General features: G+C 52.5%; 61 protein-coding genes and 1 riboswitch. Of the genes, 25 read left to right on the top strand and 36 right to left on the bottom strand.

The window, feature by feature from the left end; all coding sequences use genetic code 11:
• Positions 1–453 precede the first annotated feature (453 nt).
• Together CFLAV_RS19460 and CFLAV_RS19455 are read right to left on the bottom strand one after the other, a co-directional pair.
• Positions 454–1,491: a LacI family DNA-binding transcriptional regulator gene (locus tag CFLAV_RS19460; protein WP_040549462.1), complete on the bottom strand. Its 1,038-nt coding sequence runs from the start codon at positions 1,489–1,491 to the stop codon at positions 454–456.
• A gap of 78 nt (positions 1,492–1,569) precedes the next feature.
• On the bottom strand, positions 1,570–3,801 hold the full coding sequence (locus tag CFLAV_RS19455; protein WP_237712422.1) for a hypothetical protein: 2,232 nt from the start codon (positions 3,799–3,801) through the stop codon (positions 1,570–1,572).
• A gap of 560 nt (positions 3,802–4,361) precedes the next feature.
• Here CFLAV_RS19455 and CFLAV_RS19450 point away from each other — a divergent pair.
• On the top strand, positions 4,362–9,791 hold the full coding sequence (locus tag CFLAV_RS19450) for a chitobiase/beta-hexosaminidase C-terminal domain-containing protein (RefSeq protein WP_007416519.1): 5,430 nt from the start codon (positions 4,362–4,364) through the stop codon (positions 9,789–9,791).
• 221 nt (positions 9,792–10,012) lie between these two features.
• On the opposite strand, the gene CFLAV_RS35040 is transcribed toward CFLAV_RS19450, so the two are convergent.
• From CFLAV_RS35040 to CFLAV_RS19430, 3 genes are all read right to left on the bottom strand, one after another.
• Positions 10,013–10,921, bottom strand: coding sequence for a type II secretion system protein (locus tag CFLAV_RS35040; protein WP_160164619.1), 909 nt, complete (start codon positions 10,919–10,921; stop codon positions 10,013–10,015).
• An 11-nt stretch (positions 10,922–10,932) separates the two neighbouring features.
• Positions 10,933–11,304, bottom strand: coding sequence for a hypothetical protein (locus CFLAV_RS19440; protein ID WP_007416517.1), 372 nt, complete (start codon positions 11,302–11,304; stop codon positions 10,933–10,935).
• 246 nt (positions 11,305–11,550) lie between these two features.
• Positions 11,551–13,398 (bottom strand): sodium:solute symporter family protein, encoded by a 1,848-nt coding sequence (locus CFLAV_RS19430; RefSeq protein WP_007416515.1) that lies wholly within the window; start codon positions 13,396–13,398, stop codon positions 11,551–11,553.
• Positions 13,399–13,745: 347 nt separating this feature from the next.
• On the opposite strand from CFLAV_RS19430, the gene CFLAV_RS19425 reads away from it, so the two are divergent.
• The 6 genes from CFLAV_RS19425 to CFLAV_RS19400 are packed head-to-tail and all read left to right on the top strand — an operon-like array spanning position 13,746 to position 19,616.
• Complete coding sequence (locus tag CFLAV_RS19425) at positions 13,746–14,741, top strand: STM4015 family protein (RefSeq protein WP_007416513.1); 996 nt, start codon at positions 13,746–13,748, stop codon at positions 14,739–14,741.
• Between the two features lie 5 nt (positions 14,742–14,746).
• Positions 14,747–15,922, top strand: coding sequence for an STM4014 family protein (locus CFLAV_RS19420; RefSeq protein WP_007416512.1), 1,176 nt, complete (start codon positions 14,747–14,749; stop codon positions 15,920–15,922).
• Entirely contained in the window at positions 15,919–16,614 is a 696-nt protein-coding gene (locus CFLAV_RS19415; protein WP_007416511.1) for an HAD family hydrolase, read from the top strand. The genes CFLAV_RS19420 and CFLAV_RS19415 overlap by 4 nt, the downstream gene beginning before the upstream one ends.
• The gene (locus tag CFLAV_RS19410; RefSeq protein ID WP_007416510.1) at positions 16,602–17,429 is read left to right on the top strand and encodes an STM4013/SEN3800 family hydrolase; all 828 of its coding nucleotides are present in this window, start codon (positions 16,602–16,604) and stop codon (positions 17,427–17,429) included. The genes CFLAV_RS19415 and CFLAV_RS19410 overlap by 13 nt, the downstream gene beginning before the upstream one ends.
• Entirely contained in the window at positions 17,419–18,753 is a 1,335-nt protein-coding gene (locus CFLAV_RS19405; RefSeq protein WP_007416509.1) for an STM4012 family radical SAM protein, read from the top strand. The genes CFLAV_RS19410 and CFLAV_RS19405 overlap by 11 nt, the downstream gene beginning before the upstream one ends.
• The gene (locus CFLAV_RS19400; protein WP_007416508.1) at positions 18,750–19,616 is read left to right on the top strand and encodes an STM4011 family radical SAM protein; all 867 of its coding nucleotides are present in this window, start codon (positions 18,750–18,752) and stop codon (positions 19,614–19,616) included. The genes CFLAV_RS19405 and CFLAV_RS19400 overlap by 4 nt, the downstream gene beginning before the upstream one ends.
• A 55-nt stretch (positions 19,617–19,671) precedes the next feature.
• Here the strand turns inward: CFLAV_RS19400 and shc are convergent, their stop codons facing one another.
• Both shc and CFLAV_RS19390 read right to left on the bottom strand, forming a co-directional pair.
• A complete protein-coding gene (gene shc / locus CFLAV_RS19395; protein ID WP_007416507.1) occupies positions 19,672–21,627 on the bottom strand; it encodes a squalene--hopene cyclase in 1,956 nt (651 codons plus the stop codon).
• Positions 21,628–21,663: 36 nt separating this feature from the next.
• Entirely contained in the window at positions 21,664–22,239 is a 576-nt protein-coding gene (locus CFLAV_RS19390; RefSeq protein ID WP_007416506.1) for a TetR/AcrR family transcriptional regulator, read from the bottom strand.
• Between the two features lie 183 nt (positions 22,240–22,422).
• On the opposite strand from CFLAV_RS19390, the gene CFLAV_RS19385 reads away from it, so the two are divergent.
• The 4 genes from CFLAV_RS19385 to CFLAV_RS19370 all read left to right on the top strand — a co-directional run bounded on the left by CFLAV_RS19385 (position 22,423) and on the right by CFLAV_RS19370 (position 27,069).
• Complete coding sequence (locus CFLAV_RS19385; RefSeq protein WP_007416505.1) at positions 22,423–23,133, top strand: type 1 glutamine amidotransferase domain-containing protein; 711 nt, start codon at positions 22,423–22,425, stop codon at positions 23,131–23,133.
• A 69-nt stretch (positions 23,134–23,202) separates the two neighbouring features.
• Positions 23,203–24,918, top strand: coding sequence for an SMP-30/gluconolactonase/LRE family protein (locus CFLAV_RS19380; RefSeq protein WP_040549477.1), 1,716 nt, complete (start codon positions 23,203–23,205; stop codon positions 24,916–24,918).
• Positions 24,919–25,048: 130 nt separating this feature from the next.
• The gene (locus CFLAV_RS19375; protein WP_050785865.1) at positions 25,049–25,813 is read left to right on the top strand and encodes an ATP-grasp domain-containing protein; all 765 of its coding nucleotides are present in this window, start codon (positions 25,049–25,051) and stop codon (positions 25,811–25,813) included.
• Positions 25,814–25,932: 119 nt separating this feature from the next.
• Positions 25,933–27,069 (top strand): DUF4855 domain-containing protein, encoded by a 1,137-nt coding sequence (locus CFLAV_RS19370; RefSeq protein ID WP_050785863.1) that lies wholly within the window; start codon positions 25,933–25,935, stop codon positions 27,067–27,069.
• On the opposite strand, the gene CFLAV_RS19365 is transcribed toward CFLAV_RS19370, so the two are convergent.
• The 3 genes from CFLAV_RS19365 to CFLAV_RS19350 form a co-directional block, all read right to left on the bottom strand.
• Positions 27,052–28,887 carry an amino acid permease gene (locus CFLAV_RS19365; protein WP_007416501.1) on the bottom strand — a complete coding sequence of 612 codons (1,836 nt, stop codon included), beginning with the start codon at positions 28,885–28,887 and terminating at the stop codon, positions 27,052–27,054. The genes CFLAV_RS19370 and CFLAV_RS19365 overlap by 18 nt on opposite strands.
• 76 nt (positions 28,888–28,963) lie before the next feature.
• Positions 28,964–29,117: riboswitch (cyclic di-AMP (ydaO/yuaA leader) on the bottom strand.
• A gap of 612 nt (positions 29,118–29,729) precedes the next feature.
• Entirely contained in the window at positions 29,730–30,617 is an 888-nt protein-coding gene (locus tag CFLAV_RS19355) for a CHAD domain-containing protein (protein ID WP_007416499.1), read from the bottom strand.
• A 497-nt stretch (positions 30,618–31,114) separates the two neighbouring features.
• Positions 31,115–31,537 (bottom strand): hypothetical protein, encoded by a 423-nt coding sequence (locus CFLAV_RS19350; RefSeq protein ID WP_007416498.1) that lies wholly within the window; start codon positions 31,535–31,537, stop codon positions 31,115–31,117.
• A gap of 312 nt (positions 31,538–31,849) precedes the next feature.
• Here CFLAV_RS19350 and CFLAV_RS19340 point away from each other — a divergent pair, with 312 nt between their 5' ends.
• Positions 31,850–32,845 (top strand): hypothetical protein, encoded by a 996-nt coding sequence (locus CFLAV_RS19340; RefSeq protein WP_150107502.1) that lies wholly within the window; start codon positions 31,850–31,852, stop codon positions 32,843–32,845.
• A 32-nt stretch (positions 32,846–32,877) separates the two neighbouring features.
• On the opposite strand, the gene ade is transcribed toward CFLAV_RS19340, so the two are convergent.
• The gene (gene ade / locus CFLAV_RS19335) at positions 32,878–34,584 is read right to left on the bottom strand and encodes an adenine deaminase (protein WP_007416495.1); all 1,707 of its coding nucleotides are present in this window, start codon (positions 34,582–34,584) and stop codon (positions 32,878–32,880) included.
• Between the two features lie 394 nt (positions 34,585–34,978).
• Positions 34,979–35,275 (bottom strand): hypothetical protein, encoded by a 297-nt coding sequence (locus CFLAV_RS19330; protein ID WP_007416493.1) that lies wholly within the window; start codon positions 35,273–35,275, stop codon positions 34,979–34,981.
• Between the two features lie 148 nt (positions 35,276–35,423).
• On the opposite strand from CFLAV_RS19330, the gene CFLAV_RS19325 reads away from it, so the two are divergent.
• Positions 35,424–36,380, top strand: coding sequence for a HEAT repeat domain-containing protein (locus tag CFLAV_RS19325; RefSeq protein ID WP_007416492.1), 957 nt, complete (start codon positions 35,424–35,426; stop codon positions 36,378–36,380).
• Positions 36,381–36,794: 414 nt separating this feature from the next.
• Here CFLAV_RS19325 and CFLAV_RS32715 read toward each other — a convergent pair whose 3' ends face one another.
• Complete coding sequence (locus CFLAV_RS32715) at positions 36,795–37,469, bottom strand: type II secretion system protein (protein ID WP_007416490.1); 675 nt, start codon at positions 37,467–37,469, stop codon at positions 36,795–36,797.
• A gap of 4 nt (positions 37,470–37,473) precedes the next feature.
• Positions 37,474–38,826, bottom strand: coding sequence for an RNA polymerase sigma factor (locus CFLAV_RS19310; protein ID WP_007416489.1), 1,353 nt, complete (start codon positions 38,824–38,826; stop codon positions 37,474–37,476).
• Between the two features lie 691 nt (positions 38,827–39,517).
• Between CFLAV_RS19310 and CFLAV_RS32710 the strand changes: the two genes are divergently transcribed.
• Complete coding sequence (locus CFLAV_RS32710) at positions 39,518–40,483, top strand: XdhC family protein (RefSeq protein WP_007416487.1); 966 nt, start codon at positions 39,518–39,520, stop codon at positions 40,481–40,483.
• On the opposite strand, the gene xdhB is transcribed toward CFLAV_RS32710, so the two are convergent.
• The 10 genes from xdhB to CFLAV_RS19255 all read right to left on the bottom strand — a co-directional run bounded on the left by xdhB (position 40,480) and on the right by CFLAV_RS19255 (position 53,725).
• Complete coding sequence (xdhB, locus tag CFLAV_RS19300; protein WP_007416486.1) at positions 40,480–44,322, bottom strand: xanthine dehydrogenase molybdopterin binding subunit; 3,843 nt, start codon at positions 44,320–44,322, stop codon at positions 40,480–40,482. The two genes, CFLAV_RS32710 and xdhB, sit on opposite strands and share 4 nt — an antisense overlap.
• Before the next feature lie 49 nt (positions 44,323–44,371).
• A complete protein-coding gene (gene aceB / locus CFLAV_RS19295) occupies positions 44,372–45,970 on the bottom strand; it encodes a malate synthase A (RefSeq protein WP_007416485.1) in 1,599 nt (532 codons plus the stop codon).
• Positions 45,971–46,015: 45 nt separating this feature from the next.
• Positions 46,016–47,266, bottom strand: a complete 1,251-nt coding sequence (locus CFLAV_RS19290) for a M20 family metallo-hydrolase (protein ID WP_007416484.1) — start codon at positions 47,264–47,266, stop codon at positions 46,016–46,018.
• Complete coding sequence (locus tag CFLAV_RS19285; RefSeq protein ID WP_007416483.1) at positions 47,263–47,919, bottom strand: GAF domain-containing protein; 657 nt, start codon at positions 47,917–47,919, stop codon at positions 47,263–47,265. Before CFLAV_RS19285 ends, CFLAV_RS19290 begins: the two co-directional genes overlap by 4 nt.
• 108 nt (positions 47,920–48,027) lie before the next feature.
• A complete protein-coding gene (allE, locus tag CFLAV_RS19280) occupies positions 48,028–48,771 on the bottom strand; it encodes a (S)-ureidoglycine aminohydrolase (protein ID WP_007416482.1) in 744 nt (247 codons plus the stop codon).
• A gap of 12 nt (positions 48,772–48,783) precedes the next feature.
• Positions 48,784–50,133 carry an allantoinase gene (locus tag CFLAV_RS19275; RefSeq protein WP_007416481.1) on the bottom strand — a complete coding sequence of 450 codons (1,350 nt, stop codon included), beginning with the start codon at positions 50,131–50,133 and terminating at the stop codon, positions 48,784–48,786.
• Positions 50,126–51,388: an allantoate amidohydrolase gene (locus CFLAV_RS19270; RefSeq protein ID WP_007416480.1), complete on the bottom strand. Its 1,263-nt coding sequence runs from the start codon at positions 51,386–51,388 to the stop codon at positions 50,126–50,128. Before CFLAV_RS19270 ends, CFLAV_RS19275 begins: the two co-directional genes overlap by 8 nt.
• Positions 51,389–51,541: 153 nt before the next feature.
• Positions 51,542–51,901, bottom strand: a complete 360-nt coding sequence (gene uraH, locus CFLAV_RS19265) for a hydroxyisourate hydrolase (RefSeq protein ID WP_007416478.1) — start codon at positions 51,899–51,901, stop codon at positions 51,542–51,544.
• 26 nt (positions 51,902–51,927) lie between these two features.
• Positions 51,928–52,437 carry a 2-oxo-4-hydroxy-4-carboxy-5-ureidoimidazoline decarboxylase gene (gene uraD, locus CFLAV_RS19260; protein WP_007416477.1) on the bottom strand — a complete coding sequence of 170 codons (510 nt, stop codon included), beginning with the start codon at positions 52,435–52,437 and terminating at the stop codon, positions 51,928–51,930.
• A 34-nt stretch (positions 52,438–52,471) separates the two neighbouring features.
• On the bottom strand, positions 52,472–53,725 hold the full coding sequence (locus CFLAV_RS19255) for a hydantoinase/carbamoylase family amidase (protein ID WP_040549452.1): 1,254 nt from the start codon (positions 53,723–53,725) through the stop codon (positions 52,472–52,474).
• 122 nt (positions 53,726–53,847) lie between these two features.
• Between CFLAV_RS19255 and preA the strand changes: the two genes are divergently transcribed.
• The 8 genes from preA to pucL all read left to right on the top strand — a co-directional run bounded on the left by preA (position 53,848) and on the right by pucL (position 62,586).
• Positions 53,848–54,972, top strand: coding sequence for an NAD-dependent dihydropyrimidine dehydrogenase subunit PreA (preA, locus tag CFLAV_RS19250; RefSeq protein WP_007416475.1), 1,125 nt, complete (start codon positions 53,848–53,850; stop codon positions 54,970–54,972).
• A gap of 118 nt (positions 54,973–55,090) precedes the next feature.
• Entirely contained in the window at positions 55,091–56,602 is a 1,512-nt protein-coding gene (locus tag CFLAV_RS19245) for a CoA-acylating methylmalonate-semialdehyde dehydrogenase (protein ID WP_007416474.1), read from the top strand.
• A gap of 193 nt (positions 56,603–56,795) precedes the next feature.
• Positions 56,796–57,071 carry a hypothetical protein gene (locus CFLAV_RS19240; protein ID WP_237712421.1) on the top strand — a complete coding sequence of 92 codons (276 nt, stop codon included), beginning with the start codon at positions 56,796–56,798 and terminating at the stop codon, positions 57,069–57,071.
• Between the two features lie 22 nt (positions 57,072–57,093).
• Positions 57,094–58,476, top strand: coding sequence for a dihydropyrimidinase (hydA, locus tag CFLAV_RS19235; RefSeq protein ID WP_007416472.1), 1,383 nt, complete (start codon positions 57,094–57,096; stop codon positions 58,474–58,476).
• A 12-nt stretch (positions 58,477–58,488) separates the two neighbouring features.
• A complete protein-coding gene (locus CFLAV_RS19230; RefSeq protein ID WP_007416471.1) occupies positions 58,489–58,791 on the top strand; it encodes a hypothetical protein in 303 nt (100 codons plus the stop codon).
• A gap of 3 nt (positions 58,792–58,794) precedes the next feature.
• The gene (locus CFLAV_RS19225; protein ID WP_007416470.1) at positions 58,795–60,333 is read left to right on the top strand and encodes an NCS1 family nucleobase:cation symporter-1; all 1,539 of its coding nucleotides are present in this window, start codon (positions 58,795–58,797) and stop codon (positions 60,331–60,333) included.
• Between the two features lie 68 nt (positions 60,334–60,401).
• Positions 60,402–61,742: an aspartate aminotransferase family protein gene (locus tag CFLAV_RS19220; protein ID WP_007416469.1), complete on the top strand. Its 1,341-nt coding sequence runs from the start codon at positions 60,402–60,404 to the stop codon at positions 61,740–61,742.
• Between the two features lie 4 nt (positions 61,743–61,746).
• Entirely contained in the window at positions 61,747–62,586 is an 840-nt protein-coding gene (gene pucL / locus CFLAV_RS19215; RefSeq protein WP_007416468.1) for a factor-independent urate hydroxylase, read from the top strand.
• Positions 62,587–62,616: 30 nt separating this feature from the next.
• On the opposite strand, the gene CFLAV_RS19210 is transcribed toward pucL, so the two are convergent.
• From CFLAV_RS19210 to CFLAV_RS19185, 6 genes are all read right to left on the bottom strand, one after another.
• Entirely contained in the window at positions 62,617–63,888 is a 1,272-nt protein-coding gene (locus CFLAV_RS19210) for a hybrid sensor histidine kinase/response regulator (RefSeq protein WP_007416467.1), read from the bottom strand.
• The gene (locus CFLAV_RS19205; protein ID WP_007416466.1) at positions 63,854–65,065 is read right to left on the bottom strand and encodes an OmpP1/FadL family transporter; all 1,212 of its coding nucleotides are present in this window, start codon (positions 65,063–65,065) and stop codon (positions 63,854–63,856) included. The genes CFLAV_RS19210 and CFLAV_RS19205 overlap by 35 nt, the downstream gene beginning before the upstream one ends.
• A 96-nt stretch (positions 65,066–65,161) precedes the next feature.
• Complete coding sequence (locus CFLAV_RS19200; protein ID WP_007416465.1) at positions 65,162–67,192, bottom strand: ATP-binding protein; 2,031 nt, start codon at positions 67,190–67,192, stop codon at positions 65,162–65,164.
• The gene (locus CFLAV_RS19195) at positions 67,189–69,381 is read right to left on the bottom strand and encodes a sensor histidine kinase (protein ID WP_007416464.1); all 2,193 of its coding nucleotides are present in this window, start codon (positions 69,379–69,381) and stop codon (positions 67,189–67,191) included. Before CFLAV_RS19195 ends, CFLAV_RS19200 begins: the two co-directional genes overlap by 4 nt.
• A gap of 3 nt (positions 69,382–69,384) precedes the next feature.
• Positions 69,385–70,656: a beta-ketoacyl-[acyl-carrier-protein] synthase family protein gene (locus CFLAV_RS19190; protein WP_237712420.1), complete on the bottom strand. Its 1,272-nt coding sequence runs from the start codon at positions 70,654–70,656 to the stop codon at positions 69,385–69,387.
• Complete coding sequence (locus tag CFLAV_RS19185; RefSeq protein WP_150107500.1) at positions 70,638–71,210, bottom strand: methyltransferase family protein; 573 nt, start codon at positions 71,208–71,210, stop codon at positions 70,638–70,640. The genes CFLAV_RS19190 and CFLAV_RS19185 overlap by 19 nt, the downstream gene beginning before the upstream one ends.
• Positions 71,211–71,449: 239 nt before the next feature.
• Between CFLAV_RS19185 and CFLAV_RS19180 the strand changes: the two genes are divergently transcribed.
• Both CFLAV_RS19180 and CFLAV_RS19175 read left to right on the top strand, forming a co-directional pair.
• Entirely contained in the window at positions 71,450–73,324 is a 1,875-nt protein-coding gene (locus CFLAV_RS19180) for a bifunctional homocysteine S-methyltransferase/methylenetetrahydrofolate reductase (RefSeq protein ID WP_007416461.1), read from the top strand.
• A gap of 25 nt (positions 73,325–73,349) precedes the next feature.
• Complete coding sequence (locus tag CFLAV_RS19175) at positions 73,350–74,327, top strand: metallophosphoesterase (protein WP_007416460.1); 978 nt, start codon at positions 73,350–73,352, stop codon at positions 74,325–74,327.
• Between the two features lie 37 nt (positions 74,328–74,364).
• Here CFLAV_RS19175 and CFLAV_RS19170 read toward each other — a convergent pair whose 3' ends face one another.
• Positions 74,365–76,557, bottom strand: coding sequence for an LPS-assembly protein LptD (locus tag CFLAV_RS19170; RefSeq protein WP_007416459.1), 2,193 nt, complete (start codon positions 76,555–76,557; stop codon positions 74,365–74,367).
• Positions 76,558–77,140: 583 nt separating this feature from the next.
• Here CFLAV_RS19170 and hemB point away from each other — a divergent pair.
• Positions 77,141–78,148, top strand: a complete 1,008-nt coding sequence (gene hemB, locus CFLAV_RS19160) for a porphobilinogen synthase (RefSeq protein WP_007416457.1) — start codon at positions 77,141–77,143, stop codon at positions 78,146–78,148.
• A gap of 16 nt (positions 78,149–78,164) precedes the next feature.
• On the opposite strand, the gene CFLAV_RS32705 is transcribed toward hemB, so the two are convergent.
• From CFLAV_RS32705 to CFLAV_RS19135, 5 genes are all read right to left on the bottom strand, one after another.
• Entirely contained in the window at positions 78,165–78,707 is a 543-nt protein-coding gene (locus tag CFLAV_RS32705; RefSeq protein WP_007416456.1) for an FHA domain-containing protein, read from the bottom strand.
• 72 nt (positions 78,708–78,779) lie between these two features.
• Positions 78,780–79,943: a glutamine-hydrolyzing carbamoyl-phosphate synthase small subunit gene (gene carA, locus CFLAV_RS19150; protein WP_007416455.1), complete on the bottom strand. Its 1,164-nt coding sequence runs from the start codon at positions 79,941–79,943 to the stop codon at positions 78,780–78,782.
• 102 nt (positions 79,944–80,045) lie between these two features.
• A complete protein-coding gene (locus tag CFLAV_RS19145; RefSeq protein ID WP_007416454.1) occupies positions 80,046–80,492 on the bottom strand; it encodes a thioredoxin family protein in 447 nt (148 codons plus the stop codon).
• Between the two features lie 30 nt (positions 80,493–80,522).
• Positions 80,523–80,990: a thioredoxin family protein gene (locus CFLAV_RS19140; protein ID WP_007416453.1), complete on the bottom strand. Its 468-nt coding sequence runs from the start codon at positions 80,988–80,990 to the stop codon at positions 80,523–80,525.
• Between the two features lie 65 nt (positions 80,991–81,055).
• Positions 81,056–82,474 carry a dihydroorotase gene (locus CFLAV_RS19135; protein ID WP_007416452.1) on the bottom strand — a complete coding sequence of 473 codons (1,419 nt, stop codon included), beginning with the start codon at positions 82,472–82,474 and terminating at the stop codon, positions 81,056–81,058.
• Between the last annotated feature and the right edge of the window lie 216 nt (positions 82,475–82,690).

Here is an 82,690-nt window from a genome sequence, read left to right as displayed (position 1 = left end):
TCGGCGAATCAGCCAGGACAGTCGATGTATAATCAGCTCGGGCAGTTACACCGCCCAAGGCAATGACTGCAGAAACAATCATTACGACCTTTTGCCCGGTTAGCGCTCCAAGCTTGCGCATGACTCCAAACAACATTTTTTTCATGGTTATTTTTCTGAAGCGGAGATTAAATGAACAATTAGCCTTATTTAGCACGAGCTAAGTTAACGCGTCAACACTTTTAAATAATTTCTATTGCAATTTGTTTTTATCTGCGAATCAGCCCCTCTCTTATCAGCCCCTCTCTTGTAACAACAATTCGGAATGTACAGGTTACCGTCCTGTTACATTTAGGTGAATAACTCCGCCAGTTTGAAGCTGCCGGCACCCACACTACAAACCGCGCAGAATACTAATTGGCATTTCACCAACGACACGCAGGTGTGGAAAGTGCAGCAGGCTGATTGACGGTTTTAGTCCTGCCGCAGAGAGGATTCGCGCACTGCCAGTCTCGGCTTCAGAGTGATCTGTTGCTGTTTGAGTGTTCCATCGTCAAACCGCTTCGTTAAAAAGTTCCACGCAAGGGCGCACATTTCTTCAACTGGTTGCACTATCGTCGTAATCGGACACTCCAAATATTCTGTGTCCTGAATCCCGTCGCATCCCACGATTGCGACGTCCTCCGGCACTCGCAGTTTCATATCGCAAAGTCCGCGATATATGCCCAACGCCACATCGTCTGAATGACAAAAAATCGCTTCCGGGCAACCGTTCTGTCCCACATAATCCTGAACAATCCTGCGGACGCTGGCTCGTTGGTCGGCTCCCAGGGGATAGTGGATAAACTCCGGCTTTAATCCTGCTTTCCGCATCGCTTTGGTGTAACTTACCCGCCGACTGGACTCGGGCAACCCCTTCCCAATAAAAGTGGCATGCGCAATCCGCTTATAACCGGAGCTCATCAAATGCTCCATCGCCTCCTTCGTGGCACTATCCAAATCCACCTTGATGTAATCCGTTTTTAAATAGCACGCTGCCCCCATGCTGATTACCGGGACAGCTTGTCCTCTCTGCGCCTCCACGTACGCACTCACTTGCAGGGGAGTCTCCATCGCAAAAATCGCATCCACCGGCACATGCGACAACATTTGAGCTGCTCCACCGCTCCCAACCTCATTCACAATCAACTCATGCTTCGCTTGCTTTACCACCCGATTGAGTTCGCTCATCACGTGGATGTAATGGGTGGAGAACAAGTCCTGGATCCAAAGAGCAACGATACCGGTTCGCCCTTTCTTAAGTGCCCGGGCATAAGGATTCGGCTTATAACCGAGTTCCTGCGCCGCAGCCAGAATACGCTTGCGTGACGCCTCCGAAACCTGTGGATGGCCGGCGAGAGCAAAGCTCACCAACTGACGTGAAAGACCTAGTTTACGAGCGATAAGTTCCTGGGTAACCATGGTGACCGCCAGACCTCTATCAGAAGGACCACTGACGGTCAAAACAAACACGCATGGGGAATATTATTTTGGCATGCAACCTCAAATCAAGATGGGCCTCCTGCTGGGATGCAGAAACTCATTCCTCCCCTACTGCCGGACCACTTTAAAACGAACGTTTTGCTTTCCTGCCAACGTCGCCAAGTCAACCGTGCCACTGTCATCGACCACAAACTCCTTAGCTCCCACGTTTGCTGAAATAACCTTCCAACCCTCGGGCAACCGTGCACGAAATAACGTTCTGGCCACTTTATTTCGAACAGGTAAACTCAGTTCAACATCGACCTCGCCCGCCTTGAGCTTTGATTGCACCTTCATGGAAAGCGGTCCGAATGCCGTTGGAGCATCTTCCACTGCGATCGTTTTGCCATCCTCCAACCATCGCCTTGGCGTGCTGAAGCAGAGCCGCAACGTGTCCGGTTCGCCGTCGTCATTCAGGTCAAAGTCCTGCACCAACAGGTAACGGAGCATCTGCAAAACGTGGGCGTTTCCACCGCTGTTGGGCGGCATCATAAACTGCCGGCCAAATGCATCCAGCGGTACAATTGAATTTCCTTCTCCCGCAACAAACGTTTCCCGCGTCAACCCTTGTGCCAGCATTCCATAAAATGTCACAAGCGCCCTGTCCGGTTCGTCTCGGCGCAACAGTGTCAGCCCATAGTGCATGCCATAAAGTGGGTTCATATTGTGCGGGCTTACCCACCAGCCGGGAGCCGGCAAAGAACGCGCCATTCCCATGCACAAACCTCCATGCTGCTGTATATACTGCGTGAGCCACGTCTCCCGCTGGCTACCCGGCTCGAGCGCTCCGAAATTCAGCACAAAGTTGGAAACCAGGTTCCAGTAGCTGCCCATCTTCGTCGCGCAAATTGGGTCACACGGCTGCTCGTCCCCAAAGAGTGCGATAGGCACAAACGGTGGCTGCGTGTTGGTGAAGATGCTCTGGTCCACTGCCGTCAGGATATTGCTGCGAAATTCCGACGACACTCTCGTGAGGCGCTTAGACTCCTCCTCATAACCTGCCTCTCCCAGCACCTTGCTCAAGTCTCTCAAACCTCGCCAACACTTGCCGTGCGTGTTGAGTGAGATAATCGGCATCGGAATATCATTACAGTAACTCCCGCGGGGCAACAATCCCCGGCTGTCGCGAGCGCCAACGATTCGTTGCACTTCTCGCTCCCATTTTGGCCGCAGACTATCCAAAAACTGCTTATCGCGTGTTTCCCAAAAATAAACCGCCACATTCTCCAACTTTTGCCCTGCGTAATTCAATTCCATTCCTTTCCGGCTCACGTCCATTAGTGGTTCAAACAGCCGGGCACTTTCTTTCGTGAAGCCCCACAATAGCATTGCCGTGGTGGCGTCGCTGCCCTCACTTTCGTAAACTGAGTCATACTGGTTCGCCGCGCTATAGCGCATGCTATTGCCGTTCATCAGCGAGAAATTTTGCAAAATGAGGCTCCTCCAGGCGTTATTAACCAACGGCTCTGGCACCTCGACTTTCATTCCTCGATCAAGCAACTTCTTCCACTCATTGACTGCCAAGTCGCGTTGTGCCACGTAGCCGTTCGTGGCCAGAGGCGAAGCCACTGCCTCGGCAAATGGCACTGTGGCGATCGCCAGCGTCGCCGTCAAATTGGTTTTGAAATCACAAGACAGCAATCCCCGAGTCGCCTCCCATTTCCAATTGCCATCAAACCACAGGATCGTCTCTCCTTTTTCATTCTGCAGGCGCCCCTCCCCTGCCTTGATGGCTGTTTTCGAGTCGACCTGCACACAAACCCTCATGGGAGTCTTTCGCGCTTGCTTGACGCCAAATCGTGTGAACACCAACGCATGATCGCACAGAGCTGGATCCATGGCCGCGAAACTCTCCTCAGAGTAGCTACACTCCCCATGTTTACAATTCATCTCCACGATCGGCAGAAAACCTTCCGCCAGATGCGGTCCTTCCAGGTGCTGCACGTTATTGCCAAACAGGAACTCGTCAGGGCCGACTCTGAACATGACAGGCACACCAACATCCCTCCACCCGCGTGCGCCACCACGCAGGTTGATGCCGCTTCCATTGGAAATCAGCCGCGCCTTCTGTTTGGCGAAAGGCGCACTCAACACAATGGGATAATAATGGAAATCTGCGCTGACATACCGCAGCGCCGGCAGGAGCGGCTCAAAAAATTCGTAGCTCGGCCCATTGGGCTGACGAAGTGCTGCTTCGCCCCAGAGATCAATTTTGGAATGAACAACTTCCTCCACCGTCGCCAACCTCTCCGCGCGCGTTCGTCCGACGCCAGCCAGCACAGCCACGACCAGTACTGCCATCGAAAACATTGGTTTGCAAAACATACAATATCCGAGACTGCGTGATGTTGGTTAACTGTTCTATTTTTGTCCATCCTGTAAGGAGAGGGAAATGTCCATCCGTTTAAAATACCTAAACACCAATCTTGAATCGTCCAACTGCTTTTCCAAAACACTGCCAGGCCTGCCCCCCTTCGTCGCGGCAGTGGGCCTCGGTTTCATCAGACGGGCGTTCCCCATCCTTCCGGCTCTGATGCATCATGCTTACGGCCTATTTTGAATGTAATTACTGGAGAGATGCGAGCTACATCTTAACTGGTGTTACAATCAGTTATTTGAGAAATCATTGATTTGCAATATCACGACACCAGATTGGCGGCCTCGCAGATTCCTTAATAAACACTGAACCAGATGGAAAGCCCCGCGACTTGAGGTTACTGGCCTGGTGAGAGGAGGCCGTGCAGTGGTTCACTGATTAATTTTGCTCAGCTCAATGAAGACTTTTCAGGATATGAAAAAGGGGCATTTGACTTGCTGAAAACCGGTAGTCAGCTAGGATAAACCCCGTAACCCTATATGTTATGACTGAAGTATCTCGCTTCCAGCATTCTATCTTAATTGTATTGATCGGCACTCGTCGCGCACTGTGTCTTTTTACCATTCTACTTTCTTGTCTCGCGCAGGGATTACATGCCGCCAACATGGCCCCAATTGCCCTCACCGGATTTAATCTGGACGTGGTTGTGGAAACCAATTCCGCCGGGCCACCTTTTAGCACCGCGTTCGAATTTAATCCCGGCGAAGGCACAGCCTTCTATCAAAGCGGTCTCTCCGGTAAAACCTATGGTTTGCCAGCTTCAGGGGCTGTCACCAGTGCTTTTGGCGACGGCACGGTTTTTCAATTCCAACCTTACACCGGTAACAATGCGCTGGTGATGAGCAGCGATACCGGCATCACCACCGGCACGCTGACATTGGTCACCCCAGCCACTTACTCCCGCATCGCCATCCTCGCCAATTCGGGTGGTGGTGGTGGTAACGCCAATGTGACATTGCATTTCAATGACGGCAGCACCTTCGCTACCAATTGCAACGCCTCGGATTGGTTTTCCAATGCTGGTTTTGCCCTGCAGGGCGTGGAACGCATCAATCTGAACACTGGCAATACGAGCGGCGCGCCCGCTGATCCCCGCTTCTACCAAACCACCATTGATCTGGCCGCAACTTTTGGTGCCAACAATAAGCCATTGGTAAGTGTTAGTTTTGACCAGGTGCCGAGTGCAGGCGTCACTGGCATCTATGCTATCAGCGGTGATTCCACTCCCGTGACAGCCCCCACGCTCACGAATATACCAGCTACGAATATTCAGTCGAAATCGGCAACCTTGGGCGGCCAGATTATTTCAACTGGCGGTGGCACCCCGCAGACTACCCTCTACTATGGAACGGTTAATGGCGGCACCAGTCCCGCCACCTGGACGCAAAGCATCGCATTGGGCACTCAGTCGGGAGCATTCTCCCAAACCATAACGGGACTCACCGCCGGCACGACCTATTACTTCACCTCTCGGGCCACGAATTTCGCCGGCACCAACTGGGCTACACCCTCGCTCTCATTCGTGACACCTGCATCCGCTCTTGCCACCATCACTAACTTGCCCTCCAGTAGTATCGCGGCCACGCTTGCAACGCTCAATGGACAAGTCCTCACCACTGGCAATGACTCCCCACAGGTCACTCTTTATTACGGCCTCACCAACGGTGGGAGCAACCCCGCAGCCTGGACGCAAAACGTCGCCCTCGGCGCACAGTCCGGCCCGTTTTCCTACGCTGTCTCTGGACTCGCTTCAAACACGACTTATTTCTTCACCAGCAAGGCAGTCAACAGCGCTGGCACGGCCTGGGCAACGCCATCCTTATTCTTTACCACCTCGACGACCAATCCACCCTTGGTCGCAGTTCTCACACAGCACAATGATCAGGCCCGCACTGGCGCGAACCTTCAGGAAAACACTTTAAACGTCAATAACGTGAACAGCAATCAGTTCGGCCTGATGTTTTCCCGCGCGGTGGACGACCAAATTTACGCCCAACCGCTCGTCATGACGAATGTGAACATCCCCGGCAAAGGCGTTCATAACATTGTCATCGTCGCCACTGTTAATGATACGGTTTACGCCTTCGATGCCGACGATGCTTCCGTCACTGCTCCTTACTGGACCAATAGTTTTCTGGGGCCAAACATTGTCGCTCCACGTAATACTGACATGACCGGTGCCTGCGGCGGCAACTATCGGGACTTCAGCGGGAACATGGGTATTGTGAGCACTCCAGTCATTGATCCCGCCACTGGCACCATCTATTTAGTCGCACGCACAAAGGAAAATGGTTCCACCTATGTCCAACGCCTTCACGCCTTGAATATCACCACAGGCCTGGATCGGCCCAACAGCCCGGTGGTAATCACGGCAAGCTACCCGGGAACCGGCGATGGCAGTGTCGGCGGAATGATCACGTTCGATCCGCAAAGGCAAAATCAACGTTCAGGACTCGCACTTATAAATGGCATCGTTTACATCGGCTGGGCTTCCCATTGCGATTGGGGCCCGTACCACGGTTGGTTTATTGGCTACGATGCTGCCACCCTGCAACGCTCGGTAGTATACAACACAACACCGAACGGCACCGATGGCGGTATCTGGCAGAGCGGCCAGGCTCCTTCTGCCGATGCGAACGGCAACATCTATCTCTCCATTGCAAACGGAACCGTCGGTGTCAGCGGCAATCCGCGCAGCCTGGTGAACCGTGGGGAAAGCTTCCTGAAGCTCACCCGCAACGGCACAAACTTCACCATCGCCAGTTGGTTCACGCCTTACAACTATCAGGCTCTGGAAAATGGCGACATCGACCTCGGCTCTGCCGGTCTGTTGCTCATACCCGGCACAACCCTCGCCTGCTCCGGCGGCAAGCAGGGTGTTTTCTATCTGGTGGATCGCGATAATATGGGCGGCCTGAGCGGTTCCTCGACTGCAGACACGAACATCATTCAGAGTTTCGCGGTCTCCACCGATCATATCCACGGCAGCCCCGTCTGGTGGGATGGCCCAAACGGTTCCTTCTGCTATATCTGGCCTTCTTCTGTGCGTTTGCAGCAATACAAATTCGATCGCACGCTCAGCCGCTTTAACACGCCTGCGTATGCCCAAAGCCCAACAGCGGCTCCCAATGGCCAAACTGGCGGCATGCTTTCCATCTCTGCCAATGGCACCAACGCCGGAACAGGCATCCTCTGGGCCTATCATCAACTGAGCGGTGATGCCAACCAGGCCGTCCGCCCCGGCATCCTGCACGCCTACGATGCGCAAAATGTCACCAACGAACTCTGGAATTCCGAGCAGGTCAGCGCTCGCGATTCCGTCGGCAATTATGGCAAGTTTACTCCTCCCACTGTCGTTAACGGCAAAGTCTATCTCTCGACCTTCTCCGGTCGGCTCAATGTTTACGGCCTCAGCACCTTTGTTGTCCCGCCCATAATTGCTCCCAACGGCGGGCTGTTCACCAATTCTGTCGCCGTGACCATCTCTGACGCCACACCTGGCGCGGTCATCTACTACACGCTCGATGGCACCAAGCCCACCACCAATTCGACTCTTTACACTGGCCCATTCGTTGTGACAAACACAGCGGCGGTCACTGCCCAGGCGTTCAAGCCCGGTTCCACGGATAGCGGTGCCACCGTCGCTACCTTCATAAACAGTTCATCCGTTGGAACTGGAATCGGCCTGCGCGGCGCTTATTATTCCAACCAGTTGATGACCTTCAACGGCTCTCCTAGCCTGGTACGCACCGATGCTACAGTAAATTTCCTTTGGAACAATGGTGCGCCTGATCCCAAAGTCAGCAGCGATCACTTCACCGCGCGCTGGACTGGTTCCGTCCAGCCTCAGTTCAGCGAAAATTATACTTTCTATACCACGACGGATGATGGAGTTCGCCTCTGGGTGAACGGTCAACTGCTCATCGACCATTGGGTGGATCAGGGTGCCACAGAATGGAGTGGCTTAATTACGCTCGCCGCTCAACAAAAATATAATATCCAGATGGATTATTATGAAAATGGAGGCGGAGCTCAAGCCAGCTTGTCCTGGAGCAGTCCCTCCACCGCCAAAACTATCATTCCGCAGACGCAGCTTTACCCGGTCTCCAATCAACCACCTGTGGTCAGCATTTCCAGTCCTACGAATAATTCCTCATTCCCAGGCATCGCCAGCGTCACGATTACGGCTCAGGCCACCGACGATGATAATTCAGTCTCGAGAGTCGATTTTTATTCCAGCAACTCCCTTTTAGGCAGCGTAAGTAATGCTCCCTATAGCCTCACTGTGCCAGGATTCGCTGCCGGAAGCTATTCACTGACCGCTGTCGCCTATGACGGTGCGGGATATAGCGGAACCTCCGCGCCCGTGAACATCACTGTGACAGCCGGCAGCGGCCAGCCTTACGGCATGACCACCCGCGCCCAAGTCACACCTTTCCTGAACATGCCGAGCACCATCAATGGCTCCTTGCCACCCACACTCTCACAAACCGGTGTCTTTACCAACACGGCAACCATGGCTCCATTTGGAGGATTGATCCCCTACAATGTGAATGTCCCCCTCTGGTCCGATGCCGCGCTTAAAACTCGCTGGCTTGCTGTGCCGAACACCGGCGCACCTTACACCACCAACGAACAAATCGGTTTTGCCCCAACCGGCGAATGGACATTCCCCAGTGGCACCATCTTCGTCAAACATTTCGAACTGGCCACGGATGAAACCAATCCCAACACGAAACGACGACTCGAAACACGCCTCATTGTGCGCGATAACAACGGCGGCGTTTACGGCGTGACCTATAAATGGCGCCCGGACAATAGCGATGCTGATCTGCTCACCAACAGCCTCAACGAAGACATTGTCATCACTACTGCCAGCGGATCGCGCACGCAAACCTGGTACTATCCCAGCCCAGCTGATTGCCTGACCTGTCACACGCCTGCGGCCAACTACGTTCTGGGCGTCAAGACCCGCCAACTCAACGGCAACTTCACCTATGCAACAACCGGCCAAACAGACAACCAACTCCGGACTCTGAATCGCCTGGGACTTTTCTACCCAGCCATCAATGAGTCCAACATTGCCACCTATACGCAGTTGGCCGCGCTTACAAATCAAAGCGCCCCGCTCGTCGACCGTGCCCGTTCCTACCTCGACGCCAATTGCGCTTCGTGTCACCGCCCTGGCGGCAGCGGCATCACCTTCGATGCGCGCTATGACACTTCGTTGGGCAATCAGAACATTATTAACGGCATCCTTGCCAAAGGTAATCTTGGATATGACAACGCCCGCGTGGTGGTCCCGAAAGATATCTGGCGCTCCGTGCTTTACGGTCGGATGAACAGCATTGATTCCGCCGTCAAAATGCCGCCGCTGGCCAGGAATCTCGTCGACACCAACGCACTGACGGTGTTGGCCGGCTGGATCAACAGTCTGCCGGGTACGCCCGCCTTGTCACCACCCACCATCACTCCAACTGGCGGCACATTCCTGGGGTCCGTGAGTGTCACCCTGCAGCATCCTGACCCGAATGCTGCGATTCACTACACCTTGGATGGCACTCTGCCGACCAGCAGTTCACTGCTTTACTCCGGGCCACTGACCTTGACCAACAGCCTCACGGTGAACGCGAACGCATTTGAAACTGGTTTCACTAACAGTGTCGCTGCCAGTGGTATATTCACCATTTTCCCCAACGTGTTGTTCACTGCTCCCGGTGCTTTCTCCAATGGAGCATTTCAGGTCCAACTCTCGGGTCAGACAGGAAAGGGCTACATCCTTCAGGCAACAACCAATTTCGCTGACTGGATTTCTCTGAGCACCAACACTCCAGTTTCCAGTCCGTTCTATCTGATCGATCCAGGTGCCTCAAACCATCAGTATCGCTTTTATCGCGCTGTCCAACAGCCTTAAAATCACAGGAACCGGTTCCAGTTTACACAACGCACAAGCAATGAGTGGCGGGACCATTGCTTCTGCCGTCTCAAATAAATGGTTTGATCAATCGTGAGCGATTGCTGCAAAGGTATGAATGTAAAACAGCTTTAACCTGGAGTTCCACGGAAGGCCGAGATCAAGTCTTGCCCCTTTCAGGAGCTGGAATCCTTGCTCGATCCCAGCCGTTGATTAGTCAATTAGTCATTTTGTTTTACCGTCCACATCCCTTTGGGGTTGGCCAAAGTCCCGGAACCAACCGTCTGTTCGAGCTTCAAAGCTTGGACATGCCCATCATGGAACAGATAATTGAATCGCTTGCTGTGAATGCCGTACTCATCATTTCCGTAGTTATGGCTCCCGGGAGAGGGATCAGTCTGGTACAGATCTCCGCTGCCTAGGGGGCCGATCGAAATGCAAGGCCAGATATTGCCGACTACATTCTGAAAATTCGGTTGTTCCACCAACAAGATCGTTCCGCTTGGATCTGACACTACTGTCGTCTTATACCCTTTCGCCTCCCAATCTGGAAGGCCACCGGCCCCGCCGCCATCCTGCCAATAAATACCCACGCCATGACTAATCGGTGGCAAAGGATAACTCTGCTTTTTAGTATCGACTTGATATTCCGTGCTCCAATTGCCTCCAACACTGTTCATGGCATAGGTTCTGCGCTGACCGTAGTTCGCCCATGCAGCCATGATTGCAACTCGGTCGCCGGGACATTTCTCGACCTTTGGGCACGCGTCGATGCTCGTAAGCCCGCTAATCAGATCTGCGTCCGATGCATTTCCACCGATATATCGATGGATCCAGCTGTCCCACGCCAGCTGACCGGAACTGGTTCCATATCCCGCAGGTGGAAACATATCCTCATGATCAGTGGCAAACAGGTTAAAGCCAACTCCCAACTGCTTCATCTGGGACGTACATTGAATTCGCCAGGCTTTGGCTCTGGCGGAAGCGAGCGCCGGAAGGAGCAACGACGCCAGGATGGCAATAATCGCAATAACGACTAAAAGCTCAATTAAAGTAAACCCCTGCCGTCCCCTGCCCAGTATATAAGCTCGCGTTGCTCTTGCGTGGATCGTGAATAGAATCTTTTTCATATGCCTAAACTTCATTTAGCGTTCACCAAAGCAATTTTCCCTCCCTGAATCGCATATTTCTTTCCCGCAGGCGGCGTTGGAGCTTGCAACTGAGCCTTTTCAGCAAATTCTTCAAAACTCTTCGGAGCGCTTCTGGTGCGAACTACATATTTACGCAGTTCCAGGGAGAGTTGGCCCAGGGTGGCATTGACATCGCCGTTTTCGGGAGCGTTAACCGTCACAGGCGCCGCAGGAAGCGGATTTGGCCCTCTCGCTGAAGTTCCCTCCTGAGGCGCTGAAGCCGGCTGATCTTGCGTAACTGCTTGAGGACTGGGTACCGCCTCATGCTTCTTGCAAGCGGTCAATGCAGTTGCCAGCAAGGCCAATAAAATCACACGGGTCATGCAACTTACTTACTGCAATTCCGTTGCAACCGGCAAGTGGAACTAGTGTTTATTGACGTCATCAAAATTGATGACGCAGGCCGTCAAATTTTGATTAGGACGAAGAAGGATGGAGTGAATCGAAAACTTGCCTTTGCCCGCTTACTCCCTGGCAGCGGCATAAATTGCGAACGACTGGTTGGTTGCGGCAAACTCCAGAACCTTTTGGTTCCTTTCCGTATGCCCAGATTCCATTTCCATTCGACATCAAACGGGCGGAGCCACATCTTCGACGAGCTTGGATTCCAGTTTTTGATTGGGACGCGCAGTCCACAACCTATTCACCACCCAAACCAGGATCGCGGAGCTCATCGCAAACACTAGAGCGAGCATTAACGCAACTCCGTTTCGCCCGTAAAAATAGTTACCCGTGGCAAACAATCCGGACCAGATCACGGTGCAGCCAGCCACCCACCCCAAAAGTGACATTGGAATGTTTTCTCCAGTCGCTTCCGCCTCACTCTCGCTGACGCCCGCCTTAAGGCGGATATGTTTCCACCCCGGGCCGAACGGCCTGACGCGCTTATAAAATGCAATCAACGTCTCTTCATCCGTTTGCGGGGCCAGGTAGGCCGCCGCAACCCAGCACACCGTGGTTATTGCAATCGTTGTCAACAACGCTGTGTGTGCGCTAAACACAGTGCCATAGAGCTTTAAAACCAAAAGAACAACTGAGACAAGGAACGAACTAACCATAGCCACCACTTCGCACCAGGCATTGATCCTCCACCAGAACCACCTCAGCAGATACAGCAGGCCGGTTCCAGCACCAACCTGCAAAATAATGTCAAATGCATCCTTGGCCGTATCCAAAGCAAAAGTGAGCACGGCCGCAGAAGCAAACAACCCGACTGTGGCCAATCGCCCCACCCACACGTAATGCTTTTCGCTGGCATTAGTGACAATGAACCTCCGGTAAAAATCGTGCACCAGATAGGATGCGCCCCAATTCAAATGCGTCAGGATGGTGGAAGAGTTTGCTGCAATAAGCCCCCCCACCATCAGGCCGATAAAACCCACCGGCAAAAACTTGAGCATCGCCGGGTAGGCAATGTCGTGGCCCAGCAATTTGGGATCAAGGTTGGGAAAGGCCTTCTGGATATCCGATAGCTCCGGATAGACCAGCAGTGAACACAAGGCCACCAAAATCCATGGCCACGGACGCAACACATAGTGGGCAACGTTGAAGAAAAGCACGGCCCCCAGCGAATCCTTCTCGGACTTTGATGCCAGCATTCGTTGTGCAATATAACTGCCTCCACCTGGCTCTGCGCCCGGATACCAAACCGCCCACCATTGCACCGCTATCGGCATGATGAAGACCGCCATCGCCAGATCCCAATTGTTTGTAAAGTCCGGTAGAATGTTGAGGTAACGCACTCCATCCGGTCCGGTTTTTTCTGAAACTTTTGTAATCAGCTCATGCATGCCTCCCACATGTTTGACGGCAAAATACGCAGCGGCAACCACCGCTGTCATCTTGACAAAAAATTGAATCATATCGATGACCAGCACACCCCAAAGACCGGAGTGCGCTGCAAAGACCACGTTCAACACGCCACAAATCAACAGCGTCTCCCACCGCGGCAAGCCAAACAAAATGCCGGCAATTTTGCACGCCGCGAGATTCACCGTCGCCATGATCATGCAATTGAAGAAAAACCCGAGATAAACCGAGCGAAATCCCCGCACGCAGCTTGCCGCTTTGCCGGAGTAACGAATCTCATAAAACTCCAGGTCCGTCATCACCCCCGAGCGACGCCACAATCGGGCGTAAAAAAATACCGTCGCCATTCCCGTCAGCGCGAATGCCCACCAGCACCAGTTCCCGGCCACTCCCTGCCGGCGCACGATATCTGTAACCAAATTCGGTGTATCGCTGCTGAAAGTAGTGGCCACCATCGATAACCCCGCCAACCACCAGGGCACGGAACGCCCGGATGCAAAAAACTCAGAAGTGCTCTTGCCCGCACGTTTGCCGAAAAACAAGGCAGGTAGAAAACAGATCGCCAGCGTGAGCAGAATAATAACCCAATCAATAAAATGTAGAGTCATAGCCGATTCAAATCGTTGCCGCCCTTCGTAAGGATCTCAGGATTGCCATTCGCCGCAAACATGTCCGGCATGCAAAGTATGAGCTTCTGGGGGGCCGTGTATCTAAGCTCGTACTTATCAGACGATGATACCCAAGGTCAAACCTTCATGCTCAATAACAGCAATCATAAGGATTCGAACCCAGGTTATGCTCCGTAAGCCTTGTTACCCCTCCTTACTCAACGAATCAAAAGCCGTTCACGGTTGACGAGGCACATCCGAACGCCTAAAGTCGCTCTCCTTGAGAGCACAAACCCAACTTATCGGTCCATTGAACTTCTTTAAGCCTCAGGTTTTCTAAGGAAATTATGCCTATCTCGGATCTTCTTGATAACTTCGCCGGATTCACCGTGCGTGATTTTGATCCCAAATCCGGTCTGCAGGATACCACGAACACCATTTATCGTATCCGCCAAGACCCGGAATCGACTCCACCGCCAAAGCAGTCCAAAGGAATTCTCGGCGGAATTTTTGGCAAAAATCAGCCTGCACCATCCCCCTCAACCACTCCCTGGGAAGCGCTGCTCGCCGATCCGAAATGCAGTGAGCTTAAGGGCATTGTTTACGGTTATTGGTTTAAAGATTTTGACATGGAGAAAACCTCCGAGGACGTCATTGTCAACCTCGCCATGGGAGCAACCGCACTGCCGAACGTTCAAGCGCTTTTCATCGGGGATATAACCTATGAGGAGTGTGAAATTTCCTGGCTCCACCAGGCGGATGTAACCCCTCTGTTTAGGGCTTATCCTCGATTGCAACACTTGGGCGTGCGCGGTAGCGACGGACTCAAAATTGGCCCGGCAAAACACAGCGAACTAAAATCGCTGATTATCCAATGCGGAGGACTGCCCGCAGCAACTCTTCGTGAGGTCTTCCAATCTGAATTCCCTGCACTCGAACATCTGGAACTTTGGCTGGGCGAGGAGAACTACGGAGGCGATGCGACCGTGGCTGATCTCGAACCAATCCTTTCCGGCAGATTGTTTCCCAACCTTCGTTATCTTGGGCTGCGCGATAGTGCAATGGCTGATCAGGTGGCATCCGCAGTAGCGAACGCCCCCATTGTCCAACGAATTGAAACTCTCGATTTATCCATGGGAAACTTGTCCAATGAAGGTGCCGATGCATTGCTCGCTTCCCCTACCCTGAAACGGCTCAAAAAGCTGGATCTCCACCACCATTTTATTTCTCCAGATAGAGTTGCCAAACTTCAGCAACTTGGCCCCCAAGTGGACATCAGCGACATACAGGAGGCGCATAAGTATGGTGAGGAAACTTACCGCTATATCGAAGTCGGAGAATAACTAAAGTGAAAGCGACTGCTCCAGCACAGCGCTTTATCATTCTCGGCAACCTTGAGAATCGCCGGGTTCAATTCTTTCAGCAGGCATTGGCTCGACTCGATTTTCCAGCAGCAACACTGATCTCGTGGATTGATTTTCTCACCGGACGGGTTCATCTCTCGGAAATTGTCGAACCAGACGCCATATTGCGCATCGAATCGCCAGGGGAAAACTTTAAAGTTGAAAAGCGATTGCTGGCGCTCGGTGCCGATGCAGGGGAAGTGGAGGGGAACTCGACGCTGCTCTCCAAATCTGAAGTCGAATCCTTAACTCTCGATCCAGGTCTCATCCGCCATTCACGCCAATGGTATCTGGGATTTCGGGCTGCGTTGCAAAGCATTGAAACGCAGCTTGCCACCTGCCCTCCGCACCAAGTCATGAACGCACCGGCAGACATTGCGATCATGTTCGACAAACGCCGGTGCCACACTCATCTTTTCGAAAACGATGTCCCGGTTCCGTGCGCCCTCCCCCCAGTACATAACTTCGAGCAATTGTTGCACGCTATGCGTGAAGCCGGCCTTCCACGCGTCTTTATAAAGCCAGCTCACGGCTCCAGTGCCTCAGGCGTCGTTGCTCTGGCCACCAATCGAAATCAAATAGTCGCTTATACTTCCGTGGAGATGGTTCGCAACGAAGGTAATCTGCGCCTCTACAATTCCATTAAAATAAAACGCTACGATTCTATTGCGGAAGTTGCGCCACTGGTGGACGCACTTTGCCATCAGCGTGTGCACGTTGAGCAATGGCTGCCCAAAGCGGGCCTTAATGGACAGGCTTGCGACCTCCGTGTCGTCGTGGTCGATGGCTCGGCCAGCCACGTTGTGGTGCGCTGCAGTCACAGCCCAATGACCAATCTTCACCTCGGCAATAGTCGAGGCAACCTCGAGACTCTGAGAAAACGTATAAACCCTGAGCACTGGCGTTCCGCCCTGCAATCTTGTGAACGTGCTCTGGCTGCCTTTCCCCACAGTCACTATGCGGGAGTGGATCTGTTAATCTCCAACAACTTTAAGCATCACGCCGTGCTCGAAATGAATGCTTTTGGCGACCTGCTGCCCAATATTCTCCATGACGGTCACGATACCTACGAACGGGAAATAATAACCTTCACCCGGCAAGCTCAACCCGCCTTCGCATGAACCTCTCCTTCATCTTCTTTGACCTGGACAATACCCTCCTTGACCGCGATGCCGCCTGGAGGATCTATTGGTCACAATTCATCCAACAAAACCCTGCAATTTTTAATCCGCACTCGCAGTCGGCCCTGGAGCAGATTATTATCGAAGACCAACATGGCTGGCGCGATCGCGCTGCTTTTTTCTCATGGCTTACCCAATCGTTTCCCAAACTGGACCAACCACCGATGGCACTCTGGGAACAATGCCGCCAACAACTCGGAAAACTCTCAGTTCCTTATCCCGGCGTGCGTGAATTGCTTATCTGCCTAAAGAAAACCTACCCTCTGACACTGGTGTCAAACGGTTCCAGCACGGTTCAAAGGATGAAACTGCTCCACTCGGGACTGGCGGTTTTTTTCGACCACATCTTCATTTCCGGCGAGGTTGGCGTGGATAAACCCGACCCGGGAATTTTTAAGGCCGCCCTGAAGGAGTCGAACTATGCTCCTGAAAACATCCTCTTTGTCGGTGACGATCCGGTGAGAGATGTGTTTGGAGCCGGTAGTCTCGGACTGCAGACCTGTTGGATCTCGCATGGCAATAGCTGGACAGCCAATCAGTCAAAGCCGGATTTCATCCTGCGCGAAGTAACAGAGCTTCCTGCACTACTGCAAAGGAACTCATCAAACCATATAAAACTATGCAGAACATAAATGAACTCATAGGTAAGCATGACATCCTTTTCGTAACTCTCGATACGTTGCGTTATGATGTCGCGCAGGAATGTTGGGCAAAAGGCCGCACCCCTAACCTTGCCTCTGTTCTGCCCACAACCGGCTGGGAGAAACGTCACTCTCCCGCCACTTTCACCTATGCCGCCCACCATGCCTTCTTCGCCGGATTCCTCCCCACTCCGGAAGCCCCTGGCCGGCATCCCCGGCTTTTTGCAACCCGCTTTGCAGGCAGCGAAACAACCACGGAATCCACCTGCGTATTGGATGCACCTGATATTGTGACCGGCCTGGCAGAACACGATTATCACACCGTCTGCATCGGCGGTGTGGGTTTCTTCAACAAATTAAACCCATTGGGACGCGTCCTTCCGTGCCTGTTCGAGGAGAGTCATTGGAGCGAGGAACTCGGCGTCACCAATCAGCAGTCCACTGCCAATCAAGTTGTCGTGGCTCAAAGAATTCTGGAAGCTTTACCTGCCCATCAACGGGTTTTCTTATTTCTCAATATCTCGGCAATTCACCAGCCGAATCGCTTCTATCTCGATGGTGCAGTCAAGGACTCGCTGCTTTCTCACACCGCTGCCTTGGAGTATGTAGACGCCCATCTTGGCTCCCTTTTTCGCATCATGCAAAAGCGAGCTCCCATCCTTGGTATAATTTGTTCTGACCACGGTACCGCTTATGGTGAAGACAATTACCACGGCCATAGACTTGCTCATCCTGTTGTTTGGGAAGTGCCTTACGCCGATTTCGTTTTACCGAAGGTGAACCCGCTCGGGCATCATGAGCACTGAAACTCAAAGCCTGCTTGAATCGATGTTGCGGGGACCTGCCTACGAGGCTTACACCTACGCGTACCCACATAAAACAGCCTATCGTTCCCTCGCTGAACAGATTCCATTGCGAACACTCTGGGAGACACAGCAGTGCAACGCGCTTTTCCTCTACGTACATGTGCCGTTCTGTGAAATGCGTTGTGGTTTTTGTAACCTCTTTACGACCACAAATCCCAACCAAACCTTGATTGATGGCTACCTCGCTGCCCTGCAGCGGCAAGCCTCCGTGGTCCGGGATGCACTTCATAATCCGGCATTCGCACGTCTTGCCTTTGGCGGCGGAACACCTACCTTCCTCGAACCAGCGGAACTCGAAATCCTTTTTGCTGTCGTCGAAGAGATCATGGGAGCCGATTCAAGGAGTTTGCCCTTCTCGGTTGAAACGTCTCCAGCTACCGCCACTTGTGAACGGCTCAACTTGCTCCACGACCATGGCGTCGACCGGATCAGCATTGGCATCCAAAGCTTTCTCGAACACGAAGTTGCCGCCGTCGGACGGTCGCAAAAACGTCAGGAGGTCGAAACAGCACTCCAGAACATCCGTTCTCTAAACTTTCCTACTCTAAATATCGATCTTATCTATGGCCTCCCGGGCCAGACCATGGATAGCTGGATGGAGTCCCTTTCCTCCGCACTGCAATATCGCCCGGAAGAACTCTTTCTCTACCCTCTTTATGTGCGTCCCCTCACCGGCCTCGGCCGCAAGGACCGCCATTGGGAGGATTTGCGATTGCAAATGTATCGTGAAGCAAGATCCCGGTTGCTGGCCAACGGCTACACTCAAATCTCCATGCGCATGTTCCGTGCGGAACACGCTCCCACTGCTGAAGGACCGGCTTACTGTGCCCAGGAAGATGGCATGATCGGCCTCGGTTGCGGCGCGCGCTCCTACACCCGCAATTTGCATTACGCCATGCCGTATGCCGTGGATTCCATCAACGTTCGCAACCTCATCCAGAGCTTCAACCAGACAACGGAAGATCAATTTGCACATGCTGATTACGGCTTCATCCTCGACGATTCTGAACAGAAACGCCGCTACGTTGCGCAAACACTTTTGCTCGCTTCCGGACTGCCCTTAGACTTTTATCAAAAGCGGTTTGGCACTTCTGTTTTTGAGGACTTGCCTGAACTTTGTGAACTGGAAGTCCTGGGTTTTGCCGTGCGTGAATCTCAGTTGCTCCGGCTCACCACTGAAGGGATGGAACGCTCAGATGTAATCGGCCCCTGGCTCTATTCTCCACAGGTCGTGGAATTAATGCGCAACTGCAAACTGGAATGAACCTGTCGATCCTGTATCGTGGCCCCCTTTCGAGTTGCAACTATGGTTGCGACTACTGTCCTTTTGCCAAGCGCCAGGAGACTGCCGCGCAACTGGCGATTGACGAAAAGGCACTTACTCGCTTTGTGAGTTGGGTTTCCTCCCGCTCCGGTGATCGCATTTCCATTCTCTTCACTCCTTGGGGCGAGGCTCTCATTCGCCGCTGGTATCAACGCGCCTTTGTCGAACTCAGCCACCTGCCGCACGTGAAGAAAATAGCCATTCAAACGAATCTTTCCTGCCGTTTGGATTGGATCGAGGATTGCAACAAATCTCGAATTGCCTTGTGGACCACCTTCCATCCTTCTGAAATCACACGCAAACGGTTCGTGGCTCAATGTCATAAACTGGACCAAAGAGGTGTGCGTTACAGCGTCGGTGTCGTTGGGCTGAAGGAGCACGCATCGGAGATCGATGAACTCCGTCGTGAACTGGCCCCCAACGTTTATCTCTGGATTAATGCCTATAAGCGTGTCCCCGATTATTATACGCCCGAACTTATCAAACGGTTCACCAGCATTGATCCGCTATTTCCTGTTAATAATACCCGCCATCCGAGCGCAGGACTGGAATGCCATGCGGGCGAGAGTGTGATTTCGGTGGATGGTGAAGGTGTCATTCGCCGTTGTCATTTTATACGCGATCCGATCGGTAATATCTACGAGCCAGGCTTTGAAAAAGTCCTGCTTCCCCGCACATGCCCCCAGCCATCCTGTGGCTGTCACATTGGCTATGTGCACATGAATAAGCTCAACCTTTATGACGTATTTGGCGACGGCGTTCTGGAGCGCGTCCCCGAAGATTGGCAAACGCTTCGACAATAAAAACGCGGAGGCAAAAGCCCCCGCGTGATTCCCAACAGCTTTTCAACTTCGAAAGTTACTTCACCCTGACTTCCTTCGGATCAAGCATCTTGCGATAGGTGGCCATAGCCAGCAGCGGCCATGTATTACGGTAGATGTCGTATTTCAAATAATAAACGCGCGGGAATCCAGTGCCGGTGGTCTCCAGCTCTGTCCAGGAGCCATCTTCGTTTTGATTCTCAATCAAATATTGAATTCCACGCACCAGACTTGGCCGTTTGGGATCGCCAAAAGTGCAAAGCGCCATGACTGCCCATGCGGTTTGCGAAGCCGTGCTTGGTCCTTGCCCCTTGAACACGGGATCATCGTAGGTGTTGCAACGCTCACCCCAGCCGCCATCCGGCAATTGCACGCTCTCCAACCAGTCTCGAGCTTTCAAGAGCCACGGTTGATTCATATCCATCTTTAACGCCCACAAACCACGCAACGTTTGCCAGGTGCCGTAGATGTAATTCACGCCCCAACGCCCGTACCACGAACCATCAGTTTCTTGATGCTCACGCAAATACTCCACCGCTTCCTGCACCTGCGGATGATCGAGCGCATAACCTTCGAATCCCAACAACTCCAGCACACGCGCCGTTATGTCCGCACACTCTGGATCGAGCATTGCGTTGTGATCTGCGAACGGCACTTTTTCCAAAATATTTTTGGTGCAATCCTTGTCGTAGGCCGCCCAGCCGCCATCGCGACATTGGAAGGCCAGCAGCCATTTCAATCCGCGTTGAAAAGCTTCGTCGCGACGCCGCGGATGGTCCGTCGGAATCAACCTGAGTGCGAGCAACACCATGGCTGTATCGTCCAGGTCGGGATTCCATTTGTTATTGAACTGGAATACCCAACCGCTCGGTTCGACATCGACCGGATTTTTGTGATGCCAGTCGGCTTTGAAACGAACTTCACGATTCACCAGCCAATCACCCGCCTTTTTCAAACGCGGGTGTTCGGCGGGAACCCCCGATTCGCGCAGGCACATTGCGGCAATGGCCGTGTCCCAACCAGGCGACAAACAGGGTTCAATACGGACCGTGTCCTTGGTTTCATGTTCCAATTTCTTTAACTCACGCTCGGCCCGCAACACTTCGGGATGATCATCCGGATAGCCAAGCGACTTCAAAGCAATCAGTGAGTTAAGCATTGCCGGGAAAATGGCTGCCAAGCCATCCGAACCTTCGAAGCGTTCGAGCATCCATTGCTCGCATTTCTTCAACGCCAACCGACGAAACGGATGAATTCCTGCATTCACCCACAGTTCTGCGAACTTATGCAACTGATCCAATCCCAGGAAAAAATTTCTCCAGGTGAATGACTGAGGATCCTTTGGCAACGCCAGATCGCGTTCATGAAACCCTTCCAGGAAGAGCTCGCTTAAATCAACCTTCACCGGCCGTGTCGGCTTGTAATGGTTAATGATGGCAAGCGGGACAATCATGGCGCGACTCCAGTTGCTCATGTCCCAAATGTTCACGTGAAACCATTTGCCCAGCAGCAATACTTCGCAAGGAATGGTCGGAACATACTTCCACGGCCATAACCCGAGGAGCGCCAGATAAAGTTTCGAAAAGGTATTCATGCGTGGAACACCTCCCAGGGTCAATGCCACCTGACGCGCCTTCAGCATGCGCGGATCGGTAATCGGTATGCCCGCCAGCTTCAAGGCGAGGTATGCCTTGATGGTCGCATTCACTTCGGGCGGTCCATTCTGATAAATGTTCCAACCGCCTTCCGGCAGTTGCATGGAAAGGATGTGATTTACCGCTTTCCGCTGCCATTCCGGGTCCACCTTGCCGTTCCAGTGATGATAAGCAATCGTGTCCGAAACGATTGTGGAATCAACCATCAGCTCGCCCACCCAATAGCCTTCCGGTTTCTGCTCGCAGAGCAAAAAACTTTGGGATCTGGTGATTGCCGCATTCAGTTCGTCTTTCTCCAAACCTACGGCTGGCTTTATTGTTACTTCTTCTGATTTCATCGTTTGACTGAAAACTCTTCTGATTAAGGTTTCCCGCTAACCTCTGGCCGAATCGGCCATCGTTAAAAGCTGATCTATTACTCCGCTTCTCTCGCCACCCGAGAAGGGTGAGCAACCCATTATTTCCGTGGTGCACAGGCCGCTCGCGGCCATCAGGAGCACGGCCGCCGTTTCAAAATCAATCCCGGCATCCTGTAATTCAGCAAACACCTGTCGATAATGCTTCTTCACCGGGATCATTAATTTCGGCTCGTTGGCCGATGCCGCCAGCAATGCGTTCGTTACGCAGCGATATCTTGGATCTAGAGTCACGGCTGCTTTGATTTGCGCCTTCAATTTTCCAATCGCGGTATTGGGAAAATCGTTTACCGCCCTCAAATAGCTCTCCTTCCAAAAGGTGACCAGGCGAACTATCATTCCTTCCAACAGCGATTCTTTGGTTGGAAAATTATACATCAATCCCCCCTTGCTGACGCCAGCCTTTCTTGCCACCGCGTCAAGGGTCAGATGACCTGCGCCGACCTCCATTACCAGTTCTTCGGCGGCATGCAGTATCTTCTCTCGCGAATTGGAATACTCTCTCATCCGTAAACCGACCGGACGGTATACCATGAGTTTTTCCCTGTCAACGTCGTGTTGGTTGGGTCAGTTTCACTAGTCCGCTTGACTCGCGTCTCTTGTGATCTACCTTCATTTGTGAGGACTGGTTTCCCACAATAGAGGTGCAGGTGCGTACTCCACTTTGCGCCCGGCAGTTATTGGATGTGATTATCAACGAACTAAGGAGAAAAATCTATGGCCGGAAAGAAACTGAATGGAATACGCGTTGCCGTCCTGGCAGCCGATGGAGTTGAACAGATTGAATTAACCTCTCCCGTAAAACACCTGGAAAAACACGGTGCCCAAATAGAGGTCATTTCATTGCATCCGGGAAAAATCAAAGGCATGAACCTTCTCCTTCCCGGCAAGAACATTAAGGTTAATCGCACCATTTTCAGGGCCAACCCCGACAACTACGATGCGTTGCTGATACCTGGTGGTCACATAAACCCGGACTTTTTGCGCCAGAGTGACAGTGTCCTGCAGTTTGTGCGGGAATTTGACGCTGCCAACAAACCCATCGCCGTCATCTGTCACGGACCATGGGTCCTGGTTTCTGCAGGCGTGGTTAAAAACCGCACGCTTACTTCCTGGCCCGGTATTAAGGACGATGTTATCAACGCGGGCGGCAATTGGGTTAATAATGCCGCTGTGCGTGACGGCAATTGGATTTCCAGCCGGTCTCCCTTGGACTTGATCCAGTTCAATCGTGAGATGATCTCCCTGTTTGCCGAGCACAAGGCGTCCATCAAAACTTCACGCAGGGGCCGCCTGCTGCCAACTTTGGGCTGGCTCACTGCTGGCGCTGCGGTTGCCGCCGCCATCTATGGCAGTAATGTTTTTGAATCCAGGGAAGGGGTGGAAATGGAAGAGGAAGAGGAACCGGTTGGAACTCCGGTCATTTAGTTAGGATCGTAGTTAGGATCGCTTTTAGTTGAAACTGTTCTTGTCCTCTTCATAATGCGCGCATCCTTTATGCGCGCATTTCTTTTTTTCAGCTTTCTGGCCCTGTGTCTAACTTCGCCTGCTTTTGGTGCTGATGATTATCCGCCTGGCCCCGACTCCAAACCGCAGGACGGCGTTCCCAAGGGCGAAGTCACCAAATATACTTTCGCGCATAGCAAGATTTTCCCAGGCACCGTGCGTGATTATTGGGTGTACGTTCCAAAACAGTATGATGCTGCCAACCCGGCTTGCCTGATGGTTTTTCAGGATGGCATTCAGTATCAAGCCCCGGTCGTGTTCGACAACCTGATCGCAAAAAAGGAAATGCCCGTCACCATTGGTGTATTCATTATGCATGGCCGCGTCCTTGCCGATTCAACCAATGCCTTGGACCGATTCAATCGCAGCTACGAATACGATGGCCTGGGCGACAACTACGTCCGCTTTCTGATGGATGAACTGCTTCCGGCGGTCACAAAAAAATACAACATCAGCACCAATGGCAATGACCACGCCATTGCTGGCGCCAGCTCAGGAGCGATTTGTGCCTTTACCGCTGCCTGGGAACGCCCGCAGCAGTTCAGCCGCGTTTTCAGTTCCATCGGCACCTATGTGGGACTTCGGGGCGGGAACGAATACCCAACCTTGATCCGCAAGACGGAACCAAAACCCATTCGCATCTTTCTGCAGGACGGCTCCAACGACTTGAATATCTACGGCGGCAACTGGCATCTTGCCAATCTGGAAATGCTCTCCGCCCTGGAATTCTCAGGTTATGAAGTCAATCACATTTGGGGCGATGGCAGTCACAACGGCAAGCATGCCACAGCCATCTTTCCTGACGCCATGCGGTGGCTCTGGAAGGATTATCCTGCTGCCATCACTGCCGGCAAGGATTCCAAACAACCCCTGATGGACATTCTGATTCCAGGCGAGCAATGGCAATTGATTTGCTCCGGCTACAAATTCACTGAAGGTCCCGCCGCCAACATCAAAGGCGAAGTCTTTTTCACCGATATCCCCAACAATCGCATTCACAAAATTGGTCTCGATGGCAAAGTCTCTGTCTTTGCTGAGAACACCTTCGCTGCGAACGGGCTTATGTTTGGCCCGGACGGTAAGCTCTACGCCTGTCAGAACGGCAAAAAGCGCATCGTATCCTATGACGAAAATGCAAAGGAAACTGTCATTGCTGAGGACGCGGATTCAAACGACATCGCAGTCAACTCCAAAGGGGAAATCTACTTCACAGATCCACCCCATCACAAAGTCTGGTTTATCAATTCCAAGGGTGAGAAGCGTGTCGTTGATGAAGGTATTACGAAGCCGAATGGCGTTAGGTTCACACCGGACCAAAGTCTTTTGCTCGTTGCTGACACCGATGGTGAATTTGTTTACTCATTTCACATTCAGTCTGATGGTTCTTTGGTAGACAAACAAAAATATTTTTATTTGCACACACCCAACGGCACCTCACAAAGCGGTGCTGATGGCATGACGGTTGATACCCAGGGGCGGCTCTACGTCGCCACCGAAATGGGCGTGCAAGTTTGTGATCAAGCTGGCCGCGTCAACGGCATTATCTCAAAACCACAAAGAGCCTGGCTCTCCAATGTTGTCCTTGGTGGCAGCAACTTCGACGATCTCTACGTCACCTGCGGCGACAAGGTTTACAAGCGCAAAACCAAGGCAAAAGGTGTCTTGTCCTCTCAAACACCTATCAAACCGCCAACCCCGCATCTCTGATTCCAGCTTTTCTTTTCAATTCGGGTCCTGCACTCTTTCTACCATGAATAGGGAGAGTGCGGTTTTACCCTCATGTACCGTTGTAAATCAGGGAAGCGGTGCTTGGGCATTTGAAGAACATGCCCGGCACATGACACAAGTCTTATGGGTGGAGGTGTCTGATACGCCACGCGAGTTTAATTACCTTTTGTGCTGGGAAAAAACCTCTCCCCCTTCTGAAAAGCTTTTCATTCCTTTCGAATCCATCAGAGTTGCATCTGATAAGCGACTTCAGGCTGAACTCTTTTTGAAGCACAAAATCTCCACGCCAGAAACCCATCTCCTGAACACGCCGCAAGAGGTGAATGCTCTAGTCTCGCACTCGCCAAAGGAATGGGCTCTGAAATATCCGATTTCTTGCGGTGCCAGTGGTCATCGCCTCCTCAAACCCGCTGAAACGATTCCTGCGGACTGGCCGACTCCTTACATCGTCCAGGAATTTGTGCGCATGGAGAATCCTGAAGTTTACCGACTCTACGGAGTTGCTGGTGACATATTTGGATTCAACGTACGCAGGTTTCCTTCCGGCGTGAAACCATCACCATGGGTGGCTCATGCACGCGGCGCTCGGTACGTTCATTTAGATAAGCCTCCGTCAGAAGCCAAAGATCAAGCACATGCCACCCTTTCAGCCGCCGGGCTTTTGGAATCCTTCGGTTGCGTGGATTTGATTCAGCAGAATGGCAAATGGCTGGTCCTGGAAATTGGAACGGATGGTGTCTTCAATCATGTGGATCGTGACATCAACGATCCTGAAATTCTTGGGGAAATGGACCGAAGAATTGCCGAGGCTTTTTGGGCACATCTCCAACACAAACCTTGGGGTGGTTATGGTTGGAAACTGAAGGGGTCTTAGGCTTCTCTGCGTACCGCTTTGCCCACTTAGTATCCGCAATGCCCTCTGTTTTAACTCATCTTCGAATCTCTTTTAAATTCGGTTTGAATATCTTCTCGTGCTCCAGCTTCTGTTACTGCGTGAACAAATGTTTGATTTATTGTTTATTGGTAATCGTCACCGTATTCGGATTACGCCGGGTGTCACGAGCTGCAGAAACCAATACGGCTAACTTTCCATTATACCAAACCACCAGGCCAAACATCACCGATCTCACGATCATCTATTGCGGCATGAGTAACCGGCCAGCCTGGACCTTGGATGAACTTCAGCCATACGTCAGCTATGCTGATCGCACGACCGGCAAGGAAGAATGGCTGTTCGATGGCTTCTTGTTCCTGGAATTCAAGGATGGCCAGGGAGCCGAATTCGAGGAGGGATGGAAACAAAAGCCGGCTCACAAAGAGCAATGGCAATGGCTTCTAAATCGTTTTTTCGAACCCGGCCATGCGATTCCTGCCCTGGAAACAACCATCGGCAATACCGAGAAACGCATCGGCAAACCACTCCGCCCACGCCAGGTGGTCATCACACTTCCTGAACCAAATCATACGCAAACCGATTGGGGTGAAATCGCAGGTAAACAACTCAATTTCACGAATCCAACGGATCGTATCGCCGCCTGCGATTGGTATATTCAGGCCGCTCTTGAAAAATGGAAGCAGCTCGCCCCTGCGCATCTTGAGCTTGCCGGATTCTATTGGATCGCAGAAAGTGCACCCGACTCACGAAAGATCATCCTTCCCGAAATCGGCAATCACATCCGTTCCAACAAACTGAGCTTCTTCTGGATTCCTTACTGGCGCTCAACTCATTCCGGTGATTGGAAACAACTCGGCTTCGACGTCGCATACCAGCAGCCGAACTACTTCTTTCATCCCGAATTGCCTCTTAGCCGCTTGCAGGAGGCATGTGACTTTGCCCGTCAACACAGCATGGGCATGGAGCTGGAACTCGATGGTCGACTCATCACCGATCCGCAAAGATTCGGCTCACGCCTGCAGCCTTATCTGAATGCTTTTGAAACCAATGGAATCAAGAGTTCAGCCGCCATCGCCTACTACGAAGGTGGTGGTGCATTCATCAAGATTTCCAAGTCCGAAAAACCCGAACACCGTCAATTCTACGACCGCCTTGCCCGCTGGGTTCTGGATCGACAGGACCTGGCGGACAGGGCAGTTCGCAACAGCAAGCCAGCCTCAGGCGTAAACCAATAGATGAATGGCTTCCGGAAGATCGTTTGATACCTTCCGCACCACATCTCCCCGCAACATCTGCACGAGCCCTTTGCGTTCGGGCGCGCCAAGAATGAGATGGCTCGCTCCCATCGTGGCCGCGATATCAACGATTGTATCCGCCACGGAATCGCTTACGGCATAACAGGGAATTATTGGATGCCCTTCCGCCCGCGCGTTCGCCAGCGTAAAAATTTCGCGAGCCTCGTCATCGTCCTGCCACTTCCGTGTCTGGTCGAGCTCGCTCAACACTGGCAGTGCGCGCACGAAGAGCAGGTAAAGGGGCCGGTGCGTCTCCTTCGCCTCATTGATGGCAAAATCCAATGTCTTCCCCAATCCTCGAATGGCCGCCATGATGGGGACGCCAGTCGCTGTTTGCGATGGAGCAACGACCTCAGTTTTTGCAATCGGAGTGGGAATGATCGTGTTCGCAAAAGCTCCGCTTGTCTCCGCAGCCAGTTTCTTCCTCTGAATATGTTCGCTTGCTAGGCCGCGTAATATCAAACCTACCGCCAGCACTGTAACAGCAAATACCCGCGCACTCGGCTTGTCCGCAAAGAGCGAAATCTCGATCGCCACCATAATCAGGAACGTAACGAACATCAGCGTTCGTTCCCATTTGGCCAACCCAAGCTTCTTGTCTGTCGAACTGGCCCCGAGATTTGTCGCGATGGCTCCCACCACCCCGACAGCATAAAGATCCGCCAACCCGGCCATATCTTTGACCGCCAGGACAAGTATCGCCGGAATGACCGTCGCCACTATGATGCCGAGGTTTGGCACACCAAACTTATTCAGTTTTTGAAAAGAGGCTGGCAGCTCTCCATCGCGTGACATCAAGTAAGAAATGGCGATCAAATCCACAATGGCGGTATTCACGGCCGAGAGCAAAAGCAACCCAAACACAATGCTCACCACCACGCCGGCAACATGGCCAGCGGCCAGTCCAAATGGTCCGGTCACGAATACCTGCGCCATATAACGCAGCATGTAATCCCGCACCCCGGTCGCACCCGGAGCATCGACATCGTCCTTGTTGATCTGCAGCCCATGCAAAGCATGCATTGCCAAACCGAGCAGCGCGGTGAAGACACAAACCTCAATCATCACCCAGAGAATGGCCTTGCTCGAAGTTTTGGAAACGCACGGTTTCGCATCTGTGCTGCCTGGATTCAGTTTCATCACCCCCGTCGCATTGGCAATCGCTTCCACCCCGGACAACGCCAATACCACTCCGACAAAACCATTCCAGTTTTTCCAAAAGCCTCCTGATAGCGGTTGCAGGTTGTGCACCGCGGTTCCCAAATGTGGCAGACAAAAAATCCCCAACAGCACCACCACCACCAGCGTGGGAATCGAGATGAGAAAGGCCAGACCAGCAGTGTTCTTCGGTCCGAAGAAATTCAAACCGCCGATCAAGGCAATCGCAATCGCGGCAAAAATCTCCGGATGCGCGAAGCCCAGATATTGAAAGGCTGATAACGCACTGATGGCCGCTGTTACAATGTAATCAGCAATCAGCAGAAACGCTCCGACAATCGAAATGATTTCCGAACGATGCCGCACACTCGCATAAACTCCCCCGCCATCGGGATAGTGTTTGCAGATGGACATGTAATTCACCCCGACCAGGGCCGTAAGCAAACACATGGCGGCGATCAGCCAAAACGAACTGTAGCCAGCCACTGCAAACGCGAGACCAATCACGTATGCCTTGCTGGTTCCCCAGTCACCATAAAGAATAGCGGCCGCCCTCGGCGCATCCACATTGCGGGGACGCCGTGTATTACTGGCAATCATAGACCACACCTTTCGCGGTCTGCGGAAAAAGTGCCATAGGCACTCTGTTTGGGTAAGAAAGTCTTGGAAGGCTTCCTGCCCTTAATGTTTACGCACACGAGGTTAGCTGTCGGGCTGGAACCACTAAGTGTTCCCGATGCCGCAGGCACCGTAAGCCCCAATCCGTTTTACCGGAAAATCTGGGTTCCCCGCTGGCCTGAACAGGTCAGACCATTAAGCAGACAAAGAACTAACTAAAACTGTTATCAGTGCCCGCCTGTCAAGTCAAAGCGAGCTATGGCAATCCAACGCGCAACCCATTAGGCTACAGGCAGTTTTATACCAAATCATGCAAAGTTTCAAATTCATGAATTTGCAGTTTCCTCGCACGTATGCGAAAATCCTTTAAAGGATCTTCTTCCAAAAAAACAACTGATCTCGGAAGGCTCAGAAGATTTTCTGGATGAAGAATTTGGGAAGTTTGAACGATATCAACCCAAGCCGTTCTAATTTTCAGAATTATGGCATCTTTTAACATGTGCGGTTATTGCGGTCATCGGATTTCTGATAGTTTAACCCAATGCAAGAACTGCGGCTCCACTGCCTGCACGAAAAATGGCAAGAAAATTCTCAGCGGCCTGTTTTTCTTTTTCGCAGTTCTCCTGATCGTTTTTATCTCCTGGATTTTATAAATCTGCGAAACCTCCGCGCCTTTCCCGGCTAAGCCGGCAAAACCGCGCGGTGAGCAACACTAGAAAAATGTAAATCAGTGTCAGGATGCACATTATCATCCAGCAGTTTGGCTGCGTAGTGTTCCATCAAAATGGAAATCAGGTGACATTTTCGTGACGATTGAACTGATTTTATTTTCTTTGCCTTGCCCAGTCCTTTTTTATTCGAACGACAAAAGTTTTAGGTATTTCGGCATACAGCTTTTTCCCCAGGCGAAAAACTGATTTCTGCAATGGTTTTCGGCTGGCATCAATTGATTTTGAAATCGTGGCGAATTCGTGCGGAGTAGGCAAATTAGCTTGCACAGCCGTCGCCAACATCACGAGATCATGATCATCACCAAGGCGATCACCCAGCAATGTTAAATCGGTGCAATAGGAACCCAATCTCTTCGAACCAAACTGCTTGAGCAGCGCGAAGTGATATCCAAGATCTTTCACCCGCTTTCTCCATTCGTGTAGATTCTCCGGACTGGGTTGGGTCCGGGCTTTCTGAAAGGCCCTGCGTCCCCGCCGATAAGTTGCCTTGAAGCCAATGCAAAGGTCAGATCGCTTGATCTTCCCAATCGGCCAATCCTTTGTGCGTCGCCGCGCGGATTTAAGATTTTTCAATACTTGTTTGCTCTCATGCTTCATTTTTCCGGCAACTTCCTTCTCCTGCTTGATTAAGGATTTGTGCAATTTTGTCAGTGCCGGATTCGAGGCTGCAAACCGATGAGCTGATCGAAATTTTTTGAGCGTCTTGATCAAAACCTCGACATCTCTTCGGGCCGACAAAACCTTCGCTATGTCCCGAAAAGATCGATTTTCCTTATTGTAAAACTTCTTCCCCAGGTTCGCGCGCACCAACCGGATCAACCCACGGATCTTCTTCAAATTCTTTCGAGCCTCGTGAACGGACTCTCCAACTCCCCTCGCATTCCTTTCCTTCAGATGCCTCACCGCGCATCGAGCCTGCCTCCGCGCCGCACGGCGTAGCTCATCCTCAAGCTCTCCCCCCTTTTTGATTTCGTATGCCATGCCTCAACCTTTAAGTTTCCATGCACAACCTGAACTTCAAGCCGTCCCGTAAGGCGATCAGACAGATTCCAATCCAAAGCTTTCTTCTCACATGAATTCACACAATTTGCTGAAACAAAACTCTGAGAGCCTATGCCTGTAGGTAAGTGGCTTGATTATCAACCACTTGAAAAGAGTAACATGCTCTACTGGGATAGGCTCCAAGCCCCAACGTCTTAATAGCAGATATGTGGGATAATTTTGAACTGGCGCAGTCGCGATGAATCCTTCATAATCTCACTCTTAATTGTCGTATTTAGCATGTTTTGGTCAAAAAAAAATAAAGAACAGGAACGATTTTACCTGCTCCCAGGCATGGGTGGTCGGGCTCTTCGTCGTAAACGTAAGATTTTTTTAATCTGGTCCCTGGCTGCAGGTGCTGTGATCTCCGCCATGCTCGCAGTTGGATTTTACTTCGCCAACTTGCGTTAAGTCCTCGTTGCTTTCAAAATTGGCAATCAGACTCGTTCCCGCTCCACTCTTGTATCAGACATTTTGGGGAGCATTTTATGCTTCAGCGCAAACACCGTCCCACACAACACCGCGCAAATCCCCATCGCCACCAGTATCTCCATTGGATTCGGTGAGAAGATCAGCACAAATCCTTTTCCCTTCACCAACGCTGAAAAACTTGAGACACAAAACGGCATCATAAACAGCCGGATTGTTTGCCAGGTTCCCAACTTTACTGCCCCCTTCCCCGACGCTGTCGTGCTGATATAAAGAGCAACCCCAATAATCGCACTCAACCCCAGCGAAGTCATCCACAGCCGCACATTCGCATCGAAATACCGCACCAACACCACCAGATACCAGATGAAATAGCACCACAAAATAAGCCGCGCCTTATTCAAATTCGCCAGATACCGCATCAACATCATCCCGCATTAACCACCAGGCGCCTCTTCTCGTCAATCCTGCCTGCGGGGATCGTTGACTCACATATGGAGAGCCTGGATTGAATCCCGCCACGTAATCTGGCCAACCCCTATTTGCCTCACCAGTTTTCGCTTCTATCAAGACTTTGCATCTCACCTTGTTTTGAATCTGGCTCAACTAATGCTCTCACAAATCAGCACGGTTACGGAAAGAGAAATCACCGACGAAATTGAAATGGACATTACAGTTAAATGCCTTTGTGGCCCGAGTTATACGGTGTATGAAGAGCCAATCTTTGTGGCCCGAGTTATACGGTGTATGAAGAGCCAATCAATGGCCGGTTGCAATTTCCCATTGCTTGTCCAAATTGTGGAGCCGATGGCACATCTCTGGCCAATGAATATATTCGAAAGGCACAAAGCGGGGCTTTGGCGCGTGAACAAAGACGAGCCAATACTTGGTGGCGCCGAGTCTTGAGGTCGGAAGACGAAGGTTCTATCTCACCAATTCTGTCGGGACCAACCAGGTTCCGCTTCTGTCTTGGCATCCTCATCACCAGCCTGGCTTCTGTAGCCGCCATGCTGCTCTGGCATAAACTCAAAGTCCAATTTGATCCCGCCTTCCGTTTTATGGGTTGGGGAGTCGGCTCGCTCGTGGGCATTGTTATCGGCCTTACGATTGGCTTTGCGGCTCGTTTCGCTGCCGGGGCAGGCAGTTTCGGCCTGGCCGGTGTGGCTTCGTTCGCAGCATTTATTTCCGTATTGGGTGGAGAATACTTTGTGATTCACGCTCGCATCAACCTCGCATTGGATGTGGCCACACTGTTTTCTTACGAGAATCTAATCGATTATGCGAAGGATGCCGACAAGGCCGTCACCGATGATGACATAAGGAAAGTATTGGAAGAGCAGGGCTTTTCTCCTCGCGATTTAGACCCCGGAGAGAAGGTTGTGTTTTGCAAAAAACGCTATGCCAGGATCATGGCGGTTGCCTTCAGCAACTTTACACAACACGGTCCCTTGCCCTCTGTTAAAGAATTGGCAAAACATTACGTTAAACAGGGCACAATAACTGACCAGGATATTGTTGAGTTTCGCAAAAGAGAGTTGCCGGAGCTGAGGGAATTTCTGCAGGGAAGACCTTCTCAGGAAGAATTTTCCCGCACTCTTCGTGGCGTGGTTGGCGAAAATCTGTCCCTCAACAAAATGCTTGTGCAGGCTTGGAGCCCTTACTTGGTCCTATGGCTCTTCTTTGCTGCTGTCACGGCCTATAAAATTGCTTACAATAAGTCCGAAACTGAGGATTTCTAATCGTATTTCTATTTCTCGACGGCGATTAACCTTCACTCAAACAAACTCGTCGTCCGCATATGCACCGCATCAATCAACCCTTGATCCGTCAACTTCAACTCCGGTATCGGTGACAGACTTAGAAAGGACAGCGTCATAAACGGCGCTTCCAGCTCACAGCCCATCTCTGCCGCTGCTGCATTCAATCCCGCAATCCGATCGATCACCTCATCCAACGGTTGATCCGATACCAACCCCGCAATCGGCAACGCCAGTTCAGCCTTCACCTGGCCTTGCGACACCGCCACCTGGCCACCCTTCAAATTCTCCAGTTCCTGTATCACCTTCAGAATATCCTCATCGTTCGTCCCCACCACCACCACATTGTGAGCATCATGCGCCACCGTTGACCCCAATGCCCCTTGCTTCAGCTTGAACCCGCGCACAAAACCAACTCCGACATTTCCCGTGGCCCGATGCCGCTCCACCACCACCATCTTCAAAATATCCCGTTCCACATCCGCCACGATCTTCCCATTCTCAACCTTGGGCGTTTCGAGCAACTCCTTCGTGACAATCTGCTGCGGCACAATTTCAATCACCCGGATGCGCCCCGGCTTTTCCGCTTTAACCTCCAGGTCCGATGGCTTATAACGCAAATTCATTGTGCTGCGCGGCTGTGGCACAATCTCAGGATGCTCGCCAAAATACTTCCCATTCTCCGCTACTAGAATTCCCTTTTTATACGTCTGCCGAACCACAATGTTCTTCAAATCATCAAACACAATGAAGTCCGCCCAATATCGTGGCGCAATCGCCCCGTAATTCCTCAATCGATAATGCCGCGCCGTGTTGATGGTCGCGATCTGCAACGCCGTAATCGGCGACACCCCCATCTGAATTGACTTCCTCACCGCATGATCAATATGCCCCTCAGAAACCAAATCTCCCGCCAGCTTGTCATCCGTCGCATATGAGAGATTCATGGCGTTATGCGGATTCACCAACGGCGCGAGCGTTGCTAAATTCCGTTCCGTGCTCCCTTCGCGCAACAGTAAATGCATCCCCAACCGCAACTTCTCATGCGCCTCTTCCAACTCAGTCGACTCATGATCCGACTTTACTCCGGCAAGCACATAAGCATTTAAATTCTTTCCCCTTAATCCCGGCGCATGCCCATCAATCGCCTTTCCCTTCCCTGCCTTTATCTTGTCCAACTCACTCTCCACTCCGAGATACACGCCGGGATAATTCATCAACTCCGCAACCCCCGCCACCCGCTCATCCGCAATCATCAACTTCAAATCATCCGCCGTCAACCGCGCCCCCGCCGTTTCCAAATGCGTCGCCGGCACACAGGAAGGCAACATGATGAAGAAATCAATCGGGAGATTCTTGCTCGATTCCAACACGTAGCGAATCCCATCCAACCCGAGCACATTGGCATACTCATGCGGATCAATCACCACCACCCCGGTGCCATGCGGCACCACTGCACGCGCAAACTCCGGCATCGTCAACATCGAACTCTCCACATGGAAATGGCCATCGATCAAACTCGGCGCCAGATACGCCCCCTTTAAATCAATGACCTGCTCCCCTTCATAATCTCCAATCCCCACCACCCGTCCATCCGTCACTGCCACATTGGTGCGATGAATCTCACCACTCAAGACGTTGACCAAATTGGCATTTTTAAAGAGTAACTCCGCTGGCTTCTCCCCGCGTGCGATGCTTAGTTTTTCTTGTAGATGCCTCATAAGATAGGATCGTTGACGGCTCGCATTCAATTACTTCTACCATATCCCCAACAAAATCCCACCAAATAGCAGCCTTCTCACACATAATTATCCCTGTCTCCTTTTGTCCATGCTGCCACATCCGCGTACGCGGCCCACAGACTCCAATTCAACCGCCAGGCTCGTTCTAATGGTAGATACGGTCTGCATGGTCAAAGGGTTATTGTGCTATTTTGCGGTTGCCAACGCCGCGCGCTCCCCAACAATGCCCGCGATCCAACCCAACCCTCACCTGTTTCCCGCGGAGGCGGCCGACGACTTCAATCCCACCGTCTAGGCATCATTCTAATCAGTAAGGACCAGTGCCCATCTGAAAAACCGCCGCGCTTCCCTCGACCATATCGCTATTACAACGTTAAGGCTCACCTTCCTCCACCTTTTCAAACCACTCCCAAAAACCATCATCCTCATCCCAGGTATGGCGACGACCATCCGCCTGCCTCAGCCAGAGCACAACCGGCGGCTCCGTTGATCCCCCCAGAATTGTCCATATTTCACCGGCACGATAAACTTCACCAGTGGGTTTGCCTTCATGATTGCGAACAATGATCTCCCGTCGCAATCTGATTCGATCTCCGGCGCGATCTCCACATTGATATTCCACGAGAGGATAATCGCCTACAAACTTCCACTTCGTTTTTCTTTCGGGCATATAATCGATATTCCAGTTTACGAACTCAAACTACGCCAGAGGTGTCGCGGATTTCTCCGGCTTGCTTAGGCATTACCGCCTTTAGCTTTTTATAGCAGATAAGGAAACCACTAGTCCTCTTCTTCCAAAATAGCCATACTCCGCCTGCATGAAAAAAAGGTTCTGCATTCTCACCGTCCTCATAGGATTGATCGCAGGTTCTCTCTTTTGGATGATTTCACGGGGTGCCGGACCCCTTTATCACGGACGATCCTTGAGCTACTGGTCCACCGAATTGCAATTGGGGGATCAACAGCAGCAAGCCGAGGCGCAGTTGGCTCTGCGATCGATGGGCGAAAAGGCAGTCCCTTATTTGATCGATACTCTTGACCGACCAGCCTCACCCTTGCGCAACACCATGGACAAATTGCTGTCCATTGATCGGAATATCGAGCGTGCCCAGGCTGCCCGCGCCCTCGGGGAAATAGGCGCAGCCGCCAGCAATGCCATCCCCGCCCTCGTCCGGGCGAGCCACCAAACGAAGGAGGTTTTTGGATTTCCAGCTACGGCAGCGTTAATGAAAATCAAAGGTGAATCGATTGGCCCACTGGTTGTGGCGCTTGACGATACCAACGCAAAGGATTGGGCCGGGAACTCGGCAATTCTCGGGGAGTTTGGAACCAATGCTCAGGCTGCGGTTCCCGCCCTGGTCCGGGCGCTGAATTCTACTAATTCCTCCGTGCGCACTCACGCAATCATCACGCTACACAAAATCCATAGCAACCCTCAAATGGCCGTTCCGGCCCTGATGAACAGTCTCGATCAAAACCAACCGCACAACCCCGCGCTTAATCGGATCCAGGTCAGTCTGTTGATCGGAACCCTGGGTGCCTTTGAAGGGGAGGCCAAAGCCGCCGTTCCTGTCCTTCAGCAGTACTTGGGAAATTCCAACCCAAACATCAGATATCCGCTATTCGCAAGTCTGCGCCGGATTCTTTCCACCAACGAAATGAAAGCACTCTTAACCAGAAACCTGAGCAATGCCGACCCCAATGTCCGGTCAGCGGCGGAGAGTATGCTGAAGCAACTAGATCCCAAAGCCGCGGCACAACTCGGGGCAAAGTAGCCGATGCAAAAAAGGTTACAGTCCTTTTATGTCGCAGGGAACTCGGATTACCAGATGGGGAAACCGGCGCGAAGGAAAATGCCCCAATCTCCTTCCCGCGCCCGCTGAAAAATTTGATGATCGGGTAACTGATGAATCCCAGCGCCAGTCCATCCGCAATCGAATAACAAAGCGGAATTCCCACCATGATCAAAAGCGACGGCACCGACTCACTATAATCCGACCAATCAATCTTTCTGACATTCTGACACATCGCCGCCCCCGACAACACCGCCGGTTGCACAAAGATGATATACGCCATTGTCAGAAACGTGGTCAGCCTCCCAATACCTCGGTTCGAACGGTGGTTTGGTTTTCCAATGTGATCAAAAATATCTCGCCAGTTTGAAGCTTCGACGCTCGCGGCAGCAGAATTCAATCTCCGCTCCATTTATAATCATATCCAGCAGGCGGATTGTAAAACATCGGCGCATCTGTTTTGCCGCTAACGCCATCCCAATAGATGCGAACATAATCGACGTGCCCGTCACCGAAGCTGACGACACTCTGCGCATTGTTTGCTATCGGCGGACTCCCCGGCTCATGCCACGAGAACCCGAAGAAGGCCGAGTTCTCCGCCAACAAGACTGTTTTCACTGAGTCACGGATTGAAGAAAGCTTTTTACCAGCAACACCAGGAAGCAACTCGCTCATCCGGTTAAGGCCGTTGAATCCATAGCTGGAATAATCCCACGCGGAGCTTTCGTGCATGCTCCCGCTTGTGACAACATTGTTGATCGCATCCACGCTGAATCGGTCGGCTGGGCACGTGAAAAGCCGGTCATTGGGTGAAGAAGGTGCTTCCAGCCCGACATACGTTTTCACCAGCCCTTTATAGGCGGACATCACTGCATTGGTATTGGGAAGCGTGTCGCCATTGTCTTCGACATACATCCGCAAGCCAAGATTCACCTGCTTTAGATTGTTGAGACAGGTGGTGCGCCTGGACTTGGCGTTTGCGCGGGACAGGGCGGGAAGCAACAAACTCACCAGCACAGCAATCACCGCAACGACGGCAAGCAACTCGAAGAGCGTGAACGCGCGTTTCACGTTTTCACCGCGCCCTTTCCTTCATCTTGTCAACGGCTTCCATGGCCGTCTTGAATTTATCCTGCGAGATTTCGGGAGTGGTCTCATCCAGCGCCTTGATGACCCGGACATAAAGATCGCCCAGGACCGCCGGACTCAAATGAACAAAACTATCCGGTTGCATCCTCCACTCGCCGTTAACCTTTGTGAACTGAATGGGACGACCAGCTTTTTCGCCGAGGGAGACTGTGGCCGAATCGCCTTGAATTTTCTGTTCAAGGGAATCAATCCGATTGGTGGGGAACGCAAAAGGCATGTCCGCGAAAACAGAGTGGGCCGCCTCTCCTCCGAACTTGTTGCTAAGTGCGTCATTGAATCTGGCCATGGCCACGATCATTGCCTCCAATGTTGACTTCAGTTTCAATTCCTCAGTGGTGGCCAGCACGTAGCTCTCGACATATGTTTTTGCATCACCAGCTTCCATCGCATTCGCCATGACGAGCATCGTTCCTTTGGGTGTCCTCCTATCGGCGGTCGTCCCCGTATTCTGTTTTGAAGCAGAGTCCGCGGGTTGCTGGGAAGACCCTTTAGGTTTTGTGGTGCTAATACTGACGAGGCCAGTCACTACCCCAACAGTCAGAATAACTGCCACGCCAGCCAGGATTGCTGTTTTCGCTTTTGACCATGCCATAATTTTTAGTGTTGTTGTGATGAGGTTTGCAGTGGAAGCGACGACGACTGTTCCTTTAGCGGCCGACACAGCGGTTGCCAATCCGACTGGTGCTGCTTGAACCGAGTTTGCCGAAATTGCGCCTGCAATCACGGAGGCCGAAAGCACCACGCCTCGCTTCATAAAAAATCTTCTCAATTTATCCACCGCCCGGCTCACCCGTGTTTTAGCCGTATTTTTGCTGACACCCAAGGCAACTCCCACTTCGTTCATGTTCTTGCCCTCGAAAAACCGCAACACAATGGCGTCATGGTCCTTTTCGCTCAATTGCGCCAGTGCCACGCTCAGTAAAGGAGCAATCTGCTTCCATGCGCCTTCAGATTCCGGTTCGTTCAAAATGGATTGCATGTGCGCCTCCTGTTCGCGACGTTTCCGCCGCCATTCAATTTTAAGTGCGTTGGCTGAAACATATCGCACCGTGCGACAGAGCCACCCGGAGAGAATTGTCTTCGAACTGAGTTTTCCAGCTTTCCGTGCTAAAATGATGAAGACGGCCTGGGTAATTTCTTCCGCCAGATGCTGGTCGTGGACCTGCTGTAGAGCAACAGAATAGACCAGATTAACATGCCGCGACACCAGGGTGGCAAACGCCACCTCGGAATTACTCCCGGCATACTCCCGCACCAACGCCATGTCATCGGTCATCATCTATCTATATATTTACGCCGATGTAAAAAGGTTACAGCAGGTTTATGCGGCAGGGAGATGAAATATCCAATGCGAAGGCCGGGGCGAGTGAACATGCGCCTGAACTCTTTGCCCACACAGTATCCACAGGAAAATGGTTTTGTGCCTTTTTATAGCCGCCGTCGTTTGTTGGCAATCGCAATTCAAAAATCTAAAATCGAAATTTTCCTACCCCATTCTCCCCCGCACAAACAGAAAGTACATAATTAAAACCGCAGCCAACAAATACGTCACTGCCCCAATCTCCTTCCCGCGCCCGCTGAAAAATTTGATGATCGGGTAACTGATGAATCCCAGCGCCAGTCCATCCGCAATCGAATAACACAGTGGAATTCCCACCATAATTAAAAAACGATGGCACCGACTCACTATAATCCGACCAATCAATCTTTCTGACATTCTGACACATCATCGCCCCCCGACAACACCGCCGGTTGCACAAAGATAATATACGCCCTCGTCAGAAACGTGGTCAGCCTGCCAATACCGCGGTTCGAACGGTGGTTTGGTTTTCAGAAAGTCGAAAAAATCGTTCAAGCATGGTTGGTTCGTGTTACACGTGCTTGCTGTCTTCCACCATGCAGCCTATGCTGACATGGCTTTCACTTATTGATAGAGAGCTTGGTCCTACAGACAAGCAGATACCGGCAACATGAAGAACCTCGTTTTCCAGGCTTTGGCTGAAGCTGCCCGCGCCGGTGAACCTGTCGCTCTCGCCCTCATCTCCGGCGCCAAAGGCTCCAGCCCGCAAAAGGTCGGCGCCAAGGCACTCTTCTACACCGATAGTCGCATCAAAGGCACTCTGGGCGGCGGCTGTCTCGAAGCCGAAATTCAACACCGCGCCATCCAATCTCTTCAAACCAATCAGCCATCCACCTTCGACCTCCTCCTCGATCACGATTTCGGCTGGGACGATGGCCTCATCTGTGGCGGCAAGGTTTCCGGCCTCATCATCCCCAATGCCCAATCCGCTGGCGATGCCTTCTGGCAGGCACTCGCCAACCGCCAATCCACTCTGACTTGGGGCATCAAAAAAGATTTCTCCATCACCAGAGCAGAAGCCGCAAATGACTTTCTATATCAGGAAACCATCACTCCACCCTGCGCCCTCTGGATCGCCGGAGCCGGTCACATCGCCCAGGCCGTAGCTCCTCTCGCGGCCCAACTCGATTTCAGCGTCACCGTCTTCGATGACCGCCCTGCCCTCGCGAACCACAATTATTTCCCGCAGGAAATCGCCTTGCAGGTCAACGTCTGGGAAAAATTAGCCACTCTCCGTTTGCCCTTCGTCCCTGCTTTCGGTCTTGTGGTCACGCGCGGTCATCGCCACGACGCACTGGTGTTGAAAGATTGGATCCAGAAGAAATTTCTATTCCTTGGCATGATCGGCAGCGCCCGCAAAGCCCGCACCATCTTCGAACATTTCCTCGAAGAAAAAATCGCCACGCCCGAACAACTCCAACGCGTCGCCTGCCCCGTTGGCATTCCCATCAAATCTCAAAGTGTCCAGGAAATCGCCGTCAGCATCATGGCCCAATTCATTCAAAAACGCGCCGAACTCGTCTACGAAAACCAAGGCTCCCCCGCCGCCCACAGCGAAATAGTCGAGGGCACCTAAGCCTTTGCAGAAACCTGCGCACCTGTTTTCACCTGAGAATAGACCACGCCATCGATTTTTCCCAGGCGTTGTTGTATCGATGTAAAGATAGCTTCACACGTGGCTGGCGAACTCAACGGCACTTCTCCCCCAGCCTTCCCAAACGCCGCCACCGCATCACGAATCGCCTCGCGCACCGAAATCGCCAGCATCAACGGAGGCTCACCGACTGCCTTGCTGCCATGCACCACACTTGACTGCGTCGCATTCCGTAAAAACGAAACATTAAACACCTGTGGCATATCACCGATGGCCGGAATTTTGTATGTATCCGGCGAATGCGTCAGCAAGCGGCCTTTTTCATCCCACTTCAATTCCTCACCCGTCAGCCACCCCATCCCTTGCACGAATCCACCCTCCACCTGACCGCGATTGATACCAGCGTTGATCGAGTCACCCACATCCTGCAAAATATCCGTCCGCAACACCCGCATCATTCCCGTAAAACCATCCACTTCCACCTCCGTCACCGCCGCGCCATAAGCAAAATAATGAAACGGCTTGCCCTTCCCCTTCACGCGATCCCAATGAATATCCGGCGTCCGATAATATCCCGTCGCTGACAGGCTAATCCGTTCCATATACGCAACCCGCAACAGCTCAGCCATCGGCAATTTCGTCTGTGGATGGGCTTTATCCCAAAACTCATTCTCCGCAAAAACAACATCCTCGCCTGTGGGTGCCTTGCTCAATTTATCCCCCAATAACTTCACCGCCACTGGCAACAAACGGGCGCGTATAATCTCACACGCATTCTTCACTGCCGCGCCATTTAAATCCGAGCCGCTCGATGCCGCCGTCGCCGAAGTATTTGGCACCTTGTCAGTGCTCGTGTGCATCACCCGGATATTTTCTTTCCTGATCCCCAGTTCCTTCGACGCAATGGCCTGCATGTTCGTGTGAATACCCTGTCCCATCTCCGTCCCGCCATGATTCACCTGCACCGTCCCATCCTGATAAATCAAAACCAGCGCCCCTGCTTGATTCAAATGAGTCACCGTAAATGAAATCCCAAACTTCACCGGCGTCATCGCCAACCCGCGTTTGCAATGCGGATGTTTTTGATTCCACACCGCAATCTCCGCACGCCTGCTCAGAAGCTCGCTGGTCTTCTTCAACTCATGCCAGATGGTCTGGATGCGATTATCCTCAATCTCCTGACCGTAATGCGTCGTATTGGTTTCGCCCTTCCCACAATACAGGTTGCGCTCCCGCACCGCTTCGGCTGGCAACCCCAACTCCCGCGCAACCCGATCAATGATCTCCTCAATCACCAACATCCCCTGCGGCCCGCCGAATCCGCGAAACGCGGTGTTAGATGAAAGGTTCATCTTCGCCACGCGTCCCTGGAATTCCACCTGCGGGATATAATAAGAATTATCGAGATGGAACAACGCACGGTCAGTCACAGCTTGCGAAAGATCCATCGCCCAACCACCATTCGAATAAAGCTGCGCTTTCAATGCCAGCAACATCCCTTGCGAATCAAATCCCACTTTGAACCGCGCCAAAAACGGATGCCGATGCCCCGACAAAATCATGTCCTGATCGCGATTGAACCGCACCCGTACCGACTTCCCCGTCTTGCTCGCCGCCAACGCCGCCAACGCTGCCGGTGTATTCGCCTGCGTCTCCTTCCCGCCAAACCCACCACCCATCCGCGGACTTTGCACGACGACTTTATTGATCGGTAGATGCAGCACATGCGCAATCACCGTCTGGACTTCGGAAGGATGCTGCGTTGAAGAAACTACGCGCACTGAACCATCCTCGCCCGGCTCTGCCCAGGCAGCATGTGTCTCCAAATAAAAATGCTCTTGGCCACCCAACTCGAACTCACCTTCCAAAGTAACTGGAGCCGATGCCAAACCTGTCTCCACCTCTCCGCGTCGCATGAAATTCGACTCGTTATGGAAACTTCCTTCACGGATTGCTTGTTGCAATGTCAACACCGCTTGAAGCGGCTCATACTCCACAATCACCTTTTCCGCAGCCTCCCGGCACGCAGCCTGCGTCTCTCCCACCACCAGTGCCACCGGATGTCCGTGAAACGACACCTCCCGATCCGCAAGCAAAATCTCATCCTTCTTCACCGCTCCGACATCGTTGTGCCCCGGAATATCCTCGGCCATCAGCACCGCTTTAATCCCCGGCATCTTCCGAGCCTCCGTCGCATCTCGCTTCAAAATCTTCGCACGCGCATGCGGTGAACACACGGGCCAGACTTCCAACATTCTCTTTCCTGCGGTTTGGTCGTCTGTATAAAGAGCCTCGCCAGTCACATGCTTATGCGCACTCTCATGCGGCTCAGGGCGCTTTCCGACCACCTCAGCAGGTTTCAACAACTCACCGTTCTTTATGGAAACCGCTTTTTCACCACCCGATGTTTCCTCATAAAACTTCTGAAACAAACTGGTGATCAATCCCTGTCGGTACTTAGCCTCACCTCGCACATCGGAAATCGGAGTAAATTCTGCTCTCAAAATCGGCAGCACTTCAGCCACCCATTCTCCACTCCACCTCTTACCAACAAGTGCAGCCTCGGTCCTTTTTGCCCGGGCCGGCATCGCCGCCACACCGCCATAACCCAGCCGCGCATGCCGCACCATGCCTTGAGCATCCAGATCCACCACAAAGCACGCCGCTACCGTACTGATATCCATCTCGCGCCGCTTCGATACCTTGTACCACTCTGTAATGCGCGTGAGTCCAGGTCCTGAAGTGCTTCGAGGGATCACAACTGCCTTCAACACCTCGCCCGGATTCAAAGCCGTCTTGCGATAGGAGATAAAAAATTGCTCCAACGGACACGTCCGCTCTCCCTCCAGCGATGCAATCACCACCTTGGCATCCAACGCCAGCAGCACTGGCGCGCTATCACCAATCGGCGAAGCCGTCACGAGATTCCCACCCAATGTCGCCCGATTCCGAATCTGCCTCGAACCAAACACCCAAAGCATTTTGCCTAGCGCCGGAAACTCCCTGGCCAGGACTTCCTCAACCTGCGTTAATGTAAGCGCCGCCCCCACACGCCACTCCAAATCCGTGGCCTTGCATTCCTTCAATTCCGGCACAGCCTCCACTGAGATCAGTGTCGGAAAGCGCTTATACCTCTTGGTAATTTCAAGCCCCAGTTCCGTAGCCCCCGCCACCATCCGCGCATTCGGATGCTCTTGTAATAATTTCAGCAACTCCTTAAGCGAATCAGGTCGAAAAAATTTCTCTCCGGCCGCCTCATACTGCATGGCTCCAACCTTGCCATCGTTCTGCCGCAATCGTTCCGCAAAGGGATCCTTGCCATTGATCTGTTCCCGCCCTGCATAAGCCTCCGCCGCCGCTTCAAGTATGGGACGATATCCAGTACATCGACAAAGATTCCCACACAACTGATCATCCAGTTGCCATTGTTCCTTTAAATCATTTCGGTAGTAACCTTCAAAAAGCGAAAGAATAAATCCCGGCGTACAGTAACCGCATTGCGATCCATGGCATTCCACCATCTTCTGCTGCACCGGATGCAACTCACGATTCTTCGCGACTCCTTCAACCGTCACCACTTCGCGCCCAGCCATGAGCGGCAGCGGCACGAGACAGCTATTGATCGCTCGATAACAAGTTTCACCCTTCGAGTTACGATCGATAATTGCCACCGAGCATGCTCCGCAATCCCCTTCTGCACAGCCTTCTTTTGAACCAGCGCAACCATTGCCGCGCAAATACTCCAGCAGGGTCGTATTCGGAGAGGAATTCTCTATCTGGACGGCCCGTCCGTTTAGCGTAAATTCGAGGGCGCTCGCCATATGTATTATCTCTCATCATACCTGAAACACTTGTCGGTGCAACAGGTTGTTAGTCGATGGCGTTATATGCTGGCAATGTCAAAAATTCTACAAACGACGGACTCTTCGACATCTCAGTAAACATCCCCACTGCCCTATTGAAATGCCCGCTTTGATAACGCGCCGTTCCAATCTCTTTCTCAATGCGAGCCAACTCCTGCGGCAACAACTCATCATAAAGTTGGGCCGTAACCTGCCGCCCATCTGCCAGCTTCGCGCCATATCGTATCCATTGCCAAACCTGCGAACGCGAAATCTCAGCCGTCGCCGCATCTTCCATCAGGTTATACAGCGGCACGCATCCCAAACCACCCAGCCATGCTTCCAAATATTGAATACCCACGCGCATATTCGCCCGCATTCCCTCTTCCGTAATCGTTCCCGTCGGCACCTTTAGCAAATCAGCGGCCGTCACATGCACGTCTTCGCGCTGCTTGGAAATCTGATTCGGCTGCGGCATGTGTTTATCAAAGGCCTTTAACGCCACCGACACCAAACCTGGATGCGCCACCCACGTTCCATCATGCCCATCCGTTGCCTCACGTTCCTTGTCCGCGAGCACCTTGGCCAAAGCCTCTTCATTTGCCTGGGGATTATTCTTGATCGGAATTTGCGCCGCCATTCCGCCCATCGCATGTGCTCCCCGCCGATGACAGTTCTTGATCACATTCAGACAATACGACCGCATGAAATGTGTCGTCATCGTAACTTGCGAACGGTCCGGCATTACAAATTCGGGGCGACTACTGAACTTCTTGATGAAACTGAAAATATAATCCCAACGACCGCAGTTCAGCCCCGCTGAATGCTCCCTCAATTCATAAAGAATTTCCTCCGTCTCAAATGACCCCAGAATCGTTTCAATCAACACCGTGGCCTTGATGCTGCCCCGCGGAACCTTCAACTCCTCCTGCGCAAAATTGAACACGTCATTCCATAGCCGCGCCTCCAAATGGCTTTCCAGCTTGGGCAAATAAAAATAAGGACCCGATCCTCGCGACAGCAGCGTGCGCGCATTGTGGAAAAAGTAGAGCCCAAAATCAAACAGGCTGCCTGACATCGGCTTGCCGTCTACGAAGAGATGTTTCTCGTTGAGATGCCAGCCACGCGGCCGCACCATCAACGTCGCAGTCTTCTCGTTAAGCGCATATTTCTTTCCTTCCGGGCTGGTAAAATCAATCGTGCGATTTACCGCATCGCGCAAATTAAACTGTCCCTGTAATACATTTGTCCACGTCGGCGCAGTCGCATCTTCGCAGTCCGCCATGAACACCTTCGCACCGGAGTTCAATGCATTGATAATCATCTTGCGATCCAGCGGACCTGTGATTTCCGTCCTTCTATCCTGCAAATCTGCCGGCACCGGAGCCACCTTCCAATCCCCCTCGCGAATCGATTTGGTCGAGCTCAGAAAATCCGGCATCTCTCCCTCATCAATTGCCTTCTGACGCTCAATGCGTTTCGCCAGCAATTCCTGACGCCTGCCCTCGAACTGCCGCGCCAGCTTCACGATGAAGCTCAGTGCCTCCGTGCTGAGAATGGCTGCACCTTGCGCATCTAATGGACCTTTGATTTCGACACCGGTTGGAATGGATGGATTGGAATTCATTTTAAATTATTTATCTTTTCAGAAGCACTTAAGGAAGCTGGGAGTTTAGACCTTGCTGGCCAATTTCGCCAGCGTGGAAGCAAGCACAGCCACACCATTTTTGATTTGTTCAGGAGATGAATATTCATCGGGCCTGTGACTCACTCCTCCCCGACACGGAATAAAAATCATCGTCGTGGGGCAAATCTGCGCCATGAACAGCGAATCATGATACGCGCGGCTGATCATCTTCTTAACTTTCAAACCGAGCTCGTCGCCCGATTCCAAAACCCTGCCGACCAAAGCTTGATCACAAATTGCTGGCGCATCCACATTCAGCCGTTCCAACACAAACGCAATCCCTCGGCGCTGGCAAATCTCCGCCACAGATTTTTCAATTTTTTCCAACGCCGCATCCCGTGTCGGCAATTGAGTATCACGCAAATCAATTTCCAACCACGCCCTGCACGGAACACTGTTCACAGCTCCGGGCTCGATGCGAAAAACTCCTGTTGTTCCAACCGTGTCAGGACTCCCGCTCTTCAAAGCCGCCAGCTCGACCGCCAGCGCAATCTCCGCTCCGGCCAACATGGCATCGTGCCGCTCCGGCATCAACACGGCCCCCGCATGGCCGCCAACACCCGTCAATTGCACTCGCAACGTGCTCGGTGCCGCAATTTTCTCCACCACACCGATTGGAATATTCTCCTTCTCCAACAACGGTCCCTGCTCGATGTGCAATTCAACAAACGCTGAATATGTTTTTGGCGCGAGTCGGACCTGTTTCATATCCAGCCCACCATACCCGGCTTGGTCGCGCAATTCTTCCAATGACTTTCCCTCTGGATCGCGCAACGACGCGGCCTTCTCCAGGGATAGCGCTCCCGCCAAAAGTCTGCTTCCCAAACAGCCAATTCCAAATCGAGTTGGTTCTTCCGCCGTAAAAATAATCAGTTCAATCGACCGTTGCGGCTTGAATCCACTCTGCTGCAACGCCCGGATCGCCTCAATGGCTCCAAGCACGCCGACGACTCCATCGTAACGACCTGCATTGGGAATCGCATCAATGTGAGAACCCGTGGCCACCGCTGGCAGTTTCTCATCCTTGCCCTCCCACCGAATAAAAACGTTTCCCACCGCATCCTCGCGGATGGCTAAACCAACTTCGCGACATAATCCTTTGACATACTCACGCGCCCGCAGATCCGCTTCCGAAAACAGTACGCGTGTTACCACGGGAGCAGGAGCTGCGGAAATGGCAGCCAGTTCATCGATTTGCCGTTGCAACCGTTCGCCATCAATCGGAAGGGAGTTCATCTTCTGCGCTTCGTTTTCTTGAGTCCCTTGAATATTGGCAGGCTCTTGCGGGCGGACAATTTTTTGCGAGGTGGCGCAGTTTTGATCTTCGCCAGTTTGCGGCGAGCCGCCTCCAATTCCTTCAAAACCTTGTCGTGATCCTTGCGAGTTTTTGCCAGTTCAAGTGAACGACGGCGCAACTCCAACTGGGTCATGACATGTCGGCTCAATATTTCCAAAGCCCGTTTCTGGTCAGGCGTAATCTTATGCGGCTTTTTGTCCAGCACACAAAGTGTTCCAAGTGCCTGCCCATCCGGGGTGATCAACGGAGCCCCCGCATAAAAGCGGATGCGTGGTTCCGAAACCACCAGGGGGTTCTTCGCAAAACGCTTGTCTTTGCTGGCATCCGCAACGACTAAAACATCCTCGTGCAAAATCGCGTGCGCACAAAAAGAGATGTCGCGCGAAGTTTGATTGAGATCGATCCCGACCTTTGATTTAAACCACTGCCGGTTTTCATCCACCAGCGTAATCAGCGCCACGGGAGCTTCACAAATATGCGCGGCCAACTCCGTCAGTTCGTCAAAAACCACTTCCGGGATCGTATCCAGCACCTCGTATTGCCAGAGGACTTCGAGCCGCTGCTTTTCGTTCTTGGGAATCGGGGCTTTCATGATGTCGCGATTAGCTTTCTTCTCAGTTGATTAATGCAACAGTAGCAAGATCAAACAATAGACCCTGACCCTGCCAAATCAACCAATCTTTTGCACCCGCTGGCGCTATCACATCGGGTCGCGATTCACATCCTTGTAATAAATATACGCTGCCGGAGTCTTGCCCATCGCTACAAACCATTGCGGGCAATAAGGTGCCATCCAGATGACGTCGCCGGTCTGCACTGGGTGATAATCCTGGTCCAACCGATAAACACCCTGCCCCTTGGTCATCATCAGTCCATGCTCCATGATATGCGTTTCAACAAACGGCAGGGTCGCTCCAGGCTGATACGTAAAAATATTCACTGCCATGTCGAAGGAGGCATTGTCCGGGAGCAACACCTGCAATCTGGCATCTTCATTCCCCAGGAATGGCTGCCCCTTCACCTCGCGTTCGTGGGCTACTATCGGCGTCAGTTTTGCCGTGCCGTGCAACGGTTCATAGTGTTTTTGGAACACAAGCAATTTGGCGCCGTTGGCGGAACCTTGCACATGAATATCCTTCCCTGGCGGAACGTACACATAGCTGCCCGCTTCCAATCGGCTCTTCTTTTCATCCATCACGATGCTGGCGTTGCCCTCCACTACGTAAAAGAAAAACTGGTTCACCCCGGTATTGCCACGCCCATGGCTGTCCTTGTTTAACGTGATGAGTAGCTGGCAAAATTTTGCCCCCATGGCGGGCGAAATCTGCACAATGCAGGTTACATTTTCCCAACCGGGCAGGCTGCTGTTCACATGTCCATCTGGAGTGATCAAGGCATACCGGCTTTTTACTACGGTCCGTGTGGATCCAAATAATCCAGTCATTTTAATTCTTGTTTAAACTTTGACAAATTGTCCTACCGGCTTTGAAACAATTTTACCATCTTTAAATACACTTTGGCCTCTGAGCACGGTTTGCACAACCTGCCCTTTTACTGTCCGACCTACATACGGGCTTTGCTGATGGCGGTATAACAGGTCTGTCCCTCCAATCGTGAACTCCTGCTGCAAATCAACCAGAGCCAGGTCCGCATCCGATCCAACCATCATTCCCTTCTTCGCCTGAGGAAGTTTAAAGCGCTCTGCCACATTGACCGAAACAAATCGGCTCAGCAACTCAAGGGCCACTCTGCGCTTCACATGCCCTTCAGTGATCAACAACGGCCAGGTATGCTGAACTCCGCTGATTCCTCCCCACACCTTGAAGAAATCTGAATTTAATTTCATGGTCGGTGGTGCCGGGGAATGATCTGAACCAATCGTCGTCACGTGCCCCGCCTTGACATATTCCCAGAGCGAGTCTTGCGCTGCCAATGGCCGCAAGGGCGGCGCGCATTTGGCCACAGCTCCCAGTCTGATAACATCCTCTTCTGTGAGGGTCAGATAATGGGGGCAGGTTTCACACGTAACGTCCAGACCAAGCTTCTTTGCTGATGCAATTAGTAAAACGCCCGCTCCACAGCTGACATGGACAATGTGTAATGCACAACCCGTTTCGCCCGCCAAACCCAACGCCCGCTGAATGGCTTCCAGTTCAGCTTCGATCGGTCGGGAATCAAGGTAATCACGAATGGAAGTTTTTCCTGCACTTACGTATTTGCGCGACAGTTCCTCTGTCATTGCATCGCTCTCCGCATGGACGGCCACAAGCTTTCCCAGCTTCTTTGCGCGTTTCATGCCCTCCCTAAGCGTATGATCATCCACACTCTGAAAGTCCTCGATGCCGCTGTTCGACATGAAAGCCTTGAATCCGACGACACCGCGATCTGCCAACTCTTCCAACCTGTCCAAATTTCCCGGTACCAAGCCTCCCCAAAAAGAAAAATCTACAAGTGCCTTGCTTTTGGCTGCCTCAAGTTTCAGATCAAAACTTTCCACATCGACTGTTGGTGGATGTGCGTTCAACGGCATGTCGAAGAACAAAGTCCCCCCACCGGCTGCAAACGCTTTCGTGCCGGTTTCAAATCCTTCCCATTCCGCGCGGCCTGGCTCGTTGAAATGGACGTGAGCATCGATCAAACCTGGCAGCACATGCAATCCCTTGGCTTCGATCACCTCATGGCTGGTGGCTTGCAAGGCGGACTCCAATGCCACAATCCGGCCATCTGCGATTCCGATATCAGCGTTCTTTACTCCAGTGGGTGTGACTACTGTCCCGCCCCGTACGAGCATATCCAATTCAGGCATTCTTCTTCCTTAAAAATTGTATGTTTTGATGTCCCAAAGATAAAATGAAGTCATTCATCACCGCGATCGCAACCCGCACATCGTCCACTTCCACGGATTCCGCAGGATTGTGGCTGATTCCTCCCTTGCAGCGAACGAAGAGCATTGCTACCGGCGTGATCTCTCCCATCACAGCTGCATCGTGGCCTGCACCACTTGGCAGTTCCGTCACTTCCACCAGATGCTGTCGCGCCGCCTTTCCCAATGCCGCTGTCAAATCCCTTGAACAGGGAACCGACTGCACTTCATGAACCAATTCCCAATCCATCGTTACGCCTCTCTTGTAACCAATCTGCCCCGCCAGGTCTTGCAACCGCGCCGTCGCCGAATCTCGTGTTGCATCCACTTGATGTCTGATATCAATGCTTAAAATCACTGTCCCGGGTATCACATTACTTGCTCCCGGTCTGGCATCAATTTGACCCACGGTTGCTACCAATCCTGGTGTTCCCAGTCCGGTTGATTCCACCGCGACAATGAATTCAGCCGCGGCTGCCAGGGCATCCTTCCGCAAATTCATCGGAGTGGTGCCGGCGTGGCCCGCCAGCCCTGTAAACTGAACATTCACCCTCGTCTGCCCGGCAATGGCTGAGACGATTCCCACTGGCTGATGCTTCTGTTCCAGCACCGGCCCTTGCTCGATATGCACCTCCGCATAACCCAGCAACTGTTGGGGATCACGTCGCACCTCCTTCAATTTTTCAGGATCGCCGCCGAATTTTTTGATCGCCTCCGCCATGGAAACTCCCTGCACATCCGTTCGTTTCAAATCCTGTTCGTTAAATTTTCCGGCCAATGCTTTACTGCCTAGATACGTGCTTTGATACCGCACTCCTTCTTCATCGGCAAAACCGATGACTTCAATAGCGAAAGGCAGTTTCACCTTGTTGTCATGCAAATGCTGCACACAGGCAATTGCTGTCAACACACCCAGAGGTCCATCGAACTTCCCGGCGTCACGCACCGTGTCAAGATGTGATCCCAGAATAAAAGTCTTTTCATGCCCTTCCTTGCCCGGATAACGTCCGATCAGGTTTCCAATTGCATCTTGCAATACAGTCATGCCTGCTTCTTGCATCCAAACACCCACTTGCTTGTTGGCCTGACGCATCGCCGGCGAGCAAAATGTCCGCGTAAGCTTCCCCAACTCCTCACTGATACGTCCAAGTGCATCAATGCGCTCCATCACTTTCATTGCGAGGTCGTTAGTACTCATATGTGTCGTTCTTGTTCAGAACCTCTTAAAGCATTTGTCACGCCAATACCACTTCCTTGACACCAATATGAGCATTTGACAGAAGATTTCCACGCTTGAAGCATCCCTGATGATTAACCCTCACAATCATTCTGAATCAACTCCTCTAATCCTTCAGCTTCCTCGATACGTACTATAAGCCCATGGTGACGTCAGTAACGGCACGTGATAGGACGCACCCGCATCTGAAATGCCGAATCGCACCGGCACCTTGTTTAAAAAAAGGGGCTTGTCGCCTTCGCCCCCACTCAAACTCGCGAAATATTCCCCCACATGGAAGATCAATTCATACTCCCCCACTTGCATCTCCTCCGGCCCCAAAAGCGCTGCATCCGTCCGCCCATCCTCATTCAAGCGAACCATCTTCACCAACTTCCGACTCTCGCCTGCCAGGGACCAAAGCTCAATCTGCATCCCTCTCGCCGGACATCCATGCGCCGTATCCAAAACATGTGTGCTTAATTTTGCGGCCATAATTCCGTATAAATTTCAAATCCTGCTCATCCCGCCACCAGATCATTCAAGCGCAACAACGCAATCTTCTCAATCTCCCCCAACGCCGCTTTGATCTCCTCTCCTCGCGTATTCTTTAGCCTGATTTCAAACCCCTTCAAAATTGCCTCTTTCTTGTTCAACCGCGCGCAAATCACAAATGGAAATCCAAACTTCTCCCGATAAGCCGCATTGTTCTTTTGAAACAACGCCACCTCATCCGGGCTCAACGCACTCAACCCCGCACTCGCCTGCTCCCCCTTCGACTCCTGCGTCAAAGTCCCCGCCAATGCCGCGCGCCCCACCAAATCTGGATGCGCCTGGATCAACTTCACCTGCTTTTCTTCGCCTGCCGACTCCACTGTCCTGCAAAGCGCCCGATGCAACTCCTCCTTCGTGGCAAAAGGTTTTTGTGCCCACGTCTCCTCCGCGATCCACGGCGAATGTTCAAACACCGGACCAATAACGAGCACGAATTCGTCACGCGAAAATAAGTTAATTTGAGCAAGTTTCATCATAGCAATATTGGAAATTAATGGATTAATACCGATCTTATTTCTGAGCTTTTCTTTGCAGCCATATCATCGTTTTCTCTGCCAAACCATCAAACGCCCTCACGCACAACTCCAGATGTTCCTCCTTCGTGTCCTCAATTTTATTGTGACTGATCCCATGCAGACTCTGTACGAACATCATCACCGTCGGCACTCCCGCTCGCGCCACTTCCGCAGCGTCATGCAGCGGCCCTGATGGCAACCGATATTTCTTCCCGCAGGTCTCGCCAATCGCCTCATCGCACAAGCCAATTAAATCATTGTTGAACAACACTGGCTCAATCTGCCACAACCGATCCCACGAAACTTTCACTTTTCCTTCCGTCGCAAATCGTTCGCTCGCCGCTTTTGCTTCTCGCAACATCTTTGCCAAAGCCGCTGCATCCAGATGCCGCTGATCCAAAGTAATCCGACATTCCTCCACCACACTCGTTACGATTCCCGGCTTCGTTGTGCAGGAACCAATTGTGCAAACACCGCCATTCCGTTCAGCAATTTTATAAATCTCCTGGCTCATTTTTCCGGCGGCAAGAAAAGCATCCTTGCGCCGGTTCATCGGCGTACTGCCGGAATGCGCTGCCTGGCCATGAAATGTAATCGCATGACGTTCCACACCAAACGTCCCCAATACCGCACCCAGCGGCAAATCAAGGTCCAGCAACACCGGCCCTTGCTCGATATGCAATTCCAAATACGCCGCCGCTTTCTTCAATTCCTTGCCACTCTCTTTCACCCGCTCAAAATCCACTCCGACTTGCTTCAACGCATCCGACAACCGCACACCATCCCTGTCCTTCAAGCCACGCGCCTCTTCCATGTTCAGCGTCCCTGAACAGGCTGACGATCCAAACAAACTCTTCCCGAACCGCGCCCCTTCCTCATCCGCCCAATCGACGAGCCTCACGGTCACGGGTGGCTTGCCTCCATATTGCGCATGGATTCGTCGTAAAATTTCAACGCCCGCCATCACGTTCAGGCAACCATCCAGCCATCCGCCGTTCGGCACGGAATCCATGTGCCCGCCAATCAACAACTCACGCTCTGATTCACCCTTCAACATCGCCCACAAATTTCCCGCCTCATCGCTGTGAATCTCCACTGGCAATTCTTCCAACTTTTTCCGCAGCCACGCTCGTGTCGTGGTCCACATATTTGTAAACGCCACCCGCTGTGCGCCGTTCTCATCGCCCGTCAGGCTCCGTAATTCTTTGAGCTCAGCGATGGTCCGCTTGGGTTGGAGAAAATTGCTCATGTGGGTTTGTTTGAAACAGTTTGGCATTTTACATCGGGATATCTCGATGCGATTTTGTTGTGGCAAACAGCGTTACCACAGCCTTATTATGGGTTATAGAACAAAAATGGAAAGTCAAACCTATGCCTACATTAGCCACCACCGTTGACGGTCTAAAACTTCCAAATCCTTTCATCATCGGCTCCGGACCGCCGGGAACAAATCTCAACGTCATCACCAAGGCATTCAAGGAAGGTTGGGGCGCGGTCATCGCCAAGACCGTCAGCCTGGATTCTTCCAAGGTAGTCAATGTTACCCCGCGCTATGCCAAACTTTTGGCCAACAGCGGCGAAGTGATCGGTTGGGAAAATATCGAACTCATCAGCGACCGCCCCTTTCATTTGTGGATCGAGGAATTCAAGAAGTGCAAGGACCAGTTCCCCGATGGCGTGCTGATCGCCTCCATCATGGAGGAGTACCGCAAGGACGGTTGGATCGAAATCGTGGAGCGCTGCCAGGACGCCGGCGTCGATGCCTTTGAATTGAATTTCTCCTGCCCGCACGGCTTGCCCGAACGCAAAATGGGTGCCGCTATGGGCCAGGACCCGGACGTCCTCAAGGAAGTCTGTGGCTGGGTCAAGAGCGCAGCCAAAAAACCGGTCTGGGCAAAAATGACGCCGAACGTCACCCACATCGAAGACCCCAGCCGCGCAGCGTTGCTCGGCGGTGCCACCGGTCTCAGCGCCATTAACACCATTCGCAGTGTGACTGGCGTGAACTTGGATACCCTGCGCCCTGAACCCACGGTTGAAGGCTACACCACGCCCGGCGGTTACTCCTGCAAAGCTGTCAAGCCCATCGCGCTCCGCATGGTCATGGAGATCGCTCAAATGATTCGCAAGGAATTCCCCGGTCGCTCACTCTCCGGCCTCGGAGGAATCGAAAGTGGCAACGACGCCGCCCAATTCATTCTGCTCGGCTCGGACACCGTCCAGGTTTGCACGGGCGTCATGAAGTTCGGTTATGAATGTGTCAAACCGATGTGTGAAGAGTTGCTCAACTTCATGGCCAAACACAAGTTCGAAACGCTGGCTGATTTCAAAGGCAAAAGTCTGGATTATTTCACCACGCATGCCGACCTCGTCAAACGCCAGACCGAACGCAAAGCCGCCCAAAAAGCCGCTTCGACAAAAAAAGTCGTCACCAGCGACGGCGAATGGCACGGCGACGAATTTGTAAAACAATCCGATGAATTGTCGCGGGGCTAATCAGTTATTACTCGAATCAAATCAGCGAGATCGACTCCTGCATCCTTCTGCCAACGGCGTTGGGTGCTTTGTGGTCAGCCTCCATATTTAGCACTTCGTTCCCTTTACTTTTTTATTAATGAAATCCACCACAGTTCTCACTCCGTGCCCCAATTACATCGGCGGCGATTGGCTCACTGTCTCTGACGTCGCCACCACTCCCGTCCACAACCCGTCCACGGGCGACATCATCGCCGAAACTCCCATGTGCACACCGCAGCACGTAGAGGCCGCTGTCAATGCCGCGCACGCTGCCTATCCCGGCTGGTGGGAAACGCCCCCAACCGAACGCGCCCGCATTTTTTTCAAATTCAAAATGTTGCTCGAAGAAAACTTCGAAGCGCTCGCGCAGATGGTCACTCGTGAGCACGGCAAAACGCTCGTCGAATCTCGCGGCGACGTCCGTCGCGGCATCGAGATGGTCGAATTCGCCTGCGGCATTCCCTCTCTGTTAATGGGCGACATTCTCGAGAACGTTGCCCGCGGCATCGATTGCGATGCCATGCGTCAACCTCTCGGCGTCTGCGTCGGCATCACTCCCTTTAACTTCCCCGCAATGGTCCCACTCTGGATGTATCCCGTGGCCTTGGTTTGCGGCAACACCTTCGTCTTGAAGCCGAGCGAAAAGGTTCCCCTCACCGCCATTCGCATCGCGGAACTCCTCGAACAATCGGGCTTGCCCAAAGGCGTGCTTAACATCGTTCACGGCGGACGCGATTGCGTCGATGCCTTGCTCAAGCATCCCAAAGTCAAAGCCATTTCTTTTGTCGGCTCTACGCCGGTCGCCAAACAAATCTTCGAGATCGGCACCAAACATGGCAAACGCGTGCAATCCAATGGCGGTGCGAAAAACTACATCCTCCTGATGCCCGATGCCGATGTGGAAAATTCTGTGCGTGGCGTGACGGAAGCCGCTTTCGGCTGCGCCGGTGAACGTTGCATGGCCGGTTCCACTGCCATCGTGGTGGGAGATGCCGCCAAGACTGTTCTGCCCACTCTCGCCGAAGTAACGCGCAAAATTCAAGTCGGCCCCACCGACCGCAGCCCTCAACCCCACATGGGACCCGTCATCACTAAGCAACATCGCGACCGTGTTTGCGAACTCGTTGACGCTGGCATCAAGGAAGGTGCCAAGGTTTTGGCGGACGGTCGCAATGTTAAAGTCGACTCCGCCCCGAACGGCTTCTTCGTCGGTGCTACTCTCCTCGATGAAGTGCAGAGCAGCATGACTGTCATGCGCGAGGAAATCTTTGGCCCCGTCCTCAGCGTCATGCGTATGGACGACCTCAATCAAGCCATCGAAGTCGCCAATCGTTCCGCCTTCGGCAATGGCGCCTCCATCTTCACCCGCTCCGGCAAGGCCGCCCGCGAATTTAAACACCGCGTCAAAGCCGGTATGGTCGGCATCAACATCGGCGTGCCTGCCTCCATGCCCTGGTTCCCCTTTAACGGTTGGGACGATTCCTTCTTCGGCGATCTCCACATGCAAGGCAAGGAAGGGGTCCAATTTTTCACCCAGCTCAAAGTCACCACCAGCCGCTGGTTCAGCTACGGCGAAGGCGATATTTGGCATCGGGAGGGGAATCGTTAACCGCCTTTGGCCTTGGCTTAGCTGCCAAAAAGGCTCACATTAACGCCATGAAACGGATGGAGGAGATTAAGTGCGCAGTATCTGAAACTAGATGGACAAAAGTCCGATTACCCTGAAAGAGTAACCTAATACAGCCCAGGGCAAAACCCTGGGTTTGACTCTGCACATCTGCCAATGGTTGAGAATGCAATTTATGCAGCGGGATATAGATAGGATAATAGCTAGATTGAAGGATGAATTTCCAAGCCTTCTTGTTCAGCAATTGAAGAAGACTCATCCCGCAGACGACGATGGCCTCTGGTGGGTCAAGCTGTCCGAATGCGAAGAAGAAATCCAGATCGAGTCTCCCTCTGGAAACGTCCCCTTCCTGATCGAAGCGGACTCCATTGTTAAAAAAAATGCTTCCGAAGAGGAAGTAATTGCCTTTATCAAAGAATTTAGATTCGGAAACCCGCACCACAAAGAATAACAATTTCCAACGAACGATCACTATGCCGCTCCTAATCAAAAACGGCGAAATCATAACGACCTCCGCCCGCTACACCGCCGACATCTACTGCGAAAACGAAGCCATCACGCGCATTGATCGCAACATCGATGCCCCACCCGGCACGGAGATCATCGATGCCACTGGCAAATATGTCTTCCCCGGCTTCATCGATCCGCACGTCCATATTTATCTGCCCTTCATGGGCACCTTCTCGAAGGACACCTACGAAACCGGCAGCAAGGCCGCGCTCGTCGGCGGCACAACCACACTGATCGAAATGTGCTGCCCTTCACGCAAGGAGGAAGCCCTGGCCGGATTCGAAACCTGGATGTCTCAAGCCGTCGGCAAATCCGCCTGCGATTTTACGTTCCACATGGGCGTCACCAAATTTGATGACATGGCTGAAGCGCAACTCCGCGAGATCGTAAAGCGTGGCATCAGCTCTTTCAAAATCTTCCTGGCCTACAAAGGCGCTTTCGGCATCGACGATACCGAACTCTACCGCACACTTAAGCTGGCGAAGGAACTCGGTGTCGTCGTCACCGCTCATTGCGAAAACGAAACCCTCGTCGCTGAACGCTCCAAGGAACTGCTCGCCGCCGGTAAAACCGATCCCGGCCAACATCACGAGAGTCGGCCTCCAGTCGTTGAAGCGGAAGGCGTTCACCACTTAATGACTTTCGCGGAACTCACAGGCGCCTCCACCTACATCGTTCATCTCAGTTGCCAGGAAGCACTCAATGAAGCAATCGCCGCCCGTCAACGTGGTGTCGATGTCAAAGTCGAAACCCTCATCCAATATCTCGTCCTCGACAAATCCTACGCCGAACGTCCGAATTTCGAAGGCGCGAAATATGTCATGTCTCCTCCCCTGCGCGACGTCCGTAATCAGTCTGTCCTTTGGAACGGCCTCCGCTCCGGCCTCGTGAACACCGTCGCCACCGATCACGCTCCTTTCGATTTCAAAGGCCAGAAACCGATGGGCAAGGATGACTTCACCAAAATTCCCAATGGTATCCCCTCTCTCGAAGAGCGCATTAACCTGCTCTACACTTACGGTGTAAAAACCGGCAAAATCGATATCCATACCCTCGTCGATGTCGCGAGCACGCAGGTTGCCAAAACATTCGACCTCTTCCCGCGCAAAGGCGCCATCCAACCCGGCAGCGACGCCGACCTCGTCATCTTTGATCCCAATTATCGCGGCACCATTTCCGCCAATTCACAAATGATGAACGTCGATTACAGCGCATTCGAAGGCTGGAAACTCGAAGGCCGCCCCAGCGCCGTCACCGTCCGCGGCCAAGTCGCCGTAAAAAACGGTAAATTCGTCGGCACCATCGGGCGTGGTAAGTTCCTGGAACGAAAACCAAGTCATTTCTAGTCTTCGCATAATATGGGATGGGCCACTGCTTACATCGAAAAATTGAAAAACGGCGAGACAGTGCAGTTTCGTCCGCGTGGCAACTCCATGTCTGGCAAGATCGAATCAGGACAACTCTGCACCGTTGAACCCGTAAAAATTGAAAACTTGGAAGTCGGCGACATCGTCCTCTGCAAGGCCAATGGGTTTCAATATCTGCATTTGATAAAAGCCATTCAGGGTGAGCGCTTCCAAATTGGAAACAATCGTGGCAGAATCAATGGATGGGTTGGTAGGAACGCCATCTACGGCAAATGTGTCCGAATCGTGAAATAACTTATGCCCGCTTTACCCGAGCAAGCATCGACACCCGATGAGCTGATCGCCATCGAAGGCAGCCACCTCTACAGCCCCGACCTCGCGCCCGTGCCACCCGAGCGGCGTAAATGGGGCATGTGGAATTTCGCCGCGCTCTGGATTTCCATGGCCGCCTGCATTCCCACTTACATGCTTGCCTCCTCGCTCATCGATGGCGGCATGAACTGGTGGCAGGCGATTCTCACCATCTTCCTTGCGAACCTCATCGTCCTCATTCCAATGATTCTGAATGCCCACGCCGGAACGCGCTACGGCATTCCCTTCCCCGTGTTTTGTCGCGCCTCCTTTGGCACGCACGGAGCCAACGTCCCCGCTCTCCTTCGCGCTCTCGTCGCCTGCGGTTGGTTTGGCATCCAGGCATGGATTGGTGGCAATGCCATCTTCAAAATCCTGGCCGTCTTTGTCCCCTCGCTCGCCGCCACTCCTGCCCAAAATGCCTTTGGCATCACCTTCCCGCAGTTCCTCTGCTTCATGCTTTTTTGGGGCATCAACATGTGGGTCATCTACAAGGGCATCGATTCCATTCGCCTGCTGCTCAGCTTCAAAGCTCCTCTCCTCATCGTGCTCGGCCTCCTGCTGCTCGGCTGGGCCTACAGCGCCGCGGGCGGTTTCGGCCCCATGCTTTCCCAACCTTCCGCCTTCGATCCCGGCCAACCGAAAGATGGCCAATTTTGGAAATATTTCGTCCCCGCGCTCACTGGCATGATCGGCTTCTGGGCGACTCTTTCGCTCAACATCCCCGATTTCTCCCGTTACGCCAAATCCCAGCGCGATCAAGTTCTCGGCCAAACCATCGGCCTGCCACCTACCATGGCGCTCTACGCATTCATCGGCGTCGCCGTCACCTCTGCCACCACCATCATCTTCAAGAAAACCATCTGGGACCCGGTCGATGTTCTCACTCACTTTACCAATCCCTTCGTGCTGATCATTGCCATGCTCGCACTCTGCATCGCCACTCTGGCGACCAACCTCGCCGCCAATGTCGTCAGCCCGGCCAACGACTTTGCAAATCTGGCTCCCAAATTTATTTCATTCCGAACGGGCGGTCTCATCACCGGAATCATCGGAGTGCTGATCATGCCCTGGAAACTTCTGGCCAATCCTTCCGGTTACATTTTTACCTGGCTGGTCGGCTACAGCGCTCTGCTCGGCCCCATCGGTGGCATCATGATTGCCGACTATTTTCTCATCCGCAAATGCAAGCTCAGCCTCGTGGATCTCTATAAACCAGATGGCGAGTATCGCTACACCAAAGGCTTCAGCCTGGTGGGTTTGTTCGCCTTGATTGTTAGCATCCTGCCCAACGTCCCCGGCTTTCTGGCCACAATCAACGTAATCCCCAAGGACAAGCTCCCTCCCTTTCTCATGACGATTTACAGTTATGCCTGGTTTGTCGGCTTCCTCATTGCCTTCCTGCTCTATTCCATTTTGCGAAGTCTCGCTCCGGCGATGAAGCCTTTGGCCGGCATCAAACCATCCACCCCCGCTTTGCCGTAACACATCTCAACTTGACTTACGCCACCACTCTAGCAGTCTAAACTCATACTATTGTAAATGATGATCCTATGAAGACACCGACATTGCCTCTATTCAACTATACTCCGAAGCCTTATACCGGTCCTTCCGCCGAAGAAGTGCTCCGTCTCCGCAAGGAATTTCTCAGCCCCGCTCTCTTTCTTTACTACAAGAAGCCGGTCATGTTCGTGGAAGGCAAAGGCCAATACATTTTTGACGAAAAAGGCCGCCGCTATCTCGATGGTCTCGGTGGCATCGTCACCATCAGCGTGGGCCACTGCCATCCCCATGTGTTGGAAGCCGTAAACAAACAAAACGCCACGCTCCAGCACAGCACCACTATTTATCTTCATCCAAACATCGCCGAGTTCGGCCAGAAGCTCGCCTCCAAGATGCCTGGCGACCTCAAGGTCTGCTATTTCGTCAACTCCGGTTCCGAAGCCAACGACCTCGCAATGCTCATGGCCCGCGCTTATACCGGCAACTACGACATGATTGCCTTGCGCAATTCCTACCATGGCGGCAACGCCTCCGGCATGGCGGCGACCTCCCATAGCACCTGGAAATTCAACGTCCCCCATAGCTTCGGCGTCCATCATGCCATGGCCCCCGATCCCTATCGTGGACCTTACGGCCGCAACGATCCCGATGCCGGGAAGAAATATGCCGCAGACGTGAAAAACCTCATCGACTTCGGCACCTCCGGTCAGATCGCCGGTTTCATCGCTGAATCCATTCAAGGCGTTGGTGGCGTTATCGTCTTCCCGGACGGCTACCTGAAGCATGCTTACGAGCACGCCCGCGCTGCTGGTGGCGTCTGCATCGCTGACGAAGTCCAGGCCGGCTTCGCCCGCACCGGAACACACTACTGGGGCTTTGAAACTCAAGGCGTCATTCCCGACATCGTCACCATGGCCAAAGGCATCGGCAACGGCTGTCCCCTCGCCGCCGTCGTCACCACGCCTCAAATCGCCAGCGTCCTCGCCAAGCGCATTCATTTTAATACCTTCGGCGGCAACCCCGTTGTCTGCGCTCAGGGCAAGGCCGTCATGGAAGTTATCGAAAAGGAAAATCTCCAGGCCAACGCCCTCAACATGGGCAGCTACGTCCTCGCCGGTCTCGAACGCCTCAAGGAAAAACACAACATTATCGGCGACGTCCGCGGCAAGGGATTGATGCTCGGCATCGAACTCGTCAAGGACCGCACCACCAAGGAACCGGCCAAGTCTGAATGCGCCCAGATACTCGAAACCTGCAAAGACCTCGGCCTGCTGCTCGGCAAAGGCGGTCTCACTGGCAACATTATCCGTTTCGCTCCCCCGATGTGCATCAACAAGGGCGACGCTGATTTCATGCTCGAAGTCTTCGACGCCGCATTCTCCACGCTGTAAGCCAATGAAGTTGGCCCATCAACAATATGGCAAGGACCGTGTGCGCGTAATGAAAGTTACGCGCAACGGTTCAGAACATACCGTCAAGGAAGTCGACGTCTCGGTGGCTCTGGAAGGTGATTTCGTCAGCTCCTACACCAGCGGTGACAACAGTACAGTCGTGCCCACGGACACGATGAAAAATACCGTCAACGCCCTCGCCAAACAACATCTCGGTGGCGAGACCGAACGCTTCGGCATCGCCCTTGGTGAACACTTCCTCAAGCATTACAGCCAAATTCAAAAGGTCACACTCCACCTGAGCGAGCGCATGTGGAAACGCCTGAGCATCGATGGCAAACCCCATCCGCACGCCTTCTCCGGCAATTCCGAGGCCTGCCCGTTTGCCCATGTCACCTGTAACCGCGACAAGATATTGGTCGAATCCGGCATAAAGGATTTGCTTATCCTTAAATCGACAGAGTCAGGCTTCGAGGGTTATCCCAAATGCGAGTACACCACCCTGCCTGAAACCAAGGATCGCATCATGGCCACGAGTCTTGAGGCCAGCTGGACTTTTCAAAAATCGCCAAAACTTTATGGCGAAGCCAATCGGAAGATTTTAAATGAGATGCTTGCCATCTTTGCGAACAACTACAGCCCCTCCGTCCAGACTACCCTCTACCAAATGGCCGAAGCTGCGTTGAAAGCTGTTCCCGAAATCTCCCGGGTAACTCTGAAAATGCCAAACAAGCATTACCTGCTCATCAATTTAAAACCGTTTGGATTGGAGAATAACAACGAGGTGTTCGTACCCACGGAAGAACCACACGGTCAGATAGAAGCCACGGTCACCCGGGATTAATTCCGTCAGCGCCCTACCGTCTGAAGAAGGTTATTGTGCCACCGGCAGGTAAACGGTAAACGTCGTTCCCTCGCCAACCTTTGTTTTGACGTGAAGCGCAGCCTTCGCCTCTTTGATGAGCCGTTGCACCACGTTCAAACCCAGCCCCGTTCCCTGTGAAGCGGATTTCGTCGTGAAGTAAGGATCAAAAATTTTGGGAAGGACATCTCCACAAATCCCGGGGCCAGTGTCCTTCACTGCAATAGCCAATAGTGGACCGACATTTTTGAAACCCTCGCGGTTGAGAAAACGTTCCTCGCCATTGTCCTCAAACCTGGAAAGATCCACCGCATTGGGAAGAAACCGGCCGTCAATCACCACGGAATGCTTTTGCGGCGAGCATTGGAAACCGTTTACCGCCAAATTCAACAGGATTTGAATTAGATCGGTGCCGTTGATCTTTACTGTCACATCGTCGCTCAACCGATCAATTACGAATTCATTGTCTCTTACATAGGGATGCACCCTAAGCAACTCATGAAGGTCAGCCAGGATGTGGTTGACTCCCACGGGAGGATTCTCATCCGAATTCTGCCGTAGAAAGCTCAAATACCGGCGGGAAATTTCGATACAGTTGGTGACCTGACGCGTAATGGTTTTGAGACGATCCTTCAAGAAATCCAAATCTTCTCCTTCGAGTTTCGGACTGCTCCCGATCCGCTGATTCATCAATTGAATGAATCCGGAGATGACCGTCAATGGACCATTGATATCATGAATGATGCTGGCATAAATTTCCCCCCTCGTGCGGGTGATTTCCTCCACCATCTTTTGATTCTGCAATTCCTTTTGCAGTTCGTTCAGTTGCTGACCATTGTTTCGGATCTCTTCACCGAGCGATCGACGCTCCATCGCATTGGACACGGCCTTGCGCATCGTGGAAATGTCGAATGGCTTGTTCAGATAGTCGCACGCACCCAATCGCAAAGCCAGGCGCAATGTATCCACAGTTTCATAGGCCGTGAGCATGATCACTTCAATTCCCGGATCAATGCTCTTCAAATGTTCCAGCAACTCCACCCCGGACATTCCAACCATTCGGATGTCAGTGATGGCTACATCAATTCTATTCTGCTTGGCCAACTCGATGGCGCGGACACCGTCATTGGCCATCAGGAGATTGTATTCGTCCTTGAAGACTACTCGTAAGGACTGACGCGGCCCTTCCTCGTCATCGACGATGAGCAACGTCCGCTTCTGTGCTGCCGCGCCAAAGGTTGGCTGCGGCTTAGAAATGGTAGCCGAGTGAGACGAGGAGTGCATGGCTTATGTATTCGTATTTACCATCTGCGCTTTGACCAAACGGAAATGATGGCGCACTACCAGTTACAGTTCGAGTAGGGCCATAGGCAAATTGATAAGACGCATCCCAACTGAACTTCGAGTACGTCTTTCCTACCCCGATACTGAAGACATGTCTATCTGAATCGGGGATTGCCGGGCTAAATGTAGCCGTCGGCACGGAGTTCTCGCTGAAGATATAACCACCGCTTACGCGCCAGCCTTCACCGAAATAACGGGTGGCGCCAAATTCATAGAACCAGCTTGATGCCCAATTGAAAACCAACGGCAATGTTCCAGAGAATTGCTGCTGCAGATTGACCGTCTGCAAGCGGTTCCAATCCGTCCAGTCGGCATCGAACTCAAGATTCCAGTCCGGCGTTGGCCGATAGGAAAGCCCAACCACCACATTTTGAGGAAACTTGAATTCTGCTCCTGCCGGTTGGGTGAACGACGGCACAAAAGGCTCTCCCCCGGCCGTGCTGGAGGTTCCATGGAAGCCCATCGTGGTCTGACTGCGATAGCTCGCACCGAAGGATAGTTCTTCAATCGGCTTCCACATTGCCCCGGCGGTGAAACCCGGGGTCACATCGTCACCTCTAAAGCGAAACTCGTTTCCCGGGAAAGGGAGAAATCCGCGACGCAAGTCCACGTTGCCGTAATTGATCGTCGGGCCGGCCGCAATGGAAAACGAATCACAAACCTTCCAGGACAAAACCGGGTTGATGCTGAAATAGGTAAGATCTCCGCGAGTCGCCAAAGTGCGGAACGAGGTATTGTCAGGCCATTCCAAGCCCAATCCATAGGGCGAGTACACCCCCAAGCCCAACGTCAACGGAGTATCCTTTAAATGGGCACTATAGTAAATTTGCGGAACAGCCTGAAATTTGTCCTTGGTATCAAACGATCCGGTCGGACCGCTATATTTGTCCTTAAGGTAGATGCCATAAAATCCCGCGCGGACATTTTGATCCTCCAATTGGGAAATTCCTGCCGGGTTGTAATAAATGGCCGAGGGATTATCTGCCGTTGCTACGAACGCGTTACCACGGGAACTTGCGAATGCATCCTGATCGGGAATACGAATACCCAGTCCAAACACCATGCCTGGAGAAGCAACTGCTGCTGCGGACACCAACAAAGCCGATTTCAATTTCATAGTCTAAGGGTCAACTTCTGGCTGTTTAATGTTAATCTCAGTAATCAGCCCGTATCTCAAGCAGAATTATTGCCAATCTGCAATTCAACCCCTTTTTCACTGCAAAGCATGGTGCGGAACCTCGGCAGAAACCAATGGCAGCGAGATGGTCACCGTCCCCGATTGTCCTTCCCTTGGCCGGGCAATTTCAATCTTACCCTGATGTGTCTCGATGATCTTCCGGCTCACGGTCAGGCCTAAACCCAGACCCACATTCCGGGTGGTGAAGAAAGGTTCTGATCCTTTTTGCGAAGCTTCAGGTGTAAAACCTGTCCCCGTATCCTGCACTTCGATATGCACCCAGCGACCACCCTTGGCATCATCATCTGCGCGAGTGCTCACCTTTACTTTCGGTGCTGGCGTGTTTGCCTGCAGTGCGTTCAACATGACTTCGGCCAGGGCATGTTTCAACCCTGCGCGATCGCCTGCCAACAAAAGGGGCTGGCCACCGGTTTCATACTGCAGGAACACCGGTTGTTCTCCATGATGTTTTTGGGCTTCACGAAAAGCCTCTTCAATCAGCTTGGAAACCGGAATCGGTTCCCCCGACGGTGAACGGTCCTGAGCCAGGAAAAGCATCTGCTGTCCCAGGCGGGCAATACGTTTTACTCCATCCGCCAAAGCTGCCTCAAGTGAATCCCTGAATTCCGGGTCCTTATATTGCTGGGCGAAAAGCTGCTGATGAGTTGAAAGTGGCACGACTGCGTTGCCGACCTCGTGGGCCAAACGCTCCGCCATCTTTTTAACCATGCGCAGGTTGGCTGCCTCCACCTCCACTTTTTGCAACCGCTCGTTATGAGTGACATCATCCACCAGCAAAAGCACGGCGCTCGGCACGCCCTGACTTTGCTTTTGGAAGGGTGAAATCGTGATCCTGTAGATGGTATCCCCTCCATGGGGCGGACGATATTTGAATGGTGCAATCGCCAATCCGGTATTGAGCGCTTCAAAAACCTTGCTTCCCAACACCTGTGGCAGATCGCTGAATTCCATTGCCCCCTTCCGGCCTGGTGCCGTGAAGTAATCACGTGCCATTTTGTTCGCGTGCTGCACGGTCAGATCGCGCCCAATGACCACGCAACCGGAACTCAACTGACGCAGGATGTCACCCATCATTTCATGATTGGTGGCCACCTGGTCGTGCAACCAGATGTTCTTGATGGCCATCCCTAATCCTTCGAGCATGTAAAACACCAGGGTCAGCTCCTCATTGGTCAGCGGCTCGCCCGTCACACGGCGATCGAAAAACGCCACCCCCATCAGCATTTCACGATCTAAAATAGGTAAAGCGACCTCGGAGCCCAGCAACTCAAACTCCTTGCGCATTTCCGGATCATCATGCACTGCATCGGTGTCGCGTCTTAAAATCCGCCCTTCCCGGGCAATGTGGCCACCGACACCGGAGTTAAGGGAAAGGGCAAAGTGCTGCAACAATTCCTGCTGCAAGCCGATGGTGCAGGCTGAACGCAATCGGCGCGCGTCATCCAGGTCCTTCGCCTGCGAAAGCATTTCCGGAGACGGAACCAGGAAAATGGCAGCACGATTCACCGCCACGGTTTCACGCAGCAAAAGCAGGAATTGTTTGAGAATCGATTCCGTGGACAGGCTGTGCGGCAACAATGCCGAGAAGCTGCGCAACACTTCCAGGGTTTTCTGCGAAGGACGATTACCCTCTGCTGGTTTTGCTTCAATAACCGACCGTAGCGAAGGTTTTTCCGCCGTCCGGGTTTCGACTGGGAGGAATCGATCCAACAATGAATTCAACAACTTGGCACGTACCGGCTTGGTGAGAATATGACCCACTCCCAGCAGATAGGCCTCTTCTTCCCACTCCCATTGCGTTGCATTCGCATAAACCAAAATGGGAGCAGCCGGCAACCAGCGGCGCACGGTTTCGATGGTGCGGATGGGGCGGATGGTCGTTAGTTCCGCATCGAGGATGCACCCGTCCACTCTGCCCTGGCTGACCAGCACGTCGCCCGCGCGTAATTCGGCCTGGTACACCACACGGTACCGACCTGCGTCCACAACGGCGCGAATGGCTTCGGCCAGTCCCTGAGTATCCGCTAAAACGAGCAATGTTTTCATGCTACACCCACCTGCGCCTGGGCAGGATTATACTTTCCATTATTACCCCTGCGACTGGGCAGATCCACCTGCACAGTTGTTCCCTTTTTCTCTTCGCTGACAATGTTCAAATTGCCACCGTGTAAATTCATGATCTTGCGCGCTATGGCCAGACCAAGCCCAAACCCGCGGCGTTCATCCCCGACGTTCTTCGTGCTGAAATAAGGTTGAAACACTCGCTTCAGGTTTTCCGCACTGATGCCGTCACCGGAATCAATAATCTCCAGGCGATACCATTCCCGGCTGAATTCAGTCCTCGGCAGCTTCAACAACCGGATATTGATGGCCGAGCCTCGCGGCGAGGCGTCGATGGCATTCGAAATCAGATTCCCCATCATGCGTTGGATCAACACCTCATCCATTTCAGCATGACATCCGGTTAATCCTTGAATGTTCAATTCCACACCCTTGCGCTGAGCTGCGGGTTCCATCAATTCCACCGCCGCACGGATGGTTTCATCGAGCCGGCTGGATTGAACCTGCAAGGAATGTGTATTGGAAAAGAACAGGGCTTCCTTCACATAGGAGCGAACCGTTTCCACATTGCGCAGCGCAACCGGTAAAAGGTCGTCAATGACATCCTGGTCGGGAGTGCCGCCGCTGAACAATTGCAGGAAGGTTTGTGCCGGCGTGAGCAGGTTATTCAGGTCGTGAGCCAATCCCCGGGACATGCGCCCGAGCAGTTCCTGCTCCTGTGCCATATGAATCTGATTCTTAAGACGCACCTGATTCAGAATCAAACTCAAGTTCTGAACCAACTCAGTCATCAAACGAAGATCTTGCTGGGTATAAGGCTCTCCACTCTCCTTGGGGCCGATAAGCAGCAGGCCGAAGGGATCATCTGCTGTAAACAAAGCAAAGCAAAATTCCGGGTCAAACTGCTTTAACTGTTTGCGCGCGCCCCGTTCCAGTTCGCTTTCTCCAGGCATCGCATAGGCAATCTTGCACGCCAGGTAATCAGGTTTGACAGTGGTAAAAAGCTGGAATATCGGGGTGTCCAATTGCAGATCCGGCAGGGGAACCCGCAGTCGCGCCGGATACGAATGGAACAAAGAAAATCCATGCGTGCTCTCGTCCAGCAGAATGATTTGATAGCTTTGCACTCGCATGGTCTTGACGAGCAACTGCCGCAGTTCGTCCAGCACCATTTTGGGCTCGGGATTGTTGCGCATCGTGCGAATCAGAGCCTGCACCGTGTCGTGGTACTCAAATCGGTCCCCAAGAATGCGCCGTTCCAGAGCTTCCTCCCCTCTTCCGAAGAATCTCGGAAATAGGATTGATGCCACAATCGCCGTGACCAGCAGCACTCCCAAGGCTCCAAAGAAGGAAAAATTGTTGAATCGCTCGGGAGCAGCCCGAGTGAGCAGGAACAACAACACGAACCCCAAAAGCATCATGAAGCTGACACGAACCACCTGCGCAGCAAACCGGCTCATGACCAGGTGGATGTCCAGCAACTTATGTTGCAATACGCTGTAAGCAATGATGAAGACATAGAACACCGCCGCTACATTGCCGAACGGGTACACCTTGTGTTCATTAAACGGGAATGGGTAGCGATCGATTCTCAGGATTGGCAGAAGATCATTGGTACCAAAGACAATCAAAATTCCCAAAGCCAACATCAACGACCTCAACCGCGCACGATGCAGTTGCGGCAATGTGCGTTGCTTATAATAGAGCATGAGCATCGTCGAACTCGTCGAAATGGCGTATAGCCCCAGGAACACAAAGAAAAATGGACCGGCTATGGAATAATAGGCATGCACTCCATTTGCATAATCCAGTTTATGCACTCCCTGAATGAAGTAGTGGCTGCTAAACAGGCTGAACGCGAGCAGAAAGTGCAATGCATAAAACAAATACAACAAGGGGCCTATGGAAATACGGGCGATCAGGAGACAAAGATGCAAATTGGTCACGGGCAGGAAAATAACGCCAAATTGCAGGAAATGAGCCCAATAGAGTGCCGCCGCCTGGTCCTCAACTTTGAACAAATAATAGGCCCCAAGGTTCCAGATGGTGACCGACATTCCCCACATGAAATACACGCGATTCAGCACCGAACGCAGATCACGGCTAAGCACAAAGAAGGTCAACGCCAGGTTGGCGATAACAGCGAACAATGCAGCTAGCTGGGGAAAATTCATCGTTTACGGTGAATAGGCCTTCAAAACCAGACAAGCGTTTTTACCGCCAAATCCGGCATTCAAATTAACGGCCACCTTCACTGGATATGGGCGCGAATGGTTGGCCACATAATCCAGATCGCACCCATCAGCCGGGTCGTTCAGATTAATGGTTGGCGGCAACTCTTGATGCTTCAAAGCCAGCGCGCAGACCGCTGTCTCAATGGCTCCAGCGGCGCCCATCAAGTGTCCTGTGATTGCCTTTGTGGAACTGATGGCGAGCCGACGGGAATGCTCATGGAAAACGTGCTTGATCGCTTTCGTCTCAATGGGATCGTTCGACTGCGTCGCGGTACCGTGCGCATTGATGTAACTCACTTCGGAAGGATGAATGCGCGCCTTGCGCAAAGCTTTCTCCATTGCACGGCGAAACCCAATTCCCTCGGGATGAGTGTTGGTGGAGTGATAAGCCTCGCAACTGCGGCCATGACCGATCACTTCTGCATAAATTTTCGCGCCTCGCACCAGTGCGTGGGACAATTCCTCCAACACCAGAAAGACCGCGCCTTCACCCAGTACAAAACCGTCTCGCGAACGATCAAAAGAACGCATGGCCCTCTGCGGATTGTCACTGTGGCGTGTCATCACGTCGAGCAGACAGAACCCGCCATACATTGGTTCTGCCATGGTATCATCAGTTGCCCCGGCCACCATCACATCAACTTCATCATCCTGAATCATTTTCAGGCCGTAACCCACCGCGTCATTGCCCGAGGCACAACCTGAGCAGTAGGTAATCGCATGCCCTTTGATCCCCAATTCCAGGGCGATTCGACTGCTTCCTTCGCCGCAATACGCATTAATCACCGTGAAGGGGCTCAGTCCACGATACCCCTTTTTCAGATAAGTCTGCTGCCCCTCGAACATGCTCTCCATGCCGCTAACCGTCGTGCCTTCCACCACCCCGGTCCGGTCCGGGTCGATGCTGGTGAAGTCAACTCCTGAATCCTGAACTGCCATATAGGCTGCCGCAATGGAATACTGCGTCACCACGTCACAACGACGGGCCGTCTTGGAATCCATGTAAAGTGTGGGATCAAAATCCTTGACCTCAGCCGCCAATTTGTTCGGCATTTTGTTGGTATCGAAGCGTGAAACAAACCCGGCAGCGCTGATGCCGCGACGGATGTTATTCCAAAAAGTCTCGACACTATGACCACTCGGGGTCATGAAACCCATTCCGGTAATGACAACGCGGCGAGGAGGAATGTCGTAGCTCATTTGGTGCTGGGCCATTTATAAGGAAAGATTGCCGGCGTTTCCTGCTGATAGTCCTTATAGGTCGGACCAAACTTTTCGATAAGTGCGGATTCTTCCAATTTCAGCCGCATCAATAATGCCGGAATAAAGAGCAGAGTCACCGCCATCATGGTCCAGTAGGCATTAAAAATAAATCCGCCGGATAAGAGTTCCAAAATCATCGAAAAATAAGTCGGATGACGGACAAAGCGGAACGGCCCGGATCGCACAAACTGATGATTGTCCCGAATTTCCACATGCAGGCTCCAGAACTTACCCAAAGCCGCAATCGCTCTTCGCCGCAAGGCAAATGAGAAAAATGCACAAAGCCAACCCGCAACAAAGGTTGGCCAGAACAATTGCGAGTGCCGTATCAAAAATTCCACCAAACCGCCTGCCACCATCACCGTTCCGGCAAGCACAAAAAGTCTGAATGTCAAATTTTCCTTAACCGGCCCACGAATCGTATCACGTTTGGTTCGTAATTCGATGATTCGTGCCGTGTAGATGAGGAAAACAGAGGCTATGGGTATAAAAATCTCAGGTTTCATAATCCAAACCGTCATCGCATCATAGGATATTCATTATTTCAGCCGCAATCTCTATATTCCAGACAACAAGAAGCCAGCGTCACAATCGCTTGTGGCTGGAAACAACCGTAAGTCTCGTTCTGCTAATGCTTTCTAAATGTTTTTCTTCCCTGCGATAAGCAATTTTTAATCCATTTTCACTCTTGCAAAACGCTTTCACTTAAGTTTTAGTACATATCAACGAATCAGGATATGATTATATGTCTAACTTTCTAAACCGACTGAACCAAGGTGTTCTCTTGGGAGACGGGGCGATCGGCACGCTTCTCTATCAGCGCGGCCAGCCGCTAAACGCTTCCTATGATGCCCTCAACCTGCAGCATCCGGAGATTGTCAGCCAACTTCATCGCGATTACCTGGACGCCGGCGCGCACTTGATCGAAACCAATACGTTCGGAGCCAATCGAATTAAGCTGGAAAAATTCGGACTGGCTCAAAAAACGGTGGATATAAATAAGCACGGTGCGCAGTTGGCGCTCGAAGTCGCTTGCGGGCGCGGAGCCTTCGTGGCCGGATCGGTAGGTCCTCTGTCGGCGGATCCCTCCAGCCTATCGACTCAGACGAAGGACAGTGCCTATCGGGAACAGTTGGAAGCTCTGGTTTCAGAGGGCGTGGATGCCCTGTTCTTGGAAACGTTTAATCGCCTGGATGAATTGGCCTTCGTCTTGCGCATTGCCAGGTCTCTCGGAAATACTCCGATCATTGCCTCCTTAAGTTTCGGAGATGATGGCCATACTGCCGATGGACTGCGGATCAACGAAGCATTCTCACGCTTGAAAGAAGCAGGAGCTGATGTGGTGGGGCTGAACTGTCATTTCGGACCGACCATCGCCGAGAAACTTCTGGAGGAACTCATCGTCCGTCCCGGCGATTTGATCAGTATCTATCCAAATGCAGGGCGTCCCTATTTTTACGAAGGACGATACATCTACCATTCCACTCCTTCTTACTTCGCGGACTTTGCCCCCAAATTGATTGCCCAGGGAGCACGACTCATTGGGGGATGCTGCGGCACGACTCCGGAAACCATTGCCGCAATGGCCAGGGTTTTGCCGGGTTTGAAGCCGGTGGAAAGCAAACAGGGACTGATTGTTCCCCCTTCGCGGATCAGCCCGTCTTTAAAACCAGCTGCACCACGCACCAAAAGCCTCTTGGAACTCAGTCGCGAGAAGCCGATCATCGTCACCGAACTGGATCCGCCCAAAAGCCTTAGCCTGGATAAGCTGCTTGAAGGCGCTCAAGCGTTGAAGCAAGCGGGAACTGATTTTGTCACGCTGGCCGATAATTCCCTCGCCATCCTGCGCGTCTCGAACATGGCCGCTGGTTTTCTGGTGAAGGAGAAAACAGGCGCCGAGCCGCTCATCCATCTCGCTTGTCGTGATAAAAACCTGATCGGTTTGCAATCCGAATTAATGGGGTTGCACGCCCTGGGCATCGATCACGTGCTCGCTCTTACAGGCGATCCAGCCAAGGTCGGCGATCATCAGGAAGCCACCAGCGTCTACGATGTGAATTCGGTCGGCCTTATCCGTATGATCAAGCGCTTGAACGAGGGGTTTGCGGCCAATGGGCGTGACTTGAAAACCAAAACCCAATTTGTCATCGGTTGCGCGTTCAATCCTAACGCACGAAACCTCGATTCACAGGTTCGTAAGCTGGAGGACAAACTTGAAGCCGGTGCCCAGTTCGTCATGACTCAACCGATCTTTGATCCGGTGCTCGCCAAGGTGACCCATGAGAAAACCAAAGGTTTGGGAGTGCCTGTGCTGGTCGGCGTCATGCCTTTGTTGAATTCTCGCAACGCTGAATTTTTGCACAACGAAGTGCCGGGGATTATCATTCCGGAAATGACCCGGGACCGGCTGCGAGGCAAGGAGGGGGCTCAGGCAAACGCAGAGGGATTGGCCATTTCCCGGGAACTATGTGATGCCGTGCTTGATTGCTTCAACGGCATCTATCTGATCACGCCGCTCATGCGCTATGACCTTACCGTCGAACTCAGCCGGTATGTCCGGGAGCATGTGCGCCGGCCGAAGGTTCCGCTTCGTCATTTCGATAACATTTCGGTTGATTGACCGGTGATTTCGCGGATGATGCGGCATGGCTCGCAAATATCGAATCGCCATCGTAAGCGATATTCATTACGCCAGTGCTGCCGAACAGGCACGGGGTGATGATTACGAATTTCGCGATTTGAAAAATCCTTTTGTCCGCTGGTTCGTGAGGTTCTACCGATATTTCATCTGGCTGCGATATCCACTCAGGCAGAATCATCTTTTGGACGAATTCTTAAGCGGTGTCGGCAGTCCTGACTACGTAATTGCCAATGGCGATTTCTCCTGTAACTCCGCCTTTGTAGGCGTCAGCGACGATGCTGCCTGTCAGAGCGCCAGTGAGTGCCTGGAGAAGTTGCGTCAGAAATTCTCACCAAACTTCCAAGCCACCTTCGGAGATCATGAACTTGGTAAAATGAGCTTTTTCGGAATGCGTGGGGGAATGCGCCTGGCAAGTTTCAACCGGGCTCAAAAGGAACTGGGATTGCAGCCTTTGTGGCGGATTGAACTGGGTAATTATGTCCTCCTCGGCGTTGTCTCCTCGCTGGTGGGACTGCCCGTATTTGAAGCCGATACATTGCCGGCGGAAAGACCCGAATGGCACCGGCTGCGTGAGCAACACTTGCGCGAGATCACCCAGGCCTTCGGCAGCGTAAAGCCTGAACAGAAAATTCTTTTTTTCTGCCATGATCCCACCGCACTACCATTCCTATACCGCGATGAAACAGTGCGTGGCAAAATTCCTCAGATTGAGCACACCATCATTGGCCATCTTCATTCCCCCCTTGTGCTATGGAAAAGCCAGCTGCTCTCCGGCATGCCACCCATTCGCTTCCTCGGCCATACCGCCAAACGATTGAGCACCGCCGTGAGCCAGGGCCGTTACTGGAAGCCATTCAAAATAATTCTTTGCCCTTCATTGTCAGGGATCGAATTGCTTAAGGACGGTGGCTACTACACGGTTGATCTGGATTCAGAAGCCCGCGAGCCTGCGCGCTTTACCTTCCACCGCCTGCCAAGGTAACTGGCTTGTTCGAAAGCCGGCCGCCTAAACCACTCAATTAATAACCCACGAGCGTGGAAGCATTGGCCGTATCCTGACCCAGCCTGAATCGCGGCATCGCTTTGATTGAAAAACTTACAGCAATCGTGTAATCAGTGGCTCCAGGATTGTTGTCACGAACACGGAGGGTAAGAGCTGCCGTCCAGCTTCGCAAATCACGGTAAAGGGTATAATATTGCTCCTGCATCGTCCCGGTTTGAGCCTCAAAATGATGCGATACCCGCGCGCCCCAATTCTCGTTGAACCGATAGAAAAAGGCGCTCGTAAACAAATTGTGACCCTCGCCAAAGAGCGGACCCTGACGCAGGTAAAAATATCCACCTGCCCAACTCCACCTGTCATTGGGTTGGATGACAATACTTTGCTGGGCTACCTGGAAATTGGCACCTTGCGGGTCGAACCTTGTGAATGAGGACAAGGTTAGCCAGCTGCGTGGTTTTAGTGAAAGATCAGAGAAGATATCGGAAAAAGTCGTCTGCCCGCTGCTCGGCTTCAACCGCCAGTCCGTGTAGATGGCCCAATTGAGCAGATCATCGATCTTGCCATCACGTTTTGTTTGCAACCGGTTCCGCAATCCCCAGCGGATGACATTCTCACTGTCAATCGAATCGATCGCGTTGAATTCAGGAAATTCAATTGGCAATAGCCGCAGGCTGTTTGTCAGCACGTAATCAAACTGCGGCAACTGGGACGGGGCGACGCTGGGCGACGGCACGTAAACATAGTTCATGGATGGCTCCACGATATGTCGCAACCCATCCATGTCCAGGAAGTGGTTACGAACACCGGGCCAGACTTGCGATGCTTTTGTCGAAAGCTCGGCGCCTGTGTTGAAAACAGTGCGATATTGTTCGTCGGTGGTTGCACCCGGCCCGCTGGCTTCGCTGTAATAAGTGAAGCGCCCGCCTACCCGCGGCGTGAGGTTAAGCCAGCCAAAGAAATTTTCCGGCATCGTGATCTGATGATATGTATCCGCGCGCGCAGCTGCGTAGTTCGTGCTGAAGGTATTTGTGTCTGAAAATAATCTCTGGAAATATCCCGCCGAACTCTCGCTCTCGTAATAGAGAGGAGTATCAAGAATTTGTTGTCGAAATCCGGTAAGGCGGACATCCGGCAATCGTTCCACCGTCTCAAAAAAACCATTCACCCGAGGCTGGACTAACCCATCCAAACTCCAGTTCTGCCAAAGCTGGTTCACCTCAACGAACGTGTTCGGTTCAACGTTTCTTAAATATTCACTTTCGAAGAAGTCGCGGATAACATATTGGTCGCTCTGGTAGGCTACCTGCGAGTTGACTTCCAGATTCGTGCGCAGACTGCCGGTGTATGAAAAATAGAAACGTTGACGGTCGTTGGGGATTGGCTGGTTGTTCTGGTTAACTCCCGGATTGTCATCATGCGTATAATAGTACCTCATCATCCCATCACCATATTCGCCCAAATGAAGATTGAAATCGGGGCCGGCACCAAACCCGCGCTTCTCGCGCCAGTCCGCATGGATGGAACCGCTCAGTTTATCGTCGTAAAACCAGTTGTAACTGCTAAGCAAGTAAGGTCCGAAGGTGCTGCGATACCCGGGCACATAAGAGAAATTGTTTTGATGCTCACCTAACCCTCGCTTGTAGTAAGGAAAGAAAAATACTGGCACATTCCCCACGTAGAGCGTCGCCTGGCGCGCTTCAAAATACTTTCCGGGAACAATCTTCAACGTCTTCGCACGAATTTTTTCGCGTGGATGCTCATAATCATCTGCCGTTATCACGGTGTTGGTCGCGATGTATGCCTGATTGGTCGGGTCACGATGCAAACCTTGACCTTCGGCAAAGAATGGATATCTCCCTGTGCGAAACCGATTGGAATCCATTTCGCCGGTTAAAAAATTGTAATGCACATGCTCACCGGTCCAGGTTTGGTCATCCTTTTGCACTCGCACCGATCCCTCCGCAAAGACATCCCCGGTCACCTGATTTATCGTTGCTCTTTGGGCGGTCATGACAGTTTGACCGTAGGTTACGATGAAAGCATTGGTGATCGTGGCGATGTTAGACGAAAAATCAAATTCCACCAGGTTGTTGGTCTCGGAACCGAGGGGATGAATCTCAATTGGAACTGGCTCTTCCGCTGCCTGCGCGCCACATAAAAATGCCACCCATAGCAGGAAAAATAAAAAAGGTGTGCGCAGTTTTGTCATTAAGCGCCGAAAGCTAATCAAATCGCCCCCGCCGTGCCAAGCTGGATTATTCCACACACGCACATGTCAGATCATCCGCCGGTGAACGTTTAGGCCCAGCCTACTGGGGCTCGAAAAGCAAGTCCATCCCGCCTTGGCACGTGAATTGCAATAGATCCTGACAGGTCATGGCCCGCAAAGCTAAAATTACAAGATTCGTAAAGGAAGTCCGCGTTCCGGAGAAGGCTCCCGTTCGACGGCAGGCTTCCAAACCAGCGGGACTCTACCTGCTGGAATTACGATCTCACGTGGCTAAAGCTCAATCCTCCAAGGGTAGAAAGCTGATTTCAATCGAATTGAAAGAGGGCTTGGCGAGTAAAGCCAGGACAGGAAAGGTCACGAAATTGTAGAACTCTCTTTCAGATGCCTCTCCCTTCCGATTACCAACCTTAAACGAGGCACTGCTGGCTTATAATGGGGCACAGCCTTCACCTGCCTTATCGAGACTTCAACCTCATTATGGTGGACGACTCCATCAGTTCTGCGCCACTGAAAACAGTAACTTTGGTCTTTGCAGTTCAAGGTTTGAATTTAGAATAGGTGTATGAATTTGAATTGCATGGGACAATTCCCCGAATATCGTCCCCGCCGCCTGCGTCAGTTTCCGGCTTTGCGCCGCATGATCAGCGAAACTCGCCTGAGTGCGGATCAGTTGGTGCTCCCTTTGTTCGCCCGCGCTGGCAGGAAACTGCGCAAGCCGATCAATGCCATGCCAGGCGTGTTTCAGCTTTCACTCGATGAGCTCCTGCGTGAAGCCACGCAGGCTTTCGAAGCTGGAGTTCCCGCAGTCTTGCTCTTCGGCATTCCTGAAAAAAAGGATGCCAAAGCCTCCGGCGCGTACGCCTCGAATGGCATCGTTCAACAAGCAGTTCGCCTCCTGAAAAAGGAACTTCCCGAGTTACTAATCATTACCGACGTTTGCCTTTGTGAATATATGGCGCACGGTCACTGTGGAATTGTGCATCACTCGAAAAACCGCACGCGCATCCTAAATGATCCAACCTTGAAACTGCTGGCCCGCTCGGCTGCCAGCCACGCCGAAGCAGGGGCCGACATCATCGCCCCCAGCGATATGATGGACGGACGCATTCAAGCCATTCGCACGGAACTCGACAGACTCGGCTTTGATGAGACTCCGATCATGTCCTACGCCGCCAAATTTGCCTCCGCCTTCTACGGCCCCTTCCGCGAAGCAGCCGAGTCCGCCCCCCAATTCGGAGACCGCCGCAGTTATCAAATGGACGCGGGCAACACCAACGAAGCCCTCCGCGAAGTCGCCCTGGACATCCAGGAAGGCGCCGACATGGTGATGGTGAAACCTGCCTTGGCCTACCTCGATATTCTACACCGGGTGAAAACCGAATTTGGATATCCAACCGCCGCTTACGCTGTCAGCGGGGAATATTCCATGATAAAAGCCGCCGCCGCCAATGGCTGGGTGGATGAAAAAGCAGTGACTCTCGAAAGTTTGCTCGCGATGCGGCGCGCCGGTGCCGATATCATTATTACCTACTCGGCAACTGACGCAGCCCGTTGGCTAAGGGAAAAATAAGGGCAGTGTGCTGCTGCTACTTTTTGCCAATGGAGAGCAGCACTACCAGCAGGATGCCAACGATGATGACGCCAAAGACTACGCCACCAATAACGAAATATTTATTGGTCTTGTTGTCCTTCTTGGAAAACCCGGTTTTGCCAGAGTCAAAACCAGTCTGACCACCCTGCTCCAGTTGCTCCATGCTGACCCCTTTGGGAACAACCATGGTGGAGTCAACCTTCTTCTTGGCCGCCGCCGCTGGGGCTGCAGCTGGAGTGACCACTCCAGTGCCATCATCCAAACGCAAGTCAACCTGCCCCAACCGCAAGGTTTGGCCGGGCTTTAGAACCGCTTCACCCGCGATCTGCTTGCCATTGATGAAAGTCCCATTGGTGGAATTCAGATCCACGACCACCACTTCATTCCCTTTTAAAAGAATTTCACAGTGGTGACTCGAGACCGATGGCTGCGCAATTTGGAAGGCGTTGTCCTCGACACGTCCGATGGTGGTCTTATCCACTTTCAAATCGAACGATTGTCCGGTCAGACCCTCACTGAGCACTACAAGTTTGGCCATAGCTGGTTGTGGAAATGATTATCTTCACTAACCGTTCGAAGTCAAACGGATTTATCTGGGTTGTATCAACATTTACCTGGACTTCTTCTCAATCAACGCACGAAACTCGGCAAATAAAGGCGTCGAATCATGCGGCCCCGGCGAGGCTTCAGGATGGTATTGCACGCAAAAAACTGGTTTCGTCTTATGCCTCATCCCCTCCACCGTTTCGTCATTCAAATTAATTCGATCTACGCTCACCTCTGATGGCAATGACTTTGGATCCACAGCAAAACCATGGTTCTGTGAGGTGATCTCGACCTTCCCGCTCTGCATGTCCTTCACCGGCTGATTCGCTCCCCGATGACCGAATTTCAGCTTGAAAGTCTTCCCGCCAAAAGCCTGGCCCAAAATCTGATGCCCAAGACAAATCCCGAAAATCGGAACTCCACTCTTCACCAAATCACTGGCTGCCTTGACTGCATAACCAAGGGCCGCCGGATCACCAGGGCCATTCGAAAGAAAAACTCCTGCTGGCTTATACTTTAGGGCCTCCTCGGCCGACGTTGTCGCCGGAACCACCTGCACCTTGAAACCCTGCTGGCGCAACCGGCGCAGAATATTGTATTTCATCCCGAAATCGTACGCCACAATCGGAATCTCCGCGGCCGGTAACGGATCACGCACATTTCTCGGCTCAGTTTTTCCGGCACCACGCGTCAAACTAAAACTCGCGCTCTGCTCATCCTTTGCATCCCAGAGAAACGGCTCCTTATGCGTGACTTCCTTCACATAATCAACCCCCACCAACCCCTGCCAATTCTTGGCCCGGGCAATGGCCTCCTCTTCGGAAATTCCTTCGGTGGAAATAAACCCATTCAATGCCCCGCGCACACGCAATTTCTTCGTCAACGCCCGCGTATCAATTCCCTGAATCCCCGGAATGCCATTCTTCTCCAAATATTCTGCCAACGACAAATCCGCCCGCCAATTGCTCACCACCGGCGACAGTTCGCGAATCACAAATCCCGCCACGTGCGGACGCCACGATTCCATGTCCTGAAGATTAATCCCGTAATTCCCAATCAACGGATACGTCATGGCCACAATCTGCCCTTTATAGGACGGATCGGTCAAAATTTCCTGATACCCTGTCATCGAGGTGTTGAAACAAACCTCGCCGCAGGCCGTGGCGCGCGCGCCAAAACCTTCTCCGTGAAACACTGAACCGTCTTCGAGGGCTAAAATCGCTTTCATTTCTTTCTTCTCTGCAACTAACGGGCGATGCTAAGTCCGCCACCGCTGGGGTCAAGTGTTAACCTCTCAAGTTTAAAAGCTTTTGACTCCCTCTGCATAAATTCATTTGTTTTTGCTTCTCAATTTCTCCAGCTTCGCGATGTAGGCCTGGGGTCCGCCTTCCACATATCCCAACTCTCCCACCTTTTTTCCCATGCTGTTAAATATGAAAATCGTGGGATACTCCGTTACCTTATACTTTTCCTGCAACGCCTCATTCTTTTTTACCAGATCTTCACTCAACTTCTTCTTTTCCGGAAAATCCAACAAAACCATCACCAGATTTTTCTGTGCATAATCGATAAACTCCGGTTTTGCGAACACCTCCTTCTCCATCAAAATGCACCTTGGACACCAATCGGACCCCGAAAACTCCAGCCACACAAGCTTGTGCTCCTGTTTGGCTTGAGCCTCCGCCTTTGGCAAATCTGTGGTCCAAACCAGTTCTTCCGCCGCCTTTATTTGCAGCACCGTTGTTAAAATTGCAAAAAATAATACCAGCTTTCTCATGTGACAATGACTTACAGTTACCAACTCGTTCTATTCCTTCTTCTTCTCCTTTTCCTGCAATTTCCGCAGTTGCTTCATGAAACCTTTCAGCGTCGTTTCCTCTCCCAATTTGCGATCCAACTCCTTCCCTTCACTGTTCAACAAAATCACGGTTGGAAACTCGTCCGCCTTGAACTTGTCTGACAGCGCCTGATTCGCCTTTTTTTGTTCCTGGGTCAGCTCCTTATGTTCCGGAAAATCCACCACCACCAAAACCAGATTCGAATTCGCGAATTTAATAAACTCATCCTTGCTAAAAACATTTTCGTGCAACTTCTGACAAGGTGGACACCAGTCCGACCCCGTAAAATCCATCAGAATCATCTTCTTATCTGTCAGCGCCTTGCTTTGAGCCTTGGAGAAGTCCGTCAACCACTCCGCTTCGGCGGCCCGCACCGGCACCGCCAATCCCATCGCCAACCAGAACACCGCCACAAATCCAAAAATAAACCGCTTCATAAGCTTCCTTCCTGGCAGGGATTTTTCCCCGCTCAAGGGTTGGACATTCTCCAACCCGCTTTTGTTCACTCGGTATATACCGGCCTTCCATTTACTATCGTCATGATTGGCTTCCCTTTCAACTTCCAGCCATAAAACGGGCTGTTCTTCGACTTACTCGCCGTCGCTTCCCTCTCAAACACCCACTCCGCATCCGGATCAAATACCGTCACATCCCCATCCGCCCCCAGGCTCAGTGTCCCCTTCTTCAAATTCAACAACCGCGCCGGCGCCACCGTGAACTTCTCAATAATCTGGCTCAACCCCAACCGCTTCGTGTGATAAAGCTGCATCAAACTCAACGCCAGTTCCGTTTCAAATCCCGTAATCCCAAACGGCGCATAATCGAACTCCACTTCCTTCTCGTAATCACAATGCGGCGCATGGTCGCTCCCCAAAACCTCCAATGTCCCATCCACCAATCCCTCCAAAATCGCCTCCCGATCCGCCACCGACCGCAACGGCGGGTTCATCTTGAAATTCGTATCGTAATTCGGCCACGTCGGCTTCACCGCCCCGTTCTCAAACCCAAAAATCCCCTTCCCATCCTCTTTCCAAAATTGCTCGCTTCCCGCAATCGCCGCGTCGGTCAGCACAAAATGATGCGGACACGCCTCGCCGGAAATCGGCACCCCGCGCTTCTTCGCCTCGCGTATTAACCGCACACTCCCCGCGCTGCTCAAATGCTGGCAATGCACCCGCGTCCCCGTCAATTCCGCCAACAAAATATTCCGCGCCACAATCATCTCCTCGCCCGATGCTGGCCACCCCTTCAAACCCAGCGCCGTGCTCCAATACCCCTCATGCATCACCCCATCCATCACCAACCCGTAATCCTGGCAATGATCCATCACCGTCAAATCGAACATCCCCGCATATTCCAGCGCGCGACGCATCATGTCGTTATTCTGCACGCAATGCCCGTCATCCGTGATCGCCACCACCCCCGCCGCCTTCAACGACCCAATCGACGCCAATTCCTCCCCCGCAATACCCTTCGTGATCGCCCCCGCCACGAACACATTCACCACCCCTTCGCGCGCCGCCTTCTCCCGAATCAACGCCACCGTCCCCGCATTATCAATCGAGGGCGAAGTATTCGGCATGCACACAATCGAAGTAAACCCTCCCTTCGCCGCCGACGCCGTCCCCGTCGCAATCGTCTCCTTCGCCGACTGTCCCGGCTCCCGCAAATGCACGTGCAAATCAATCAAGCCCGGGCACACCACCAATCCAGTGGCATCAAAATGCGGCACCGAACCCAAAACCGACTGGAACTCTCCGGCTTTCGTTTTCGCCTCCGCGCCAATCGCCGCCACCTTCCCCTCCAAAATCAACACATCCGCCACCTCATCCCGCTGATTCGCCGGATCAATCACCCGACCACCCGTCAGCAGAATCGAATTCCAATCCGCAAACTCTAAATCTTTATGCGCAGCAGCCATACGCCGACATTCAACCATTTATTCCACAGAATACAAGTTGCCTCATTTTCATCCCTGCGATCCCCGATTCCCTACGGTCGTTACTCATTCGAGTTTCCCATCTCAGTCACCCATCTCATTAACACCTAACTTCAGTTAGGTGTACCAGCTCCGCCAAACAACATCACTTTGCCGACAGGCGCGAGCCCAGCGAGCATCGCCCCCATCTTTCCATTC

Origin of the sequence: Pedosphaera parvula Ellin514 (genome assembly GCF_000172555.1) — a bacterium.
Classification (GTDB): Bacteria; Verrucomicrobiota; Verrucomicrobiia; order Limisphaerales; family Pedosphaeraceae; genus Pedosphaera.
This window is presented reverse-complemented; position numbering and strand designations above follow the sequence as displayed.

Bases quoted from the DNA above. Each gene is read 5' to 3' on its own strand.
- CFLAV_RS19455 (WP_237712422.1), bottom strand. From the start codon at position 3,801: ATGGCAGTACTGGTCGTGGCTGTGCTGGCTGGCGTCGGACGAACGCGC.
- CFLAV_RS19450 (WP_007416519.1), top strand. From the start codon at position 4,362: ATGACTGAAGTATCTCGCTTCCAGCATTCTATCTTAATTGTATTGATC.
- CFLAV_RS35040 (WP_160164619.1), bottom strand. From the start codon at position 10,921: ATGAAAAAGATTCTATTCACGATCCACGCAAGAGCAACGCGAGCTTAT.
- CFLAV_RS19440 (WP_007416517.1), bottom strand. From the start codon at position 11,304: ATGACCCGTGTGATTTTATTGGCCTTGCTGGCAACTGCATTGACCGCT.
- CFLAV_RS19430 (WP_007416515.1), bottom strand. From the start codon at position 13,398: ATGACTCTACATTTTATTGATTGGGTTATTATTCTGCTCACGCTGGCG.
- CFLAV_RS19425 (WP_007416513.1), top strand. From the start codon at position 13,746: ATGCCTATCTCGGATCTTCTTGATAACTTCGCCGGATTCACCGTGCGT.
- CFLAV_RS19415 (WP_007416511.1), top strand. From the start codon at position 15,919: ATGAACCTCTCCTTCATCTTCTTTGACCTGGACAATACCCTCCTTGAC.
- CFLAV_RS19410 (WP_007416510.1), top strand. From the start codon at position 16,602: ATGCAGAACATAAATGAACTCATAGGTAAGCATGACATCCTTTTCGTA.
- CFLAV_RS19405 (WP_007416509.1), top strand. From the start codon at position 17,419: ATGAGCACTGAAACTCAAAGCCTGCTTGAATCGATGTTGCGGGGACCT.
- CFLAV_RS19400 (WP_007416508.1), top strand. From the start codon at position 18,750: ATGAACCTGTCGATCCTGTATCGTGGCCCCCTTTCGAGTTGCAACTAT.
- shc (WP_007416507.1), bottom strand. From the start codon at position 21,627: ATGAAATCAGAAGAAGTAACAATAAAGCCAGCCGTAGGTTTGGAGAAA.
- CFLAV_RS19390 (WP_007416506.1), bottom strand. From the start codon at position 22,239: ATGGTATACCGTCCGGTCGGTTTACGGATGAGAGAGTATTCCAATTCG.
- CFLAV_RS19385 (WP_007416505.1), top strand. From the start codon at position 22,423: ATGGCCGGAAAGAAACTGAATGGAATACGCGTTGCCGTCCTGGCAGCC.
- CFLAV_RS19380 (WP_040549477.1), top strand. From the start codon at position 23,203: ATGCGCGCATTTCTTTTTTTCAGCTTTCTGGCCCTGTGTCTAACTTCG.
- CFLAV_RS19375 (WP_050785865.1), top strand. From the start codon at position 25,049: ATGACACAAGTCTTATGGGTGGAGGTGTCTGATACGCCACGCGAGTTT.
- CFLAV_RS19365 (WP_007416501.1), bottom strand. From the start codon at position 28,887: ATGATTGCCAGTAATACACGGCGTCCCCGCAATGTGGATGCGCCGAGG.
- CFLAV_RS19355 (WP_007416499.1), bottom strand. From the start codon at position 30,617: ATGGCATACGAAATCAAAAAGGGGGGAGAGCTTGAGGATGAGCTACGC.
- CFLAV_RS19350 (WP_007416498.1), bottom strand. From the start codon at position 31,537: ATGATGTTGATGCGGTATCTGGCGAATTTGAATAAGGCGCGGCTTATT.
- ade (WP_007416495.1), bottom strand. From the start codon at position 34,584: ATGAGGCATCTACAAGAAAAACTAAGCATCGCACGCGGGGAGAAGCCA.
- CFLAV_RS19330 (WP_007416493.1), bottom strand. From the start codon at position 35,275: ATGCCCGAAAGAAAAACGAAGTGGAAGTTTGTAGGCGATTATCCTCTC.
- CFLAV_RS19325 (WP_007416492.1), top strand. From the start codon at position 35,424: ATGAAAAAAAGGTTCTGCATTCTCACCGTCCTCATAGGATTGATCGCA.
- CFLAV_RS19310 (WP_007416489.1), bottom strand. From the start codon at position 38,826: ATGATGACCGATGACATGGCGTTGGTGCGGGAGTATGCCGGGAGTAAT.
- CFLAV_RS32710 (WP_007416487.1), top strand. From the start codon at position 39,518: ATGAAGAACCTCGTTTTCCAGGCTTTGGCTGAAGCTGCCCGCGCCGGT.
- xdhB (WP_007416486.1), bottom strand. From the start codon at position 44,322: ATGGCGAGCGCCCTCGAATTTACGCTAAACGGACGGGCCGTCCAGATA.
- aceB (WP_007416485.1), bottom strand. From the start codon at position 45,970: ATGAATTCCAATCCATCCATTCCAACCGGTGTCGAAATCAAAGGTCCA.
- CFLAV_RS19290 (WP_007416484.1), bottom strand. From the start codon at position 47,266: ATGAACTCCCTTCCGATTGATGGCGAACGGTTGCAACGGCAAATCGAT.
- CFLAV_RS19285 (WP_007416483.1), bottom strand. From the start codon at position 47,919: ATGAAAGCCCCGATTCCCAAGAACGAAAAGCAGCGGCTCGAAGTCCTC.
- allE (WP_007416482.1), bottom strand. From the start codon at position 48,771: ATGACTGGATTATTTGGATCCACACGGACCGTAGTAAAAAGCCGGTAT.
- CFLAV_RS19275 (WP_007416481.1), bottom strand. From the start codon at position 50,133: ATGCCTGAATTGGATATGCTCGTACGGGGCGGGACAGTAGTCACACCC.
- CFLAV_RS19270 (WP_007416480.1), bottom strand. From the start codon at position 51,388: ATGAGTACTAACGACCTCGCAATGAAAGTGATGGAGCGCATTGATGCA.
- uraH (WP_007416478.1), bottom strand. From the start codon at position 51,901: ATGGCCGCAAAATTAAGCACACATGTTTTGGATACGGCGCATGGATGT.
- uraD (WP_007416477.1), bottom strand. From the start codon at position 52,437: ATGATGAAACTTGCTCAAATTAACTTATTTTCGCGTGACGAATTCGTG.
- CFLAV_RS19255 (WP_040549452.1), bottom strand. From the start codon at position 53,725: ATGAGCAATTTTCTCCAACCCAAGCGGACCATCGCTGAGCTCAAAGAA.
- preA (WP_007416475.1), top strand. From the start codon at position 53,848: ATGCCTACATTAGCCACCACCGTTGACGGTCTAAAACTTCCAAATCCT.
- CFLAV_RS19245 (WP_007416474.1), top strand. From the start codon at position 55,091: ATGAAATCCACCACAGTTCTCACTCCGTGCCCCAATTACATCGGCGGC.
- CFLAV_RS19240 (WP_237712421.1), top strand. From the start codon at position 56,796: ATGCAGCGGGATATAGATAGGATAATAGCTAGATTGAAGGATGAATTT.
- hydA (WP_007416472.1), top strand. From the start codon at position 57,094: ATGCCGCTCCTAATCAAAAACGGCGAAATCATAACGACCTCCGCCCGC.
- CFLAV_RS19230 (WP_007416471.1), top strand. From the start codon at position 58,489: ATGGGATGGGCCACTGCTTACATCGAAAAATTGAAAAACGGCGAGACA.
- CFLAV_RS19225 (WP_007416470.1), top strand. From the start codon at position 58,795: ATGCCCGCTTTACCCGAGCAAGCATCGACACCCGATGAGCTGATCGCC.
- CFLAV_RS19220 (WP_007416469.1), top strand. From the start codon at position 60,402: ATGAAGACACCGACATTGCCTCTATTCAACTATACTCCGAAGCCTTAT.
- pucL (WP_007416468.1), top strand. From the start codon at position 61,747: ATGAAGTTGGCCCATCAACAATATGGCAAGGACCGTGTGCGCGTAATG.
- CFLAV_RS19210 (WP_007416467.1), bottom strand. From the start codon at position 63,888: ATGCACTCCTCGTCTCACTCGGCTACCATTTCTAAGCCGCAGCCAACC.
- CFLAV_RS19205 (WP_007416466.1), bottom strand. From the start codon at position 65,065: ATGAAATTGAAATCGGCTTTGTTGGTGTCCGCAGCAGCAGTTGCTTCT.
- CFLAV_RS19200 (WP_007416465.1), bottom strand. From the start codon at position 67,192: ATGAAAACATTGCTCGTTTTAGCGGATACTCAGGGACTGGCCGAAGCC.
- CFLAV_RS19195 (WP_007416464.1), bottom strand. From the start codon at position 69,381: ATGAATTTTCCCCAGCTAGCTGCATTGTTCGCTGTTATCGCCAACCTG.
- CFLAV_RS19190 (WP_237712420.1), bottom strand. From the start codon at position 70,656: ATGGCCCAGCACCAAATGAGCTACGACATTCCTCCTCGCCGCGTTGTC.
- CFLAV_RS19185 (WP_150107500.1), bottom strand. From the start codon at position 71,210: ATGAAACCTGAGATTTTTATACCCATAGCCTCTGTTTTCCTCATCTAC.
- CFLAV_RS19180 (WP_007416461.1), top strand. From the start codon at position 71,450: ATGTCTAACTTTCTAAACCGACTGAACCAAGGTGTTCTCTTGGGAGAC.
- CFLAV_RS19175 (WP_007416460.1), top strand. From the start codon at position 73,350: ATGGCTCGCAAATATCGAATCGCCATCGTAAGCGATATTCATTACGCC.
- CFLAV_RS19170 (WP_007416459.1), bottom strand. From the start codon at position 76,557: ATGACAAAACTGCGCACACCTTTTTTATTTTTCCTGCTATGGGTGGCA.
- hemB (WP_007416457.1), top strand. From the start codon at position 77,141: ATGAATTTGAATTGCATGGGACAATTCCCCGAATATCGTCCCCGCCGC.
- CFLAV_RS32705 (WP_007416456.1), bottom strand. From the start codon at position 78,707: ATGGCCAAACTTGTAGTGCTCAGTGAGGGTCTGACCGGACAATCGTTC.
- carA (WP_007416455.1), bottom strand. From the start codon at position 79,943: ATGAAAGCGATTTTAGCCCTCGAAGACGGTTCAGTGTTTCACGGAGAA.
- CFLAV_RS19145 (WP_007416454.1), bottom strand. From the start codon at position 80,492: ATGAGAAAGCTGGTATTATTTTTTGCAATTTTAACAACGGTGCTGCAA.
- CFLAV_RS19140 (WP_007416453.1), bottom strand. From the start codon at position 80,990: ATGAAGCGGTTTATTTTTGGATTTGTGGCGGTGTTCTGGTTGGCGATG.
- CFLAV_RS19135 (WP_007416452.1), bottom strand. From the start codon at position 82,474: ATGGCTGCTGCGCATAAAGATTTAGAGTTTGCGGATTGGAATTCGATT.